This is a genomic window from Paenibacillus sp. JNUCC 35 (genome assembly GCF_058269095.1).
On the sequence record NZ_CM177771.1, the window covers coordinates 450001 to 565343 of the forward strand.

General features: G+C 51.7%; 99 protein-coding genes, 16 tRNA genes, 5 rRNA genes, 1 other RNA gene, 1 pseudogene, 1 riboswitch and 1 other annotated feature (2 of these 124 only partly in view). Of the genes and pseudogenes, 102 read left to right on the forward strand and 20 right to left on the reverse strand.

Going from position 1 to position 115343, the window contains the following annotated elements:
• The 17 genes from AC2TF6_RS02065 to AC2TF6_RS02145 all read left to right on the forward strand — a co-directional run.
• Nucleotides 1-493: ribosomal RNA gene (locus AC2TF6_RS02065) — 23S ribosomal RNA — on the forward strand; it begins 2425 nt to the left of the window's first position.
• Between the two features lie 135 nt (nucleotides 494-628).
• A 5S ribosomal RNA gene (gene rrf, locus AC2TF6_RS02070) occupies nucleotides 629-745 on the forward strand.
• A gap of 50 nt (nucleotides 746-795) precedes the next feature.
• Nucleotides 796-887: transfer RNA gene (locus tag AC2TF6_RS02075), tRNA-Ser, on the forward strand.
• 7 nt (nucleotides 888-894) lie between these two features.
• A tRNA-Met gene (locus AC2TF6_RS02080) sits at nucleotides 895-968 on the forward strand.
• 11 nt (nucleotides 969-979) lie between these two features.
• Nucleotides 980-1051: transfer RNA gene (locus AC2TF6_RS02085), tRNA-Glu, on the forward strand.
• Nucleotides 1052-1096: 45 nt separating this feature from the next.
• A tRNA-Val gene (locus AC2TF6_RS02090) sits at nucleotides 1097-1172 on the forward strand.
• Nucleotides 1173-1189: 17 nt separating this feature from the next.
• A tRNA-Met gene (locus tag AC2TF6_RS02095) sits at nucleotides 1190-1266 on the forward strand.
• An 8-nt stretch (nucleotides 1267-1274) separates the two neighbouring features.
• Nucleotides 1275-1351 (forward strand) — tRNA-Asp (locus AC2TF6_RS02100).
• Nucleotides 1352-1375: 24 nt separating this feature from the next.
• Nucleotides 1376-1451 (forward strand) — tRNA-His (locus tag AC2TF6_RS02105).
• 25 nt (nucleotides 1452-1476) lie between these two features.
• A tRNA-Gln gene (locus tag AC2TF6_RS02110) sits at nucleotides 1477-1551 on the forward strand.
• Nucleotides 1552-1560: 9 nt separating this feature from the next.
• A tRNA-Lys gene (locus tag AC2TF6_RS02115) sits at nucleotides 1561-1636 on the forward strand.
• A gap of 14 nt (nucleotides 1637-1650) precedes the next feature.
• A tRNA-Leu gene (locus AC2TF6_RS02120) sits at nucleotides 1651-1734 on the forward strand.
• A gap of 7 nt (nucleotides 1735-1741) precedes the next feature.
• A tRNA-Gly gene (locus AC2TF6_RS02125) sits at nucleotides 1742-1816 on the forward strand.
• Nucleotides 1817-1827: 11 nt separating this feature from the next.
• Nucleotides 1828-1904 (forward strand) — tRNA-Arg (locus tag AC2TF6_RS02130).
• A gap of 10 nt (nucleotides 1905-1914) precedes the next feature.
• Nucleotides 1915-1988: transfer RNA gene (locus tag AC2TF6_RS02135), tRNA-Pro, on the forward strand.
• A gap of 7 nt (nucleotides 1989-1995) precedes the next feature.
• Nucleotides 1996-2069: transfer RNA gene (locus AC2TF6_RS02140), tRNA-Arg, on the forward strand.
• Between the two features lie 383 nt (nucleotides 2070-2452).
• Nucleotides 2453-4612, forward strand: a complete 2160-nt coding sequence (locus tag AC2TF6_RS02145) for a methyl-accepting chemotaxis protein (RefSeq protein WP_491309770.1) — start codon at nucleotides 2453-2455, stop codon at nucleotides 4610-4612.
• A 341-nt stretch (nucleotides 4613-4953) separates the two neighbouring features.
• Here AC2TF6_RS02145 and AC2TF6_RS02150 read toward each other — a convergent pair whose 3' ends face one another.
• The 4 genes from AC2TF6_RS02150 to AC2TF6_RS02165 form a co-directional block, all read right to left on the reverse strand.
• On the reverse strand, nucleotides 4954-7839 hold the full coding sequence (locus AC2TF6_RS02150) for an ATP-binding protein (RefSeq protein ID WP_491309771.1): 2886 nt from the start codon (nucleotides 7837-7839) through the stop codon (nucleotides 4954-4956).
• A 428-nt stretch (nucleotides 7840-8267) separates the two neighbouring features.
• Nucleotides 8268-8321 carry a hypothetical protein gene (locus AC2TF6_RS02155; protein ID WP_367869717.1) on the reverse strand — a complete coding sequence of 18 codons (54 nt, stop codon included), beginning with the start codon at nucleotides 8319-8321 and terminating at the stop codon, nucleotides 8268-8270.
• A 139-nt stretch (nucleotides 8322-8460) separates the two neighbouring features.
• The gene (locus AC2TF6_RS02160) at nucleotides 8461-11343 is read right to left on the reverse strand and encodes a DEAD/DEAH box helicase (RefSeq protein WP_491309772.1); all 2883 of its coding nucleotides are present in this window, start codon (nucleotides 11341-11343) and stop codon (nucleotides 8461-8463) included.
• Nucleotides 11340-12929 carry an SWIM zinc finger family protein gene (locus tag AC2TF6_RS02165; protein ID WP_491309773.1) on the reverse strand — a complete coding sequence of 530 codons (1590 nt, stop codon included), beginning with the start codon at nucleotides 12927-12929 and terminating at the stop codon, nucleotides 11340-11342. The genes AC2TF6_RS02160 and AC2TF6_RS02165 overlap by 4 nt, the downstream gene beginning before the upstream one ends.
• A gap of 421 nt (nucleotides 12930-13350) precedes the next feature.
• On the opposite strand from AC2TF6_RS02165, the gene AC2TF6_RS02170 reads away from it, so the two are divergent.
• Nucleotides 13351-13650 (forward strand): hypothetical protein, encoded by a 300-nt coding sequence (locus tag AC2TF6_RS02170; RefSeq protein ID WP_217562842.1) that lies wholly within the window; start codon nucleotides 13351-13353, stop codon nucleotides 13648-13650.
• Nucleotides 13651-13724: 74 nt separating this feature from the next.
• Nucleotides 13725-15524, forward strand: coding sequence for a DNA helicase RecQ (gene recQ, locus AC2TF6_RS02175; RefSeq protein WP_491309774.1), 1800 nt, complete (start codon nucleotides 13725-13727; stop codon nucleotides 15522-15524).
• Between the two features lie 315 nt (nucleotides 15525-15839).
• Here the strand turns inward: recQ and AC2TF6_RS02180 are convergent, their stop codons facing one another.
• Entirely contained in the window at nucleotides 15840-15995 is a 156-nt protein-coding gene (locus tag AC2TF6_RS02180; protein ID WP_491309775.1) for a hypothetical protein, read from the reverse strand.
• Nucleotides 15996-17253: 1258 nt separating this feature from the next.
• Between AC2TF6_RS02180 and AC2TF6_RS02185 the strand changes: the two genes are divergently transcribed.
• The 3 genes from AC2TF6_RS02185 (at nucleotide 17254) to AC2TF6_RS02195 (ending at nucleotide 20259) form a co-directional block, all read left to right on the forward strand.
• Nucleotides 17254-18402: a sensor histidine kinase gene (locus AC2TF6_RS02185; protein ID WP_491309776.1), complete on the forward strand. Its 1149-nt coding sequence runs from the start codon at nucleotides 17254-17256 to the stop codon at nucleotides 18400-18402.
• Between the two features lie 20 nt (nucleotides 18403-18422).
• Entirely contained in the window at nucleotides 18423-18722 is a 300-nt protein-coding gene (locus AC2TF6_RS02190; RefSeq protein ID WP_491309777.1) for a 4a-hydroxytetrahydrobiopterin dehydratase, read from the forward strand.
• A gap of 151 nt (nucleotides 18723-18873) precedes the next feature.
• Complete coding sequence (locus AC2TF6_RS02195) at nucleotides 18874-20259, forward strand: molybdopterin-dependent oxidoreductase (protein WP_491309778.1); 1386 nt, start codon at nucleotides 18874-18876, stop codon at nucleotides 20257-20259.
• 240 nt (nucleotides 20260-20499) lie between these two features.
• Here the strand turns inward: AC2TF6_RS02195 and AC2TF6_RS02200 are convergent, their stop codons facing one another.
• The gene (locus tag AC2TF6_RS02200; RefSeq protein WP_491309779.1) at nucleotides 20500-20991 is read right to left on the reverse strand and encodes a GNAT family N-acetyltransferase; all 492 of its coding nucleotides are present in this window, start codon (nucleotides 20989-20991) and stop codon (nucleotides 20500-20502) included.
• Nucleotides 20992-21257: 266 nt separating this feature from the next.
• Nucleotides 21258-21701 (reverse strand): MarR family winged helix-turn-helix transcriptional regulator, encoded by a 444-nt coding sequence (locus AC2TF6_RS02205; protein ID WP_009671623.1) that lies wholly within the window; start codon nucleotides 21699-21701, stop codon nucleotides 21258-21260.
• Between the two features lie 244 nt (nucleotides 21702-21945).
• Here AC2TF6_RS02205 and AC2TF6_RS02210 point away from each other — a divergent pair, with 244 nt between their 5' ends.
• The 7 genes and pseudogenes from AC2TF6_RS02210 to AC2TF6_RS02240 all read left to right on the forward strand — a co-directional run bounded on the left by AC2TF6_RS02210 (nucleotide 21946) and on the right by AC2TF6_RS02240 (nucleotide 28624).
• On the forward strand, nucleotides 21946-22416 hold the full coding sequence (locus tag AC2TF6_RS02210; RefSeq protein WP_218231757.1) for a GNAT family N-acetyltransferase: 471 nt from the start codon (nucleotides 21946-21948) through the stop codon (nucleotides 22414-22416).
• A gap of 113 nt (nucleotides 22417-22529) precedes the next feature.
• Nucleotides 22530-23375 (forward strand): sulfurtransferase, encoded by an 846-nt coding sequence (locus tag AC2TF6_RS02215; RefSeq protein WP_491309780.1) that lies wholly within the window; start codon nucleotides 22530-22532, stop codon nucleotides 23373-23375.
• 406 nt (nucleotides 23376-23781) lie between these two features.
• Nucleotides 23782-24240 (forward strand): RNA polymerase sigma factor, encoded by a 459-nt coding sequence (locus AC2TF6_RS02220; protein ID WP_454234266.1) that lies wholly within the window; start codon nucleotides 23782-23784, stop codon nucleotides 24238-24240.
• Nucleotides 24237-25217: a zf-HC2 domain-containing protein gene (locus AC2TF6_RS02225; RefSeq protein ID WP_491309781.1), complete on the forward strand. Its 981-nt coding sequence runs from the start codon at nucleotides 24237-24239 to the stop codon at nucleotides 25215-25217. Before AC2TF6_RS02220 ends, AC2TF6_RS02225 begins: the two co-directional genes overlap by 4 nt.
• Nucleotides 25218-26426: 1209 nt before the next feature.
• Nucleotides 26427-26622: pseudogene (locus AC2TF6_RS02230) on the forward strand (helix-turn-helix transcriptional regulator); the annotation flags it as partial.
• A gap of 189 nt (nucleotides 26623-26811) precedes the next feature.
• Entirely contained in the window at nucleotides 26812-27231 is a 420-nt protein-coding gene (locus tag AC2TF6_RS02235; RefSeq protein WP_491309782.1) for a DUF1801 domain-containing protein, read from the forward strand.
• An 874-nt stretch (nucleotides 27232-28105) separates the two neighbouring features.
• Nucleotides 28106-28624 (forward strand): DinB family protein, encoded by a 519-nt coding sequence (locus tag AC2TF6_RS02240; protein ID WP_491309783.1) that lies wholly within the window; start codon nucleotides 28106-28108, stop codon nucleotides 28622-28624.
• A 618-nt stretch (nucleotides 28625-29242) separates the two neighbouring features.
• Here AC2TF6_RS02240 and AC2TF6_RS02245 read toward each other — a convergent pair.
• Nucleotides 29243-30322 (reverse strand): NAD(P)/FAD-dependent oxidoreductase, encoded by a 1080-nt coding sequence (locus tag AC2TF6_RS02245; RefSeq protein ID WP_491309784.1) that lies wholly within the window; start codon nucleotides 30320-30322, stop codon nucleotides 29243-29245.
• Between the two features lie 329 nt (nucleotides 30323-30651).
• On the opposite strand from AC2TF6_RS02245, the gene AC2TF6_RS02250 reads away from it, so the two are divergent.
• Nucleotides 30652-31233, forward strand: a complete 582-nt coding sequence (locus AC2TF6_RS02250; RefSeq protein WP_491309785.1) for a TetR/AcrR family transcriptional regulator — start codon at nucleotides 30652-30654, stop codon at nucleotides 31231-31233.
• Between the two features lie 60 nt (nucleotides 31234-31293).
• On the forward strand, nucleotides 31294-32181 hold the full coding sequence (locus AC2TF6_RS02255; protein WP_491309786.1) for an alpha/beta fold hydrolase: 888 nt from the start codon (nucleotides 31294-31296) through the stop codon (nucleotides 32179-32181).
• Between the two features lie 661 nt (nucleotides 32182-32842).
• On the opposite strand, the gene AC2TF6_RS02260 is transcribed toward AC2TF6_RS02255, so the two are convergent.
• Nucleotides 32843-33268 carry an exosporium protein C gene (locus AC2TF6_RS02260; protein WP_491309787.1) on the reverse strand — a complete coding sequence of 142 codons (426 nt, stop codon included), beginning with the start codon at nucleotides 33266-33268 and terminating at the stop codon, nucleotides 32843-32845.
• A 412-nt stretch (nucleotides 33269-33680) separates the two neighbouring features.
• Between AC2TF6_RS02260 and AC2TF6_RS02265 the strand changes: the two genes are divergently transcribed.
• From AC2TF6_RS02265 to AC2TF6_RS02275, 3 genes are all read left to right on the forward strand, one after another.
• Nucleotides 33681-35066 carry a hypothetical protein gene (locus tag AC2TF6_RS02265; protein ID WP_491311581.1) on the forward strand — a complete coding sequence of 462 codons (1386 nt, stop codon included), beginning with the start codon at nucleotides 33681-33683 and terminating at the stop codon, nucleotides 35064-35066.
• Between the two features lie 170 nt (nucleotides 35067-35236).
• Nucleotides 35237-35710 carry a DinB family protein gene (locus AC2TF6_RS02270; protein WP_491309788.1) on the forward strand — a complete coding sequence of 158 codons (474 nt, stop codon included), beginning with the start codon at nucleotides 35237-35239 and terminating at the stop codon, nucleotides 35708-35710.
• 27 nt (nucleotides 35711-35737) lie between these two features.
• Complete coding sequence (locus tag AC2TF6_RS02275) at nucleotides 35738-36166, forward strand: hypothetical protein (RefSeq protein ID WP_491309789.1); 429 nt, start codon at nucleotides 35738-35740, stop codon at nucleotides 36164-36166.
• 82 nt (nucleotides 36167-36248) lie between these two features.
• Here AC2TF6_RS02275 and AC2TF6_RS02280 read toward each other — a convergent pair whose 3' ends face one another.
• Complete coding sequence (locus tag AC2TF6_RS02280; RefSeq protein WP_491309790.1) at nucleotides 36249-36827, reverse strand: GNAT family N-acetyltransferase; 579 nt, start codon at nucleotides 36825-36827, stop codon at nucleotides 36249-36251.
• A gap of 233 nt (nucleotides 36828-37060) precedes the next feature.
• On the opposite strand from AC2TF6_RS02280, the gene AC2TF6_RS02285 reads away from it, so the two are divergent.
• From AC2TF6_RS02285 to AC2TF6_RS02300, 4 genes are all read left to right on the forward strand, one after another.
• Nucleotides 37061-37492: a MarR family winged helix-turn-helix transcriptional regulator gene (locus AC2TF6_RS02285; protein WP_491309791.1), complete on the forward strand. Its 432-nt coding sequence runs from the start codon at nucleotides 37061-37063 to the stop codon at nucleotides 37490-37492.
• Between the two features lie 69 nt (nucleotides 37493-37561).
• On the forward strand, nucleotides 37562-38110 hold the full coding sequence (locus tag AC2TF6_RS02290; protein WP_491309792.1) for an NADPH-dependent FMN reductase: 549 nt from the start codon (nucleotides 37562-37564) through the stop codon (nucleotides 38108-38110).
• 184 nt (nucleotides 38111-38294) lie between these two features.
• On the forward strand, nucleotides 38295-38912 hold the full coding sequence (locus AC2TF6_RS02295; RefSeq protein ID WP_491309793.1) for an ArsR/SmtB family transcription factor: 618 nt from the start codon (nucleotides 38295-38297) through the stop codon (nucleotides 38910-38912).
• A complete protein-coding gene (locus tag AC2TF6_RS02300) occupies nucleotides 38905-40170 on the forward strand; it encodes an MFS transporter (RefSeq protein ID WP_491309794.1) in 1266 nt (421 codons plus the stop codon). Before AC2TF6_RS02295 ends, AC2TF6_RS02300 begins: the two co-directional genes overlap by 8 nt.
• A gap of 94 nt (nucleotides 40171-40264) precedes the next feature.
• Here the strand turns inward: AC2TF6_RS02300 and AC2TF6_RS02305 are convergent, their stop codons facing one another.
• Nucleotides 40265-41077 (reverse strand): DUF6597 domain-containing transcriptional factor, encoded by an 813-nt coding sequence (locus AC2TF6_RS02305; RefSeq protein WP_491309795.1) that lies wholly within the window; start codon nucleotides 41075-41077, stop codon nucleotides 40265-40267.
• Between the two features lie 145 nt (nucleotides 41078-41222).
• Between AC2TF6_RS02305 and AC2TF6_RS02310 the strand changes: the two genes are divergently transcribed.
• A complete protein-coding gene (locus tag AC2TF6_RS02310) occupies nucleotides 41223-41672 on the forward strand; it encodes an SRPBCC domain-containing protein (RefSeq protein WP_491309796.1) in 450 nt (149 codons plus the stop codon).
• A gap of 210 nt (nucleotides 41673-41882) precedes the next feature.
• On the opposite strand, the gene AC2TF6_RS02315 is transcribed toward AC2TF6_RS02310, so the two are convergent.
• From AC2TF6_RS02315 to AC2TF6_RS02340, 6 genes are all read right to left on the reverse strand, one after another.
• The gene (locus AC2TF6_RS02315; RefSeq protein WP_491309797.1) at nucleotides 41883-42104 is read right to left on the reverse strand and encodes a DUF1540 domain-containing protein; all 222 of its coding nucleotides are present in this window, start codon (nucleotides 42102-42104) and stop codon (nucleotides 41883-41885) included.
• Between the two features lie 41 nt (nucleotides 42105-42145).
• Entirely contained in the window at nucleotides 42146-43537 is a 1392-nt protein-coding gene (locus AC2TF6_RS02320) for a cryptochrome/photolyase family protein (protein ID WP_491309798.1), read from the reverse strand.
• Nucleotides 43538-43686: 149 nt separating this feature from the next.
• Entirely contained in the window at nucleotides 43687-44151 is a 465-nt protein-coding gene (locus AC2TF6_RS02325) for a C40 family peptidase (RefSeq protein ID WP_009671580.1), read from the reverse strand.
• Between the two features lie 3 nt (nucleotides 44152-44154).
• A riboswitch (cyclic di-AMP (ydaO/yuaA leader) is annotated at nucleotides 44155-44299 on the reverse strand.
• Between the two features lie 177 nt (nucleotides 44300-44476).
• Nucleotides 44477-45067, reverse strand: coding sequence for a SurA N-terminal domain-containing protein (locus AC2TF6_RS02330; RefSeq protein WP_009671606.1), 591 nt, complete (start codon nucleotides 45065-45067; stop codon nucleotides 44477-44479).
• Between the two features lie 203 nt (nucleotides 45068-45270).
• Nucleotides 45271-46092: a hypothetical protein gene (locus tag AC2TF6_RS02335; RefSeq protein WP_491309799.1), complete on the reverse strand. Its 822-nt coding sequence runs from the start codon at nucleotides 46090-46092 to the stop codon at nucleotides 45271-45273.
• 9 nt (nucleotides 46093-46101) lie between these two features.
• On the reverse strand, nucleotides 46102-48129 hold the full coding sequence (locus AC2TF6_RS02340) for a M1 family metallopeptidase (RefSeq protein WP_491309800.1): 2028 nt from the start codon (nucleotides 48127-48129) through the stop codon (nucleotides 46102-46104).
• A 118-nt stretch (nucleotides 48130-48247) separates the two neighbouring features.
• Between AC2TF6_RS02340 and AC2TF6_RS02345 the strand changes: the two genes are divergently transcribed.
• Nucleotides 48248-48754: a YwhD family protein gene (locus tag AC2TF6_RS02345; protein ID WP_009671595.1), complete on the forward strand. Its 507-nt coding sequence runs from the start codon at nucleotides 48248-48250 to the stop codon at nucleotides 48752-48754.
• 414 nt (nucleotides 48755-49168) lie between these two features.
• Here AC2TF6_RS02345 and AC2TF6_RS02350 read toward each other — a convergent pair whose 3' ends face one another.
• Complete coding sequence (locus tag AC2TF6_RS02350; protein WP_491309801.1) at nucleotides 49169-51247, reverse strand: transglycosylase domain-containing protein; 2079 nt, start codon at nucleotides 51245-51247, stop codon at nucleotides 49169-49171.
• A gap of 375 nt (nucleotides 51248-51622) precedes the next feature.
• On the opposite strand from AC2TF6_RS02350, the gene speE reads away from it, so the two are divergent.
• The 4 genes from speE (at nucleotide 51623) to argS (ending at nucleotide 55714) form a co-directional block, all read left to right on the forward strand.
• Entirely contained in the window at nucleotides 51623-52450 is an 828-nt protein-coding gene (gene speE, locus AC2TF6_RS02355) for a polyamine aminopropyltransferase (RefSeq protein ID WP_009671582.1), read from the forward strand.
• 34 nt (nucleotides 52451-52484) lie between these two features.
• On the forward strand, nucleotides 52485-53354 hold the full coding sequence (speB, locus tag AC2TF6_RS02360) for an agmatinase (protein WP_103997960.1): 870 nt from the start codon (nucleotides 52485-52487) through the stop codon (nucleotides 53352-53354).
• 273 nt (nucleotides 53355-53627) lie between these two features.
• Nucleotides 53628-54044: a YwiB family protein gene (locus AC2TF6_RS02365; RefSeq protein ID WP_009671605.1), complete on the forward strand. Its 417-nt coding sequence runs from the start codon at nucleotides 53628-53630 to the stop codon at nucleotides 54042-54044.
• A complete protein-coding gene (argS, locus tag AC2TF6_RS02370; RefSeq protein ID WP_491309802.1) occupies nucleotides 54041-55714 on the forward strand; it encodes an arginine--tRNA ligase in 1674 nt (557 codons plus the stop codon). Before AC2TF6_RS02365 ends, argS begins: the two co-directional genes overlap by 4 nt.
• Before the next feature lie 347 nt (nucleotides 55715-56061).
• Here the strand turns inward: argS and AC2TF6_RS02375 are convergent, their stop codons facing one another.
• Nucleotides 56062-57240, reverse strand: coding sequence for a S8 family peptidase (locus tag AC2TF6_RS02375; RefSeq protein WP_491309803.1), 1179 nt, complete (start codon nucleotides 57238-57240; stop codon nucleotides 56062-56064).
• A 370-nt stretch (nucleotides 57241-57610) separates the two neighbouring features.
• Between AC2TF6_RS02375 and rpoE the strand changes: the two genes are divergently transcribed.
• The 28 genes from rpoE to pssA all read left to right on the forward strand — a co-directional run bounded on the left by rpoE (nucleotide 57611) and on the right by pssA (nucleotide 86301).
• On the forward strand, nucleotides 57611-58198 hold the full coding sequence (rpoE, locus tag AC2TF6_RS02380) for a DNA-directed RNA polymerase subunit delta (RefSeq protein WP_491309804.1): 588 nt from the start codon (nucleotides 57611-57613) through the stop codon (nucleotides 58196-58198).
• Nucleotides 58199-58498: 300 nt separating this feature from the next.
• Nucleotides 58499-60115 carry a CTP synthase gene (pyrG, locus tag AC2TF6_RS02385; protein ID WP_009671614.1) on the forward strand — a complete coding sequence of 539 codons (1617 nt, stop codon included), beginning with the start codon at nucleotides 58499-58501 and terminating at the stop codon, nucleotides 60113-60115.
• A gap of 160 nt (nucleotides 60116-60275) precedes the next feature.
• Complete coding sequence (locus AC2TF6_RS02390) at nucleotides 60276-60656, forward strand: response regulator (protein WP_009671611.1); 381 nt, start codon at nucleotides 60276-60278, stop codon at nucleotides 60654-60656.
• Between the two features lie 156 nt (nucleotides 60657-60812).
• Nucleotides 60813-61667, forward strand: a complete 855-nt coding sequence (gene fba, locus AC2TF6_RS02395; protein WP_009671622.1) for a class II fructose-1,6-bisphosphate aldolase — start codon at nucleotides 60813-60815, stop codon at nucleotides 61665-61667.
• Nucleotides 61668-62008: 341 nt separating this feature from the next.
• The gene (gene murA / locus AC2TF6_RS02400) at nucleotides 62009-63268 is read left to right on the forward strand and encodes a UDP-N-acetylglucosamine 1-carboxyvinyltransferase (protein WP_009671631.1); all 1260 of its coding nucleotides are present in this window, start codon (nucleotides 62009-62011) and stop codon (nucleotides 63266-63268) included.
• A 93-nt stretch (nucleotides 63269-63361) separates the two neighbouring features.
• A complete protein-coding gene (rho, locus tag AC2TF6_RS02405; RefSeq protein ID WP_009671576.1) occupies nucleotides 63362-64654 on the forward strand; it encodes a transcription termination factor Rho in 1293 nt (430 codons plus the stop codon).
• Between the two features lie 54 nt (nucleotides 64655-64708).
• Nucleotides 64709-65971: a radical SAM family protein gene (locus AC2TF6_RS02410; protein ID WP_491309805.1), complete on the forward strand. Its 1263-nt coding sequence runs from the start codon at nucleotides 64709-64711 to the stop codon at nucleotides 65969-65971.
• Nucleotides 65972-66075: 104 nt separating this feature from the next.
• Complete coding sequence (rpmE, locus tag AC2TF6_RS02415; RefSeq protein WP_016423669.1) at nucleotides 66076-66273, forward strand: 50S ribosomal protein L31; 198 nt, start codon at nucleotides 66076-66078, stop codon at nucleotides 66271-66273.
• Between the two features lie 100 nt (nucleotides 66274-66373).
• Nucleotides 66374-66775: a hypothetical protein gene (locus AC2TF6_RS02420; RefSeq protein WP_491309806.1), complete on the forward strand. Its 402-nt coding sequence runs from the start codon at nucleotides 66374-66376 to the stop codon at nucleotides 66773-66775.
• 94 nt (nucleotides 66776-66869) lie between these two features.
• An RNA gene (gene ffs, locus AC2TF6_RS02425) (signal recognition particle sRNA large type) lies at nucleotides 66870-67134 on the forward strand.
• A gap of 189 nt (nucleotides 67135-67323) precedes the next feature.
• Entirely contained in the window at nucleotides 67324-68772 is a 1449-nt protein-coding gene (locus AC2TF6_RS02430) for an ATP-binding protein (RefSeq protein WP_491309807.1), read from the forward strand.
• 86 nt (nucleotides 68773-68858) lie between these two features.
• Complete coding sequence (gene dnaX, locus AC2TF6_RS02435; protein WP_491309808.1) at nucleotides 68859-70595, forward strand: DNA polymerase III subunit gamma/tau; 1737 nt, start codon at nucleotides 68859-68861, stop codon at nucleotides 70593-70595.
• 35 nt (nucleotides 70596-70630) lie between these two features.
• Nucleotides 70631-70942, forward strand: coding sequence for a YbaB/EbfC family nucleoid-associated protein (locus AC2TF6_RS02440; RefSeq protein WP_009671602.1), 312 nt, complete (start codon nucleotides 70631-70633; stop codon nucleotides 70940-70942).
• A 62-nt stretch (nucleotides 70943-71004) separates the two neighbouring features.
• The gene (gene recR, locus AC2TF6_RS02445) at nucleotides 71005-71601 is read left to right on the forward strand and encodes a recombination mediator RecR (protein WP_491309809.1); all 597 of its coding nucleotides are present in this window, start codon (nucleotides 71005-71007) and stop codon (nucleotides 71599-71601) included.
• A 174-nt stretch (nucleotides 71602-71775) separates the two neighbouring features.
• Nucleotides 71776-72051 (forward strand): YaaL family protein, encoded by a 276-nt coding sequence (locus AC2TF6_RS02450; RefSeq protein ID WP_370001909.1) that lies wholly within the window; start codon nucleotides 71776-71778, stop codon nucleotides 72049-72051.
• A complete protein-coding gene (locus AC2TF6_RS02455) occupies nucleotides 72048-72311 on the forward strand; it encodes a pro-sigmaK processing inhibitor BofA family protein (protein WP_009671598.1) in 264 nt (87 codons plus the stop codon). Before AC2TF6_RS02450 ends, AC2TF6_RS02455 begins: the two co-directional genes overlap by 4 nt.
• Nucleotides 72312-72583: 272 nt before the next feature.
• Nucleotides 72584-74137 (forward strand): 16S ribosomal RNA (locus tag AC2TF6_RS02460).
• Nucleotides 74138-74285: 148 nt separating this feature from the next.
• Nucleotides 74286-74402, forward strand: a 5S ribosomal RNA gene (rrf, locus tag AC2TF6_RS02465).
• A 91-nt stretch (nucleotides 74403-74493) separates the two neighbouring features.
• Nucleotides 74494-74570 (forward strand) — tRNA-Ile (locus tag AC2TF6_RS02470).
• Nucleotides 74571-74601: 31 nt separating this feature from the next.
• Nucleotides 74602-74677: transfer RNA gene (locus AC2TF6_RS02475), tRNA-Ala, on the forward strand.
• 246 nt (nucleotides 74678-74923) lie between these two features.
• Nucleotides 74924-77839: ribosomal RNA gene (locus AC2TF6_RS02480) — 23S ribosomal RNA — on the forward strand.
• Together the 16S, 23S and 5S rRNA genes with 2 tRNA genes alongside form the textbook arrangement of a ribosomal RNA operon.
• A gap of 308 nt (nucleotides 77840-78147) precedes the next feature.
• Nucleotides 78148-78609, forward strand: coding sequence for a CtsR family transcriptional regulator (locus tag AC2TF6_RS02485; RefSeq protein ID WP_009674502.1), 462 nt, complete (start codon nucleotides 78148-78150; stop codon nucleotides 78607-78609).
• A 12-nt stretch (nucleotides 78610-78621) separates the two neighbouring features.
• Nucleotides 78622-79140, forward strand: a complete 519-nt coding sequence (mcsA, locus tag AC2TF6_RS02490; protein ID WP_326053474.1) for a protein-arginine kinase activator protein McsA — start codon at nucleotides 78622-78624, stop codon at nucleotides 79138-79140.
• 87 nt (nucleotides 79141-79227) lie between these two features.
• Entirely contained in the window at nucleotides 79228-80256 is a 1029-nt protein-coding gene (mcsB, locus tag AC2TF6_RS02495; protein ID WP_231392073.1) for a protein-arginine kinase McsB, read from the forward strand.
• Between the two features lie 46 nt (nucleotides 80257-80302).
• Nucleotides 80303-82750, forward strand: a complete 2448-nt coding sequence (gene clpC, locus AC2TF6_RS02500; RefSeq protein ID WP_491309810.1) for an ATP-dependent protease ATP-binding subunit ClpC — start codon at nucleotides 80303-80305, stop codon at nucleotides 82748-82750.
• 157 nt (nucleotides 82751-82907) lie between these two features.
• Nucleotides 82908-84275, forward strand: a complete 1368-nt coding sequence (radA, locus tag AC2TF6_RS02505; RefSeq protein ID WP_491309811.1) for a DNA repair protein RadA — start codon at nucleotides 82908-82910, stop codon at nucleotides 84273-84275.
• A 113-nt stretch (nucleotides 84276-84388) separates the two neighbouring features.
• Complete coding sequence (gene disA, locus AC2TF6_RS02510) at nucleotides 84389-85468, forward strand: DNA integrity scanning diadenylate cyclase DisA (protein WP_009674485.1); 1080 nt, start codon at nucleotides 84389-84391, stop codon at nucleotides 85466-85468.
• Between the two features lie 86 nt (nucleotides 85469-85554).
• Nucleotides 85555-86301: a CDP-diacylglycerol--serine O-phosphatidyltransferase gene (gene pssA, locus AC2TF6_RS02515; protein ID WP_491309812.1), complete on the forward strand. Its 747-nt coding sequence runs from the start codon at nucleotides 85555-85557 to the stop codon at nucleotides 86299-86301.
• Nucleotides 86302-86425: 124 nt separating this feature from the next.
• On the opposite strand, the gene AC2TF6_RS02520 is transcribed toward pssA, so the two are convergent.
• Nucleotides 86426-86821, reverse strand: coding sequence for a DUF1573 domain-containing protein (locus AC2TF6_RS02520; protein WP_491309813.1), 396 nt, complete (start codon nucleotides 86819-86821; stop codon nucleotides 86426-86428).
• A gap of 162 nt (nucleotides 86822-86983) precedes the next feature.
• Between AC2TF6_RS02520 and AC2TF6_RS02525 the strand changes: the two genes are divergently transcribed.
• From AC2TF6_RS02525 to rplB, 30 genes are all read left to right on the forward strand, one after another.
• Nucleotides 86984-88030: a PIN/TRAM domain-containing protein gene (locus tag AC2TF6_RS02525; protein WP_009674506.1), complete on the forward strand. Its 1047-nt coding sequence runs from the start codon at nucleotides 86984-86986 to the stop codon at nucleotides 88028-88030.
• 99 nt (nucleotides 88031-88129) lie between these two features.
• Nucleotides 88130-88831 (forward strand): 2-C-methyl-D-erythritol 4-phosphate cytidylyltransferase, encoded by a 702-nt coding sequence (gene ispD, locus AC2TF6_RS02530; protein WP_491309814.1) that lies wholly within the window; start codon nucleotides 88130-88132, stop codon nucleotides 88829-88831.
• Nucleotides 88832-88835: 4 nt separating this feature from the next.
• Entirely contained in the window at nucleotides 88836-89321 is a 486-nt protein-coding gene (gene ispF / locus AC2TF6_RS02535) for a 2-C-methyl-D-erythritol 2,4-cyclodiphosphate synthase (RefSeq protein WP_103998026.1), read from the forward strand.
• Nucleotides 89322-89372: 51 nt separating this feature from the next.
• Nucleotides 89373-90827, forward strand: coding sequence for a glutamate--tRNA ligase (gene gltX / locus AC2TF6_RS02540; protein ID WP_491309815.1), 1455 nt, complete (start codon nucleotides 89373-89375; stop codon nucleotides 90825-90827).
• 373 nt (nucleotides 90828-91200) lie between these two features.
• On the forward strand, nucleotides 91201-91872 hold the full coding sequence (cysE, locus tag AC2TF6_RS02545; protein ID WP_009674501.1) for a serine O-acetyltransferase: 672 nt from the start codon (nucleotides 91201-91203) through the stop codon (nucleotides 91870-91872).
• A complete protein-coding gene (gene cysS / locus AC2TF6_RS02550) occupies nucleotides 91853-93250 on the forward strand; it encodes a cysteine--tRNA ligase (protein WP_009674497.1) in 1398 nt (465 codons plus the stop codon). Before cysE ends, cysS begins: the two co-directional genes overlap by 20 nt.
• Nucleotides 93247-93828, forward strand: coding sequence for a Mini-ribonuclease 3 (locus AC2TF6_RS02555; RefSeq protein WP_491309816.1), 582 nt, complete (start codon nucleotides 93247-93249; stop codon nucleotides 93826-93828). The genes cysS and AC2TF6_RS02555 overlap by 4 nt, the downstream gene beginning before the upstream one ends.
• Before the next feature lie 26 nt (nucleotides 93829-93854).
• Nucleotides 93855-94592, forward strand: a complete 738-nt coding sequence (gene rlmB, locus AC2TF6_RS02560) for a 23S rRNA (guanosine(2251)-2'-O)-methyltransferase RlmB (protein WP_009674512.1) — start codon at nucleotides 93855-93857, stop codon at nucleotides 94590-94592.
• Between the two features lie 6 nt (nucleotides 94593-94598).
• Nucleotides 94599-95111: an NYN domain-containing protein gene (locus tag AC2TF6_RS02565; protein WP_218231796.1), complete on the forward strand. Its 513-nt coding sequence runs from the start codon at nucleotides 94599-94601 to the stop codon at nucleotides 95109-95111.
• Between the two features lie 129 nt (nucleotides 95112-95240).
• Nucleotides 95241-95885, forward strand: coding sequence for an RNA polymerase sporulation sigma factor SigH (sigH, locus tag AC2TF6_RS02570; RefSeq protein WP_009674492.1), 645 nt, complete (start codon nucleotides 95241-95243; stop codon nucleotides 95883-95885).
• A gap of 256 nt (nucleotides 95886-96141) precedes the next feature.
• Nucleotides 96142-96291: a 50S ribosomal protein L33 gene (gene rpmG, locus AC2TF6_RS02575; RefSeq protein ID WP_082211310.1), complete on the forward strand. Its 150-nt coding sequence runs from the start codon at nucleotides 96142-96144 to the stop codon at nucleotides 96289-96291.
• Nucleotides 96292-96309: 18 nt separating this feature from the next.
• Nucleotides 96310-96522 (forward strand): preprotein translocase subunit SecE, encoded by a 213-nt coding sequence (gene secE / locus AC2TF6_RS02580; RefSeq protein ID WP_009674493.1) that lies wholly within the window; start codon nucleotides 96310-96312, stop codon nucleotides 96520-96522.
• Nucleotides 96523-96544: 22 nt separating this feature from the next.
• Nucleotides 96545-97078 carry a transcription termination/antitermination protein NusG gene (gene nusG, locus AC2TF6_RS02585; protein WP_009674510.1) on the forward strand — a complete coding sequence of 178 codons (534 nt, stop codon included), beginning with the start codon at nucleotides 96545-96547 and terminating at the stop codon, nucleotides 97076-97078.
• A gap of 179 nt (nucleotides 97079-97257) precedes the next feature.
• On the forward strand, nucleotides 97258-97683 hold the full coding sequence (gene rplK / locus AC2TF6_RS02590; protein WP_103998020.1) for a 50S ribosomal protein L11: 426 nt from the start codon (nucleotides 97258-97260) through the stop codon (nucleotides 97681-97683).
• A gap of 77 nt (nucleotides 97684-97760) precedes the next feature.
• A complete protein-coding gene (gene rplA, locus AC2TF6_RS02595) occupies nucleotides 97761-98453 on the forward strand; it encodes a 50S ribosomal protein L1 (RefSeq protein WP_009674490.1) in 693 nt (230 codons plus the stop codon).
• Nucleotides 98454-98512: 59 nt separating this feature from the next.
• Nucleotides 98513-98662: a sequence feature (ribosomal protein L10 leader region), on the forward strand.
• A 62-nt stretch (nucleotides 98663-98724) separates the two neighbouring features.
• A complete protein-coding gene (gene rplJ / locus AC2TF6_RS02600) occupies nucleotides 98725-99234 on the forward strand; it encodes a 50S ribosomal protein L10 (RefSeq protein ID WP_491309817.1) in 510 nt (169 codons plus the stop codon).
• A gap of 45 nt (nucleotides 99235-99279) precedes the next feature.
• Nucleotides 99280-99645 (forward strand): 50S ribosomal protein L7/L12, encoded by a 366-nt coding sequence (gene rplL / locus AC2TF6_RS02605; protein ID WP_009674515.1) that lies wholly within the window; start codon nucleotides 99280-99282, stop codon nucleotides 99643-99645.
• 149 nt (nucleotides 99646-99794) lie between these two features.
• Nucleotides 99795-100394 (forward strand): class I SAM-dependent methyltransferase, encoded by a 600-nt coding sequence (locus tag AC2TF6_RS02610; protein WP_491309818.1) that lies wholly within the window; start codon nucleotides 99795-99797, stop codon nucleotides 100392-100394.
• Between the two features lie 419 nt (nucleotides 100395-100813).
• On the forward strand, nucleotides 100814-104350 hold the full coding sequence (gene rpoB, locus AC2TF6_RS02615) for a DNA-directed RNA polymerase subunit beta (RefSeq protein ID WP_082211309.1): 3537 nt from the start codon (nucleotides 100814-100816) through the stop codon (nucleotides 104348-104350).
• 78 nt (nucleotides 104351-104428) lie between these two features.
• Nucleotides 104429-108049, forward strand: coding sequence for a DNA-directed RNA polymerase subunit beta' (gene rpoC, locus AC2TF6_RS02620; RefSeq protein ID WP_491309819.1), 3621 nt, complete (start codon nucleotides 104429-104431; stop codon nucleotides 108047-108049).
• Between the two features lie 158 nt (nucleotides 108050-108207).
• Entirely contained in the window at nucleotides 108208-108459 is a 252-nt protein-coding gene (locus tag AC2TF6_RS02625; protein WP_009674511.1) for a ribosomal L7Ae/L30e/S12e/Gadd45 family protein, read from the forward strand.
• Nucleotides 108460-108617: 158 nt separating this feature from the next.
• Entirely contained in the window at nucleotides 108618-109037 is a 420-nt protein-coding gene (gene rpsL, locus AC2TF6_RS02630) for a 30S ribosomal protein S12 (protein WP_009674503.1), read from the forward strand.
• A gap of 42 nt (nucleotides 109038-109079) precedes the next feature.
• A complete protein-coding gene (gene rpsG, locus AC2TF6_RS02635; RefSeq protein WP_042235507.1) occupies nucleotides 109080-109550 on the forward strand; it encodes a 30S ribosomal protein S7 in 471 nt (156 codons plus the stop codon).
• A gap of 35 nt (nucleotides 109551-109585) precedes the next feature.
• Nucleotides 109586-111661, forward strand: coding sequence for an elongation factor G (gene fusA / locus AC2TF6_RS02640; RefSeq protein WP_491309820.1), 2076 nt, complete (start codon nucleotides 109586-109588; stop codon nucleotides 111659-111661).
• 45 nt (nucleotides 111662-111706) lie between these two features.
• A complete protein-coding gene (gene tuf / locus AC2TF6_RS02645) occupies nucleotides 111707-112897 on the forward strand; it encodes an elongation factor Tu (protein WP_009676807.1) in 1191 nt (396 codons plus the stop codon).
• 432 nt (nucleotides 112898-113329) lie between these two features.
• Complete coding sequence (gene rpsJ / locus AC2TF6_RS02650; protein WP_009676797.1) at nucleotides 113330-113638, forward strand: 30S ribosomal protein S10; 309 nt, start codon at nucleotides 113330-113332, stop codon at nucleotides 113636-113638.
• A 45-nt stretch (nucleotides 113639-113683) separates the two neighbouring features.
• Nucleotides 113684-114307: a 50S ribosomal protein L3 gene (rplC, locus tag AC2TF6_RS02655; protein WP_491309821.1), complete on the forward strand. Its 624-nt coding sequence runs from the start codon at nucleotides 113684-113686 to the stop codon at nucleotides 114305-114307.
• 16 nt (nucleotides 114308-114323) lie between these two features.
• Complete coding sequence (gene rplD / locus AC2TF6_RS02660) at nucleotides 114324-114950, forward strand: 50S ribosomal protein L4 (protein ID WP_042235518.1); 627 nt, start codon at nucleotides 114324-114326, stop codon at nucleotides 114948-114950.
• Nucleotides 114947-115237, forward strand: a complete 291-nt coding sequence (rplW, locus tag AC2TF6_RS02665) for a 50S ribosomal protein L23 (protein ID WP_103998009.1) — start codon at nucleotides 114947-114949, stop codon at nucleotides 115235-115237. The genes rplD and rplW overlap by 4 nt, the downstream gene beginning before the upstream one ends.
• A gap of 30 nt (nucleotides 115238-115267) precedes the next feature.
• A protein-coding gene (gene rplB / locus AC2TF6_RS02670) for a 50S ribosomal protein L2 (RefSeq protein WP_454234233.1) crosses the window boundary here: on the forward strand, nucleotides 115268-115343 show its beginning. Its footprint extends 755 nt past the window's final position; only the first 76 of its 831 coding nucleotides appear in the window; it begins with the start codon at nucleotides 115268-115270; its stop codon lies beyond the right edge, outside the window.

Sequence of the window (115343 nt, forward strand, 5' to 3'; positions counted from 1 at the left end):
GGTACCGCATGGAAGGGCCATCGCTCAACGGATAAAAGCTACCCTGGGGATAACAGGCTTATCTCCCCCAAGAGTCCACATCGACGGGGAGGTTTGGCACCTCGATGTCGGCTCATCGCATCCTGGGGCTGAAGTAGGTCCCAAGGGTTGGGCTGTTCGCCCATTAAAGCGGTACGCGAGCTGGGTTCAGAACGTCGTGAGACAGTTCGGTCCCTATCTGTCGCGGGCGCAGGAAATTTGAGAGGAGCTGTCCTTAGTACGAGAGGACCGGGATGGACGTACCGCTGGTGTACCAGTTGTCTCGCCAGAGGCATAGCTGGGTAGCTATGTACGGAAGGGATAAGCGCTGAAAGCATCTAAGCGTGAAGCCCCCCTCAAGATGAGATTTCCCAATTAGTAAGACCCCTTGAAGACGACGAGGTAGATAGGTTGGAGGTGGAAGCACAGCAATGTGTGGAGCTGACCAATACTAATCGGTCGAGGGCTTGACCACAAGGCTTTTTCCGACAGGAAAGGCCGCATCGAAAGCATATGACACATATGCACCACAAGATCTTTGGATGGATCGACTGCACGTTTCGCTGCTAGTTTTCAGGGAGCAACCCTGGTGTGTCTGAATAGACACCTGTTTGGTGACGATGGCGGAAGGGAACCACGCGTACCCATCCCGAACACGACCGTTAAGCCTTCCAGCGCCGATGGTACTTGGACCGAAGGGTCCTGGGAGAGTAGGACGTTGCCAAGCAGTCCCACAACTGTGGGTTTTTTTATGGGATTTTGTCTCGTATGCACAATGGAGAGGTGTCCGAGCTGGCCGAAGGAGCACGATTGGAAATCGTGTAGGCGCCAAAAGCGTCTCGAGGGTTCGAATCCCTCTCTCTCCGCCAGTATTAAGGCGGCGTAGCTCAGCTGGCTAGAGCGTACGGTTCATACCCGTGAGGTCGGGGGTTCGAGCCCCTCCGCCGCTATAGATACATAAGGCCCGTTGGTCAAGGGGTTAAGACACCTCCCTTTCACGGAGGTAACAGGGGTTCGAATCCCCTACGGGTCATTTACCTTTCTTAAGGTAAGAAGTAGTACAGCAAGATTCAATTATGGACGCTTAGCTCAGCTGGGAGAGCATCTGCCTTACAAGCAGAGGGTCGGCGGTTCGATCCCGTCAGCGTCCACCATACATGCTTTTTACTGACGCGGGGTGGAGCAGCCCGGTAGCTCGTCGGGCTCATAACCCGAAGGCCGCAGGTTCAAATCCTGCCCCCGCAACCAATTTATATGGAGCTGTGGTGTAGAGGCCTAACATGCCTGCCTGTCACGCAGGAGACCGCGGGTTCGAATCCCGTCAGCTCCGCCATTTTTAACAACGCTAGTTTTTGTGGCGGTCGTGGCGAAGTGGTTAACGCATCGGTTTGTGGATCCGACATTCGGGGGTTCAATTCCCCTCGTCCGCCCCATTACCTTGATATGAGTTTTAAATATTGGGGGTTAGCCAAGCGGTAAGGCAACGGACTTTGACTCCGTCATGCATAGGTTCAAATCCTATACCCCCAGCCATTTAGTTATGAGCCATTAGCTCAGTTGGTAGAGCACCTGACTTTTAATCAGGGTGTCGAAGGTTCGAGTCCTTCATGGCTCACCATGATTGTTTTATGTGCGCGTGTGGCGGAATTGGCAGACGCACTAGACTTAGGATCTAGCGTCTTTGACGTGGGGGTTCAAGTCCCTCCACGCGCACCAGATTTATGCGGAAGTGGCTCAGCGGTAGAGCATCGCCTTGCCAAGGCGAGGGTCGCGGGTTCGATTCCCGTCTTCCGCTCCATAATTTCATACGTGCCCTTAGCTCAGCTGGATAGAGCGTTTGACTACGAATCAAAAGGCCGGGAGTTCGAATCTCTCAGGGCACGCCATTATTACTTTCGGGACGTAGCTCAGCTTGGTAGAGCACCTGGTTTGGGACCAGGGGGTCGCATGTTCAAATCGTGTCGTCCCGATACGTCTGTCCCAGTAGCTCAGTTGGATAGAGCAACGGCCTTCTAAGCCGTGTGTCGGGGGTTCGAATCCCTCCTGGGACGTCACGGGAAGCGCAGATCTTACAGGATCTGCGCTTCTTTTGTTATCATCTTTTTTTCCTTGAAAGATGTTATTTTTTTCCTCTTTTCCTCAGCCTGTGACTTACTTTATGCAGCTCTTTCTAAATTTAAGCGATGAGCTGTATATTTTTAAAACGAATAATGAAAGGGTTATCATACATTTATTGATCGGAATTATAGAGTTTTTCTGTCTAAAAAACCTCACTTCCTATGTTATTTGATGTAAATTTTATGTGTATTTTTTGACCATTGTTCAAAACTTTTAACCCCATTAAACCGATATACTTGATTAGGACATAGAAAATAGATGTCATCTCTTTTAAGTAAATACATAGACGCTAAACAGGAAGAGGGGGATTAAAGAGATGAAAAAACAAATGATAACGAAAAGCTTTAAAGGATTGAACCGGAACTCGTTAAAGGTGAAGATTCCGCTTCTTTTATTAATTTTGGCTTTGGTTCCGCTGCTTGTCTCGGAATATTTTCTCAGTAATCAATTCACATCGGTACTCCGGAAAAGTATTGAGGATAATCAAGTGAAGATAACCACGTATACGGCCGATTACATATCTTCCACACTTGTTCAGAAAGTGTCTACGGTTCAAAGCGTGATCCAAAATCATACTGAAATTGGCACTCAAACGGAGGCACAGAAAATCGCGATTCTTAAAACGATGTCGGAGAACGACAACGAGGTGAAGATTGCTCTGTTCGCGGATAAAGACGGACAAGCGATCGACCAGAACGGCAAGAAAAGCAGTCTCGCGAATGACGAGACGTTTAAAAGCATTAAAGATACGAAGAAACGGGTTGTGTCCGATATTATTAAGGACTCCAGCTCCAATCAATATTCTTTGAAGGTCAGCGCGCCTGTCATAGGGACAGATGGACAATTCGCAGGTATGCTGCAAACCGCAATAAATCCGAGCCGGATGATCAGTCAGGTCAACAAGGTAAAGATTGGCGAAACCGGATATGCGTATCTCATGTCCAAAGAAGGCATCTATATGGTTCATCCTCAGGTGGACCGTATCGGTAAGCCGTTATCGGATATAGCGACTCCGGAAAGACTGGAGCTCTACAAAAATACGGTACTTGTTAAAGAGCAGGGGCAAGTGGCTTATAAAGAAAAAGATAATACCAATAAGGTCGCGGCTTTCGAAGAAATCAAGGTTCCTGGCTGGCGCATAGTCGTAACAGGAAACCCGGATGAAATTTACTCGCAGGTTGATCAGGTAAACTTCGTCGCCAAGATAATCGTTCTCGTATCCGCTGTTGTAGTAGTAGCTGCCGCTATCTGGCTGTCTACGTTTATTTTGAAGCCTCTTCTCGGTATTTCCGCTATGATGAAACGGATCGCCGGAGGGGACTTGTCCAGAAGGTTAAAAGTACAATCGCAGGATGAGATGGGAGAGGTGCAGCAGAACATCAACGAGATGCTGAATTCCTTCTCTGCTCTTCTCCAGAAGTTAAGCATGGCGATTGAGCATATGGCGGCATCGTCCCAGCAATTAAGCGCTATTGCAACCCAATCGGCGGATGTTTCTCAGAATGTGAATCAGACCGTCCTGGTTATGGTAAAAGGGGCCGAGACCCAATTCGAAACGGCTGAACAGACAACGGAGGCCATGAATGAAATGGCGGCGGGTGTGACCAAAATTGCGGATTCCGCCTCCACGGTGTCGGAAGTCGCGCAGGGAGCCGTGCAAAGAGTAAACCAGGGCTCCAGAGACATGCAGGATGCGATTCACCAAATCCAACAGGCAAGCGAAGCAGTGGAAGCGACTTCCCTGACTATAAAGGCGCTGGAGGAAAGCTCAGCCCGTATTCATCAAGTAGTCGGGTTTATATCTGAAATCGCCAAACAGACGAATTTGCTTGCTTTAAACGCTTCTATCGAGGCGGCGCGTGCGGGAGAGCACGGAAGAGGGTTCGCCGTGGTTGCGCAGGAAGTGAAAAATCTTGCGGAACAAACTTCCGGAGCGACAATCCAAATCAACGACACGATCAAACAAGTCCTGTCGGCCACCAAACAGGCTGCCGCGTCGATGTCGCACGGCAAAGCCGAAGTGGACCGGGGCGTAGAGCAGGTACGCAATACGGATAGAGTGTTTGAGGATATTCTCGAGACCGTATCGTCGATTAACGGACAAATCCAGGAAGTTTCCGCGGCGGCACAGCAAATTTCGGCCGGTACGGAAGAAGTCGCGGCTTCCATGCAGGAAACGGTTCAAATTTCCAGAGACTCGCTTGGCAAAATGAACGGCATGTCGCGTTCGACGGAAGAACAGCACGCCGGTATGAAAGAGATCGTCATCTCCGCATCCGAGCTTACCCGGTTAGCTTCCGAACTCCAGGAGCTGTCCGGCAAGTTTACCGTAGAGAGGAACGCATCCGCAGACAACGAAACCGACGACAAAGAGGCCAGGAACAAAAAGATCAAACAGCCGAAACAGACACGGCAGAAGCCGGACAAACCGGTCAAACCGGCCAAAAAAGGCAAAATGGATAAGGGCAATACATAGAAATAGAGTGTAACCGATAGGAATAGGATTGACCCGGTAAAATGCCGACAAGGGCTTACATGGGCCTGAATGTGCCCTTACAGAGCTACAAAGCTACAGAGCACAAGGCAGAGGATAGCTAGGTGTATGAGCTCTTCATGCGGAATGAAGAATTGCAGTCAAGGTGAGGCGTCAAAGGAGTAAATCCGAAACAGATGAGTCTTTAAGGTTTGTCCAGGTTGGCCGCAGAAATAGATCTGAACGCAGCCTGCGTACAATCAACGACTGGCAGATCAAACAACAAAGAAGCTATCACCGGATCACCGGGATAGCTTCTTGTTGTTTTCTTTTAAAATACAAGGTCAGGATTCCTTCTCTTCATCTTCCGTTTCGATCTCAAATTCAATGGTGTCGGCGTTTACTTTGACATCATGTACTTTAATCCCGTTACGCGCCAAGGAGGACGTGATCAGATTGCGGTCTTGCGACGGAAAGACATAGGAAGGCTTGTCCCTGTTGCTGAGAAGATCCTGAGCGACTTGAATGAGTCTTTCCATAGTGAACGGCTTCCGCATGAACTTCTCGATATCTTTCTCATGGTAATCGAGAGGCGGCTCCAAAGCGGTGGAGACAATGACAGGCGTCCGGTTATAAACGGGATGGTGGTAGAGTTCCGAAATGAAATCCCATCCCGTCAGGCTGCCTTCCAGATGAATGTCCACGATGAAGAGCAGCGGCGCTTCCGTCGTTTTACGCTTTAAGGAGAGAATGCCTTCCTCCGCGGAACGGAGCTGAACGGAAGGAAGCTGAAGCTTCGCAAGCGCGACCTGGATCAGTTTAGCGAGGTTGTCGTCGTCCTCGAAAATAACGATTTTGTTATTTAGCGAGACCATTTCAAACGGAACCAGCTCGACTGTAAAGGTAGACCCTTTACCCATCTGGGAACGGAAGGTGAGCTTACCCTGATGGCCTTCCACAATCTCTTTGACGATGGCAAGTCCTAGTCCGGTACCGCCGATTTGCCTGCGGTCGGAGTTATCTACCCGGTAAAACTTGGAGAAAAGGTGCTCTTTCGCCTCTTCCGGAATTCCGAGCCCGTAGTCGGTCACATCAATGAAAACGGAACCGCCGCTTTCGCGGATCTGCAGATCTACCCGTTCCGCACCCGGCGAATATTTGATCGCATTGCTGAGCAGGTTCTGAACGACCTGGCGGAGCCGGTCGCTATCCCCGCGGACCCAAACTTCTGCCGGCGAAAGGACGGATACCACAATGTCATGGTTTTGTTTGTCCTGCCATTTCTCGACGATATCGTAAACGAGCTCTTTCGTATCCACCGGGGCAAAATGATACACCTGGCGGCCGGATTCCATCCGCTGGAGATCGAGAAAATCGTTAATGAGATTGGCGAGACGCGTAGCTTCTTTAAAAATGGTATCCAGGTATTTCTGCTGTTTCTCGCGTGGAAGCTCACGGTGGATGAGAATCTCGATGAAACCGAGCACGCTGGCCAGCGGCGTACGAAGCTCGTGAGACACGATGCTGACGAACTCGTTTTTCATGGCATCAATACGCTCTTCCTCCGTCCGATCGCGGAACACGAACAGATAACCGGATTCATCGCTATCGTTCTCGCCGACCGAGGTGGCGTAAATCTCCGTGAACTGCGGCTCTTCTCCGTTCATAAAGGTGAAGCGCTCGTTAAGCTGGTTGATATCGCCGTCAAACAGCGCTTTAATGGACTGCGAAACGCCGGTGAATCCGCTTGACGCCGCGGCGATTTCCTGGCAGGAATCCACGAAGTCGTGTCCGATCTGCTCGTCCAGATGGAAAAACTTATGCATCTGATTGTTTGCAATCAGAATTTTGCCGTGTTTGTCGCACATCATCATGCCTTCATGCGCCGCTTCCAGAATCCCTTCGATAAGATCGCGCTGGGACTCGATATACTGCTTCTCCAGGACGAGCTGATCGTTAAGCTCTTCCAGATGCGCAGCCTGCTTGCGGCGCTCGTCGTTCATAATCTGGGCGTAAAACGCCAGATCGAACTGACGGATCAGCCCCAGCGTCAGCCGCTCCTTCTCTTCATGCCGGTCGAAGCCGTGGAAGTTGGTCAGGAGCAGGAAGCCGATCACCTGCTGCTGGTCATCCTGCAGAGGGAAGTAATGATCGACGGCAACGGAAATGCCGTCATGAAATCCCCGCTCCGCCTCGGTAGCTTCCCGCTTCTGAACAAAAGCGCAGCCTTCGTCGAACACACGCTGAGACGCGCCGTAAAGCTCGCTCTGGGCTCTGGAGGCGAAACTGCGCGGATAGCCGCTGGAGAAGAGAACCTCATAGTGTTCGGCCTCCTTGCTCTTGAGAACGACAAGAGCCGCGTCATAGCTAACGGAATCGAGAAGGGCAGGGATCGAATGCTGCAGGAATTGCTTCAGCTCCGTAAAGCCCGTCAGCTTCTCCTGATAATTCGAGATCAGCTCCAGCTCCCGTTCGCGGTCGGACAGCTTAGCCAGCGTAATCTGCTGCTCTTCCTGCTGGGCGATAATTTCCTCGTTCTGGGCTTCCAGACTTTCCGCCATGAACCGGTAGGTTTCCTCGCTCTTGCGGAGCTGAGATTCGGCACGGCTGGCGCGCAGTTGGATCAGGCCTGACCAGATTCCGATCAGGATACCGAGAATGCCGCCGCTCAAAATGATCATCCGCGAGACGGACCCGGCTCTCTTGATGGAGTCGTGGGAAGATTCGCTGATTTTGTTCAACGCATCCAGGATGCTCAGGTGGAGAGTTCTGTACTGGTCCATATACTGTTTGCCGATATTAATCCGCCCTTGGGCTTCCTGTACTTTACCGGTCTGCACGAGTTCGATCTGGGAGGTGTAGAATGCAAGCATTTTCTGGATATGCGGATTCACTTGTGTCTGTATGAGAATACGGAGATCGTCATGACCCGATTCAAGGGTGCGAATGACCTCCAGGTCTTTCTGAAGTGCCGCTTTGCCTTTCTCGTAAGGCTCCAGATATTTCGGATCGCTGGAGATCAGGTAGCCGCGTATGCCCGTTTCCTGGTTGAGCAGGTCTTGAAGGAGATTGTTGGCTGCCGATATGACGGGAATGGCGTCTTCAATAACCGCATCGCTCTGCCGCTCCGTATTCAATGAAGAGATGTAACTGGACGTTCCGACGAGAGCAAGGAGCAAAACGATGGCAATCACATACGAAAGAGATAAGCGCGAGCGGTTGAATTTCATGCGTTCACCTGGTTTCTGAAAATAATTCTGGAAAAATCCAGCAACAGTCCACATTCGACATGAAAAGACGGAATCCTGCATAAAACGAGCGTGCTTTTCGTCATTGTTCTCCAGAGCGAAATGGGGTAAAATGGAAGTAGGCCAAGCCATAATGCCGACCTGAATTCAGGGATTTAAGGAAGAATTGATTTTGTTTTGCCGATGCACTGTGTTAAAATACGGGTAACTAACGTATAGATGGATTATGTGTGCGCGTGCAGCCGTGGCACTTTTGTATTTTTATGCATAAGCTATACCGTTCTCCATGCCAAAAAGACCGCGGATGCGGGGGCATCTGCGGTCTTTTTCAATAGCTCGCCCTTCAAGGGTGATCAGCTGCATATGGTGTGACGAAGATAGACCTCCAAGGCCGGTTGCCCAAGGGAGGTCTATTTCTTCTTCTGTGAAAGAATGAGAACCACTAAGCTCGCAAATGAGATCATCAGCGTCAAAGCGTCTTTAACTTCCACAGGGCATCACCTCCTACTCGAGAAGGTTAGCCGACCACCCTTGAAAATGCCTAGTCTATTGTAACTTTAGTATACCACCAATGTGGGAAAAGTTATAGCATTTTTTACCATTTCACCCATTCATCCATTCCATCCGTAAAGAAAGCAGATCACGCAGCTCGTCCGTAGACAGCTCCGTAATCCAATTCTCCCCGCTGCCCACAATTTGCTCGCTCAGACCGAGCTTTCTCTCGATCATTTCATCGATTTTCTCTTCCAGCGTACCGAGCGTAACGAATTTGTGCACCTGCACGTCCCGCGTCTGTCCGATCCGGAAAGCGCGGTCCGTTGCCTGGTTCTCCACGGCGGGATTCCACCAGCGGTCAAAATGAAAGACGTGATTGGCGGCCGTCAGGTTCAGACCGGTTCCGCCTGCTTTAAGCGACAGCAGAAAGACGGAGAACTGCTCTTCCAGGGGAAGCTCCGCGTTCTGAAAGCGGGCGATCATCGCATCCCTTGTCTGCCGCGGAGTGCCTCCGTGCAGGAAGGAGACGGACTCGCTTAGCTCGCTTTGCAAAATTTCCTGGAGAAGATGGCCGGTCTCCACGAATTGGGTGAAGATCAGACACTTATCTCCCTGCTGGCGCAGCTCCTGCACCATGTCGAGCAGACGCTCCACTTTGCCGGAGCGGTTGCGCCAATCGGTGCGAGGTCCCTCGCGCATAATGAGCGCAGGATGGTTGCAGATCTGCTTGAGCTTCGTCAAAGCGGCAAGAATATGCCCTCTGCGCTCCATCGGAGACATCGCGTCGACTTTCTCGAAGAGGTCGCGGATGTAATGCTCGTAGAGCGTACCCTGCTCGGCTGTAAGCGTCACGAACGTCTTCGACTCGTTCTTCTCCGGAAGATCGAGCTGGATGGCGGGGTCTTTCTTGATGCGGCGCATCAGGAAAGGCCGCACGAGGCGCTGTACCCCGGAGATCAGGCCGCTGTCGCGGGATTTCTCGATCGGCGTGACGAACCGGCGCGTAAACTGCGTGAGCGTGCCGAGATAGCCGGGATTGAGGAAATCGAAGATGGACCACAGCTCCGTCAGCCTGTTTTCCATCGGTGTCCCCGTCAAGGCGATCCGGTGGAGGCCCGAGAAACTGCGGATAGCAGCCGCTTGTTTCGTGTACGGGTTCTTGACGTTCTGAGCTTCGTCCAGACAGATGGAGCTCCACGACACCTCGCGCAGTTCCTCCTCATCGAGATGGGAAAGCGTATACGAGGTGATGACCAAGTCGGCGCTTTCTACGGATTCCGGGAAGAAGCTTCCTTTGGCGCGCTGCGGCCCGTAATGAATGTGAACGCGGAGGTTCGGCGCAAAACGGCGAAGCTCCATCTGCCAGTTCCCGATTACGGAGGTCGGACAGATGAGCAGGGAAGGCGCTTCCGGGGCTTCGGTTTCCTTCACCTGAAGCAGATAGGTGATGTACTGGATGGTCTTGCCGAGACCCATGTCGTCGGCAAGACAAGCCCCCAGGCCGAAGCGCCGCAGGAAGAGCAGCCACGTGCTGCCCTCCAGCTGATAAGGCCGCAGCGTCCCCAGGAACGAAGCCGGGGGATCGATGCGGGGCAGCTCGGCCGTGCGCGTGAGCAGCTGGAACAGCCGGCGGAGCTGGCCGGTCAGCTCGATCTCGACCGCCGGCGGCCGGTTGTCGGGATCGGCGGCTTCGTCCGCCGGTCCTTCCGGCTCTCCGCCCGTACCGCCGCCCAGCAGCTGGAGTTCCAGCACCTCGCTCAGCGTAAGTCCTTGCTGGCGGTCCGCTCTGGCGAGCAGCTCCTCCGCCTGGCGCAGGAACTGCGGGTCGAGCTGGACCCAGCGGCCGCGGATGCGGATGAGCTTGCGCTTCTCTTCGAGCAGCTGGAGGAACTCTTCCTCGCTCAGCTCGAAATCGTCGATGGCGACGCGCCAGTCAAACTGCATGAGCTGGGTAAGCCCGAACATCGACTCGCCGCCTCCACCGCCAAGCGAATTTTTGAGCTTGGCCTGGAGCTTGGGGCGCAGCTTGCGCGCCCGTTCCCACCAGGCGGGCAGCATGACGGCGAAGCCCGCCTCCACGAGCCGCACACTGCCTTCCGCAAGGAAGCGCCACGCTTCCTCGTCGCTCAGGCGCGTGCGCAGCTGCGGCGGCTCGCCTTCGTCCGCCGCGTTCAGCCACGGCAGAAGGCGCAGCCATCTGCCGACATCCCGCGGGACGCGTCCGAGGTCCGCGATCCAGGACTCCGGCAGGGCCAGCTCGCCTTCCAGCGGCTCGCCCGCCGGAGTTACGGCGCGCAGGACCGTGTCGTCGGAGCGGTCCTGCAGCAGGATCTGCAGCCTCCAGTCCGGGTCCCCTTCGGGTTCCATGAGCTGGAGGCTTGCGCGGAACGGCGTCGGATCGTGCTTCCAGCCGATCGACACGAGCCAGTCCTCTTCGTCCAGCCAAGTATTGGCCGGACGTGTGCCCAGGCGCAGCAGCGGATGCGCCTCTTCGAGCCGGCGGAGCGCCGCCTTGCGGGAGCCGTCCGCTTCGATCCAGGCGGGGATGAGCTGGTCGAGCCACAGCTCCGCCTGCGAGGTGACGGACGCGGCGGCTTCCCCTTCGAGCTGTAGCTTCCAGCTCAGGGTGCCCGTCTTCCACTGCTCGTAATCGGGAACGAAGCGTCCTGCGGCAAGCGCTTCCTTAACTTCGGGAGCGAGTTTTCGGAGATTCGTTGTATCCGTATCCCAGCGGATGGAAAGATGCTTCACGGTATGCGGATCGCCGAAAAAATCCAGCGCCGTTAGTGCGGGCAGGGACAAGCCTTCGCGGTGTCCCCATTCGGTCGTTTCAATAAAGGTTCCGTAAAAGGAAGGGGCATGCCAGGCGAAAAGCAGGCCCTTCAGATCTTGTGCATCCCAGATGCCGCCGTTCTCGCGGGTTCCCCATACGAAGAAGGCGCCGGACGGCATCCAGACGGCATGAACCGTCAGCGGACTCGTTTCTATCATGGCAGCCAGCTTCCTTTCTCCAGTTCTTCCTGAAACGCGCGGAGGCGGACGAAGTGATCCGACAACCGGTTAATGTATGTCTCCCATTCACGCTTCCGCCCGAGGGTCGTGTAATAGCCGTGAAGCTTTTTCAGAAGGCGGACAGCGGTTTTATAAGACGTCCGGTTCTTCTCCAGCACGGACCGTTCCACGGCCTGATGGTACAGGGGGAGAAGGAGGGACGGATCGGATTCCTCTACCGATCTCAGCTCCAGGGCATACAGGTTCTGGGGGCCGATCCGGTTGGCGATTTGCAGATCCACCCACTGCCGGTAGCGCTTCGTTTGAAGCAAATAGCCGGTGTAAACATAGTAGGAACGCGGAAGAAGCGTCTCCATGATGCGAACCCATTCGTCGTCCGCATCGGCATGCTTGGCGGCGTCCGTCCAATATTGGCAGAGCAGGCGGAAGTCGTCCTGGGCCGCCGACTGCATGGTCGGAGCGAGCCAGCGGAGCCAGCTCAGCAAGGTGTCCCATTCGGCGCGTTCATGGCAGCGTCTCATATAGAGGATAAAATCTCTTGCTCTGCGCTGATGCAGAGCCTCCAGTCTAAGAAACGCCGCGTCCGGACTGTTCTCCATGAGGTCGAAATGAGCCCGGGCCACAAGCAGAACGTCCTGCTTGCGGTTCCGGCGGCCCTCCTCCCGTTCCTGGAGCTGTTTATCCAGCCGTTCTTTCTCACGCTTGCTCCATTCCGCTTTCTTCGGCAGAGCCCACCATACCGCCCGGTAGGCATACAGCCAGTCGTTCGGTCCCTCTTTGCCCTGGAGGGCCAGAGAGGCCAGGCGGTTCAACGCTTCCGTCCAGCGTTTGGGGTGCTCTTTGACCGAGACCGGAAGTGCCGGCGAAGCCAGAAGCCGGTCCAGACGGGACAGGCAGTCGGCCGCGGCCGTTGTGGCGTTGGACTCATGATAGCCGGATAAGTAGGAACTTTTCGTATCTCCAAAAAACTGTTCCATGCGGTGCATCACAAAAAGGGTCACGTGCAGGTCGTATAAAAGGCGGATGCCGTCCGGCCAGCCGGAGGCATAAGCTTGAAACCGCTCGAAAGCGGAAGTGACAAACAAATCGAACGAATACTGATGAGAAATCGAAAAACCGTGATACTGCGCTTCAAAAAAGCGGTGCCAATCTTCGGGAGAACCTCCCGGCACCGGTTCGGAAGTGCGGCGTTTGGACTCGCGGTCGGCGTTCTTGGCGGGCTTCCGTTTCGTCGTCATCGCGCGCTTCAACTCTTGAACAAGCAGTTCGGGCCTGCCGTGAGGAACGTACAAGGCAAATATAACCGCTGCCATGTGTCTGCACGGTTTATCGAACGAGCAGGTGCAGTCACCTGCACTGAAGCTTTCCAGATCGATCGTGGTATGGTAACGGTCGTTGCCCCGTACCGATGCATGCACGACCGTTCCTCCCACAAGTTCCACGCCGCTTACGCGGCCTTTGTGGTGAAACATCCAACCCCGTTCCATATCCTCGGGGTCCATGTGGGTCTGCATCTGCTTGATCAAGTAGTTCATTCTGTTCTTGGGTATTTGCAGTTCGAGCATTCCTTCTGAACCTCCGGGGTATCCTTATCTCTCCATAGTACCAGATTTTTTCCTGTTTTGCCCATTGGTTTAGGATTGGCTAATGGAGGATTTTTTAGACGTGCCATCAAGATAGGCGAAAGGGGCCTCAGCCTTGTAAAAAAACCGCATCTGCCGGGAGGCGGCAGCCCTCGCTCGGGAGCACGCTTGCGCACGGTCCGGCATGTAATAAAAAGAATAAACCGGCAGGGGAAAAAGGGTGAGGCCGCCGGGGCCTTCCTACCATTTTACCACTATACGTCTGCTGATTCAGGAATTCGGTTAAAATAATAAAAAACGAACGCAGGTTTGGAAATTCAAACATCCCGGTGGTATACTGGGAACACAAGAGCAAGGCTCCGGAGCAGGAGCCTTTTCCACTTAAGGGAGGCACTCGAAACGTATGGGGATCAAGTTCGGCAGAGAGTACGAAGACATCATCCGCGATTTGATGAACGGGCTTGGACATGTGGACGGGTTTTACGGATTTTTTGAAATGAGCGAGTCGGATTGGCATGAGCTTCCCGAGGAAGACCGTCAGGAATGCCTTCGTACGCTGGCCGACGATGTGTTCTACGGACTCGGTTCCGAGCCGCTGCTCCAGATTGCGGACGCGAAGGTGCGCTATTTGAAGGATAGACACCTTATTCAGATCGACCATGACGATCAGGTTGTCACGATTGTGCGGCTGACATCCGCGTAAGCACGGATACGAAAGAGGTTCCGGTCTTTGAAGGCCGGACCGCCCAGGAAAAGAAACAAGAGGTGCAATCTAACATGCTAGCCAAAGCGCAAGAGCTTCTGCAGCAGTATTACGGATATCCGGAATTCCGGGAAGGGCAGAAACGCATCATTTCCGCCCTTCTGGAAGGACGGGATACACTCGGCATTATGCCGACCGGCGGCGGGAAATCGATCTGCTACCAGATCCCGGCGCTGATGATGGAGGGCGTTACGCTAGTCGTCTCGCCTCTCATCTCGCTGATGAAGGACCAGGTCGATGCTCTGCATACGGTCGGCATTCCGGCGACCTTCCTGAACAGTACGCTGGAAGCGGGAGAAGCCGGACGCCGGATTAGGGAGGCGATGCAGGGCAAGTACAAGCTGCTGTATATCGCCCCCGAGCGGCTTGAATCCGACTGGTTCCGCCAGTGGATGCATTCCATGAATATCTCCTTCGTTGCGATAGATGAGGCGCACTGCGTCTCGCAGTGGGGGCATGACTTCCGCCCCAGCTATGTCAATATAGCTCCGTTCGTACAGGATCTTCCGAGCCGTCCGCTCGTTGCGGCTTTTACCGCTACGGCGACAACGGAGGTTACGCAGGATATCGCCCGGCTGCTGGAACTCGCCGACCCGGAGGTCGTGGTAACGGGCTTCGGCCGGAGCAATCTGGAGCTGTCCGTACTGCGGGGCGTCAACAAACGCGACTTTGTTTTCGACTATGCCAAGGCGCACACTCACCAACCCGGCATCGTCTACGCCGCCACGCGTAAAGAGGTGGACGAGCTGTACGAGCAGCTGCGCCGTAAAGGGCTGGCCGCCGGGCACTATCATGCCGGACTTTCCGACGAGGAGCGGGCCCGCAACCAGGAGGCCTTTCTCTACGACGACGTGCGGGTGATGGTCGCCACGAACGCGTTCGGGATGGGGATCGACAAGTCCAACGTCCGGTACGTGATCCATTACAATATGCCGAAAAACATGGAGGCATATTACCAGGAGGCGGGCCGTGCGGGCCGTGACGGAGATCCCAGCGAATGCATGCTGCTGTTCAGCGCCCAGGACATTCTGACGCAGAAATTCCTGATCGAGCAGAATCAGCTTTCCCAGGACCGCAAGAGCAACGAGTACAAGAAGCTGCAGACAATGATCGACTACTGCCACACACCGCGCTGCCTGCAAAATTATATTTTGCAGTACTTCGGAGATGAGGGCGAGCTTGTTCCCTGCGGCAACTGCAGCTCGTGCAAGGATGACCGCGAAACCGTCGATATTACGGTGGAAGCGCAGAAAATCTTCTCCTGTGTGCGCCGTATGCAGGAACGGTTCGGCATCTCGATGGTTGCCGGCGTGCTGAAAGGATCGAGAAACAAGAAGGTGCTTCAGTACAAGTTCGACAATCTGCCGACCTACGGCATTATGAAGGACCGGACCGAGAAAGAAATCGCCGATCTGATTAATGTCCTTATCGCCGAAGGGTACATGGGATTGTCCGAGGGGCAATATCCTGTGGTCCGGCTTCAAGCGCCGGCGGTAGAAGTTCTGCAAGGGCGTGTTCAGGTGTTCCAGAAGGTCACCCCGAGCCAGCCGCTGGAGTCCGCCGTGGACAACATGCTGTTCGAGCAGCTGCGCCTGCTGCGCCGGGACATGGCCGCGAAGGAAAAAGTGCCGCCGTACATTATTTTCAACGACAGCACGCTTCGTGAAATGAGCGAGCGCTGCCCGACGACCGAGGCCCAGATGCTGAAGATCAAAGGCGTCGGCGAGGTGAAGTTCCGCAATTACGGTCTTCCTTTCCTGGAGCTTTTGCAGGAATATGTGCGGGAGCAGGAGGCTTATGCGGGGGAGTTTTGATGTGAGGCACGGGACTTATTGTTTATAGGTATTTATAAGGCATTCTTTAAGGATAAGTTGGACAAAAGCTTACGCTGATTCCAATACTTCTTTAAAGAGTGCTTTTTTGTCGTTAAGAGAAAAAGTCCGCTCAAGAGCGGACCTTTGGATATACTTCACTACTTTTGTGGCTGTCGCGGATATTTTGAAACCGCCTTCAATAAAGGCGGTTTCTTGGCGATGACAATGAAAAAGAGGGCATTTTAAATTGAAAAACAGACGTTTGGATACATTAAAAAAAGATATACATGATTATTCATAAAAGGTAAAATTATGCTAGAACCAAGCGATTTTGCGTACTCCAATTTTTTCAGTCTGTTCTTGAATGATTTTTTGAACGGTTTCATTAGTACTAGAGACCCTATTTTTTAATTTTTCGCTTCTTATTTCCCGCTTCAATTCAGGTGACCACAAGATAAGTTCATGATTCATATAAAAACCTCCTGTATTGTTAAAAATTTATAATTATTATAGCATTTAGTAGGAGTGAAGTATATTGGCAAGGAGAAAATTAATCTTTTTTATATGTATTTTATATTTAGTGGGCTTACAGACTCATTTTTTGAATTTAGTTTATACTCATCCCTATTTAGGGATTTATATAGACAAAAATAATAACGGAGATTGGGTTATTGCTTCTTTTGATGAATTGGGGGTAGGCAAGCAATATGGTTTGCAAACCGGTGATAGGATTCAAAAAGTTAACGATGAGGAATTATCTGAACATAGAGAGTTTAAGTTATGGAGGAATGTGGAGAAAGCCCGTTCCATTACATACCTAAGGGACAATGAATCCAATGAAGTCTACTTTAAAGATGAAGCTAATATCCAAATTCATGATTTGATAGCCTTATTCTTTGAGATTATTTGCTTCGCTCTTGCTGGTTTTATTTATTTCAAGGGTAAGGGAGGTAATCAAGAGCTATCAGCAATTTACTTGGCTTTGGTCTTTTTTGCAATAGGCGCAACCTTTATGACTCTCGGGGCTTCAAATCGCGGGGATATTTCCGGCAAAATTTTAATATGTACTTTCATCCTATTAATTCCTTGTTTCTTTCTACACTTTTTGATGATTTTCTTTAAACAGAAAGGGGTTAATCTTTTTTCTAAAAATGCGTTGAAAATTTGGTATGGTTTAGTGATCGGTGGGACTGTAATAAGAAGTTCGTTTTTTATAGAGTCACTGTCCTATACTATATATAGGTCATTTAATTTAACCGTTATACCGTTTTTTTTATTGTGTTTGTTCAATAACTTCTGGTATCTAAGCCGTGTACACAAACAAGTCAGAAGAAATAGAGAGCTAAGTTCTTTACTTAGAACAATCTGGTATTCTTTATTCGTCAGCTTTGCTCCATTTGCTTTGCTTTCCTTATTCCCCGCAATGTTTATGAAGAGAGAACTGGTTCACTCTTTCTACACCAGTTGGTTTATTTTTATTTTTCCAGTTACTTTCGCCTATCTTATTTTATCTAAAAAGCTTTATGATCTTGACCTGTATATGCGGCGGGTGCTATTTGTTGCGCTTATCTCTGTGCCACCGAGCCTTTTAATTGTTTTTTTCATCAGTTTCATTTTTCACAGAAATATTTCATGGATTGAAATTACTTATATTTTTATTCTTGCTTTATCCATTTTCTCCGTCTTTGCCTACTTCATAGAATACTTTTCGATTAATCTTGAAAAATTCATGTTTCCTCGTAAGTACTTTTTACAGCTGTCCCTTAAGAAAATTTCCAGAGCTCTCGGAACGGTTACCAATTTTAACGCGCTTAAGGAAATCATCCTCAACGATATTATCAATACGCTGGAAATCCACGGTGGCGCCATCGTATTTGTGGAAAAGGACGGCATCCAAGTCATCACGGCTGGTGACATTGATGAGGAGGATGTTAAAACATCTATGGAAAATGGAGTCTACAAAGGGGACAAGTATACGGCTTTTGAAATCAACCGGCACGAAGAATACCGAAGTTTCCTGGTTGTAACGGGCAAAAAGTCTAACACCCATCTCGGCCAAGAGGACCGGCATTGGATCAATTTAATCGTGACCTACTTGTCCGCAAGCCTGGAGAACGTGTACCTCATCCGCAAGCTGACGCTGAAAATGTACGAGCTGATGGCAAACATCCCGAACGAGGAGGCGACGCCGGAATTTGTGTGGCTCCGCAAAACGATGTATGACATCCAGGAGAAGGAGCGCATCCGCATTGCGATGGACTTGCATGATACGACGATGCAGGATCTTTTTCTGCTCAAAAGAAGGCTGTACCCGATTCTTCAGCGTTTCCCCAAGATGACGGACGAGTACGGGCAGTTGACGGGGATTCTGACGCATATCGATTTGATTAATGAAAACTTACGGCAGAGCTGCTTCGAGCTGAATCCTTATGTGCTGCAAAAGACGGGGCTGGTCGGCAGTATCCGCAAACTGGTCGATGTGGAGAGTTCCTACAGCGAATTTCAGGTTGATTTTATCGCGGACTGTACGGCGCAGATCGAGCTGCTTGAGGTCGAAAGGAAGAAGCATCTGTTCCGGGTGATCCAAGAGCTGCTCAATAATGCGAAGAAGCACTCGCAGGCCGAGCATGTCACGATCCGTCTGGTGGAGGAGAACAGCAGCATCAGTCTGTTTTATGAGGATGACGGCGTCGGGTTCGATCGCCAGTTAAAAGAGATGAACCGCAAGAACCGGATTATTTCGGGAGCGGGCATCGGGCTCGATCAGATGCAGGGAAGGGTGCTGCTGATGAACGGTGAGTTCTATATGGATACCGAGCGTGGCAAAGGTGTACAAATCGAGATTCGAATCCCATTCCTGGAGGGTATTTCTGCTTAGAGGGGAAAGGAGGGAGCACAATGGCTGCTGCAAACAAGCTTTCGTACGATCAGGTGGCCGTGAAGCTGGCCGGATTGAACGGCTGGAATTTGCGGGACGAACGCACAATCGAGAAGACCTATGAATGCCGTGATTTCAAAACGGCCATTGATTTTGTCCGCCGTGTGGCCGAGGTGGCAGAGTCTCTAAAGCATCATCCCTTTATCAAAGTGGACGACAGACGGGTCACAATGCAGCTCAGCACGCATGATGCCGGCGGTCTCACAGACCTTGATTTTACTTCAGCGGTACAATACGACGGTGTGCTTCCCGTAGCTTAGCTTCCGGCTCCGGCCGGATGATAGATAGAGGACCGCTGTCTTGCGGTCTCTTTTTGTGGGAGGGCATGGCCGTTTGTTAAAATAGAAGAAAAACCATTCACATGAAAAAACGTTAATCACGTTAACGATGAAGCGGGAGGAGCAGGCCGGTATGGAACGTAAGAACAACTGGCTGTCGGCCGGGTTCGGCAAAAAGCTGAACCGGCTGCACGCCTGGAATGCCTGGGTCACGCTTGTTCTGGCCCTGACCGGCATCGTGCTCAGCATCGGCTGGATCCGCGGCGACCTCGGAGCTTTGCGTGTTGTGCTGAAGCAGGGGCACATCTGGCTCGGCGTCTTCTCCATCCTCCTGCTGGCGCTGTACGTGCCGCAGCTGCCCAAGCATCTGGGGCAGCTGCGCAAGCGCAGGAAAGCCGGGCAGCAGGGCAATCTCGCCGGCGTGCTTGTGTTTACGGCCGGCTGGATCGTCAGCGGCGTCATCCTGTGGCAGTTCCGCAGCCTGCCGCCGGCGTGGAGCAATACGGCCCTGTTCATCCACGATGCTTTTACGTGGGTGGGCGTGCCGTATTTGCTCTACCACTCCGTCACCCGCAGCCGCTGGGTGAAGAAGCGCAGCGCGGAGCGGCCTGCCTCCGCATCCGCGTCGAGTCCGCCTGCACGGGCAGCCGAAGACGCACGTCCGCAGGCGGACGCGCCGCAGCCTATCCTGCGCGCGGATACGGGCGCCGTCTTCCGCGACGAGACGCGGGATGCCGGCGGGGCGGCGACTCAGGCGAGCGCGTGGAGCGAGTCGCTGGGAAGGCGCATGACACGGGGCGCCTTCCTGAAGCTGGGCGCGGCGGCGGCGCTCGCGGTCGTGATCGGCCCATCGTTCGTCAGGTGGGCCCGCGGCAATCTCTTCGGCGGGGGAGGGCTGGAAGAGGCGGTGCGCGCGGATGCGAACCGCATGCTTCCGGCCCCCGTGCCGCTGGCGGAATCGTCGCCTCCCGTCGGCGGCGGGGCGAAGGGGGATTTCCGGATCTATACGGTAACGGAAATCCCCGCTTTCTCCTCCGACAACTGGGCGTTCAGTGTGTCGGGGATGGTCGACAAGCCGCTCCGGTTCACTTGGGAGGAGCTGCAGCAGGTGGAACGCCTCGTCCAGGTCAGCGACTTTCACTGCGTGACCGGATGGTCGGTGAACAACGTGACCTGGGAGGGCATCCGGCTGTCCGAGCTGCTCGGACGGGCAGGGATACAGCCCGGAGCCGGATTCGTGAAGTTCATCTCCGGGGACGGGGTTTATACCGACTGCCTCAGCTTGGAGCAGGCCCGTATGGATGAAGTGCTCGTCGCGCTGCTCATGGACGGCAAACCCATCCCGCAAAAGCTTGGAGGGCCTGTCCGCCTTATCGTCCCGAGTATGTACGCCTACAAATCGGTCAAGTGGCTTCAGAGCATCGAGCTGATCCGCGACGAGCATATCGGGTACTGGGAAGTGCGGGGGTACGAGAAAGACGCCTGGGTTCCGGATTCCCGGCTGAAGAGGGGCGTCTAGTGCAGCTTGCGGACTTTTGGAAACCGGCGCGCCCGTTAGAAAGCAGAAAAGGGAAGGGGCTTTATCCTCCCTTCCCTTGCCGGACAACCGATTGCAGATCGTTACAGTATGTACGGCTTCTATATCCGGTAGGCGACGATGGCACCCGCTTAATTGTAAACGCTATCACAACAAGACGGCGCAGGCCCATGCCAAAAGAAAGTCTGCCGAGGAGATGGTCGGAGGCGCAGCCGGATAAGCTTACGCGGGCTCCGCTCCGTGAACCATACAGTGCATCATAGCCATGCCGGTCGGTGTCATCCGTTCGTACGTATCCGTGACGGCAAACCCTGCCCGGATGTAAACTTTAATGGCCCGCTCGTTGCGCACGAGTACTTCCAAGTCGATTTCGTTGCCGGGATTCCGTCTGCGCGCTTCGGCAACCAGGCATTCCACGTACGAGGGGCCGAGTCCCTGCCCGCACAGATCGGGACGGATTCCGAGTCCTAGTCGGGTCACGCCCGTCAGAGGGAAAAATTGCGCAAACCCGCACAGCTCGTCCCGCTCGTCGATAATGGCCGCGTACTGCTTCTCACGGATATCGGGATCGGCGAATTCTTCCGCTCTCGCTGATAGCTCTTCCCAGGAAGGCCAATTGTACACGCTGTAGGGGGCGGGATAGGACCAGGCGCAGATGGCTTTTCCATCGGTTTCGGTAAAAGGGCGCACGCGCCATGAGGTTGCAAGAGTCATGTTTTGTCCGCCTTTGGTTAAAATAGGATTGGGTCTATTATAGAACAGAATTCTGTATTAGAACAGGCTTGAAGTTAACCTTATACAGACTAAGAACAGCCGCATGGAACGAATGCTGTGGTGAGGGAGGGGGGAATTCCGGAATAATCCGCTGAAAAGTAAAAACGGCCCCTTATCCCCGGTAATTTTTAAAGGAATAGGCCGTTATTCTGTGTAAAATATTCGGATGCGGAACCGCTTGCGCAGGAGAGACAGCTATCGGCAAGCTAGTCTGCCGTTTCTTCTCCTTTATCGAGGTTGTCGATCATATGAGCGAAAATCCGCGACATATGGGTCATGTCTTCGTCGGTTAAGCCCTGCATCATGCGCCTGATAATGCCGAGCCGATACTCACTCATCACTTTTACCATCTCGCGGCCTTTCTCAGTAACAGCCAGGAACACGACACGACGATCTTCCTCCGTCCGTATCCGTTCCGCATAACCCCCGGCAATCAGTTTGTCCGACATTCCCGTGATAGCTCCCGCCGTAATAAACAACGCTTCCGCCAGGCTCGATACTTTCTGGGGTCCTTCTTTGACCAGCGTTTCCAGAATAAGAAACTGCGATTTGGAAAAAGAGCGATCGACGTACTTCGTCCATTCATTGGACATTTTCCTCAAGAGTTGTCTGAAGGACTTTTCCATCTCAAGATAACCCTGATCGGGCATGATCCATCTCCTTTACCGGGCATAAGATTCTAAAAAATATTTTAGAACTAAATCATATACCGCTATAGGTATTTTTCTTATGGGGTTCCATATGGTAAACTTATAGTTACCCCCGTTTATTATCTCTATTATAAAATACCTTGTCTATAAGGGCAAAAAGAAATCCCACATTTTTTGTCGATAAAAATCAAGTGACAGGAATGGAAAATTAAGGAATACTAAGGGTTAGAAGAGGAGGTTGTGTATGAGCCGTGTTGAAATACGCGAGGCGGAGCTGAACGACCGTGATGCTCTCCGCGGGTTGATGAATACTTATATTTATGATTTTTATCAATACCCGCGTCCGGAAGAAGAAAAGCTGGAGAACCTGTTGGATGTCTTGATGGAAAAGAAAGCAGGTACGCAGTTCGTCGCCGTGTACGACGGGGAGTTAGTCGGTTTCGCCACCTTATATTTTACATATAGTACGCTACGCACGGGCAAAGTCGTCATTATGAACGATCTGTTCGTGACGGAGAAATGCCGGATTCAGGGCGTCGGTACCAAATTGTTCCGTGCATGCAACCAGTATGCCGCTTATAATGGCTATGTGGCCATGCTTTGGGAAACGTCTAAGGCCAATGAGAATGCCCAGAAGTTTTATGAGAAAATGGGCGGAGAACGCGAAGAATGGTACCCTTACTCCATCAAGCCTGTCATCGGCGTAGGAGATTAGGCGGTCGGCCGGTTTGCTGCGGTTCTGCCGGAAAGGGGCCCGTTCTTCCCGCTCCGCCATGCGGTTTTAAACTCATTATGCAGCCTGCTAGGGCGGGGAGGACATTGATTCGGATGCGGAATATTGTCAGTTTGGAATGGCTTTACGAACACCTGCAGGACCCCGATCTTCTGATCGCGGACTGCCGGTTTGCGCTGGGTGAGCCGTGGAGCGGCCGCCAGGACTACAGCATCGACCATATCCCCGGTGCTTTCTACGTGGATCTGGAGGAAGACATGTCCGGCGAGAAGCGGGAGCACGGCGGCCGTCATCCTCTGCCGGACCTGGGCGCTTTCTCCATGCGCGCGAGCGCGATCGGAGTTGACGCCTCCAAGACGGTCGTCGCTTATGACGACCAGGGCGGAGCGATGGCAGCGAGGCTGTGGTGGATGCTGCGCTTTCTTGGTCATGAGCGCGTTTACGTGCTTGACCGCGGCTATTCGCAGTGGAAGGCGGCCGGTTACCCGGTAACGGCCGAGGCTCCGCAAGCAAGCCCGGCGACCTTCTCGCCGAAGGTTCAGCGGCACATGCTGGCGAGCATGGACGAGGTGAAGGCGAAGCTGGGCGAGAAGGGCACCGTCCTGATCGATTCGCGCGAGGGAGCCCGCTACCGCGGCGAGCAGGAAGCGATCGATCCGGTGGCGGGACACATCCCGGGCGCGCGGAACCGCTTCTGGAAGGACGCGCTCGACGCGGAAGGCTCCTGGCGGAGCGCCGAGGAGCAGAAGGAGAGATTCCGCGGGCTGGAGAACGCGGAAGAGCTGATCGTGTACTGCGGCTCCGGCGTCACCGCCTGCCCGAACGTGCTCGCGCTGGAGGAAGCCGGCATCCCGGGCGTGAAGCTGTACGCGGGGAGCTGGAGCGATTGGATCTCTTATAGTGAGAATCCGATTGCGGTGGGGGACGAGGAGAAGGCTTAGTCAGCATAGTAGTATCTGAATTGGAGTACATCGCTCATTTGGCGATGTACTTCTTTGTGTTGTGCCGGGGGTGTGAAAGTCAACACGGAGTCAACGCTCGCCTTCTGAAAACATTTTGAGCTACCTCCAAACCGGGCACGGGCCTGATCTTGACCAGCGGAATCTGCCCGAGGACTAGTATAATATGGTGAAAAATTAACCGTTAGAGGGTTTTGACCGTTCTCCTGTGCAGGTTCTGTTTTTGCTTGTTGTCCATGTTGCATGTTGCTTATGCTAAAATTTTTTGAAAAAGGTTGTATCCTTTTAGGTGTTCGGTTGTCTAATAGGTAGCTGACAGAAGGGAGGGGATGGGCTGGAAAGCTTTGCTGATGTCTATAAAGCGTACGCGGATCAGGTTTTCCGTTATGTGCTGTCGTTGACAGGGGATTGGGATCAGGCGGAGGAGCTAACGCAGGAGACTTTTTACCGTGCATTCTTGCATATCGGCAGATTTAGAGGCGACAGCTCCTTGTATACCTGGTTATGTAAAATTGCCCGTAATTTGTACTTGGATACAAGCAAGCGAGGAAGCAGGGAACAGCGCAGCAGTCAACAGCAACGGATGCAGCAGAAGGAGGAGAACGCTGCGCCCCAGAGCCGCGGTGATTTTGCTGCCGGGCTTGTGAACAGGGAGCAGGCGACAGCGTTACATCGTGTGCTGCACCGCATGCCGGAGCCTTACAAGGAGGTATTCACTCTGCGCGTGTTTGGTGAGCTGAAATTCCGCGAGATTGCTGAATTATTTGGTAGAACGGAAGGCTGGGCTAAAATTACATACTTTCGAGCGAAGAGACGCCTTATCCAGCAAATGGAGGTGGAGGAATGAAGCAGAATCTGGTTAACGAAAGTGTTTGCGGCATTGTGCACGATTTGCTACCCCTATATGTGGAGCGCGAATGCACACCACAGAGTCACCACATGGTCGAAGAACATCTCAAGGTCTGTCCTGCATGCCGCAGCTTGTGCGAACGGATGGTGCAGGAGCTGGCTAATGATGATACGGCGATTTTGGCGATGTTTCCGCAGGGAAGTGAAGAGAGGGAGCGCCGCGAGACTGATGATCAGGAAGATGATGGTGATCATGGCAGTCATAGCGACCACGGCGTTCCTGGCGCTCTGATTGGAGCGGGCTTGCCCGTTTCACCACTTGAGAGGGACCGGCAAGCAGTAAAGATTATGCAGCGCTTGCGTAGACGCAGGGTGCTGTGGGTATTTCTATTGCTGGTAGTGATTGTGCCTGTCAGTTGGATGGGGCTGAACGAGATCACAGGCGAGGGGCTGTCTTTTCGCAATGCCTATGATCATTATCAGGCAATGCGTTTTATTGATGAACTGGAACAGGGCAACCATGCGTCTGCGTTTGAATATTTTAACATGGAGCAGGCATATGCAGATCTGCAGCATGACCTATCACTCGAACGGGGACTTTCTGAAGCGCAGCGGGCCATTTATGAGGGCATGACATATGAGGCGTTTGTCGCCTACAGCAAAGAACGCTTTGTCCAAGGAATGGAGGAGTTTACGCGCCAGGGGTATCAGCTTCAGCGGGAGGGCGGTATTTGGGCAACGAGAAACGTGGAAAATCCATTGACTGGGCAACGAAAGACGGCTTACAGCTATCAGATAGACTTTCGCCTGACTGATAAGTACGGAACGGAGCAATCTGCGCGAATGTCCTTGGTTACCCATCCTTATTCCGACGCACCTCACTCCTTCCAGATTGGGGGTTATATCGCCTCGGACGAAGGAAATCTGATCGGGGTACTGGCAAGGCAGATGGATTATTGGGACTGGGGAAAATAAAGCAGACTACGGTCGTGCCGGGTTGTTAGCCTTTTACGCTTGCAGTAGCACTTAACAAGCGCATTTTATATGGGTCTTGAAAAGGCGCTCTCCGCTGAGGTGCGCGCTGAGCGCAGAGTACATCGCTCAAACAGCGATATACTTTTTTCGTTGCCTTCAGACGCGCCTAGGTCAACAGGTGATCAACGCTCGTTCTCTGTAAGTACTTTCAACATTCCTCCGACTTGGTGCGGATAAAGTTTCCGCTCGGCTTGCTTTGGTACATCGTACAGCCCACCGAGCATGAACACTCTCGATACTGTAGACACTGAAAGAAGGTCGGCCAGCCCTCCTCTATCGAGGAAGCTGTAACCGGTTCATGCTAAACCCTATCCAACAAGTGTATAAGGTTCTATTAATCATCAGCCTACGATTGTACCACTTTCAGCGCATATCCGACAGCTGGAGCGATTGGATTTCGTATGAGGGGAATCCGGTGGCAACGGGAGAGGAATAAGAGCCGAGAGGCCGCTTCGGACGCGGGTCGGAGGGCTGTGGCAGGTTAGGAGCAAGTAACCTGTTGCAGCCCTCTTTGGGTTGTTCTGCAAACAGCTTGCAAACAAGAACGCGGAGAAAGAAAGCGTCGGGTGTCCGTCGTACAGAGCCTGTTCGGTCAGCATGTGTTGTACGTACTGGCGAACGTGGTCGGCGGTCAGTTCTTCGAGTCTGAGCGTCGGGTAGTGTTCGGTCAGCCAACGTTTGGAAGTAGCGGTAGTGGCTCTTGTGATCGTTTAGCGTACGTGGCTTCAAACCCTCGGTTTCCTTGGCTCGATGGAAAATGCTGAAATAATAATCGAGCGGATGGTGCAAGGTGATCGCAGTGGAAGTCAGTCGTTCGCGTGTTGCCGTTGGCATATGAATCGCTCCTAAAAGAACGTTTGAAAGGGCAAGTGCTCATTGTTATGTAAGCAGTTTGAACATATTTACAGTTGGAATGTACCGAGTTAATGTATATTACAAAAAGCAATGACCTAGGATATAGAACTTCTTATTGAGCTGCACAGAGAGAGGGATGAGTGCTGAGAGTGCCTTTGTGAGGGGATTGAATCAACAATTGTATCCTACAAAACACTAATCAACGTAGATAATCATTCGACAGGAGCATATTCCAATGAGACAATAAATTGAAATAAACTTCTTGCATATTCATTGTGATGGGGGGTACATACTGTGAAGCTGGAAAGGCTCTTATCCATAATTATTCTGCTTCTGAACCGCCGTGTGGTGCAGGCCAAGGAGCTCGCGGAGCGGTTCGAGGTGTCCGTACGAACGATATACCGAGATATCGAAGCAATTAATGGGGCTGGCATCCCCATCGTCACCTATCAGGGAACGAATGGTGGCATTGGACTGGTGGAAGGTTACATAGCCAGAATATCAATCCGAACGACGGGCAAGCTGAAATTTATATCGCTATACGCCAATAGCCTGCTGCACCGTCACCTAAAGAAGAACATTATGCGAGCGATTTTCCAGCTTACAACGACAAAGCCTCCAAACCAACATAAGCTTGGATTTGGAGGCTTTATAAAAAATAAGGAAAGGAATGATCACTATGGGTGCGATTGAAAACACTAAGGTAGCAGCTGTATTCGAACATTATCCGAAACACATTCAGCAGAAGTTGTGGTTTCTTCGCCAATTAATTCTGGATACTGCAACTGAGACAGAAGGCGTTGATACCGTGGAAGAGACACTAAAATGGGGTGAGCCTAGTTACATAACAAAAAATGGAAGCACAATCAGAATAAACTGGAAAAAGTCAAGCCCACATCAGTATGCAATGTATTTTAACTGTAACACAATGTTGGTTGACACATTCAAGGAACTTTTTAGAGACAAATTCAACTTTGAAGGCAATCGGGCGATTGTGTTCGATGAAAATGATGAAATACCTGTCGACGAATTAAAACAATGCATTTCATCGTCTCTCACTTACCATACCAGAAAGCATCTCCCAATGCTGGGAATATGATAATGGCACGCATTTTGCGATCGTTGAGCGTCCGGGGCTTCAAGCCTTCGACCGCAGCGGCAGTCAACCGTTCTCGTGTTGCTACAAGCGCTTACGAAGAACGATAATTCAATAGTGATAGCTTGCAAACAACATTCAACAACCTGCAAACAACAGCGTTGCAGCCCATCCACCCTTCTGGGTGCTACCTTGCTTCACTTTGCCTTTTGCTGGCGTTTCGTTTGGCTTGATCCAGCCACAGGTGGATGGCTCGCCTTGGCTTAAACTGTACTGTTCCGTCAGCCCCGTCCTCCACGGGCTTCTTGCTCTTGAATCGCTCCCAAGTGTAGCCAAGGGAGGTCGTTGCACATGAGCGCTGGCATATCCTCCAAGACATTCCCGCCGCGCTGCTCCGAACCCCCACTTTTCAACGTTGGAACATTCCAAGCATGGGGGTTCGTGGGGGGATAAGAAGCTGGAGCGATTAGATTAGTTATAGTGAGAATCCGGTGGCAACGGGAGAGGAATAAGAGCCGAGAGGCCGCTTCGGACGCGGGTTTGGGGGCTGTGACAGGTTGCCGGGAGGCAGGCTGTTGCGGCCTTTTTTTGCGTTTTCGTTCGACAGCTTGCAAACAAGAACCCGAGGAAAGCAGTTGCAGGAACCCCGGAGTTAGCCATAGTCCGGCAGTCGGGTCAGGTGGTTGTTGAACGCTTGTCGGTTTTGCTTGTGTCCCTCCAATTGTACTTGATAACCTATTGTGTTAGCATGGACTCAGATGAATATCAGGAGGCGTTTAAAATGAAAACAACAGTCAACTACGGGCAAATTTATAAAGGGATTAGCGCATAATCGCCCTTAAACTGCGTGATTCCCCAATCGAAAGGGGAAACCGATTTGAAGAAGTATGCATTGCAGCAGTTTGATTATCACGTTTGGGCGAACCGGAAGATTTGCGAATATTTACAGGAGCTTTCAGAGGAAGTGTACCGAAAGGAGATTGTCAGCGTATTTCCGACTATCTTCGACACAATGGTTCATATTTATGTGATTGATCGAGGTTGGCTGTCATTCTTTGTCGCGGGTGGCGTCACTGATATGTCGGTTGAATATTTGGAGCGCTTGAAAGACTCGATCGATTCCATAGTGGCAGAGACCAAAGGAAAGCGCATAGAAGAGTTAAATCAGATGATGAATAATCTGGCCGATCGATTTCGGATATTCATTGAACAGCACGAGGACATCGAAGTCGTTTATCCTTCCGGGGCGTTCAATGCCCGGTGTGTGGATTATATTCAGCACGTTGTGAACCATGGAACGTACCACCGCGGTAATGTGACCGCCATGCTTCGGCAATTGGGACATCCGGGAACACCGACAGACTATGGTTTTTATCTGTATACTTTAAGCCAGTAATCTTTTTATATGGAGATAATGGACTTTAGCCTGGAACATGTGTTCCAGGCTATTTTTAAGCTTCCTTCATGGACAGGTACGAAGGAGCAGTAAGAAGTTGCAAACAACCGCCAACAGGCTGCAAACATGATTGCCGTTGTGGTCGTCCACCCATTCGGGGTGCTACCTTGCTTCACTTGGCCTTTTGTTGGCGATCCGTTCGGCTTGACCCAGCCACAGGTGGACGACTTGCCCGGCTCAAACCGGTTTGTCGCTCAAGCCCCGTCGTCTACGGGCTTCTTGCTCCCTAAGTCCTCCCAAGCGTAGTCAAGGGAGGTCGTTGCACATGGGCGCGGGCATATCCTTCGAGACATTCCCGCCGCGCTGCTCTGAACCCCCACCTGTCGGCCTTGGAATCCTTCAAGCATAGGGGTTCGTGGGGGGATAAGAAGCTGGAGCGATTGGATTAGTTATGAGGAAAATCCAATTGCGGTGGGGGAAGAGGAGAAGGCGTAAGCAGTTATTCAGGTTATAACACGGAGTACGTCGTCGCTCATGTGACGATGTACTCCTTTGCTTTGTGTCCAGGAGTATCGAGGTCAATTTGCACGTGCATGCGATTCCACTTGATTCACAACCTCACGCGCGAGAAACAGCGGGGTCATCCCTCGTGTGGTCCTTAAAACGGGAGAGTCGACAAGGGACTAATTCGCTTCTTGATTCCCGATGGATTATTTCACTTGCAGCCAGACGCGCAATCAGCGGCGCCAGCGTAATTGCAGAATGCATCACTGTCAGATAAAGTCCCTTTATGTGATCATGGAAGCCCACGATCGGATAGCCGTCTTCAGGCATGGGTCTCATCCCGACCTGGATGCTTTCCAGTTCCAATTGATTCCCGCCCTTCAGACTGCGACGCAACGTCTCGAACGCTCGCTTGCCGACCGCCTCTGGCCCGTTTTCTTCCGACTCGTCGATATAATCTTCCGCAGCCAGCAGCGTTTGATCCGTCAGTTGACGCGCTTCAAATTGCGCATTTGAGATTAATGTGCGTATCAGCTTATTCGCAGTTTTCATCCGAATCAGAATGGAAGGCGACGGCGTTACCGGCACGGGACAACCTAACGGGTCGCAAAGTTCGGGTATGCCTGTACCTGCGGCCAATACCACGACATCCGACTCCAGAAAACCCTTGGACGTGTGGACACCGACCAGGCAGGAATCTTCTTGCTGCAGCTGTGTAACGTTGGTACCGAACTGAACCTTTGCTCCGTACTCCCGCGCTTTGCTCAACAACAGATCCGTTAACCTTATCGGGTCCACCGCACCTTCTTTGCTGACAAACATCGCTTCATCCGGATATTCCTTCAGATTCGGTTCCAATGCCTCAAGCTGCTCCCGGTTTAATTTTTGAAAACGGAGTTGCTCCCTTAGGGGCGGATTGTCCCAAGTCAGCGCCCCGTGCCAATGAATTTGCAGTCCGGACAAATCTTGCTGAAGCGCATGATATTCTTCACAAGCCGCATCGTACAAATGCCAGTATTCGGGAGCCACCCTATGCGTCGTATGTATCCAGGCAAACGATTTTTCCGTGACTTCACGAGCCGCGGCGGGGTGTCGTTCAATAACGGTTACATCTTGATTTCGTTTGGCCAGATGATAGGCCACGGACGCCCCGACAATTCCTGCGCCAATAATCACGATTTTTTGTTTACTCAATAATGACTCCCCCTTTGTCACCTTATTGTAGCATAGGCGTTATCATAATCCGACGTCATAACATATGAGGACAGCTGGAGCGATTGAGTCAGCTACGCGGACAATCCGGTGGCGACGGGAGACGAGTAAGAGCCGAGAGACCGCGTGGAAAGCGGGTTTGGGGCTGTGACAGGCTGCCGATGGGTAGTCTGTCACAGCCCTTTTTGGGCTTTCCGTTCGACAGACTGCAAACATAAAGTCGAAAAAGGCAGTTGCGGGTATGCTTTAAACAAACAACTTGTGTTTATGGAAATTTTTTTCTATAATCAATAATGAACGGAGGTTCATTTATGGTTCAAGTTTTGAAAGAGGAATTGAGGCAAGCGGTTATCAAGAGTGCTCAAGTTGAGTTTGCTCAATTCGGATATGCGGGGGCATCCATGAAAAGAATCGCGGCCCAGACAGGTATCTCCGTTGGGAACTTGTACAGATATTATAAGGATAAAGAAGACTTGTTTGATTCCGTTATATCGCCGGTGTACCATGAGCTGGAAACGCTGATAAGCAATCATCATGCTCAACCACACGGTCAAGGGAATATCTTTGAACTTATCGTTGAAGCTTTAACGAATATCGTCGTTGAATACCGTACGCCACTCTTGATTTTAATCGATGGTGCTAGAGGCACCCGGAACGAAAACGCCGTTCAGAAATTTCACCAAATGATGGCGGATAATGTAGCTATGCATTTAGCGGATTACAGCAATAAGGGCGGGGAGGGCTTGAAGCCGCAAGTCGCGTGGCCTGTTGCTGTTGCATTTCTACAAGGATATTTTGAGATTATTAGGCTCCATGAAGGAACCGAAGATTGCAAAAGAATGGTTCGCCAATATTTGTTGGTTTGGTTTCAAGGTCTGCAAGCTATTCTTTAAAAAGGATTACGATTTTTTTTGCTTCAATAATGAATTTAAGTTTATTTATGGAGGGTGTAAATGAATAAGTCTATTCGTCAACACCAGACAAAAGACGGATTTATCTTAGAGTACAGCATTGTCGGCCAAGGAGAACCGGTTTTGGTTCTGCACGGGGGCCATTCGAGTTGCTATGGAGAATTAGGCAGAAACGAACTCGCGGCTCGTCACTTCTCTGTCATTACTCCTTCGAGGCCAGGTTACGGCAGAACATCCAAGGAACTTGGAGAATCGCTTATTGTCGCATGTGATTCATATATCGAGCTGCTTGATGAGTTGCAAATTCCCCAGGTCAATGTTATTGCTATGTCCGCCGGAGGCCCGAGCGGAATTCATTTGGCATCCAGATTTCCAAATCGAGTAAGAAGCCTTGTCTTGCAATCCGCCGTAACCCAATGCTGGTTAAGTCCTGACGACAAGCTGTATAAATTTGCTCAATTCTTGTTTCGGCCTCCTATAGAAAAATACGTTTGGGCCATGATTCGACTTTTGAATAAGCTATTTCCGTCCTTTCTGTTGAGCAATATGATTCCCTCTTTTAGCAAACTGCCGAAGGAGGAGGTATTACCGCAAATCAATGATGCCGATCGTAGGAAATTTAAAAGCATTATAGCTCAACAGCGGTCAGGACACGGCTTTCTGATAGATTTGGTTCATACCGGTAAAGATGCGACTTCAGCACTTGCTGCCATCAAGTGCTCTACTCTAATTATGCATAGTATTCATGATGCATCCGTAAGTGTGGATCATGCTCGGCATGCTAGTCGACTAATACCGAACTCCCGGCTTTGCGAGCTTGACTTATGGGGACACTTGATTTGGCTTGGAACAGGTGCCGATGAAATGAATCGACAGTTGTTTTCGTTCCTTGAAGCTGCAAACGATCATCAACAGTCTGCAAACAGCTGAGACTTGACCGAACCAAAACCCATTCATCCCTTCGGTTCATCACTTTGCTTCACTTGGCCTTTTGTTGGCGATCCGTTCGGCTTGACTCAGCCACAGGAGTATACCTCGCCTTGGCTCAAACCATACTGTTTCACCAGCCGCGTTGTTCACGAGTTTCTTGCCCTTGAATCGCTCCCAAGCGTAGCCAAGGGAGGTCGCTGCACATGGGCGCTGACACATCCTCCGAGACATTCCCGCCGCACTGCTCGGAACCCCTACTTTTTGGCGTTGAAACTATTCGAGTATAGGGGTTCGTAGGGGGATAAGAAGCTGGAGCGATTGGGTCAGCTATGCGGACAATCCGGTGGTGACGGGGGACGAAGAATAGGCCGCCCCGCTTCACAGGCTGTTGCGGCTGCGGATTGAGAGGGCCGTGACAGACTACCGAGGGGCGGGCTGTTGATGGCCTTTTCGGGCTTTCGTTGGACAGCTTGCCAACAAGAGGTCGAAGAAAGCAGCTGCAGTAACTACGGAAATTAAGTTGCCGTCTCTTCCGTACTAGAGCAAAGCAGCCCATCCTCTGATAAGGAACGAGCTGCTTTTACTTTGTCATCTACACCATTCCCCAAATCGAGACATCTGCAGGTCTCTCTATTCAGGTGCTGAAAAATGCAAATGGGTTTTATGTTCTCGTTTTAACGGCAAGCCCACTGAACGATATAGGCCCGACAACATCTGCTCTTGTATTTGCAGTAAGGTTTTCTGCTGTGACTGTATAAACATGGGTGCCCGTTCTTACATTTCTATCTTCCGCCTGGAACGTAACTGCATAATTTTGCTCAGAACTAGCAGATTCGATACCTTGTTGTGTGTTGAAAATCTCTTTCCCATCGCGGAAGATTCTAAATAATATTTGGGCAACGCCAGTGACACCTCGAACACCGACGGTTGCTACCAAATCTACCCGATTAGGTTGAGAATTCCTTGGAATAAGGATTGTGATTGTTGCAAGACGAGATCTTGCTGGTGAACGTCGGATAATAAATGAGTTTGCTAAGTTGAATTTGCGGCGCGGCTGAACGGCAGCTTTATCGAGAATACGTACCAAAATATCAACTCCTATTGATTGATATCTGTAATATATTCTGGGCAAGCAGAGAAAGATTGGGCAATTCTTTAATCTGCTTTGATTTGAGGCAAATACACTCACAACCCATCCACCCCTTAGGGAGGCATTTCCCGAGGGTGCTCCTGACCCCTATTCGCGTACAGCAGCGTTTTCATTCCTTTAGCATTGCAGGCATCGCTTATTGTTGAATGAGAGCCCTCCATGTTAAAATTACGTTAGAAAAACCGAGCACGCGGACATTCAGCTTACATAATCGGTTTTTGGATGGATATTCCTTCAAGATAATGATTGGAACCCAAACTCACCTTCGGCGTCTACCTATAGGGTGGGTTTTTGCTTTATCTTACTGATGATGGCTTTCAGGTAAAGGAGAACGATCGTCTTGATCATTGTGCAGCTCTGCTACTTCGGACTCTTGTTTTGGTTCGGCTTATACATGGTTAATCGCGATGTAAGAAACATTCGGCTATTGCTGGCCGGTCTCGGCGTAATTGTTTGCTCGCTTGGTTTCGGGGTGACTTTACTGATGCCCTATAGCCAAGGGGACCCGTATATGGCGCCGCCGCTCAGCACGGTACGGGACATCTGCTTTTATCTGCCCTTGGTATTGTGGCAAGGTGCCGTTCTATCTGCTGTCTCCCGAGAGGAGCGGAACGTATTATGGCAGCTATGGAAGTATGGGCTGACGGGGTTGACAGTAGGCATCGTGATTTGGCTGGCCTTCGCTGCTAATCCGGACATATACTTCGTTTCCGGCAAAGCAGCAGTATATGTGTTTTTTATCCTGATAACGGCGCTTTCCATATGGGGGGCGGTGTCCGGTGGGACAAAACGCCCTTCTCCCTTCTATGTCTTTAATTATGTGCCGCTTTTTGTATTTGCCTGTATGACGTCTTTGAATCTATTTTTTCCTGAGGCTGCATGGAATAAGTGGACGCTTGTGGCCAACAGTGCCGGAATGCTGCTGTTTGGCGCATATACGATAGTCAAGGAGATCAGGGAGCAGGGGGAATCCTGGCTACCCGATTTGTTCCGGTCTCTCGATTATTCCGTCTTTTTTACACTCATTTTTTCCGGCCAGGTTGCGCTTGTTATTTTACTCGGAACGGGGACGGGATTCGATTTTGCGACGCTGTTGTTATTGATGGTCAGCATAATGGTTTCCATTGCATTCCAAGTGTTTGTATATCCGATTCGGGCTTTGCTCGACAACATTGCTCTAATGACGTTCCCGAAGCTGCGCACGGAACGCTCCAAACTGCGTTTGGTCGAAAGCGTTCAGGTCCGTATTGATGACGATGCGAATCCGGAGGAGATGGACAATGAGGAGTTCTACCGTCATATCCGGCGAGCGACTAGTAACTTGGGGAACTTGGAGCGATTGGCGGCAAGTCCGCTGGCGCAATTGGCGCTTATTGACGAGCGGCTTCGGAAATGCGGGGCGGCGGATGGTGTAGTGGAACGTGCTAACGAGCTTAAGTCTTTGCTTATCGAAGGTATATTACAAATGAAGCCACGCCCGGATGAAGCGTTCGGCACGACGGACGAATGGAAATTTTATAATGCTTTGTATTTTCCTTACGTCGCCGGCATTAAGCCGTATAGCGTGCGTTATTCGAACAATCAACTGGACGCTCCTTCCAAAGAAGCTTTGGAGTGGTTCCGTACCTGTGTACCCGAGCGCACTTGCTATAATTGGCAGAACGCCGGCGCGCGTCTTATTGCGACAAGTCTAAAGGAGAAGAATGCCTTATTAAGGCGGAATAAAAATGAATGACATGGATGGCGGTTGTTTCCTAGGGAATACCCAGGGAAGCGGCCGTCTTTTTTTGAACGAAAATAGGCAAGAATGGCACCAAACGGCAGTGAAAAGTATGGTTCTGGCAGTCGTTTGTGGGCTAACCTCGGTGTTGTCAGGCACAACCCAACCATTAGGAGGAATGTACAATGTCACAAGCAAGCATCCAAACCGCAAAAACGGCACATCAATTGGTTATCGGATCCATTCAAGCGATTCCGGAAGAAATTTACGATATTACGCCCGCAGGATTCAATAATACGGTTCGTTGGAACACCGGCCATATCGTTACCATGCTGAATTGGTTTCTCTCCGCAGGTCCGGCGTTAAATACGAAGCTGCCGGAAAGCTATGCCGGCTTATTTATGACCGGAACGAAGCCGTCGGACTGGACCGTCACGCCTCCGTCGAAGTCGGAGCTGATTCAATTTTTATCCGCGCAGCTTGACGATCTGTCCAATCTAGACATCGAGTCGTTGAATGCACCTTTGAGCGCGCCGTTTGAAATGGGGCCGCTGAAGTTCGAGACGGCAGGCGAGTTGTTTAACTTCGCTTTTATCCACGAAGCCGTGCACTTGGGAATCATTTCTTCACTTGTGAAAGCCGTACAAGCCGATCATTAATCGCCCCGAAAGAAAGAGGTGTTCAATATGAAACCAAATGAAGCAGGAACGCCGACAGGAGAAACTCTCATCCGTAAAGTTTTGCTGACGAATGCCGTTTCGTCCGGGATATTCGGGCTGCTGTTATTGGCCTTTCCCGGGTATGTCGCCGAATGGACGGGATTAGAAAGTAGAACCGCCTTGGTCGAAACCGCGGTTTTTCTACTCTTGTTTGTCGCATTTCTCGTTTGGACCACATCCAGGAGTATGGTTCCTCCAATGGCGGTGCTTGTCATTGCCGTGATCGACATTCTTTGGGTCGCCGGCAGTGTGATTCTGCTGGAGGATAAAGGAACTACGGGGACGATGACCGTTTTCGGTATCTCGGTAATTCTTTTGGTTGCTGCGGTAGTTGGCGTATTCGCGATTTTCGAGGTAATGTATTGCTGGCGCAACCGTTACTTCCGAAGAAATTAATCCGATAAAGCGCAGCATACCGGGTCTCGGGGGAAATGGAAAGGAGCCGCAAATCTTGCGGCTCTTAAGTCCCGAACGTTAATCATCTTGGTTTCGAAAGGGTCAACTCCCGTATAATTTCGATGCCGTCCCGGTCTACTTCTTCAAAACCTAATGAAGCATATAAATGGGACGCCCGTTCGTTTTCGGCCCGATGCCCGAGTGCGATTTTGTCGCAGCCGTGCTTTTCGTGGATGTAACGTACCAGCTCCTCCATGCCGGACCGGCCCAAGCCGTTATGCTGGAACTTATGATCGATCATATAGGCCATGATCCAGTAGCTCCCATCATCAGGATCGACGGCGTAGACCGCAAATCCGATTAACTGTTCGCTATTGTACATGGCAAGAGGAGTGAAGCCGCAATAAGCCGACTCGGCAAGCCAATACACAACCGGAACAGGAAATACGTTCTTCTGCTCGTCCGTAACTACAAGCTCGGTGCAGTCATACCAGTTGTTCTCATCAACAGGCTTGAGTTCGACGGTTGGTCGGTAACGTTCACCTATCCGATCGCATGCCCCTATGAGCTTCTCTTTAAGCTGAACGGCCCGCTCCGGTGAGTCAGGATCCTCCATATCCTCAACGCTGCGGAGGCTCTTTGTATTTTTGTTCCTATTCAAACAACATCACTCCTTCAGGTCATGTGGGGATATAAAAGCTGCATGCTGATTGTCTGTTCCCCTATGAACCATCGTGGGATAATTTTGCATGGTTATCAAGGTTTAGTTTAGACTAATCCAATTTATCCAAAACCAGTCTGCAACAATCCCGTTTCCCTTGACATTCCCCCAAGCTTTTAGGATAATAAGAGTGATATCGTTGATATATCAACTAATAGCGTCAGGGTGAGCGAATGGAACGGGACATGGAAGAGCATATCGGTTTGATGATCCATATGGCGGATTTGGAGATTACCAGCTACTTGAAGAAACGGCTGGCTCCCATGCAGCTTGCTCCGGAACAGCATCTGGTGATCGCGCTTCTCATGAGGCAGGAGGGCTTGTCGCAGAACGAGATCGCGGAACGCCTCAGCAAAGACAAATCCGGCATTACGCGAATGCTTGCCAGTCTGGAGAGCAAAGGATTTATACGCCGTTCTCCCAGTGCGGGCGACCGCCGCTCGATTGAAGTGTATTTGACCGATGAAGGACGGGCGCTAAAAGCAAACGTGGAAGAGATCAGCAGCCATATGAAACAGCATCTCAGAGCAGGCTTTACGGCCGAAGAGACGGCCGAGCTGAAGAGGCTTCTTACAAAGGTCCGCGAGAATGTGCGTAAGCGGTAGCCCGGCGCTCGCTCTTGTTTATCTTTTGGTTGATATAGCAACTAAAACTACACATCGGAGGGTTCGCTTATGAAAATCGCAGCAGTCATCGGAAGCAACCGCAAAAACTCATATAACCTGAAGCTTGCAGAGTATGTGCAGAAGACCTTCAAAGACCGGCTCGACGTGGAAATCGTCCGCGTAAACGATCTGCCGTTTTACAACGAAGATATCGAGTTGACTCCGGACCAGTCGGTGCTGGATTTCCGCGGCAAAATTGCGGGCGCCGATGCCGTGCTTTGGGTTACGCCCGAGTATAACTACTCGATCCCCGGCGTGCTGAAAAATGCCCTGGACTGGCTGTCGCGCGGTGACCGGGTGATGATCGGCAAGCCATCCTGGATCATGGGCGCTTCGATGGGGCTTCTTGGCACCGTGCGGGCACAAGAGCATTTGCGCGATATTTTGTTCTCGCCGGGAGTTTCTTCCGTGCTTCTCCCGGGCAACGAAGTGTACGTAGGCCTTGTCCATGAAAAAATCGATAAAGACGGCAACCTGCATCACGAGCCTACCATTGAGTTCCTGAATGTCGTTGTGAACAATTTTATTAACTGGCACGGCAAGCTGTACAAAAATTAATTCGGAAGCCGGCACTATCCCGATCCGAGTTTTGAGGGATCTTCTCTCTAAAAGGCTGCATGAGGTACGCAAAGTACCCATGCGGCCTTTTTATTTTTCCTGAATCCCCATTGACAGGAGAGAAGATTATTTGGTAAGTTTTTATTGTCAATAAAAACTGACAAGTCAAATGGAGCTGACATGTATGGAAAAACAAAATGACATTATGGTGCTAACGAATCTCGAACAGTTGAAATCTTTGAGCGATCCGCTGCGTATCGAAATTCTGTGCCTGCTGGTGGAGGAGGCACGGTCGGGGCAGCAGCTTTCCCAGCAGATGGGGGAATCGCGGTCGAAAGTCCACTACCACCTGCAGGATCTGGAGAAGAACGGCTTGATTCGGCTGGTGGAGGAGAACCGCAAGGGGAACATGACCCAGAAGCTGTATCAGGCCGTGGCGAAAAGCTATATTCCGTCTACGGAACTGCTATCCTTCCACCATGAATACGGGGAGAGCCGCCGGCTGATGACGATATCCGCTCTGGACCGGGCCAAGAGCCGCGCCCTGGCGGCCCCGGAGAACGCCTTCCTGACGGATTCCGAAGATCACAGGAAATGGCACCGCATAGCGAGCCAGACCGAGGTGAACATTCCGAAGGAAAAGTTTAAGAAATGGGTCGCGAAGTATCACGAGCTGATCCAGGAGCTGAACCGGATGGCGGAAGAAGAGGTTTCGGAGGAGGAGATGGATACTTTTTATCTGATGACGGTAGCGTTCCAGATCGACGAGCCGTATTTCAAAGGGGAGAAGGAAGATGAGTAGCTTGGAGGCCCGAATCCAAGCGGAGAGGATGCCCCGTCCGGCATCGTCGCTTTTCCGGGAAAGAGCGTTCACGATGTTGTGGCTGTCTACGATTTTCTCCGGCCTCGCCCTGAACATGTTCTATTTCGCGGAAGCCTGGTACGTGGTGAACGTCTTGAACATGGAGGCTTCCCTCGGCGTTATTTATCTGATCGGGACGCTGCCCCGCGTCTTGTTCATGGCGATCGGGGGCGTGCTGGCCGACCGTATCAGCCCGTCGAAGATCATGTTCGTGTCGACGATAACCAAATCGGCGCTGCTCGCCGTCCTGGTTCTGGTTCTGGTGGAGGGCGGGGGAATCGGATTGGGAGCCCTGACCGCTTTCGCGCTGCTGTTCGGCATACTGGACGCGTTCTTTTGGCCCGCTTCGGGTTCGATCGTCCCGTCCATCGTCTCCAAAGAGGAGCTAACGAGGGCCAACTCCATTATCCAGACGACGAATCAGTCCACCTCGATATTCGGGCCGATGATCAGCGGTTTTGTCATCGTCGCTTTCCGGTATGAAGGGATCTTCGGCCTGATTACCGTACTGCTGGCGCTAGGTGCCCTATTCGCGCTGCTTGTCCGCGTGCGGAAATCCCCATCGCCGGACACGAGAGCGGAACGGATTCCGATGCTGACCAGCGTCAAGGAAGGGATCGGCTACGTCCGTCAGGCACCCATATTGAAGGCATTTGTGCTGAAGACGCTGTTTTTGAATCTGTTTTTTACCGGTCCCTTTGCAATCGGCATCCCGGTTTTCGTCAAACACGTTCTGCACGGGGAGACACTCGATTTCAGTATGCTGCAATCCTTCCTGGCGGGAGGAATGCTGGTCGGCTCGATTGTGCTGGGCATTCTCAACTTGAAACGCCGGAGAGGCTTGATTAGCGTTCTGGCCCAGTTAGGCCTGTCGTTCAGCTTTCTCGCGCTGAGCATGGCCGGCACACTGTGGACCGGAGCCGTGTTCGCCGCTTGTATGGGAATCTCGATGGGAATCTCGAACATCTGCGCCATTTCCGTGATCCAGAATCATGCCGACCAAGCCTATATCGGTCGTGTGATGAGTATTCAGACCATGTCTTCCATGGGACTTACGCCTATTTCATACGGTTTGACTTCACTGCTTCTCAGCGTTGGTGTAGGAATACAGAACATTGTAATGGGCGGCGCTCTTCTCCTGCTCGCCTTTACCTTCTGGCTGATCGTTAAAATTCCGTCTTTACGGAAAGCGGACTAAAGACTACTTTCAGAAAGCGGCCTCGCTGAATTGCAGAGTGCTTCCAAGCGCTAAATCGGCGGGCCGTTCCATTTTTTTATGCAGTTCTGCCGATCTAACCTTGTTTACTGCGCACGTACTCCTCCGGAGATTTGCCGATAACCGTTTTGAAATCTTTAATTAGATGAGCCTGGTCGTAATAGCCCAGATCTACCGCGAGCTTCGACCAGTCCGGCGATTCTCCCGCATCCGCCGATACGGCGGCATCCTGGAGCCGGTATCTCTTGATAACCCATTTTGGGCTGACGCCGACATACTGGCTGAACATCCGCTGCATCGTTCTTGCGGAGATGCCGAACCTGGCTCCAACGTCCTCAACCCGGTTGATTTCCCTGTGTCCCGCAATATAATCGATCACCGAATTGACGAGTTCGATTTGTTCGTCAGCCGGCGGCCGCTCTCTAATGAAAAAGTCATCCACGAAGCGGACCTTCGCCTCTTCATCCGGTTCGGAGAAAAGGGCTTCTTCCAGCGGAAGGCAGCTTCTGCCGAAAACCTTCTGGAAGGGCAGGCTGCGGTTGACCAGCTCCGAAGCCGGCTGCCGGTAAAACGGATAAAACCCGCCCGGCCGGAACAAAACGCCGAATACTTCTCCTTTGCCCTCAAGAAGCTGCGACATTTTCCCCTTATTCGTCCCATAGATCCGCGTGTTGTCTTTTTCGAAAACCAGATTAAAGCATGGAGGCTGGAGCACCTCCTGGGTATGGGATGGAAGTCCTCTCAAGTCCCAATGAATCAGCCAGTAATGCCGGATAAAAAAAGCCAGCTCCGGAGCGGGCAATCTTCGGGAAATGGTGAACTTTTGCCGGCCCTTTTCGTAATTCAAGATGCCTTTGTTGACGACGACCGGGTTCTCCTCGGGTTTCATGCGGACCCGCCTCCGTTCAAGATGAAGTCTCAGGGAAGATGTCGCTTTTTTACAATCGCTTTGCGCCGTGGCCCTGTAAAGTTGATGGTAGCAAAACGGCCAAGCTATCACAAGACGCCGACACTAGGCTAGGGAGGAATCTTCAATGGATCTCACTTATCATTTTTATATCGACGGCAGCCCGGAGCAGGTGTGGGATGTTTTCGTAACACCGGAGAAAACCCGTAAAATCTTTTTCGACTGTGTGATCGATTCTTCTTATGTCCCCGGTGAATCTATCCGGTATATCGGACCCGGCAATGACGGCGAGCAGACCGTCCATATTTACGGAGAAGTGCTGGAATACGAACCGAACCGTATCCTTAGTTACATTGAACACCCCGGTCCTTCGTATTATCCGAATCATGCGGATATCACTACGCGGGTAACCATTAAGCTGGAGCCGGTCGGCGGCTGCACCAAGCTGACCCTGATCAACGATGAGTGGGTCGAAAATCATCCTTCCTACACAAAGGCGGACCCCGCATGGTGGATGCTGCTGAGCGCCATCAAAACGTTCGTGGAGACCGGAAAGAAACTGGATCTCGGCTGGTAAGGCAGAGAAGGGCGGGGTTCCGTATAGAACCATCCTGCAGGAGTAAGTGAAGCGTTTCCACACAAAAAAAGGCCGTGCAGGCTGAAGCCTGCACGGCCTTTAATCACCCGCTGATCTCAGCGGGATTATTTTTGTAAGCCGACAGCAGGGGAGCTCTACGGCTCCTCTGCTGTCGGCATTTTCATTTTTTAATGAAACGTTTGATTGAAATTAGTGATGATGACGTTCCTCGAAAGTTTGACAGCAGGTGTCGGTGATGCCCTCGGCGGAATCCTGATGCCCGGAATCGTAAGGCAGACCGTCCCGTTTTTGCGGTTGTGGCTTGTTCGAATGAGCGTTTACTTCGATCATAATAACTTCCGCACTGCAGTTATTGCCCTGCTCCCAGTATTCGCAGTTGGCAATGCTGCACTTCACCATTGGATTTTCCATGTTTATCACCTCGTACTTCTATTTACCCGAAGAACGGAGCTTTAAACAGGGGGAGAGCCATCCGGAGAAAATCCGGCCGGACCCGCACCGGCATCAGGTTTAGCCTCCGCCAGCATGTGCTTGTAAATCTCGATCGCTGCCGCGCGTGAGCTCTTCAGATCGACAATCGCGTCCGCCTGCGGCTTGTGAATTTCCTTATCGCTCAGATGAGCGATATGGGGAAGCCACCGCCGGATGTACATGCCCGTCGGATCATGCGTCTCCGACTGGGTGACGGGGTTCATGACGCGGAAGTACGGAGACGCGTCGAAGCCGAGCGAAGCACTCCACAGCCAGCCGCCCCGGTTGAGCACGTTGTCGTAATCGGCGAGCTTGCGCCGGAAATACCGTTCACCCAGCGTGAAGGGACACCGCAGGTTCTTGGTCAGGAACATGGCCGTCACCATCCGCAGCCGGTTCGGCATGTGCCCCGTGGCGTTCAGCTCCGCCATGGCCGCATCCACGACCGGAATGCCGGTCTGCCCCCGGCACCACCGCTCGAAGAGCGTGTCCTCCAGGCCGGAGAAATCGAATTTCTTCTCGTAGACGAAGAAATCCGGGTTATAGACGGCCTGGTACAGGTAGAAGTCGCGCCACGCCAGCTGGCGCGTCCAGGCTTCGTGCCGCTCGCTGCCGAGAGCGGCTTCATACGCCCGGCGCACGGAGAGCGCGCCGGTGTTCAGGTGGCGGCTGATCCCGCTGGTCGTCTCGAAGGCGTACCGGTCTCTTTGCGCTTCATAAGCGCGGAGACCTCCTTCGAGAAAATCGCTCAGAGTCTGAGCGGGATCAGGCGCCGTGCCTGCCGCTTCCGGGTCCAGCGGAAGCGGAAACCGGGCGGACCAGGCTTCGCGGTCCGGCAGCGGCCGTGTCTGCAAATCGCGCACGGTGACGGCAGACGACGGCCGGAAAAAAAGGTGCATGTAAGCGTTCCATTTTTTATAAAAAGGGGTAAATACCTGGTAAGGGGTGCTGCGCTCCGCGAAGTGCTGGAAGTCTCCGAAATCGGCGAGCGTATGGTCGATCAGCGTGGTAACCGGAACGCCGCGGGCGGAAGCTGAAACCTTCAGTTTGCGGTCACGTACTAATGCGTAGGGCGTAACGTCGCCGTGCAGGACGATTTCTTCAATCGGCAGCTCGGCCAGCAGCTGATCGACCACGGCATGAGGCTCGCCGGCAAGCACTTCCAGATGAGCGCCCGCTTTCCGGTATTCGCGGATGAGCCTGGAGACGTGACGGAGGAAGTTGACTCCGCTGTGTTCCCGGTCCCGGCCGTCGCGCAGAAGGAAGGGGTCCAGAATCAGGATGTGCAGGCTCGGACGCCCCAAGCTGTGAATGTAATCAAACGCAGTGAGGTCGTCAATCCGCAGATCTTTGCGATGAATAAAAAGGATCATAATGAAGGGACGCTCCTTACTTTTTCGTCTAACTTCATAGTAACAGGAAATCCGGCGCAAATGAAAAGAAGCCCGGCAAGCCAGGCTGCAACCTGGATTACGGGGCTCCCTTTCGGGTATATGCTGCGTTCCATTACGAGTGCGTCTTACTAGTCTGCAGTGATCTTGTTAAAAAGGTCATCGCCGATAACGCGGCGTGCAGAAACGTATCGTTTCGCATAGTAAGATTCGCTCAAGTCACTCTTTGTAACACCTTTGTTCGTAGCGGAGTGGGCGAACTTGTTGTTCCCGATGTAAATACCTACATGGGAGATGCCTTTTCCGTCGGTGTTAAAAAATACAAGGTCACCCGGTCTCAGATCGCTTTTCGCAACCGAGGATCCTTGGCCGTTCTGTGCTTTTGAAGTGCGTGCCAGATCAATGCCGAACCGGTCAAATACGTAGGACGTGAAGCCCGAGCAATCAAAACCGCTGGTCGATGTGCCCGAATACTTGTAAGGCGTCCCTACCAATCCGTCAATCGTGGAGCTGAGCGTCGACTTCGCGGAAGCGCTGCCGATTTCCACACTCAAAAACAGGGTCAAGCTCAAAACAAACAACAAGACTTTCTTCAACTGTGTTGCTCCTTCCTGTGCCTACGAGGTTAGCTGGAGGGTTCGGTAGAAGGTCCCCTATGATCCCTTTGTTGCAAGATCAATTCACCCAGAGTGGATCCCCCGTTTTCTTCCTTTCGTCTAAGAAGAAATTCGGCAATCTTTTTCTGTTCGACACTAAATATTCGCCATAGGTCCAGAAATTCCTTCCAAAAAACTAAAAATAGTTACAAAAAAGTTTCAAAAGCAGTTATTTAGTCGGATTTCAGGGCAAAAAATAGATCAAAAAACCCGCCTTCTTGTATAAAAAGGGCGGGTTTTCCATGTCTTTCAGCTTAGAGGCAATCTAAGTTTTCGGCTGATCCGGAAACTTCACGCGCAGCCCCGGTTTCGTTTCGGCAAGCAGTTTTTCCTGCAGGGCGTTGAGGTCTTCCTGCGTTTTCAGCTCGCCTTTTTTGACGAGGTACTCGATCGTCTTTTGCTGGAGGAGATATTTGGCGTACTGGTTGACGGTTTTAGGATCGGTCCAGTAGGTTGCTTCGGTCAAACCGGCGCTTTTGTAGAGCATCTCCTTCAACTGAGCCGCTTCGGGACCGGCCGCTTCCAGCGCTTTGCGCTGCTGGTCGATAGCCTGCTTCACTTCGGCTTCTTTGACTTTGACGCCGCGCTTCTGGCCGTAACGGACGAAGAGCTCGTCCTTAAGCATCAGATCGAGAAGCTGGTCGTTGGTCAAATTGTTTTGAGCGCCCTGCATTTGAAAGGCCAGGTCGACTTCGGCTTTCATTTTGTCGAAAGCCTGGTTGGAGATGCGGACGTCGTGACCGATCGCCACAACCTCTTTGGCTTTAACGTCGGACTGTCCGTAAAAGAACGACCCGGCGGCGACACAAAGGCCAATTACTGCCGCCACGACGGTGCTTGTCCGTGGGGATATCATCGGTAATGCCTCCTTTTATCTTCTATCTTTCCATGATAGCTGAAAAAAACGCAAATGGAAACTAAAAACCCCCTGGCCGGTGAACGGCAGGGGGAGACGGATATCGCGCCGGAACAATCCGGAACGAGAACGGTTAAGAAGAGGATCAGCGTATGTGATTCGTCTGTTTTGCCGCCCGGCTTACGGGCAGAAAACCAGGCTTTCTAGGTGCGGTAGCTTTCCCAGATTTCACGCTGCGCGGCGATGGACCACATTTTTACAAAGGTGCGGACCAAAGGGTATATCTGGTGGATAATGAGGGCCGTCAGGCCTGCCCATATGTAGGATGCATAAGTCGCCGCGACGGCCAGAAGGAAGCCGAGCAGGACAAGCAGCAGGGCATTGCCCGCGATTCGTAAGCCTTGGCGGAACACGACCGGAAGCACCGAGAGAAGTCCTCGTCGATCCTCGGAGGCCCGGCCGAACTGCAGGAACAGGAAGAGGAGCTGAACAAGCAGGGCATACACGGCATAGAGAGCCGCCCAGGGAAGCATGGACAGAAGGAGCTGCTCGAATCCGTAGGCTTTGTTGAACAAAGCAAGCGCTTTGGGAGCCAGCCAGTAGAGCGGCGCAAGCATCAAGACCGTTTGAAGGAGATAATAGAGGAAGAAGGGCAGCAGCAGTTCGCGGATTCCTTTCATAAACCGGTAGCCCGCATTCATCTGCCGGTGTTCCAGAGAGTACAGCACGCCGGCGTTCAGCATGGGGCTGATCAGCATCCGGACGGCCAGCAGGATGAGAAGCCATTCGAGATACGGCTGGATGAGATCCGTTTTTACAAGCCGGAACTGGCTTTCCATCAAGAACAAATGAACGGCGCTCTGGGGCTGATCGCTGGCCGGATAACGGTGGAGCAGGGGAACGATAATGGATTGGACCCATTTATAAAGCAGAATCCCCCAGGCAAACTGGTACACATACAGCACGCAAACGGCGAACGGCTGCTTGAGGGCGGCCGTCAAGCCTTGTCGAAGATAGCGGAGCATCTCATCACCTCACCAGGCTACAGTATCGAACAGCGTTTCCAGCAGTTTGACGACGCCGAGGGTCCAGCGGATTCTCCACGTGGTGTCGACTTCGGTTTTCATATAGTTGTTGATATGCCGGTTTTCGAGCTTCATGGTGTATTTGGGATCCAGGGAAACCCAATCCACCGGGGATTTATGGGTCAGCTTGTATTCGATCTGCTCGCCCTGTCCGTCCCAGACCTTCTCTGTCGTCGAACCGTCGGCAAAATGGAACCGGATCGGCACAGCCGGTACAGTGCCTCCGAACTTGCGGACCAGCACGCTGCTTTCGTACAACGTCTGTCCCGACTCGTTCGCCTGGCGGATGCGGATGCTATCGACCGCATAGTCGGTCATCATGCTGCCGTATACATACTGATCGAAAAACTCCGTCCATTTCGTTTTGGTGATTTCCTCCACGACCGTTTGAAAATCGCGGGTTCCCGGGTGCTTGAATTTCCAGCGCTGGAAGTATGTTTTCATAATGCGGTCCATCGTGTTCAGCCCGACCCGGTGCTCGATTTCCTTGAGGACCAGCTTGGCGCGGGTATACACGTTGTCGGCGTACTCGCCGTGGCTGCGGTAACCCCACGCATTTTTCTGCAGCGCGGCCGGAGAGGTGATATAGCTGGCTTCGACCGGAAGGTTGGGTTTCGACCCGTACTCCAGTTCCATCAGCTTATCCTCGGTGTAGGAAGTGAACCCTTCGTCCAGCCAGGCTTCCTCGAACTCGTTGGTGGCGACGAGTCCGTACCAGAACTGGTGGCCGATCTCATGGACGACGACCCGTTCGAGTTCCAGGTCGGGCGTCCCCTCGGAGGCTCCCCAAGCGGTAACGAGCGTGGGATACTCCATGCCGCCCGCCCCGTTAGCCTCTTCCGGAGGCACGACAACGGATAAGGTCGAGTACGGATACGTACCATACCACTGGGAGTATCGGCTCAGCGCTTTTTTGGCGGCGATCATATAGCGGGACTTGTACGGTTCATGCTTGGGGTCGAGGTACAGCTTGATCTTGACCCCCGGCAAATTGGGAGCGGCATAGGGCTCCTCAAACACCTTGAAGTTGGGCGAAGCGGACCAGGCGAAATCGTGCACGTCATCCGCATAAAACTGATAGGTTTTCTTGCCGGCTTCGACGGCCGGATTTTTGGTCGGAAAACCGGTGGCGGCCACGATGTAATCCGCCGGGACTTTCACACGGACATCGAAAATGCCGAAGTCCGCATAAAACTCCGAATTGCCGTGGTACTGGTGCAGGTTCCATCCTTCCGCGGTCCGTCCCCGGGTGCCGGCAGGCTCGTACACGGCAAGCTTGGGAAACCACTGTCCCGCCATAACGAAATCTTTCGTTACGCCCATGCGAGCGAACACTTGCGGAAGCTTGACCGCAAAATCCGTATGCAGCGTAATGGCGGCTCCTGCGGCGACAGGCTTCGGGAGCGTAATCTTGATCAGCGTCCGGTCGTCGGGGTTTCCGTCATCGGGCTGGACGAACTGCATGGCGGAGCTGAGGTCGGTTTCGTCCTCGGTTTTGATGCTGCGCAGTTCCATATCTCCGAAGCTGCCTTTTTTGGCTTCGTCTCCCCGCAGCTTGCCGCCGGATTCCTTCATAAAAGTCGTCTTTTCCGATGCGAAGGCATTCGGATAAAGATGCATGTACAGTTCCTGCACAGGCTGACTGCCCGGGTTCTTCCAGGTGACGGTCTGCTGGCCGAGGAGCTTTTGGTTTTCCGGGCTGTATTCCACATTGATGTGATATTCGACGATGCGCTTGCTGAGAGGCTGGTGGACACCTTCTCCTGTCGCCGGCGGCTGACCGATTGAAGAAGAAGGTTCCGCATTCACCGGGGAGACTGGATTCTGAGCGGTTCCGGACAGAACGGCCCGGCTTGTCTGGCCCGTCCTTTCTTCAGGGAAAGAAAGGAGCGAGTTGGCGAGGAAAGCTGCGCCCAGGAACGCGGCGGCTGCGGATACGAGCCAGGCTTTTTTTCGGTTGGCCATCTTTACTTTCATGATTTTCACCCCGTTGACAAGCATCTACAGCATGTATATGTTTGCATTCCGGGGATTATTAGCTAAAATAAATGAAGAAGAGCAGAATTATTTTTCTAGGAAAGCGTAGGTGCCTTTCATGGATTCCCATAAAGAAGAACCGAAGAAAAAACCGGCGGCGCTGAATATCGTCAGCACGAAGGTGAATCACAAAGGATTCGGGGCGGGTTCGATTGATCTGAGCAACGTATCCAGCCTTATCCTCGACGGAGACGAAGCTTATCTCGACATGGGCGCGCTGCACGCGAAGAGCCAGGTGGAGAAGCGGATTAAATTCTCGACGAACAAAGAAGACGTCCCGGACGGACGCCGCTGCTGGATCGTATGGGTGGCCGTGGACCGCTCCCCGGAGGGAACTTCCTACGGCGGAGTGACGGCTTGCGAGATGCTGATCGATACGGAAGCACGCAGAGGCTGGAAAATTCTAGCCGATCACGTGAACCGGATGGACGCCGCAATGAAGCGCAAGATCATGGTAGAAGGTCTGGATGAAACGGAAAAATCCGCGCTGCGCAAGGCTTTGATCGAGCATAACGAGGAATGGTGGAACCACTCTTCCGAGGAGCTTAAACAGGCGCTTGCCTAGCCTTGCGGAAAATGTGTACAAATTGTGTCATGGATTGTGAGACCCAGGGGAAGCGGGTATACTAACACTAGTGTATGTTACACTCATATACTAGGACAGCAAAAAGGCAGACTAAGGACGCTTAGTTCTGCCTTTTTGCGTTGGATATAAATGACTGCTCGCCCGGTTATTTCCTGTGAAAAGGCTTTCGCCGCTTGGAGAAGCTTCAATAAAAGAACCTGCTTCAAGCCTCGAAAGAAGCTGAACACAAATCCTGACCGGCTGGTATTAATCCGGTTGGGAAACAAAAAAGGCAGATGCGAGCCTGTGCTCGCATCTGCCTTTTTTCTGTTTTTTACCGGGAAAGGGTCTGCGGATGTTACCCTCAACGGAGGGAATTTGTCGCATCGCTGCCGATGCTGATTTCCGCTCTTGCTACTCGTTCCACCAGCGCTTCACATCTTCCCACCAGGAGCGCGCTCCGCTGCCGAACCCTTTGCCTTTGGCAGCACGGTTCGTGCAGTACTCCTTTGGCTCCGTGCCGGAAAGGAACGCCTCGTTGCGCGCGCCGGTCGTACAGTCTTCATTGGCGAGCTTGCCGCTCTTCGGATCAATGTAGACGGTCGTGACTCCCTCCGGCACCGGGAAGAGCTTAGGCGGAATCGCCTCCAGGACGGCTTCGGTGTAGCCGGCGAAGATCGGCGAAGCGAGATGCGATTCCGCCGTGTTGATCGCACGCCCTTTGTCGTAGCCGACCCAGACGGCGGTGGCCAGCTCGGGCGTGTAGCCGACCATCCACGCGTCGGTGTCGGTCGTGCCCGTCTTGCCCGCGACGGGCCGCTTGATCGTGGCGGCCACCCGGCTGCCGGTACCGCCATCCTCGAATACGCTCTCCATCATATGGGTGAGCACGTAAGCGGGCGCGGCATCGGCGACGCGTTCGCTTTTCGGCGCAGCCTGATAGAGGACGCTGCCGGCCATATCTTCGATCTTGATAATGGCCGTCGGCTCGACTCGGACTCCCTGGTTGGCCAGGGCGGAGAAGGCGGCGACCATCTCGTACGGACTGATCGGATAGGTGCCCAGCGCGAGGGAGGGCATCGGCTTCAGATCGCTTGTAATGCCGAACTTCCGCGCGTTGTCGATGACCTTCTGGGGACCGACCTTCAGAATCGTATCGACCGCAAAAATATTGTCCGACTTCGCGATCGCCCGGCGCATGTCGATGTCCGCATTTTCGTACTGGTCATTGTAGTTGCGGGGCGTGTAAGACTGCCGGCCCTCATCGTATTTGAAGACGGTCGGTTCGCTTCGGACCGTGCTGAGCGGCGTAAAGCCGTTCTGCAGAGCCGTCAGGTAGACGAACGGCTTGAAGGAGGAGCCCGGCTGGCGGGTCGTCGCAAACACGCGGTTAAACTGATTCGCTCCGTAATCCTTGCCGCCTACCATTGCTTTAACGTAGCCGGTTCGCGGATCGAGCGAGATTAGAGCGCCCTGAATCTCGCTTTCTTTGGGCAGCTGCTTGGCCATCTGCTCTTCCGCGATTTTCTGCGCTTTCAGATCCAGCGTCGTATAGATATTCAAGCCGCCTTGTTCGAACTGGTCTTCCGTGATGCCGAGCTTCTGCACGGCCAGCGTTTTGATATAGTCGCGGAAGTACGGGGCCTGCGAAGGTTTCTTCTCTACCAGCGGCTGAACGGTCAGCTTCTCCTGCTTGGCCGCATCCGCTTCCTGCTGGGTAATGAAGCCTTCCTTCGCCATCGTCTGGAGCACGACGTTTTTCCGGTCCATCGCATTCTCCATGTTATAGTAGGGCGAATAAAATTTCGGCCCTTTCGGCACGCCTACGAGCATGGCGCTCTGCGCCAGGGACAAGTCCTTGGCATGCTTGCCGAAGAACAGCTGGGAAGCCGCCTCGATTCCATACGTGGAATGGCCGTAGTAAATCTGGTTCAGGTAGCTTTCCAGAATCTGATCCTTGGTCAGCTGCATCTCCATCTGCACGGCATACACCGTTTCTTTGATTTTACGCGTCCAGGTGCGGTCATGATTCAAATACAAGTTCCTTGCCAGCTGCTGGGTAATCGTCCCGGCCCCCTGCACTTTGGACATGCTTTTCAGATTGACGATGGCTGCGCGCGCAATGCTTTTGACATCAAAGCCCGGATGACTGTAGAAGTTCTGATCTTCTATCGCGAGCGTCGCTTTAACCACATACACGGAAATGTCGCTGATCGGCACGATCTTGCGGTTCTGGCCGGAATCCAGCGTATCGATTAAAGCTCCGTTAACGTCAAAAATTTGGGACGTCTGGAGTACCTTCGTGACCGGAAGCGCCTGTGAGCGCAGATAGAGAAGGAACACCCCTCCCAGTACGCACAGGACCAGAAACGTCGTAAAGGAGAAAGTGAATCCCCGTTTTAAACGGTGAGGCCAGTTCTTGTCCGCTGGACCTGGCGGCTTTTTGTCGGGAGCGGCATTGTTTTCGGGTTCGTTCTGTTGGTCGTCGGCCAAGAGTCCCTCACTCTCCTTTCTTGTCGGGCCTAGCGGGTTCAAGCATGAGCTTAGGATAAATAATAGCGGCATATTACACAGTATGGAAAAGCTTTCCGGCCCCTATTCAGGTATTATCTCTTCCGCTTCCTAAAATTTCGTAAAACGGCCCGTCCGTCCTGCAAATTTCTTGCATTTCGGGTTCAATCCTCTATAATACAATTTGTGCGTGCAAACCCTCAAGGCGCAAGGCTCATTCCGCGCATGGATTTACCCGCTTGTGGTACAATGATGAGGATACTATTCAGTACGAAATAATGGAGCGGTCGGTCTCATTTCCGGGCTTGTCCGCATGCACTCCTTACATCACTATACTTAAGAAAAGAGGCTGGGAATATGGAACTTTGGTATACCGAGAAACAGACGGAAGACTTCGGCATCACCGCCAAGATTAAAGAAACGCTGGTGACCGAGAAAACCGATTTTCAGGATCTGGCCATGATCGATACAGCCGAATGGGGCCGCATGCTCGTTCTGGACGGCATGGTCATGACGACCGTAAGAGACGAATTCGTCTATCATGAAATGGTTGCGCATCCTGCCCTGGTTACCCACCCGAACCCTAAGAACGTTCTTGTGGTAGGCGGCGGCGACGGCGGCGTTATTCGTGAAGTGCTTAAGCATCCGAAAGTGGAAAAAGCCGTTCTGGTTGAAATCGACGGCAAAGTAATCGAGTATTCGAAGAAATACCTTCCCGAGATTGCCGGCGAGCTGGACAACCCTCGTGTCGAAGTAATCGTCAACGACGGTTACATGCATATCCACGATCACAAAAATACATACGACGTGATCATGGTGGATTCCACCGAGCCCGTCGGTCCGGCCGTGGAACTGTTCTCGAAAGGCTTCTACCAAGGCATCTATGATGCGCTTAAAGAGGACGGCATTTTCGTGGCGCAAACGGACAACCCTTGGTTCAAAGCGGACCTGATTCAAACGGTTAACCGCGACGTTCGCGAAATCTTCCCGATCGTCCGCGTTTACGGCGCGAATATTCCGACTTACCCAAGCGGTCTCTGGACATTTACCATGGGCAGCAAAAAATACGATCCGCTTCAAGTCGAAGAAGCTTCGATTCCCGAATTCGAAACGAAATACTACACGCCGCGCCTCCACAAGGCCGCGTTTGCTCTGCCTAAATTCGTTGAAGATCTCGTAAAATAAGGACCGTTTCCGAACAGAAAGGTGCGATGACCGCATGCGTTTAGACCAAGCTTACTCCGGTAACATTTTTATCGCCGCCTCCGAGGACTACGCGTCCTCCCGTGCCGTACTTTACGGAATGCCCATGGACTACACGGTCAGCTTCCGTCCGGGCTCCCGTTTCGGCCCTGCCCGCATCCGTGAGGTTTCCATCGGGCTGGAAGAATACAGCCCGTATCTGGATAAGAGCCTCGACGAGGTGAAATACTTCGACGCCGGCGACCTGATGCTGCCTTTCGGCAACGCGGGACGCAGCCTCGACATCATCGGCGAATACGTCCGCGGCCTTCTGAGCGACGGCAAGTTCCCGCTCGGTATGGGCGGCGAGCACCTCGTGTCCTGGCCGGTCATCCGCGAAGTGTACGCGAAGTACCCGGATCTGGCGCTCATTCACATCGACGCGCATGCCGACCTTCGCGAGCAGTACGAAGGCGAGCCGCTGTCTCACTCGACGCCGATCCGCAAAGCGGCAGAGCTTATCGGCGGCAAGAACGTGTACCAGTTCGGCATCCGTTCCGGTATGCGCGAAGAGTTTGAGTACGCGCGCAAGAACTTGAACCTTTACCCGTTCGAAGTTCTGGAGCCGCTCAAGAAGGTGCTGCCGGAGCTTGCGGGCCGTCCGGTGTACCTGACGATCGACATCGACGTGCTCGATCCGTCCGCAGCACCGGGCACAGGCACGGCCGAAGCGGGCGGTATCACAAGCAAGGAATTGCTTGCGGCTGTTCACGCTATCGCAGGTTCCGAGCTGAACATCGTAGGCGCCGACGTGGTTGAAGTGGCCCCGGTATACGATCCGTCCGAACAGACACAGATCGTAGCGGCCAAGCTGATCCGCGAGATTTTGCTGGGTCTGGTGAAATAACTTTTAATCGTCAACAACATACGATGCGTAATCCCATCCTCCAGGCCTTGTGTCTGGGGGATTTTTACTCATCGGGGGTTTCACGTGCGACGGTGCCGGCGAATAAAGGCTTTGGGCTGCGGCTGCAATGATCCATTGAAAATACCCGTATGATACTATACACTTAGAGCTAACTTTGCTTTTTGCCGGGCCGCACGGGCGGGAAGCCGGTTTCGGCCGGGAAATTTCCGGAAGCGGCAGGGCACAGTCAAGAAAGAACGGAGCGTTCGGGTCATGTCCAACAAGAAAAACGTCCGTATACGCATAACAAGCGTTGCCGGACAGGAATCGATCATCCAGGAAGCCCGCGGAGAGCTGTACATCCGGGAGGGGAAAGTATATGTCCTCTACCAGGAGACATCCGAAGAAATGGGCAGCACCTCGACGATGGTAAAAGCGGGTCCCGAGGAGCTGAAGATTACGAGAAAAGGGCAGGTCGGCTCCGAACAGACGTTTGTCGCGGGTCATTCCCGGACAGGCTGGTACCGGATGCCCCAGGGCTCTCTCCCTATGGAAACCCGCACGCGGACGTACGTCCGGAATCTCCAAGACGGCATCGGCGTCATTGATTGGAGCTACGACCTGTATGTAGGCGAGGAACATGCCGGTTTATATATATTATCGTTAACGATTCAGGAGGATGTAAGATGAATGTGCTCGAGCAGGTAAAAGAAACGCTTAAAGTAACGATAGGCGAGGCCGCGGTCGCAGCGGGACTCGTACAGGCTTCGGAGCTTCCCGAGATTGTGCTGGAAGTACCGAAAGATAAGTCTCACGGTGATTTTGCAACTAACCTGGCCATGCAGCTTTCCCGGATTGCCAAGCAGAATCCCCGCGCGATTGCGGAACAATTGATCCAGAAACTCGACAAAGAGAAAGCCCAGATCGCGGAAGTTCAAATCGCGGGCCCCGGGTTTATCAATTTCCGTATGGATAAAAGCTACCTCTATCCGATTCTTGCGCAAGTGGCGGAGCAGTCGGACCGCTACGGCGCAGTGAACGTGGGGCAAGGACGCAAGGTGCAGGTGGAATTCGTCAGCGCAAACCCGACCGGTTCCCTGCACCTCGGACACGCCCGCGGCGCGGCGGTAGGCGACGCTCTGTGCAACGTGCTGGCTCTTGCCGGTTACAACGTTACGCGTGAATATTACATCAACGATGCGGGCAACCAGGTCAATAACCTGGCCAAATCCATCGAAGCGCGCTATCTGCAGGCTCTCGGGCAGGATGCCGAGATGCCGGAGGACGGCTACCACGGCGAAGATATTAAAGGATTCGCCGGCGAGCTTGCGGCCGAAGAGGGCGATCGCCTGACCAAACTCGGACAGGACGAGCGTTTGTCTTATTTCCGCCAGTACGGGCTGAAAAAAGAACTCGATAAAATCAAGCGCGACCTCGGACGATTCGGCGTTAAGTTTGACGAATGGTTCTCCGAGACTTCGATTTATGAAAACAACCTGATCGACGACGTGCTCGGCAAACTCCGTGAATCCGGTTACGTGTACGAGCTGGACGGAGCAACCTGGCTGCGTACGACAGAGCTTGGCGACGATAAGGACCGTGTTCTGATCAAAAACGACGGTTCCTTCACGTATTTGACGCCGGACGTGGCTTACCACCGGAACAAGTTCCAGCGCGGCTACGACGAACTGATCAATATTTGGGGAGCGGACCATCACGGCTATATTCCGCGTATGAAAGCGGCCATGACGGCGCTTGGCTACGACTCGAACCGTCTGACGGTGCTTATCGCCCAGATGGTGAGCTTGTTCCAGAACGGCGAGAAGGTAAAAATGTCCAAGCGTACCGGCAAAGCGGTCACGATGGAAGACTTGATGGACGAAGTCGGCGTCGATGCCATCCGTTACTTCTTCACGATGCGCAGCATGGACTCGCATCTTGATTTCGACATGGATTTGGCGATTTCCAAATCCAATGAGAATCCCGTGTTCTACGTGCAGTATGCGCATGCACGGATTTGCAGCATCTTCCGACAGGCGGAAGAGCAGGGTGTGGAGCTGCGCGGACTGGCGCAGGTGGACTTGTCCCGGCTTTCGACGGAAGCCGAGTATGAGCTGCTGCGCAAAATCGGCGAGCTTCCGCAGGAAGTTGCCGTGGCGGCCGAGCTGTATGCGCCCCACCGCCTGATCCGCTACGTGTACGATCTGGCCGGGCTGTTCCACAGCTACTACAGAGCGGAGCGCGTCATCACCGAGGATGCGGAGCAGACACAGGCCCGCCTGGCGCTGCTTGGCGCGCTGCGCACCGTTATCGCCAACGTGCTGGCGGTCGTAGGCGTATCCGCTCCGGACCGGATGTAGGCTCCGGCCGGGCCGGACACAACGAAGCGACCGGGGGCACGCTGAGGCACAACCGCTGTGCGAGAAGTGCCGCGTGAGCTGCCAAAGCATCGTGCAGCGCCGCACGGCGACAGAGCAGGGGCGGCTTCACTCGGCTGGCCCGGACCGGGCTGTCCATTCCCGTTGAATGGGACAGCCTCAGGCTGCGTCCCGCTGTACGGGGGCGCAACCGGAGTAGCCGCCCTGCTCCGCCGGGTTTCCCCGCTCGTGGCTGCAGCCGCTTGCGCGCGGCACTTCCGCGGGCGAATCAGCGGCCTTGCCGCTTCACGGCGCACCAAAACAAACCAAACCTGACGCTTTCAGCGGTGTCAGGTTTGGTTTGTTTTGAGCAGGGCGGTTACGGCGCGCCTCGCATGGATGAGGCCGGGAGCCTCCGCGCCTTCCGGCTGCTTCGCTTTCGTGAGCGGCGTTGCGCTTCGCCGGAGAATCTGCTTGATCTGCTGCGGCCGCAGGGAGGGCCTAACCGACAGCATAAGCGCGATGACACCGCTCACATGCGCCGTCGCCATCGAGGTGCCGCTGAGCTCGTTGTACTTGCCGTGCAGCCAACAGGAATAGATGCTTTCCCCCGGCGCAAAAATGTCTATGCGTTTGCCGCGGTTGCTGAAGGGGGCGACTTTGTTGACCTTGGTCGTGGCTCCTACGGAGAAGACACTCGGAAACCGCGCCGGATAGTCAATCGCAGCCCCTTTGCCGTCGTTGCCGGATGAAGCGACGACGATGGTGCCGGATTGATAAGCGTTTATCACCGCTTCCTCCAGCGCCCGGCTGTACGTTTTCATCCCGAAGCTCATATTGATGATGTCCAGGCCGTTGCGCACACACCAGTCGATACCCGCCACAATGTCCGAAACGAACGCGCTCCCGTTCATGTCGAATGCTTTAACCGCGTGGATGATGGCCTTTGGAGCCACCCCGACAATACCTATCCGTCCCGCCGCGGCGATGGTGCCGGCTATATGTGTACCGTGTCCGTTGTCGTCATAGGGGGGCTGGTTGCGGTTGAGCAGGTTGATGCCCCGGGCGACCGAGGCCTGTAAATCCGGGTGGTAGTAGTCGATGCCGGTGTCGATAACGCCGATCGTCACGCGGCTTCCTTTAGCTTTTTTCCATACGTCCGGAGCTTTGATCTGTTGGACGCCCCAGGGGATAAACTGAGAGCCTTCGGACGTTTTTTCGACGATTTCCGATGTCTTTACGGTCTTTCTGGGCCGCAGCTGGATATTTATGGACGCATCCTCTTCAATAGAGAGAACGGCGGGATGCTTAATCAGTTCCGCACGGTTACGGATAGGGCAAGAGATCCCCCGGATCAGTTTCAGATCATAGACGGAGGACAGGCTGGAATGTGTATCTTTGTGCAGGCGGATAAGCTCGGTGACCTGGCGGTAATCCCGATCGCTCTGGAAAAGAATGATGTGCCGGCGCTCCCCCTGCGATGCCTGGATTTCTTCATGCAGCATCATGAGCAATCGTTTCGAGTCCAAAGCCCCATTCCTCCCATAAACCGAAGGTGCAATTCTGGCTTATTATATGTACAGGTCGGGGGGCCCGACTGAGATTAAGGCCCCTTTCCAAATAAATAGGTGCATTGCCGTGTCAACGTGCTCTTGCCTACATAACATAAAGGGAGAGGTGAAACATCTCTCGGTTTCAAGGGGCGGAGATGGGCGGATCGGCGATTCGTTCGTAACCGCAGGATACAGTCGGGAAGCGGAGGGAAACCTTCGCTTTTACTCTTGTTTCGGGGGACAGGCGGGCGGGAGTTGCATTTTTACATAAAATAGGTTTTACTTAAGGATGAAATGGGATAAGGTAGTTAAAGTATTGTTAATACGGTGAAGGGAAGTGCCACAAATGAGTAGCCCGTACACACTGAAAATCAAGCCGGAAAAAGCCGCGGAAATGCCGATGGTGGATCTGGCGTTTGAGGTGCTTAAAGCGGCCAACACGCCGTTCTATTATCGCGACCTGATGCAGGAAATCGCGAAAATCAAAGGCTTGGCTGAAGATGAAACGATGAATGTCATTGCCCAACTATATACAGAGATTAATATCGATGGCCGTTTTGCTTGCGTCGGAACAAACCTGTGGGGCCTGAAGCGCTGGTATCCGGTCGAGAAATCGGACGATGCCGTAGGCAACGCCAAGCGTCCGCGTATCATCAACGACGAGGACGACGATCTCGACGAGGATCCGTACTCCGAGGAAGAAGAATACAAAGAAGAAGAGTACGATACCTTCACGGCGGACGGTTTCGACAAGAATGACGCCGAAGAAGAAGAAGAGGAAGAAGAGGAAGAGGAAGACACCGAATTCTTCGAGGAAGAAGAGCTGGACGAAGAACTGGAAGACGCCGAACTCGACGAAGAAGTGGATGAAGAATCCGACGATGATTCCGACGACGATGAAGATTTCGAGGCCGACGACAAGAAGGATAAATAATTCATCGCGGCGGTTCTTGACAGAGGATGTCGTTCTTAGTAAACTATTGCATGGGCTTTAAAAAGAACGACCAAATTTACGCCATATAAAAAGTGCCCCGTATACCACGGGTGTCACTTTTTTTGTTTTTTCAGGGACATTATTTGATGTCCCGGAGGTTTTGGTGGAAGCCTAGAAGGGACCGGCCGTTTTCTTGGACTGCCGCATATGCGGCATGCACTCAGGCGTTCGGTCCCCCACTTTTGTACGGCGAACCTTTATGCACCCAAGAATTTAGATATGCTCGAAAGGAGTTCTCAGATGACTAAGTATATTTTTGTAACCGGGGGTGTCGTTTCCTCGCTCGGTAAAGGCATCACGGCGGCTTCTCTGGGCCGCTTGCTCAAAAACCGGGGTCTGAAAGTGACCATCCAGAAGTTTGATCCCTACATTAACATCGATCCGGGGACGATGAGCCCTTACCAGCACGGGGAAGTTTTCGTAACGGACGACGGCGCCGAGACTGACCTCGATCTGGGTCACTATGAACGGTTTATTGACATCAATCTCTCTAAGAACTCCAACGTAACGACGGGTAAAGTGTATTCTTCCGTTATTACCAAAGAGCGCAGAGGCGAATACCTGGGCGGAACGGTACAAGTTATTCCTCACATTACAAATGAAATCAAGGACCGCGTGTTCCGTGCCGGCCGCGAAGCGGGTTCGGATGTAGTGATCACCGAAATCGGCGGAACCGTGGGCGATATCGAGAGCCTTCCGTTCCTCGAAGCGATCCGGCAGATCAAGAGCGACATCGGCCGCGAGAACGTGATGTACATTCACGTCACCCTGATTCCTTACATCAAAGCCGCGGGCGAAGTCAAAACGAAACCGACCCAGCACAGCGTAAAAGAGCTGCGCAGCCTCGGTATCCAGCCGCACGTGATCGTCTGCCGTACGGAGCATGCTCTTACGGAAGACATGAAGCGCAAGATCGCCCAGTTCTGCGACACCGATCCGGAAGCGGTCGTGGAATGCCTGGACGCCGAGACCTTGTACGAAGTGCCGATGATGCTCAGAGAGCAGGGGCTTGACGATATCGTCGTCAACCACTTGAAACTCGGCGGCTCGGCGCAGCCGGACATGACCGAGTGGGAACAGCTCGTCCAGCGCGTCAAAGGCTTGAAAGAAACGACCGAGATCGCCATCGTAGGCAAGTATGTCGCCCTGCATGACGCTTACCTCAGCATCGTGGAATCTCTGGGCCATGCCGGCATCGACAACGGAGCCGAAGTGAAGATCCGCTGGGTTAACGCGGAAGAAGTGTACGATCACAACGTGGACGAGCTTCTCGGCGGGGTGGACGGCATTCTCGTTCCGGGCGGCTTCGGAGACCGCGGTATCGAAGGCAAGGTTATCGCCATCCGCCATGCACGCGAGAAGAAGATTCCGTTCTTCGGAATCTGCCTGGGTATGCAGGTTGCGGTGATCGAGTATGCGCGCGCGCTTGCCAACCTTGAGGGAGCGAACAGCTCCGAGATCAACCCGGTCACGCCTTACCCGGTTATCGACCTGCTGCCTGAGCAGAAGGATATCGAGAACCTTGGCGGAACGATGCGTCTGGGACTCTATCCTTGTAAACTGGCGGAAGGTTCCCTGGCCATGCAGTGCTACAATGATGAGCTTGTGTACGAACGTCACCGTCACCGGTACGAATTTAACAACGAATACCGTGAAATGATCGAATCCGCAGGACTGCGCATCTCCGGTACTTCTCCGGACGGCCGTCTGGTCGAAATCGTCGAGCTTCCGGACCACCCTTGGTTCCTGGCCGTTCAATTCCATCCGGAATTCACGTCCCGTCCGAACCGTCCGCAGCCGCTTTTCCGTGAGTTCGTGAAAGCAGCCTTTACTTATAAGCAAGAATCCCGGGCGTAATAGCCGGGATTTTTCTTTTTTTTTACTTATTTGTTTATTCCCCCGGATGGTAGGGAGGAAATCGGCAAGTCGATAGCGAAGTAGGGGGGAATTCGAGTTCGCACGGCTGCAAAGTTCATATTCGGAACTCAGCCTTGAGCTTGTGGAAGGAGGCTTTCCCGTGAGTAAAAAAATCCTAATCGTGGACGATCAGAATGGAATCCGGATGCTTCTTATGGAAGTGTTCAGCAACGAGGGTTACGAAACCTATCAAGCGCCTAACGGCAAAACCGCCTTGGAGATTGTTAAAACGCATTCTCCCGATCTGGTCCTTCTGGATATGAAAATTCCAGGCATGGACGGTTTAGATATTCTGAAGCACGTCAAAAGTATCGATCCCTCCATCAAGGTCATCATGATGACCGCCTACGGAGAGCTGGATATGATCAAAGAAGCCACGGAACTTGGGGCCATCATGCACTTTACAAAACCGTTCGATATCGACGAATTGCGACTGGCTGTTCATACGCAGTTGATTGAAACTACACCGCTGGGATCCTGATTGCAAGGGTCCTTTTTTTGTGAAAACTTTCACGTCACCCGGCAGGCTCGGTTACGTTTTGTCAGGGAGTGTGCTATAATAACACCGTATGACAAAAAGAGCGGCAGCGCATCTTAAAAACGATCAAGCCAACACACACAGTAGGAGGAAGAAATCATGCCATTGGTTTCAATGAATGAATTTTTACCTAAGGCTAAAGCAAACAAATTTGCGGTAGGCCAGTTCAACATGAACAACCTGGAGTTTGCCCAAGCGATCACGGAAGCGGCTATGGAGCTGAACTCTCCGTTCATCTTCGGTGTCAGCGAAGGCGCGCTCAAGTATATGGGGATCGAATACACGGTAGCGATCGCGGAAGCGGCTGCCAAGCAGTCCGGCCTTCCGATTGCCCTTCACCTCGACCACGGCAGCTCTTTTGAAGTGGCCATGAAATGTATCCGTGCCGGCTTCAGCTCCGTTATGTTCGACGGTTCCCACTACTCTTATGAAGAGAACGTACGCCTGACCAAAGAAGTCGTAAAAGCCGCGCACGCAATGGGCGTTTCCGTTGAAGGCGAGCTTGGAACGATTGGCGGCGTTGAAGATGATATCTCCGTAGACGAAGCTGATGCTAACCTGGCTAAGCCGGAAGAAGCGATCCGCTACTACGAAGAAACCGGAGTCGATTGTGTGGCAATCGCGGTCGGAACTGCACACGGCATGTATGCAGGCGAGCCGAACATTCACTTTGACATCATCGAGAAAGTTTCGCAGGCGATCCCGATTCCTGTCGTTCTTCACGGCGGATCCGGCGTTCCCGACGAAATGATCAAGAAAGCGATCGCAGCAGGCGCAGGCAAAGTTAACGTGAACACGGAGAACCAAGTGGCCGCTACAGCCGCTATCCGTGAAGTTCTCGGTGCCGACGCTAAAGTATACGATCCTCGCAAATACCTCACCCCAGCACGCAAAGCGATGGTTGAAGTCGTGAAATCCAAAATTCAACTGTTCGGCAGCGCTAACCAAGCTTAATACCGATTCAGATAGAGACAGAGACGGGAAATGCATCTTAACGGATGCATTTCTCTCTTCTATTTTAGGTTCCGTATCCATCCCAGACGCCCCATACTCCCTTAAAAGTTGACAACGCACGTAAACTGCGTTTTATTTAGATATGTACGCTTGATTTCTATCCGATATGTTTACTTTGTGAGCCGGAAGCCAGCCCCCGATTTAACGGGCGGCCTTCTATTTTTGTATGCGGCCAAACACGAGCTGCTTCTAGTCGTTGCAGCAGGTCACTTTTGATTTTTTTACAAATTGTAGTTAAGCAGCTAAGCTATCTACCGGAAGCAGGGGGAAGATAACGCATTATGGAAAAATTAATGATCGCAGGCGGACGTCCGCTCAAAGGGACAGTAACAATCAGCGGGGCCAAGAACAGTGCCGTTGCTTTAATACCCGCCGCGATACTCGCCGAATCGACGGTTACCTTGGACAATTTGCCGCACCTCAGCGATGTGGCTATCTATACAGAAATTCTTAGCGAACTCGGGGCTTCCATCGAATGGAACAACGAGCAGATGATTATCGATCCGAGCGCCATGAAAAGCAAGCCCATGCCCAACGGCAACGTAAAGAAACTTAGAGCCTCCTATTATCTCATGGGAGCCATGCTGGGAAGATTCGGCGAGGCCATAATCGGTTTGCCGGGCGGCTGCAATTTCGAGCCGCGTCCGATTGATTTGCATATCAAAGGGTTCGAGGCGCTGGGCGCCGAAATTTCGAATGAGAACGGCTCGCTGCATATTCGGGCCAAACAGCTCCGCGGAGCCAAAATTTATTTGGATATGGTCAGTGTAGGCGCAACCATCAACATCATGCTTGCCGCCTCCCGTGCCAAAGGCTTCACTTTGATTGAAAATGCGGCCAAAGAGCCTGAAATTATAGATGTAGCAACACTCCTCAACTCCATGGGAGCCAAAATCAAAGGCGCCGGAACGGAAACGATCCGCATCGAAGGGGTAGACGAGATGCACGGCTGCCGTCACTCCATTATCCCTGACCGTATCCAGGCGGGGACCTACATGATTGCCGCAGCCGCAACGCGGGGAGACGTAACGGTAGATAACATTATTCCGAAGCATATGGAAGCCATGACGGCCAAGCTGCAGGAAATGGGCGTTGAAATTCACGAGATGGATGAGTCGATCCGCGTGGTGGGTCGAGCTCTTTACGACAGTATAGATGTAAAAGCGCTGGTTTATCCCGGCTTTGCGACGGACCTTCAATCCCCGATGACGAGTCTGCTTACACAGACTACGGGTGTGAGCATGCTGACGGACCTTGTCTACAGCAACCGGTTCAAGCATGTGCCTGAACTGGTCCGCATGGGAGCCAAGATCAAAGTCGAGGGCCGGACAGCCGTCATCGAGGGAAGCACGCTAAGTGCGGCGAAAGTGAAAGCAAGCGACCTGCGGGCAGGCGCAGCCTTGGTTATTGCGGGTCTTACCGTGCCGTCCGATGTTACGGAGGTTACAGGCGTGGAATATATTGACCGCGGTTATGAGAATCTTGTTGCCAACCTGACTTTACTTGGCGCGGAAGTATGGCGCGAGAACGGCGAAGAATAGGTCCGGAATAAGAAAGCGGCCTTAGGGCAACACTGGGTACTAGCTTTTTAGATTTATGGAATTAATAACTTACTAGTTTGGTGGTTGAATAGAATGGATATGCACCTCGCGCAGTTGGAGGCACTCAAGCTTACGGAGCTTTATAAGCTCGCCAAAAAATATCAGATCCCATACTATGGGCAGCTTAAGAAAAAAGAGCTCATCTTTTCCATTCTGCGGGCCCAAGCGGCGGAAAGCGGCCTCATGTTTATGGAAGGAGTTCTGGAGGTTCTGCAGGAGGGCTTTGGTTTCCTGCGTCCGATTAACTACCTTCCGAGTACGGAGGACATCTACATTTCTGCCTCCCAGATCCGTAAATTCGACCTCCGCTCAGGAGATCTTGTTTCCGGCAAATGCCGCCCGCCGAAAGAGAACGAGCGTTATTTCGGACTTCTGCATGTGGAAGCCGTCAACGGCGAAAGCCCCGACACGGCGTCCGAACGTCTGCACTTTCCGGCTCTCACGCCGCTGTATCCGCAGACAAAAGTTGTTCTCGAAACGTCTCCCGAGAAGCTTTCGACGAGAATCATGGACCTTATGGCACCCGTCGGTCTCGGACAGCGCGGTCTGATCGTTGCGCCTCCGAAAGCGGGGAAAACCCTGCTTCTCAAAGAAATCGCGAACAGCATTTCCACGAATTATCCGGAGATTGAGCTATTCGTTCTTCTGATCGACGAACGTCCGGAAGAAGTGACCGATATGCAGCGTTCCGTCAAAGGGGAAGTGGTCGCTTCCACTTTCGATGAGCTGCCGGAAAATCACATCAAAGTAGCGGAGCTTGTTCTGGAGCGCGCGCAGCGTCTTGTTGAACATAAGAAGGACGTCGTCATTCTTTTGGACAGCATTACCCGTCTGGCTCGTGCTTACAACCTTGTGGTTCCTCCGTCCGGCCGTACATTGTCCGGGGGGATCGATCCAGGCGCGTTCCATCGTCCGAAGCGTTTCTTCGGTGCCGCCCGGAATATCGAAGAAGGCGGCAGCCTGACCATTCTGGCCACCGCGCTTGTCGAAACGGGATCGCGTATGGATGACGTCATTTATGAAGAATTTAAAGGCACGGGGAATATGGAACTTCATTTGGACCGTAAACTTGCGGAACGCCGTACATTCCCGGCTATCGATATCCGCCGTTCGGGCACGCGCCGCGAAGAAAGTCTGCTTACCAAAGAAGAACTCGAGAAGGTATGGGGATTGCGCAAAAGCATGAACGATACTTATGAATATACGGAAGCCTTCATCAAGAAACTCGGTGAGACGAAGACGAATCAGGAATTCCTGGATTCCCTGGAGACCAACAACGGGAACGTAACGTTGGGTAAAGGGAAAATGAAAAATTCCGCTTCCTGATTATAGGTTGTTGAAAAATTCGCTTCCATCTCCCATTCAAAGGAGTACCTGACAATGAATGTGGTTTATGCGGACCCGTCCGGCAATGTATTCGATCATCCCGATTACGAAGCGCTAGGACGGAGTGCCGATCAGATTGTGGAACTATTGGAAGAAGAGCTGATCCCGCTGCCGGAGGGGGCGACGTTGGTAAGTCTGCCTCATACGAGAGCGGTCGGAATCAACACGGAAACGGGCGAAATGGAAGTTCTGCCCGGGGATTTTGCGGCCGTTGGCGCGCTTCTGCCCCAGGGCTTTACACGACTTATGCTGCCCGGTTACGTGAAAACCGATAAAGAGGAGAAGTTTCCTCTGTTCGGTTATACGGCCGTCGTGTGGAAAGACGGGGCCTTCTATGTCGCCGCGGAGCAATGCGACGATCCGGAACCGTGGAACCCGCGCAACTGCGATCCGGACGAGCTGGAGGTCGGCGTTGAAAAGCTGCGCGCCCGGTATCCGGAGAACCGCTTGTACGAGCACCTGTCCAAATGCGCGCTGGAATACGAATGCCTGACCGCATCGAACACCTTCCTGAACCGCTGGGAAGGCGCGGTGCCGGTTTCTTTCTCCTGCAACGCAGGCTGCTTCGGCTGCATCTCCGAACAGCCCGACGACAGCGGATTTCCCGCTCCGCAGACTCGGATGAACTTTAAGCCGCAGGCTAAAGAACTCGCCGAGGTTATGCTGGAGCATCTCAAGACGCCGGACAGCATTATTTCCTTCGGTCAAGGCTGCGAAGGTGAGCCGTCCACGCAGGCCAAACTCATTATCGAGGCGATGCGCGAAGTGCGCAGCCGTACCGATATGGGCTATATCAATATCAATACCAACGCCGGGTTAAACGACCATATCCGCGGAATTGTAGACGCGGGGCTTGACCTCATGCGGGTCAGCACCATCTCGGCTCTCGACGATCACTATAACGCGTACTACAAGCCGCGGGGATACACGCTCGCCAACGTCGAGAAATCGCTGAAATACGCTTCAAGCCAAGGTGTCATCACATCGATCAACTATCTGATTTTCCCGGGTGTAACCGACCGCGAAGAAGAAGTGGAAGCGATGATCGAATTTGTGCGCCGGACCGGACTGCGTCTGATCCAAATGAGGAATCTCAATATCGATCCGGAAAGCTATCTGAATCTGATTCCGAAAGCCCAAGGGGACATTCTGGGTATGAAACAGATGCTGGACATTTACCGTGAGGAACTGCCCGATGTGGTAATCGGTTCGTACACGCATATACCGGCTTTCTTCGACCGTGCACAGCGAGCTTGAACAACCCCATTGCAATAAAAGATCCACTCATGCTATAATGAGTTTATGTGTCATCATAACTCTGGTTCGACGAATAGATCCAGGGCGGAAAGAGGTGAATGGGAATGAAACAAGGGATCCATCCCAACTATCACGAAACAACGGTAACTTGCGCATGCGGCAACACTTTCGAGAGCGGTTCTGTTAGAGAGAACCTCCGCGTAGAGATTTGCTCCAACTGCCATCCGTTCTTCACCGGCAAACAGAAGTTTATCGATGCCGGCGGTCGTGTGGACAAGTTCAAGAAGAAATACGGTATCTAATTCGAGGTTTTTCCTCAATTCGGATTGCATAACACAACCCCCCCGGGTCATCCTAATAGCGTGCCTTGCACGAACCAGGATACCAAGGGGGGTTTTTGCTTTGGGAAACGTTATTGTCAAGCGGTCCGCAGGAGGCTTATTGGCCGGCCTTGTGATGGCCGCAGCCATAACCGGATGCAGTCCGGGTCAGCCGGCCGGTCCGAAAGCGTACAATTACTCCAGTGACGGATATTTGGGCACGACAAGCGCAAATCCGAATCTGGCGTTAAACCCGGGCTACCACACTTACCAGGCCGACTCTGACATCGCGCTGTCGGTGTTGGGAAGGCTGAAAGGCGTTGTGGACACTCACCTTCAGTTTAACGGTCCGATCGGTTACGTGAAGCTGTACGTCCCGCCGGGCACACCGCAGGAGAAAGCGGCCGCAATCCGAGCACAGGCCGAGCAGGATCTGCACACGCAATTGCCGAGATACCGGTTTATCGTTACCGTTAAACGGTAGAAAAACGCTTTTATTCCAGGATCTTGTCGCTGTCTTTTGGTAAGTTTCTCCCCGGAGTTGCACTTTGCTTCACAATGGGCTATACTTATTTTTGCCGTGCTAGACGGGGAGGTAGCGGTGCCCTGTTGCCCGCAATCCGCTGTAGCGGGGTTGAATCCCTGTTAGAGGTACTGTCGATGTGAGGTCTGGCCTTTACACGTGGTGTTGAGAGTCGGGTCCTTCGCAATGAGCACCAGTGAACCCGGTCAGGTCCGGAAGGAAGCAGCCGTAAGCAGGACCGCCCATGTGCCGAGGGGTTGCCTAACTTGAGCTAACGATAAAGGTACGTTCGTATCGCTTTATCAATAACAGGTGCACGGCCTTATATAAGATTACAAAAAACGAGCCTTCCGGCAACGGAGGGCTTTTTTTGCGTTCTCTTTTTCTACATAAAAATGACAGTTCGTCGATTTTTGTTTTCCAATAGAAGGAAAATGCTAAAAATGAGAGAATAGGTAAACATTCGCAGTCTTTCGGCTTAAAGCTGTTATAAAGAGGGGGAAGGACAAATGTTGGATGCCAGCCTTCATCATATAGGGGTGTTCATTTCCGCAGCTGAGCTGGGAGTAAGATTGGAAGAAATGTTCAAGGGCTGTTTGATTGTAGCCAATGCTCACAATGAGATGGTGTACGTAAACGAACCGTTTTTGAAACGTACCGGATATACCGCGGAGGACATGAAAATGGCGCCTTTTTCGGAGGTCATCCAACTTCCTGAACCGGTTGACCGTTTTTATAGCCGGCATTTCGATACAGGCAGCGACAAGACGGACACCAAGGATCCTATCGCGATCGTAAAAGACAGTCAGGGGTTTATCCAGCTGCAGAAATGCAGCATGCTGTTTGCGGAAGTGAACAGCATGCCTCACTACCTCTTTCTGCTCGACGACCTGGAGGAAATGTCGGAACAAAATTTGCTCCAGCGCTTCTCGGGTACCTTTTTAAGGGATGTCAATCTGGGCGTTCTGCTCATAGATACCGAATTCCGGCTCGTGGATATCAGCGATATGGCCTGCCGGGTGCTGGGCTTTCATAAAGAATCCATCCTGTTCAAAAGAATAGAAGATATCTTTGCTTCGGTCCCTCCGGAACACCGGCTTGTTGAGAGAACTCTTCTGGACGGCAGAATCGTAAGGAATCATGCGGTATCTTGGATGAACAATCAAGAACGGTATGAACTGCTGCTGGATTCCAACTTACTGAGGGACAATGAAGATCAAATCGTTGGCGCTTACATTATTTTTAAAGATGTGACCAACCTGCGGTCTCTCGAGGCCCAGGTTCAGCGGAGCGACCGCCTGGCCATGATCGGACAGATTGCTGCGGGTACGGCGCACGAAATCAGAAATCCGTTAACGTCGATTAAGGGATTTTTGCAGGTGCTTAAGAAGACGTTCGAATCCAAGGATATGGCCAAAGAGCAGGGTTATATCGATGTCATGCTGGATGAGATTAACCGGGTAAACGAACTGGTTAACGAATTTCTTCTCCTCGGCAAGCCCAAGAACGTTCTGCTGCAGAAAATCGACGTTTCCACGGTGATCAAAGGAATACTGCCGATCATCAACAATGAGGCGATTCTGCATAAAGTGCACATGAACTACGAAGAATCCAGCGGACTGCCGCCCGTTATCGCCGACCAGGAGCTTTTAAAGCAGGTTTTTCTGAATATATGCAAAAACGGCATTGAGGCGCTGACGGACGGAGGCACCCTGACCATAGCGGAAAAACTGGATCCCGACGGCAGGTTCGTGAATATCGAAGTGCACGATACAGGTCCCGGAATCCCGGTTTATGTTATCGATAAAATATTCGATCCGTTCTTTACGACCAAAGAGGAAGGAACGGGACTCGGACTGTCGGTCTGCCAACGGATTGTCCACGATATGGGCGGTCATATACGCGTATCTTCCAAAGGCTACGGAACGACCTTCACTGTCAGCATCCCCTGCATTTGATCTCCGCGCTTTCCGAGTTTTATTCCCGCCCGGGTTATAGTATAATGGGTTCAATAATTCAGAACGAATTATTGGAGAGTAAACCTATGACACATATTGCTTTATACCGGACTTGGCGATCCCAAGCATTCCGGGAGTTAGTCGGCCAGAAGCCGATCGTACAGACGCTGCAGAATTCTCTGCGTGAACAACGATTTACCCATGCTTATTTATTCAGCGGTCCCCGCGGTACAGGGAAGACGAGCGCGGCCAAGATTTTGGCCAAAGCCGTTAACTGTGTGCACGGGCCTGCCGAAGAACCGTGCAATGAATGTGAAGCCTGCATCCGGATCTCCCAGGGCTCGGTCATGGACGTCGTCGAAATCGACGCCGCATCGAATCGCGGTGTGGAAGAGATTCGCGACATCCGGGACAAAGTGAAATATGCACCGACGGAAGTTCGGTACAAAGTATATATCATCGACGAAGTCCATATGCTGACCACCGAAGCTTTCAACGCCCTCCTCAAGACGTTGGAGGAGCCGCCGGCTCACGTTATCTTTATTTTGGCTACGACGGAACCTCACAAGCTTCCCGCTACTATCATCTCCCGCTGCCAGCGGTTTGATTTCCGCCGCGTGTCGATGGAAGAGCAGGTAGGGCGGCTTGCCTACGTGTGCCGTGAAGAGAACATCGCTATCGAAGAAGAGGCTCTTCACTATATTGCGCGCCTGTCGGAAGGCGGGATGCGGGATGCCTTAAGCTTGCTGGACCAGGCATCTTCTTTTGCCGTGGGAACCATTGCCGCAAGCGATGTGGTCGCCATGACGGGCGGTCTGGCATCGGATCAGTTTGAGAAACTGGTCGGAAGCATGAAGGAGCAGGACATTGGCGCCGCACTCGAACTGATTGATCAGTTTATGCAGGAAGGCAAGAGCGCGGATAAATGTATGGAGAACCTGATCCATTATTTCCGCGATCTTCTGATGATCCGTCTCGTTCCGGATTCGTCCGTGCTGACGGAACGCGTTTTCGATGTCGCTAGGCTGGATCAGGTTGCGTCCCGTTTCGGGACCGATCAGCTTATCACAATCATCGAAGTGCTGAATCAGTACCAAAGCGAGATGAAATATTCCGTGCAGCCGCAGACGATCTTGGAAGTCGCGGTTATGAAAGCATGCGGAGCCATCGCTTCGGGAGGCGGAAGCCGCACGTCTGAGGCCCCGCAGGCTTCCCGCTCGGCGGCTGAGCCGGAACCGGAAGCCCTGTCCCAGCTTACGCGCAGAATCCAGCAACTGGAAGAGCAGCTTGCCAAGCTGATGCAAGGGGGAGTCCCCGCTGCGGGGGCGCAGCAATCCCGGTCTCCGGTAGCGCCGCGTTCGTCTAACGCTGCGGTGCGCAAGGCTTCGGTCCGGCTGGACGATTTCACGGCCGCAGTCGAAAGCCACCACACCCGGGCCCTGCTCGGCAAGTGGACGCAGATTCTGGCTATGGTCAAGGAACGGAAGATCACCGTTCATGCCTGGCTGGTGGACGGAGAGCCCGTCGCGATTCACGGAGACACGGTTCTGGTGGCCTTCAAAAGCGCTATGCACCGTGACACGACAGAGAAACCGGCCAATAAGCAGCTGATTGAGCAGGTGATTTCCGAAGCGCTCGGAGAAACGCTTAAGCTGGCGACCGTCATGCAGAAAGAATGGAAAGAAGCCCGCGAAGGCGCCTCCGAGCCTGCCAGGGAAGAAATGACGCTGCAAGCCGAAGACTCGGAACCCGACAAGGAACCGTGGGTGGACGAAGCGATCAAGCTATTCGGCGAAGATCTGGTGAGCATTAAGGATGAATAAGGGATCCGCCCCATTAAGACGAAGGAGTTGGGAATATGAATAACATGAACCAAATGATGAAACAAGTGAAAAAAATGCAGGAACAGATGCTGAAAGTCCAAGAGGAACTCGGGAGCAAAACCGTCGAAGGAACGGCCGGTGGCGGCGTGGTTACGGTCACTGCGAACGGGCATAAGAAAGTGACGGCAATCGCCATTAAGCCGGAAGCGGTCGACCCGGACGATGTTGAAATGCTGCAGGACCTTGTTCTGACAGCCGTGAACGATGCGCTTAACAAAGCGGAGGAACTGGCCGGCAAAGATATGGGTAAATTTACGGGCGGAATGAATATTCCCGGTCTGTTTTAAGGTAAAGGGCTTCGTAAGAAGCCTTTTTTCCATCTTTATTTACAAAAAGGAGAAACCTGGCGTTGCATTATCCAGAACCGATTTCCAAACTAATCGACGCATTTACACGTTTGCCCGGTGTCGGCCCCAAAACAGCCGGACGTCTGGCTTTTCACGTTCTCCGTATGAAGGAAGAAGACGTGCTTGATTTTGCCAAGGCGCTCGTGAACGTCAAACGCAATCTGCACTACTGCTCCGTCTGCTGCAATATCACGGATATCGATCCGTGCCGCATCTGTCAGGATAAGAGCCGCGATGATTCCGTTATCTGCGTGGTTCAGGAGCCGAAGGATCTGGTTGCGATGGAGCGGACGAGAGAATTCGACGGCTATTATCATGTGCTGCACGGCGCCATTTCTCCCATGGAGGGCATTGGACCGGATCAGATTCACATTGCCGAACTGTTGAAACGTCTCGGAGACGAGCAGGTCAAAGAGATGATTCTGGCAACCAACCCCAACATAGAAGGAGAAGCTACGGCCATGTATCTTTCCAGGCTGGTTAAAGGCTTCGGCCTTAAGGTGACCCGTATCGCGCATGGTCTTCCTGTCGGGGGAGATCTAGAGTATGCGGACGAAGTAACGCTCACCAAGGCGCTTGAAGGCCGCAGGGAGATTTAGGCGGCTCTCTTCTTAGTTTGCACTGCATTCTTGATTGAAAATAAAATGTGGCCCGCCTTTCTTTATGAAGGCGGTTTTTTTGTTTTCGGACAGGTTCTAATCAGGTCTCTCTTCTCCATAGGATATTAAAGGCGACAGGCTCATGATGATTATGAGTACAGGGGGGGGGAAGGCATGAGTGACCTGAGGAAGGGTGCATTCTTGTTTCAGCGGGGGACGCAAAAGACAGTGGAACAGGACAAGCAGGAGTTGCTGGCCGAGATCAGATTGGCTCATTCGCAATGGAAAACGGCGCAGCACCATTTCGAGCACGCATTGGAAAAAGACGAAATCGATTATGCCATCTACGCGGTAGAAGCGGCGGAAAAACGCTACGAAATGCTGCTCAGGCAAGCTAAGAAGCTGAACGTGACGTCCGCTTATCATATTACTGCGGAGGTGCGGGGATGAAAACGGCCGTCTGGGGAATGCTTGCTTTGTCGGCCGGAGCCCTGCTGTTTTTGCTGGTTCGCCAGCCGGGGGTCCGCAAAATTTTTTCAAGCATCGGTGTACATGTTGTAGTAGCGGCGTTTCTTCTTTATGGTATACAGCTGTTAAGCGGATATACCCGGTTCGAACTGCCGATCAACATCTATACGGTAGGGACCGTGTCCGTTCTAGGAGTGCCTGGATTAATGCTTCTGGCCGCTCTTAAAGTCGTGCTTGTGTAAGCTGCTGGCGTTTATATTTCACATGGTTAAAATTGTATGTTTGAAAATTGTTGACTTCATATTTATCCCGTGGTATCTTATTTAAGTCGCCGCTGAAACACGGTGCCGACAACGAGGCTGACAAGCCGAGATTGTCCTTTGAAAACTGAACAACGAGTGATTGAAGCGTCTCAAGCAATTGAGACATTAAATGAGAAGAAATTCTCGTCAGCAACGAATTTTTGAGCTTAATCAGCTTGAGATAAACCGCTGGCCGTAAGGTCGGCACAACTTTATCGGAGAGTTTGATCCTGGCTCAGGACGAACGCTGGCGGCGTGCCTAATACATGCAAGTCGAGCGGACTTGATGAGAAGCTTGCTTCTCTGAGAGTTAGCGGCGGACGGGTGAGTAACACGTAGGCAACCTGCCTGTAAGATCGGGATAACTACCGGAAACGGTAGCTAAGACCGGATAATCGGTTTCTCCGCATGGGGAGATCGTGAAACACGGAGCAATCTGTGGCTTACGGATGGGCCTGCGGCGCATTAGCTAGTTGGTGAGGTAACGGCTCACCAAGGCGACGATGCGTAGCCGACCTGAGAGGGTGAACGGCCACACTGGGACTGAGACACGGCCCAGACTCCTACGGGAGGCAGCAGTAGGGAATCTTCCGCAATGGACGCAAGTCTGACGGAGCAACGCCGCGTGAGTGATGAAGGTTTTCGGATCGTAAAGCTCTGTTGCCAGGGAAGAACGCCAAGGAGAGTAACTGCTCTTTGGGTGACGGTACCTGAGAAGAAAGCCCCGGCTAACTACGTGCCAGCAGCCGCGGTAATACGTAGGGGGCAAGCGTTGTCCGGAATTATTGGGCGTAAAGCGCGCGCAGGCGGTTTTTTAAGTCTGGTGTTTAATCCCGAGGCTCAACCTCGGTTCGCACCGGAAACTGGGAGACTGGAGTGCAGGAGAGGAAAGTGGAATTCCACGTGTAGCGGTGAAATGCGTAGAGATGTGGAGGAACACCAGTGGCGAAGGCGACTTTCTGGCCTGTAACTGACGCTGAGGCGCGAAAGCGTGGGGAGCAAACAGGATTAGATACCCTGGTAGTCCACGCCGTAAACGATGCATGCTAGGTGTTAGGGGTTTCGATACCCTTGGTGCCGAAGTTAACACAGTAAGCATGCCGCCTGGGGAGTACGCTCGCAAGAGTGAAACTCAAAGGAATTGACGGGGACCCGCACAAGCAGTGGAGTATGTGGTTTAATTCGAAGCAACGCGAAGAACCTTACCAGGTCTTGACATCCCTCTGACCGGCTTAGAGATAAGTCTTTCCTTCGGGACAGAGGTGACAGGTGGTGCATGGTTGTCGTCAGCTCGTGTCGTGAGATGTTGGGTTAAGTCCCGCAACGAGCGCAACCCTTGAACTTAGTTGCCAGCAGGTGAAGCTGGGCACTCTAAGTTGACTGCCGGTGACAAACCGGAGGAAGGCGGGGATGACGTCAAATCATCATGCCCCTTATGACCTGGGCTACACACGTACTACAATGGCCGGTACAACGGGAAGCGAAGGAGCGATCTGGAGCCAATCCTAGAAAAGCCGGTCTCAGTTCGGATTGCAGGCTGCAACTCGCCTGCATGAAGTCGGAATTGCTAGTAATCGCGGATCAGCATGCCGCGGTGAATACGTTCCCGGGTCTTGTACACACCGCCCGTCACACCACGAGAGTTTACAACACCCGAAGTCGGTGAGGTAACCGCAAGGGGCCAGCCGCCGAAGGTGGGGTAGATGATTGGGGTGAAGTCGTAACAAGGTAGCCGTATCGGAAGGTGCGGCTGGATCACCTCCTTTCTATGGAGACTCGGGTCCTGAAACGGACCCAGTCAAGAAGGCAATGCCTTCAACCTTCAATCACTCGTTGTCAGTTTTGAAAGGGCAAGAACCTTTCAAGCTACAAACCCTTTCTGGAGTTTGGCGACTCTGGAAACCACGCAATTCGTTTGGTGACGATGGCGGAAGGGAACCACGCGTACCCATCCCGAACACGACCGTTAAGCCTTCCAGCGCCGATGGTACTTGGACCGAAGGGTCCTGGGAGAGTAGGGCGTTGCCAAGCGAACCCACTTTGTGGGTTTTTATTTTGCGAAAAGAGCAGGCGGTTGCTTGCTGGCACGCAAGACCAAAGTGAGTGAGAACTCACAGTATACGGGCCCTTAGCTCAGCTGGTTAGAGCGCACCCCTGATAAGGGTGAGGTCGGTGGTTCGAGTCCACTAGGGCCCACCATTTTCCTGACAACCACATAAGGATACATTTTGGGGCCATAGCTCAGCTGGGAGAGCGCCTGCCTTGCAAGCAGGAGGTCAGCGGTTCGATCCCGCTTGGCTCCACCAAAACCGTCTTCAAAACGGTCGTAATTTCCAGTAAATTACGGGTTGATCTGAAGATGCGTGATGTGGTAAGATACTTCTTGCCGCTTTGAGCGGTAACGAAGTCAGTTGATCCTTGAAAACTAGATAGCGAAACATGTAACTAGAATCATCCAAAACCTTGATGGTTTGATGTAAAGCGAAGTTATATGGCGCATGAGCGATTTGGCAAGCTTGCTTGCTAGCGCGAATCGGCATATGACAAGCACTGGTCAAGCTAATAAGGGCACACGGAGGATGCCTAGGCGCTAGGAGCCGAAGAAGGACGTGGCGAACGACGAAATGCCTCGGGGAGCCGTAAGCAGGCTTTGATCCGGGGATGTCCGAATGGGGGAACCCAGCTGTGGTAATGCGCAGTTACCATGCAGTGAATACATAGCTGCATTGGAGGCACACCCAGGGAACTGAAACATCTAAGTACCTGGAGGAAAAGAAAACAATAGTGATTCCGTCAGTAGCGGCGAGCGAACGCGGATTAGCCCAAACCAAGGAGCTTGCTCCTTGGGGTTGTAGGACGTCAATGTGGCAAAAGTTCATTAGGTGAAGTGATCTGGAAAGGTCCGCTGGAAAAGGTAACAGCCCTGTAGCCGAAAGTGAACGTATGCCTAGACGGATCCTGAGTACGGCGGGACACGTGAAACCCCGTCGGAATCCGGCAGGACCATCTGCCAAGGCTAAATACTCCCTAGCGACCGATAGTGAAGCAGTACCGTGAGGGAAAGGTGAAAAGCACCCCGGGAGGGGAGTGAAAAAGAACCTGAAACCGTGTGCCTACAAGAAGTCAGAGCCCGTTAATGGGTGATGGCGTGCCTTTTGTAGAATGAACCGGCGAGTTACGTTTGCATGCGAGGTTAAGCTGAAAAGGCGGAGCCGCAGCGAAAGCGAGTCTGAATAGGGCGAATGAGTATGCAGGCGTAGACCCGAAACCGTGTGATCTACCCCTGTCCAGGGTGAAGGTGCGGTAACACGCACTGGAGGCCCGAACCCACGAATGTTGAAAAATTCGGGGATGAGGTGGGGGTAGCGGAGAAATTCCAATCGAACTCGGAGATAGCTGGTTCTCCCCGAAATAGCTTTAGGGCTAGCCTCGGGGGATGTGTCGTGGAGGTAAAGCACTGATTGGGTGCGGGGCCCGCCAAGGGTTACCAAGTCCAGTCAAACTCTGAATGCCACAGACATTACCCCGGGAGTCAGACAGTGAGTGCTAAGATCCATTGTCAAGAGGGAAACAGCCCAGATCATCAGCTAAGGTCCCCAAGTGTGTGTTAAGTGGGAAAGGATGTGGAGTTGCACAGACAACCAGGATGTTGGCTTAGAAGCAGCCACCATTTAAAGAGTGCGTAATAGCTCACTGGTCGAGTGACTCTGCGCCGAAAATGTAACGGGGCTAAACACACCACCGAAGCTATGACTTGCACCTTGCGTGCATGGGTAGGGGAGCGTTCTGTACGGAGTGAAGGTAGATCGTGAGGACTGCTGGACTGTACAGAAGTGAGAATGCCGGTATGAGTAACGAAAAGATCAGTGAGAATCTGATCCGCCGAAAGCCTAAGGGTTCCTGAGGAAGGTTCGTCCGCTCAGGGTAAGTCGGGACCTAAGGCGAGGCCGAAAGGCGTAGTCGAAGGACAACAGGTTGAAATTCCTGTACCACCGTAAGCCGTTACGAGCAATGGAGTGACGCAGCAGGGTAGGGACGCGGACTGATGGATGTCCGTCCAAGCAGTGAGGCTGATGTGTAGGCAAATCCGCACATCGTAAGGCTGGGCTGTGATGGGGAGCGAAAATTACAGTAGCGAAGGTCTTGATCTCACACTGCCGAGAAAAGCTTCTAGCCAGGCGAAGGTGCCCGTACCGCAAACCGACACAGGTGGGCGAGAAGAGAATTCTAAGGCGCGCGGAAGAACTCTCGTTAAGGAACTCGGCAAAATGACCCCGTAACTTCGGGAGAAGGGGTGCCCCGGTAGTGTGAATAGCACGAGGGGGCCGCAGTGAAAAGGCCCAAGCGACTGTTTAGCAAAAACACAGGTCTATGCGAAGCCGCAAGGCGAAGTATATGGGCTGACGCCTGCCCGGTGCTGGAAGGTTAAGGGGAGCGGTTAGGAGCAATCCGAAGCTGTGAACCGAAGCCCCAGTAAACGGCGGCCGTAACTATAACGGTCCTAAGGTAGCGAAATTCCTTGTCAGGTAAATTCTGACCCGCACGAATGGCGTAACGACTTGGGCGCTGTCTCAACGAGAGATCCGGTGAAATTTTAATACCTGTGAAGATGCAGGTTACCCGCGACAAGACGGAAAGACCCCATGGAGCTTTACTGCAGCTTGATATTGGACTTTGGTACGATCTGTACAGGATAGGTGGGAGCCTTTGAAGCCTGAGCGCCAGCTTGGGTGGAGGCGCCGTTGGGATACCACCCTGATCGTATCGGAGTTCTAACCTACTACCGTTAACCGGTAGAGGGACCGTGTCAGGTGGGCAGTTTGACTGGGGCGGTCGCCTCCTAAAGAGTAACGGAGGCGCCCCAAGGTTCCCTCAGAATGGTTGGAAATCATTCGAAGAGTGCAAAGGCATAAGGGAGCTTGACTGCGAGACATACAGGTCGAGCAGGGACGAAAGTCGGGCTTAGTGATCCGGTGGTACCGCATGGAAGGGCCATCGCTCAACGGATAAAAGCTACCCTGGGGATAACAGGCTTATCTCCCCCAAGAGTCCACATCGACGGGGAGGTTTGGCACCTCGATGTCGGCTCATCGCATCCTGGGGCTGAAGTAGGTCCCAAGGGTTGGGCTGTTCGCCCATTAAAGCGGTACGCGAGCTGGGTTCAGAACGTCGTGAGACAGTTCGGTCCCTATCTGTCGCGGGCGCAGGAAATTTGAGAGGAGCTGTCCTTAGTACGAGAGGACCGGGATGGACGTACCGCTGGTGTACCAGTTGTCTCGCCAGAGGCATAGCTGGGTAGCTATGTACGGAAGGGATAAGCGCTGAAAGCATCTAAGCGTGAAGCCCCCCTCAAGATGAGATTTCCCAGTATGTAAGACCCCTTGAAGACGACGAGGTAGATAGGTTGGAGGTGGAAGCGCAGCAATGTGTGGAGCTGACCAATACTAATCGGTCGAGGGCTTGACCACAAGGCTTTTTCCGACAGGAAAGGCCGCATCGAAAGCATATGACATATATGCACCACAAGATCTTGGATGGATCGATTGCACGTTTCGCTGCTAGTTTTCAGGGAGTAACGAAAACCTCTATGAATTTATTTCATAGAGGTTTTTTGCTGTATTTGCATATTTTTCAGGATAGCGTTAAAACTAAAGAGAGGAAGTTCCGCTTAACTGTTTATCAGGTACTTGCAAAGTAATATGGAAATGATTATAATTAGGTTAAGGTCAAAGAAAGTCAAAGTCAATTTACTTCTCAACAACGGGAGGCTGAATTGATGCGTAATGTTTCCGAGATTATTGAGCAATATCTAAAGCATATACTGCAGCAAAGCCCCGAAGGGTCCATTGAGATCCAGCGGAACGAGCTCGCTGATCAATTTCAGTGTGTGCCGTCTCAGATTAATTATGTCATCAGCACACGATTTACCCTTGAAAAAGGCTACGTGGTGGAAAGCAAGCGCGGAGGCGGGGGTTATATCCGGATTCAGAAGATCGAACTCAACGCCTACGGTTCATTGCTGGACACCATCATGACTACCATTCGTGAAAGTATAGATCAAGCGTCGGCCGAAGGGTTGATTTACCGTCTGGAAGAAGGTCGGTTGATCAGCCGGAGGGAAGCTGCCATCATTAAAGCGGCAATATCGCGGGATGTGCTTCAGTTTAAGCTTCCTTTGCGGGATGAAGTCCGTGCCCGGATTTTAAAGGCGATGCTGATATCCTTACTGAGCAAATAAGGAGGGGTTGACGTGCTTTGTCAAGAATGCGGCAAACGGCCCGCAACGCTTCATTTTACGAAAATTGTTAACGGTGAGAAAACAGAGTTTCACTTCTGTGAAACATGCGCCAAAGAGAAGGGGGAGCTGATTCCCGGTACGCCGGGAGGTTTCTCCATTCATAATTTGCTTTCGGGCCTGCTGGACTTCGATCCTTCCTCCGGAACGGTCTCAAGCAAAGCGCGTCCGATAAGATGCGAACACTGCGGACTTACGTATTCACAGTTCAGCAAGCTGGGACGTTTTGGCTGCAGCCACTGCTATGAAAGCTTTCAGGATAAGCTGGATCCCCTGTTTAAGCGGGTTCACGGCAATACGCAGCATGTCGGCAAAGTGCCGAAACGTTCCGGACAGGAGATCGAGCAGAAGCGTGAGGTGGAGCGTCTCAAGAAAGAACTTCAGACGTACATCGAACAGGAAGAATTCGAGCAAGCGGCTCAACTGCGAGACCGTATTCGCGACCTCGATAAGAAGTCAGCCGGCAGCAGTTAACTTCGACGCCCGCCTCAAACCTTTGAACTTGGAGAAAAGGAGGGTTCCTCTTTGAGACATTTTGTCAAGGAAGCATTAAGCGAATGGATGAAAGGGGACGGTCCCGATTCGGATATTGTGATCAGCAGCCGCATCCGTATAGCCCGGAATCTGCAAGATTATCCGTTTCCTATGTTGGCCGCGAACCAGCAGTCCGCGGAAGTACTTGAGAAAGTTTCAGCTGTACTGGGCAATGAAGATTTAAAAACGATCAGCGACTTCACGCTTGTACCGCTTTCGGAACTGAATGAACTGGAGCGGAGGATCCTGGTAGAGAAGCATTTGATCAGCCCGAATCTGGCAACCGAATCGCGGAACGGAGCCGTTATCCTTAATGATAACGAATCTATCAGCATTATGGTGAATGAAGAGGATCATCTTCGGATTCAATGTCTGTGTCCCGGATTTCAAATTAAAGAGGCCTGGGATCTGGCGAACCAGATTGACGATATTTTCGAATCTCAGCTAGACTACGGCTTTGACGAAAGACGCGGCTACTTGACCAGCTGTCCTACGAATGTGGGAACCGGTATACGGGCTTCGGTCATGATGCACCTGCCCGCTCTTGTTTTGACCCAGCAAATCAATCGAATTCTATCGGCGGTTTCACAGGTTGGCCTAACAGTCCGGGGTCTATATGGCGAAGGAAGCGAAGCGTTGGGAAATTTATTTCAGATTTCCAATCAGATTACGCTGGGCCAGTCCGAAGATGAAATCATTGATAATCTATATAGCGTAGCCAAACAGATTATCGAACACGAGCGCGCCGCAAGAAGGCAACTCATGCAGGAATCCAGAATACGTATAACAGACCGCGTTATGCGGTCATACGGAATTTTGACTCACGCTTCGATTATCGATTCCAAGGAAGCGGCACAGCGGCTATCCGATGTCCGCCTTGGCATAGATCTTAATTTAGTGGGGGAAGTTCCCGCACACACCATGAATGAACTTCTTGTGATGACACAGCCGGGATTTTTGCAGCAAATAGCAGGGGAGCTTTTATCTCCCGACGACCGGGATATCCGGCGTGCCCAAATCATCAGGGAAAGATTCAAGCCGTGTCATAACGTTTAATGGTACTATACGACTTTCGTTCGAAATTACAATGGAGGTGCTAAGTATGATGTTTGGAAGATTTACGGAACGTGCACAGAAAGTTCTTTCCCTTGCACAGGAAGAAGCAGTACGCCTGGGTCACAACAATATAGGTACAGAGCATATCTTGCTGGGCCTTATTCGCGAAGGCGAAGGCATTGCGGCCAAAGCGCTGGTGGCTCTCGGACTCGGACTTGAAAAAATTCAAGATGAGGTCGAATCATTAATCGGCCGCGGACAAGAGCAGCCCTCCAATATCGCTTACACACCGCGTGCCAAAAAGGTCATTGAACTTTCGATGGACGAAGCCAGAAAGCTTGGCCATACGTACGTAGGTACGGAGCATATCCTGCTCGGTCTGATTCGCGAGGGAGAAGGGGTTGCGGCACGCGTGCTGAACAACCTGGGCATTTCCTTGAACAAAGCCCGCCAGCAAGTCCTGCAGCTTCTCGGAAGCAGCGAGGTCGTTTCGAGCAATCACGGCAGCGGCAACAACGTCAACACGCCTACGCTGGACAGTCTCGCGAGAGATCTGACGGCTATCGCCAAAGAAGGCAACCTGGACCCGGTAATCGGACGTTCCAAAGAAATCGAGCGTGTTATTCAGGTTCTCAGCCGCCGCACCAAAAACAACCCGGTTCTGATCGGGGAGCCAGGTGTAGGTAAAACGGCTATCGCCGAAGGTCTCGCTCAAAAGATCATCAACAATGAAATTCCGGAAACGTTAAAAGATAAGCGTGTCATGACGCTCGATATGGGTTCTGTCGTGGCAGGCACCAAATACCGCGGTGAATTTGAAGATCGTCTGAAGAAGATCATGGATGAGATCCGCCAGGCGGGGAACATCATTCTCTTCATCGATGAGCTGCATACCTTGATCGGCGCCGGCGGTGCAGAGGGTGCGATTGATGCCTCCAACATTCTGAAGCCGGCTTTGGCTCGCGGCGAACTGCAGTGCATCGGGGCCACTACTCTGGATGAGTACCGCAAATACATCGAGAAGGATGCCGCTCTGGAGCGCCGCTTCCAGCCGATTACGGTGGATCAGCCGACTCCGGAAGAAGCGATCCAAATCCTTCACGGACTGCGTGACCGTTATGAGGCGCATCACCGGGTGAAAATCACCGATGAAGCTATCGAGGAAGCAGTCAAGCTGTCGGATCGCTATATCCCCGATCGTTTCCTGCCTGATAAAGCGATCGACTTGATCGATGAAGCAAGCTCGAAAGTAAGGCTTCACTCTTACACGGTACCGCCTAGCTTGAAAGAACTGGAGCAAAAGCTCGAAAACATCCGCAAGGAGAAAGACGCGGCTGTTCAAAGCCAAGAGTTCGAGAAAGCCGCTTCTTTGCGTGATACCGAGCAAAAGCTGCGCGAAGAACTCGACAGCACGAAGAACGATTGGAAAGAGAAGCAGGGACGCATGGACACGGAGGTGACTCCGGACGACATCGCCCAGGTGGTTGCAAGCTGGACCGGAATTCCGGTACGCAAACTGGCTGAAGAGGAGACCGAGCGTCTTCTTAAAATGGAAGACATCCTTCACAACCGTGTGATCGGCCAGGAAGAAGCGGTTAAAGCGGTCAGCCGCGCAATCCGCCGTGCAAGAGCGGGTCTGAAAGATCCGAAGCGTCCGATGGGCTCCTTTATCTTCCTGGGTCCGACCGGTGTAGGTAAAACCGAGCTTGCCCGTGCTTTGGCGGAATCCCTGTTCGGAGACGAAAATGCCGTTATCCGCATTGATATGTCCGAATATATGGAGAAACACTCCACGTCCCGTCTCGTAGGAGCGCCTCCGGGATATGTAGGCTACGAAGAAGGCGGCCAATTGACTGAAAAAGTACGCCGCAAGCCTTACTCCGTTGTTCTGCTTGATGAAATCGAGAAAGCACATCCGGAAGTGTTCAATATCCTTCTGCAAGTGCTGGAAGACGGGCGCCTTACCGATTCCAAAGGCCGTACCGTTGACTTCCGCAACACCTTGATCATCATGACGTCCAATGTGGGAGCCGATACGATTAAGAAAAATTCGACGCTCGGCTTTACGGCTGTCCAAGATTCCGGCAAAGATTATAACAACATGAAGGACAAAGTAATGAACGAGCTGAAGAAAAGTTTCCGTCCGGAGTTCTTGAACCGGATCGACGAAATTATCGTCTTCCACTCTCTCGACGAGAAGCATATTGCTGAAATTGTCAGCCTCATGGCCGATGAGCTCCGCAAACGCCTGAAAGAACAGGAAGTCGACTTTATCCTCACCGATACCGCGAAGAACTTCCTGGCTAAGGAAGGCTTTGATCCGAGCTATGGAGCAAGGCCGCTTCGCAGGGCGATCCAGAAACACATTGAGGACCGTCTCTCCGAAGAACTTCTTAAAGGAAGCATTTCCAAGGGCGACTCCCTTACTATAGACGAAAAAGACGGCGAACTTGTTGTACTTCGGAACGAAGAAGCGATGACGCAGACCAAGTAAGGTATAAAATCAAGCATTTTGCGGTACGAAACTGTACCGCAAAATGCTTTTTCTTTTGCCAAGTACTTTCATAGCATTCGCAAAAATGGTAAACTTTGAATGACGCTGGAACGGTTTGCCCGTTTTACGCGTAGAAACAGAAGGGGAACTTCGCGCCATGAGTAAAACAAAAACGAAATTCATCTGCCAGCAGTGCGGGTATGAAACCCCGAAGTGGCTCGGCAAATGTCCCGGCTGCGGAGCATGGAACAGTTTTGCCGAAGAAGTAGAGACGGTTGTCAAGACGCAGGGAATAAATTCTTCTTTTCTGCGGACGAAAGAAAAACCGACTCCGATCATAAACATAGAAAGCAGCGTAGAACAGCGTGTGCTTACGGATAATGGCGAGCTCAACCGCGTTTTGGGCGGCGGGTTCGTCCCCGGTTCGCTCATACTGGTCGGAGGAGATCCCGGTATAGGGAAATCAACGCTGCTCCTGCAAACCTCGCACTCGCTGACCAAAGAGGGGCGGAAGGTTCTGTACATCTCAGGCGAGGAATCGATTCGTCAGACGAAGCTTCGCGCGGACCGGCTGGATGCCGTTTCGCCGAATCTATACGTGCTCTGCGAAACGAATATGGAAGTGGTTGAAGAGGCGATCCAGGAAGTCCAGCCGGATTTTCTGGTCATCGACTCCATTCAGACCGTCTACCATCCAAGCGTATCCTCCGCCCCGGGAACCGTTTCCCAAGTACGTGAATGCACAAGCCATTTCATGCGCATAGCTAAGCTTAAGAATATAGCGACGGTTCTTGTCGGCCATGTAACCAAGGAAGGCGCCATTGCAGGACCGCGCCTGCTTGAACACATGGTGGACTGTGTGCTTTATTTTGAAGGGGAACGGCATCACACCTACCGCGTTTTGCGTGCGGTTAAAAACCGGTTCGGTTCGACGAACGAAATCGGCATCTTCGAAATGCGGGAAACCGGGCTGGCCGAAGTGAGCAATCCGTCGGAGCTTTTCCTGTCCGAGCGCCCGCTTGGCGTAGCCGGATCGACAGTCGTCGCCAGCATGGAAGGAACGAGACCGGTCCTGGTTGAGATACAGGCGCTTGTCTCGTCAACCAATTTCCCGTCTCCGCGAAGAATGGCTACGGGAATCGACCATAACCGGCTGTCGCTCATTATGGCGGTCTTGGAGAAACGGGTCGGCCTGTTCCTTCAGAGTCAGGACGCTTACCTGAACGTAGCCGGCGGAGTCAAGCTCGATGAGCCGGCTGTCGATCTGGCCGTGGCGATAAGCATCGCCTCCAGCTTCAAAGAGCAGCCGACGCAGGCTTACGACGCCGTGTTCGGCGAGATCGGGCTCACGGGAGAAGTCCGCGGCGTATCGCGTATCGACCAGCGGGTCAAGGAAGCGCAGAAGCTCGGCTTCCGGCGCGTCATTATGCCTGAGAAAAGCCTCAAGGGCTGGACGCCTCCAAAGGGCATCGAAGTGGTCGGCGTAAGTACGGTGTCCGAAGCTTTAAAAGCGGCATTGGACTAGTCTACAAGTCTGTGAGGTCAGATTAGTTCGGCCCTGCAAGACAGATCTATTGAAAACAAGGCATAGCGGAACACGCTCGGCTAACAGAACGGAAATGCTTCAGGAGGATTAACATGAGCAAAGAAGAAACTAAACGAGACGTCATGAGCCAACTGCTCCAGCTGGTCGCTCCGGGTACGCCTTTCCGCGATGGGCTCGAGAACGTGCTTCGTGCCAAGACGGGAGCCCTGATTGTCGTCGGATGTACTCCGGAAGTCATGGAAATCGTGGACGGCGGATTTTCCATCGACTGCGATTTTACGCCAAACTATTTGTATGAGTTGGCCAAAATGGACGGAGCCATCATTCTAAATGAAGATGCCAAGAAAATTTTATATGCGAATACCCAATTGATTCCGAACTCTTCGATTCCATCGACCGAGACGGGAATCCGGCATCGTACGGCCGAGCGAGTTGCCAAGCAGACGAATAAACTGGTTGTGTCTATTTCCCAGCGGCGGAACATTATTACCTTATATCAAGGAAACCTTCGGTATTCCCTCAAGGATATCGGGGTCATTCTGACCAAGGCGAATCAGGCGATTCAGACGATGGAACGATACAAGACGGAACTGGATCAGTCCTTGATCAATCTGGGCGCTTCCGAGTTCGAAGAGCTTGTGACACTGCATGACGTCACCAATGCCATTCAGCGGGTAGAAATGGTGCTGCGTATTAAGAACGAGCTCAACAGATACATCACGGAGCTTGGAACCGAAGGACGCCTGATTTCCATGCAGTTAGAAGAACTGGTCGGTAATACGGAGCTGGAAGTGCGTCTGCTTCTGAAGGATTATGTCCGGGAACTCAGCGAAGAGAAGATCAAAGATATTTTGCTGGGGCTCAAGCGTCTCTCTTCCGAAGAATTACTCGATCCGCATCACATTATCCGGTTGCTCGGCTATCCGCACACCAACGCCGTATCGGAGGAACTTGTTTCTCCGAGAGGGTTCCGGGTACTCAATAAAATTCCGCGGCTTCCATCCATTATTATCAGTAATTTGGTGGAAAAATTCGGTCGCTTGCCTCATATCACGGTGGCGACAATCGAAGAGCTGGATGAGGTAGACGGAATCGGAGAGGTCCGGGCGAGAGCGATCAAAGAAGGGCTGCGCAGAATTCAGGAGCAAGTATTAATTGACAGGCATATTTAAATTGCATACAATCATAAAGTATAAATATGGATTGGATCACGTTGTTTTAATGGGGTACAGTATATTTAGAGGTGGACTAAACTAATATGATAACCAAATCGCTTCCTAGCTTGTTTACTGTTGGGAATCTGTTTTTAGGCGTTCTGGCCATTATTCTCGTGTTTAACGAAAGACCGGATACGGCGGCCGTACTTGTCATTGTGGCTATGCTGCTCGACGGTCTGGATGGACGAGTTGCTCGTGCGCTCAACGCACAGAGTGAGTTTGGTAAAGAACTGGATTCATTGTCGGATGTCATTTCGTTCGGTGTAGCACCGGCATTCATTATGTACGTTGTCGCATTCGGCGATATCCGCCCTGCCGCGGCAGCTTGGGTCGTAACGGCAATATTCCCGATTTGTGGCGCTCTTCGTCTGGCACGGTTTAATGTGGTAGCAGGTACACCGGGTTACTTTATCGGCTTACCTATTCCGGCAGCAGGCGGCATACTTGCAACGCTGGCATTGTTCCACACCGAGCTTAACGTCTATGTTCTGCTGGTCAGCACAGTGCTGCTTTCCTATCTGATGGTGAGTAACGTCAAATATCCGAACTTTAAGAAAACGGGCATTCCCAAAGCCGCTATCTGGATTACACCGATCATTGTGATCATCGCCGTTATTATCGGAATCAGCAAACCATCGTTCATTTCCAAAATGATTTTCATACCGCTTGTGATATATGCGCTCTATGGCTTAAAAAAAAACGTTGATCGCCTCTTCGTTCTTCGCCGCAGAAAGCGCAAAGGCATGGAAACGACCGAAGATCTGGCGAATTCAAAAACTCATCTATAAAAAAGAGCAGGGAGCATAAGCTTCCTGTTTCTTTTTTTGCCGCTGAATCAGTATCGCAGTGAACAAAAAAAGCATCTATTTTCATCCGGGCTGCGGAGGAGAATACATGCTTTTTTCTTCTATACTAAGACATATTGAAAAATCCGAGTGTCGAGCATTTTTTCGATTCGTCTTCGAGCACTTTTTCCAAGTTCACATCAAGAAGATTGCTCAGAGCGGAAAGATAAAAAAGGTGCTTACCGATTTCAGTGGTAATCGCTTCCATGCAGTGTTCGCACAACTGGCCTTCCAAATGGGTTTGCAGCTCGATTTTAGCCTGATCCAATGTCATTTCGGGAGAATACTCCTGTTTCTTGGCATTGACTTCTACGCAGCCGCATTCGGTAATCGATTTGATGACAGAGCGGTTCACACCGGCATTGGATTGTTGGAATTTGGACAATACATCAAGCAGGCTGCGATGGCGAAGCAGCAGCTCACCAACTTGTTCCTGGAAATCTTTCAGGGACAGGGCACTCATCTCATGCACCTCATTTTAGTTTCGTCTCCATCTCATTATATAGAAATTAGGTTAGCGAGGCAATCTGACACCTCCTGTGTGTTTATACATCCAACATTTGGAACATACTTGTAACAGGGGAGAGGATCCTCTTACTTTGGATGATGGAGGTGAATCCGTAAGATGAAATGGATTCAATGGATTATTGCCGTCTTAGGTGGTGCGCTCGGTTACGGGTGGAGTGATGCCATTATTCAATTATCGGGAATCAACGGTGGAGCGGTTGCGGATTACACGGCAGCTGGAGCGGGATTTGTCGGGATGTTTATCGTGTCATGGATAGGCATGGGCCTTATTTTAAGACTGGTGCAGCGCGGAGAAAACAGCTTATCGCAAATGCCCGCTTCCGATCTTCTTCCGGCCGCATTCGGTACGATCGTGGGGCTGCTTGCAGCCGTGCTGGTATTCCCGGCGCTTGAACGGGTTCATGTGGTATTGGCAGGTATGGCTACCGTTCTTCTGGCCGTTATGGGCGGCCGGATCGGCTACGGCAAGAGCGAGGAAATTTTCGAACTTCTGAGCAGCCGAAAAGACGGCGGAAGCGGCAAAGGAAAAATGCCGGAGGAGCACAAGATTCTCGATACGAGCGTGATCATAGACGGACGGATTGCGGACATTTGCAAAACCGGGTTTATTGAAGGGACGCTGGTTATTCCGGAATTTGTCCTGGAGGAGCTTCAGCATATCGCGGATTCTTCCGATTTGCTCAAACGTAATCGCGGTAGGCGCGGATTGGATATTTTAAATAAGATTCAGAAGGAACTTGACGTGAAAGTTCTTATCTATGAAGGCGACTTCGAAGAAATTTCCGAGGTGGACAGCAAGCTTATCCGGCTCGCCAAAGTGCTTCAAGGTAAAGTGATCACCAACGATTATAACTTGAACAAGGTTTGTGAGCTCCAGGGCGTGTCCGTTCTGAACATCAATGATCTGGCGAATGCCGTAAAACCGGTTGTCCTCCCCGGCGAAGAGATTCTGGTTCAGGTCATCAAGGACGGCAAAGAGCATGGACAAGGGGTAGCGTATCTGGATGACGGAACCATGATCGTCGTGGAAGGCGGACGGGACTTTATCGGTTCCCTGCTTGAGGTAATGGTTACAAGTGTCCTTCAAACGTCAGCGGGACGAATGATCTTCGCGAAGCCCAAGCTCTTGGAAAAAGCGCAATAAAGGGTTATCATAGGGAGAGTATTTCGCTGGGGCTGCAGCTTGGCAAGTTAAAGCAGAAGAAGAAAGCTGCAGCAGCAAAACCCGGTGGTAACCGGAGGTATGCAGGTGAATAAAGTCGGCGTCATCGTCGTTGCAGCAGGAAGAGGTTCACGAATGCGGACGGCGGAAAGTAAACAATATCTGGAGCTGGCGGGCAAGCCGATTTTGGTACATACGCTGGAACTCTTCGAGAAGATTGCCCGCATCGACTCCGTCGTGCTGGTGACCGGGGAAGAGGATGTCCCGCGCTGCGAATCGTATGCCGCTCGCTACGGGCTGCATAAAGTCAGCCGGGTCATAGCCGGCGGCGCAGAACGGCAGGACTCCGTCCGGTCCGGACTGGAGGCGCTCGGCGCGGACACGCAGTGGGTGCTTGTCCATGACGGCGTCCGCCCGCTCGTTACCGAAGAGCAGGTAGGCGCCTGTCTGGACAAAGCCATAGATACGGGTGCGGCCGTGCTGGCCGTTCCCGTTAAAGACACGATCAAGGTCGTGAGTGAGGATGGCCAGATCATGTCCACACCCGACCGCAAAAGCTTGTGGGCGATCCAAACGCCGCAGGCTTTTCGGTTTTCTCTTTTAAAAGAAGCGCATGAGGAGGCAGTCCGCGACGGATTCCTTGGCACAGACGATGCCATGCTCGTCGAACGGGCGGGGCATACGGTGCATGTCGTAGAAGGGGATTATGCCAATATCAAAATCACCACCCCCGAAGATCTGCCATGGGCGGAATGGTTGTTAGGCAACAGGAGAGGAGAATAGACAGATGATTCGAGTAGGACAAGGATTTGATGTACATCAGTTGGCGGAGGGCCGCCCATGTATTATCGGAGGCGTTACGATTCCGTATGAAAAGGGATTGCTGGGGCATTCGGATGCGGATGTATTGCTTCATGCCATTACCGACGCCATACTGGGGGCGCTGGGTTTGGGCGATATCGGCAAGCATTTCCCGGATACGGCTGCCGAATTCAAGGATGCGGACAGCCTGGTGCTGTTGAAGCGGGTCTGGTCCCTGGCCAGAGAACGCGGTTACCGGCTCGGCAACGTCGATTCCACGATTATCGCGCAGAAGCCTAAGATGGCTCCGTATATTCCGCAAATGGCGGAAATTATTGCCCGGGCGCTGGATGCGGAACTGGAGCAGGTGAACGTAAAAGCGACCACTACGGAGCAGCTTGGCTTTACCGGAAGAGGCGAAGGAATCGCGGCGCAGTCGGTTGTTTGTTTGATAAAAGGTGTGCTATCATAAATTATTATTTCAAAGGATCCCGCAAGGGAAAACGGAAGAGAGGCTAATACCATGAGTACCCCACTCCGCGTACGTTACGCACCGAGTCCGACCGGACATCTTCATATCGGTGGAGCCCGTACCGCTTTATTCGATTATTTGCTTGCCCGTAAAAACGGCGGCCAATTTGTGGTCCGCTTCGAAGATACAGACCAGACCCGCCATGTCGAGTCCGGCGTTCAGAATCAGCTGGACGGCTTAAGCTGGCTGGGGCTGAAGTGGGACGAATCCGTCGACATCGGAGGTCCGTACGCTCCTTACCGTCAGATGGAACGTCTGGGCCTGTACCAGCCGTTTATCGATCAGCTGCTGAACGAGCGGAACGCGTATCACTGCTACTGCACCGAGCAGGAGCTCGAGCGGGAACGGGAAGAGCAGGAAGCGCGCGGAGAAACTCCGCAGTATTCGGGAAGATGCCGCCACCTGACCGCCGAACAGAAGGCGGAGTTCGAAGCGGAAGGGCGCAAGCCTTCTATCCGGTTCCACGTACCGAAGGATAAGATTATCGCATTTAAAGATAAAGTGCGCGAAGAGGTCGAATTCGAAACGAACGGAATCGGCGACTTTATCATCGTCCGTCCCGACGGAATTCCGACCTACAACTTTGCCGTTGTACTGGACGACCACCTGATGAAAATCTCCCTCGTCATTCGGGGCGAGGAGCATCTGACGAATACACCGCGCCAGATCATGCTGTATGAGGCGCTCGGCCTGGCGGTACCGGATTTTGCGCATCTTTCCTTGATCCTCAACCCGGATCGCAAAAAAATGAGCAAGCGCGACGAGTCCATCATTCAATTCGTACAGCAGTACAGCGAATTGGGTTACCTGCCGGAAGCGGTCGTGAATTTCATCGCTTTGCTGGGCTGGTCTCCCGGAGGCGAAGTGGAGATGTTCACGCTGGAAGAGCTTGTAGAGCAATTCGATCTGGACCGTGTTTCCAAAAGCCCGGCCGTCTTCGATATGGACAAGCTCAACTGGATGAACAATCATTACATCAAACAGGCACCGCTTGAAAAAATCGCCGGACTGGCTGTTCCTCACCTTCAAAAAGCGGGGCTTATACCGGCGGAACTCTCGGAAGACCAGCAGCGCTGGGCGACCGAACTCGTCGGCTTGTATCAGGAGCAGCTTCGTTACGCTGCGGAGATCGTAGATCTCGCCGAGCTGTTTTTCCGCGAAAAGCTGGCTTTCGACGATGAAGCGGCCGCACTGCTTGCCGAAGAGCATGTGCCGGCCGTGGTGCAAAGCTTCTTGAAACAGGTGGAAGCGGCCGATAGCCTGGCGCCGGAAAATGTGCAGAAGCTGCTTAAGGCCGTGCAGGCGGAAACCGGCTATAAGGGAAAACAGCTCTTTATGTCCATCCGCGTAGCTTTGACAGGACAGATGCACGGAAGAGACCTGAACATGACCATCCATCTGTTAGGCCGCGAAAAAGTACAAGAACGGCTTCGCGCCTTATTGTAAAGCTGTCTCTTTTGAGCTATACTGATACCAACTTTATACGATTATGAACAGCGCCGAACAGGAGAGTACCCATAAGACGGAATCTCCAGAGAGGATAACCGAGCGGCAACCCCGCTGGGCTGAAAGTTATCCGATCCCTTTATGAGGAAATGCACCTGTGAGCTGCTGCGCCGAATGATGGTTGCCCATCTGTAGGTTCAGCCGGGTCGTACCCGTTAACAACGCAGAGTTGGGAGACTTCACAGTCACCAAGCAGAGTGGAACCGCGATTATACGCCTCTGCAGCCTTACGGCTGCGGGGGCTTTTTAATTTTTACCAGGAGCAGTTGGTAGGAGCTAAGCATCCCAGAAACGAATAAGAAGGTGATGAACCTTGTGGAAAACCATACGTTCTGATATAAAAGCCGTCTTCGACAATGATCCTGCCGCCCGAAGCTGGTTCGAGGTTGTGTTTACTTATTCCGGGCTCCATGCCATTTGGGCGCATCGGATTGCTCACTGGTTGTATACCCGCAAGCTGTTTGCGGCGGCACGTATCATTTCGCAGTTCAGCCGTTTTATGACTGGCATAGAAATCCACCCGGGAGCGACAATCGGCGAAAGGCTGTTTATTGATCACGGGATGGGGGTAGTGATTGGCGAAACGTGTGAAATCGGCAATGACGTTATTCTTTATCAGGGAGTCACCCTCGGCGGAACGGGTAAAGAGAAAGGCAAGCGGCATCCGACGATCGGCAGCAAGGTGGTTATCTCCTCGGGGGCCAAGATCCTGGGCTCCTTCAAAGTGGGAGACAATGCGATGATCGGGGCCAATGCGGTCGTGCTTAAGGAAGTTCCCGCGAACTCTACGGTAGTGGGCATTCCCGGAAAGATTGTGAAAAGGGACGGAATCCGGGTCAACCGGCTGGATCACGGCAACGTGCCCGATCCGGTACTTGATCTTTGCCGCACTTTACAGGTGCAAATCGACGAATTAAGGGAACAATTAGAAGAAGAGAAGATCAAGAATGGAGGCGTTAGGGAGCATGACACTCAGAATGTTTAATACGATGACAAGAGAAAAAGAAGAATTCAAACCTCTTGAACCGGGCAAGGTGAAAATGTACGTGTGCGGCCCGACCGTATATAACTATATTCATATCGGCAACGGACGCCCGGCGATTTTCTTCGATGTCGTCCGCCGCTATTTAACCTATGTCGGTTACGAAGTGACCTACGTAGTGAACTTTACGGACGTGGACGATAAGCTGATCCGCAAAGCGGAAGAAACGGGAGAGACCGTCCAGGAGCTGGCCGACCGTTTTATCGCGGCCTATATGGAAGATATGAAAACCCTCCGCATCGAGCCGGCCACGATTCATCCGCGGGTAACGGACAACATGGAGATCATCATCACCTTCATTAATTCGCTGGTGCAACAGGGCTTTGCTTACGAGAATGGCGGAGACGTGTACTACCGGACCTCCCGCTTTAAGGAATACGGAAAGCTGTCGCATCAGAATCTGGATGAGCTTCAATACGGTATCCGCATCGAAGTGGATGAGCGCAAGGAAAATCCGCAGGATTTCGTCCTTTGGAAAGCGGCGAAACCGGGCGAAGTGTTCTGGTCCAGTCCGTGGGGCAACGGACGTCCGGGCTGGCACATCGAATGCTCCGCTCTCGTACACAAGTACCTGGGAGAGTCGATCGATATTCACGGCGGCGGCGTAGACCTCACGTTCCCGCACCATGAGTGCGAAATTGCTCAGACGGAAGCCATTACGGGCAAGCCGATGGCGAAATACTGGCTCCATAACGAATTCCTCAATATCGATAACGAAAAAATGTCCAAATCCCTCGGCAACGGGGTGCTGATCAGAGAGATTGCCAAAAAGATCAAGCCGGAGACGCTCCGCTTTTTCATGCTGTCCTCCCATTACCGGAATCCGCTTAATTTCAGCGAAGACGGGTTAACGCAAGCCGGCAACGGATTGGACCGTATCCAGAATTGTGTGACCAACCTGAAGCACCGTCTCGGCATCGCTCAGGAAGATGCGCTGGACGATCAGGTAGAGGCGCGCGTGAAAGAAATCGAAGCCCAGTTTATTTCGAAAATGGACGACGATTTCAATACTCCCGATGCGATAACCGCTGTTTTCGATCTCGTCACGGAGGCCAACCGTGTGCTGCAGCAGGAGCGGGTATCCGCGGCAACGCTCAGACTGATTATGGGACGCTTCCGCAATTTCGATTCCGTACTCGGCATCTTGGCAAGAGAAGAGGAAGAGCTGCTGGACGAGGAAATCGAGGGACTGATTGAAGAACGCAATGAAGCGAGACGGGCGAAAAACTGGGCGCGCGCCGATGAAATTCGCGACCTGCTTACCGAGAAGGGCATCTATCTCGAAGATACCCCGCAGGGTATCCGTTGGCGCCGGAAATGAATCTTTCCGATAAGCTGAACCCGCAGCTGTTCCGGTACCCGCCTTCCCAAAAGCCGGAACTTCTCAACCCGCTGGTCCTTGCTTACGTCGGGGATGCCGTATATGAGATGTTCATCCGCCAATACGTCATCTCCATGCCCAGCCAGCGTCCCAACCACCTGCACCGCACCGCTACGCGCTACGTTTCGGCCAAAGCGCAGTCGAAGGCCTTGCAGGCGCTGCTGCCTCTTCTTACGGAGGAAGAAACGGACATCGTCAAGCGCGGACGCAACGCCAAATCCGGCTCGACGGCCAAAAATGCGGATGTGCTGGAATACCGGCACAGCACCGCATTCGAATCCCTGATCGGCTATTTGTACTATAAGCAGGCGTACGAACGCCTGAACTATATCATGGAAGCCTCGCTGGCGCCGGAGAAAATTGTGGCTTTGACGGCTTCGGAGTCAGCAGCGGGTCCCGCTTCGAATCAACCCGGCGGTACGGACACCGGCACCGGAAGGGTTCAAGCCGACGTTTCCGGAGGGCCGGAGGCAGCCGGAGCAGATCCGGAAGCGCCGTCCGATGCACACAAACTTTAAGCAGAATCATTATAGGAGGCACGACCATGGAAGAATACATCGGTGGTAAACACTCGGTGCTCGAAGCGCTGCGCTCCGGCCGCACCATTCATAAAATATGGCTGAGCGAGTCCGCCCAGAAGCAGCTGGCCCAGCCCGTTGCCGCGGAAGCCAAGAAGCTTGGCGTCATCGTGCAGACAGCCGACAAACGCAAGCTCGATCAGCTTGCTCCGGATTTGCAGCACCAAGGCGTCGTTGCCCAGGTGGCGGCATACGATTACGCCAGCGTGGATGACATCCTGGCGCGAGCCGAGCGCAAAGGAGAGGATCCGTTCATTCTGATCCTCGACGAAATCGAAGATCCGCATAATCTCGGATCCATTCTCCGTACAGCGGACTGCACCGGCGTGCACGGCGTGATCATCCCCAAGCGGCGCTCCGTCGGCTTGACCGCAACCGTCTCGAAGACATCGGCGGGAGCGGTGGAGTATGTGCCCGTAGCCCGCGTGACGAATATTTCCCAGACCATCGCCGATCTGAAAGAACGCGGTGTCTGGGTAGCGGGCACGGACGTGACTGCGGCTGACGACGTATACCGCAGCAATTTTAAAATGCCGCTGGCTCTGGTCATCGGCAACGAAGGCCGCGGCGTCGGTCGCCTAATCAAGGAATCGTGCGATTTTCTCGTGAAGCTGCCGATGCATGGACGGGTGAATTCGCTCAATGCATCCGTAGCCGCGGGAGTATTGATGTACGAGGTAGTCAGACAACGTACTACGGGATAACCTCGTATGAAAGAATTCCTGATTGTGGACGGCTACAATATTATCGGGGCCTGGCCCGAGCTGAAGCAGCTGCGCGACCGTAGTCTGGAAGAGGCGAGGGACAGGCTCATCACCATATTGGCGGAATACCAGTCTTTCTCCGGCGTAAAGGTTTATCTGGTTTTTGACGCGTATCAGGTCCCGGGACTGGGCAAAACTTACGTGCAGAGCAGACTCAGCGTTCTGTATACGAAAGAGAAGGAAACGGCCGACGAACTGATCGAGCGTCTTGTTACGGAGTTGACCGGCCGGCGTCGTCAGATTTACGTGGCGACCTCCGATATGACCGAGCAGCATGTGATATTCGGCAAAGGCGCGCTCCGTCTCCCGGCTTCCGAACTTTTCGTCAAAATTAAACAGAGCCGCACGGAGGTCCGCAAACGTATCCGGGAAGAGGCCGAGAGCGGCCGAAACACCTTTGACAGCAAGCTGAATGAGGAAATGCGGGAGATCTTCGAGAAATGGCGGCGGGGGAAGTAACATCAGACACTTCTGAAAAAGTCTGGAAAAAGAATGTCCGTTTGCATTGACGATGTAAGATTACATAATGTATACTTATCCTATCCTTTTTAGCAAACTTGGTAGTTTTGCAGGCCGGAGGGATTGTTGGTGAGTGTCGACCTCAAAGAGCTTAGAATGACCGATTACGATCTCAAGACTGACGAAGACATCGTCGACGCTGTCCATTGCGGCAACAGCGATGCGCTGGAGTATCTGATCAACAAGTATCGCAACTTTGTTCGCGCTAAAGCCCGTTCGTATTTTCTCATCGGCGCTGACCGCGAAGATATCGTGCAAGAAGGCATGATCGGTTTATATAAATCGATTCGTGATTTCCGTGGAGACAAGCTATCGTCATTCAAAGCGTTTGCAGAGTTGTGCATTACGCGGCAGATCATTACGGCTATTAAAACGGCGACCCGCCAGAAGCATATCCCGCTTAACTCTTACGTTTCGCTGGACAAGCCTATCTACGACGAGGATTCGGACCGCACGCTGCTGGACGTTATTTGCGGCTCGAAGGTTACGGACCCCGAAGAACTGATTATCAATCAGGAAGAATTCAGCGGACTCGAAGACAAGATGGGCGAGATTCTGAGCGATCTGGAACGCCGTGTGCTTATGCTCTATTTGGATGGAAGATCTTATCAGGAAATTGCGGTGGATCTGGACCGTCACGTGAAGTCGATCGACAACGCGCTGCAGCGGGTCAAACGTAAGTTGGAGCGTTACTTGGAAGTACGCGATTTATAGATGAGGCACCCTTTCGGTGAATGGGTGTTTTTATTTTTGTGTGCCGGCGGATACTGGAAATAAAGCACGTTTAAGGGAATGTCGGCTGGTCGATAATAAGAAGAGAACCCAGGTCGAGAAAGGGTTTTTTGCTGTGCGCGGGGCAGGATGTTATCCTTGACACCCCATACCGGTTATGTTAAAGTATTGCAGGTAGCCCTATCGCTTTTTTTTTGTGCGCAAAAAAGGGTATATCCTGATACGGGAGGTGTAACACATGCGAGTTGTTATGACGCTAGCTTGCACGAACTGCAAGCAACGGAACTATACTTCCAACAAGAACAAGCGTAACCATCCAGACCGTATGGAGTTCAAGAAATTCTGCAAATATTGCAATGAACATACCGCTCATCGCGAAACCAGATAGTCTGTGGAGGTGTAGTGCGTGGCTTTCTTAGCTAAAATGAAGCAGGGTTTCGGCTCCTCGTTCTCGTTTTTTGGTGAAAGCTGGAGCGAACTGAAGAAGGTCAAGTGGCCAACACGCAAGGAAATGATCAGCTATACGACCGTTACCCTTGTGACGGTGGCTTTCGTGACTGTCTATTTTTTCTTGCTCGACCTGGGGATCTCTGAGTTGCTGCGGCTTGTCTTCAAATAAATTCAGGAACTAGGTGGCAAATATGGAAAAAAGATGGTATGTCGTTCATACCTATTCAGGTTACGAGAACAAAGTCAAAGCCAATTTGGAGAAGCGCGTTGAATCTATGGATATGGCGGACAAGATCTTCCGCGTACTCGTACCCATGGAGGAAGAGCTGGTAAACAAAGACGGCAAGAAGAAAACCGTCATGCGTAAAGTTTATCCCGGATACGTGCTCGTAGAGATGATTCAAACCGACGATTCCTGGTATGTTGTTCGCAACACTCCTGGCGTAACCGGCTTTGTAGGCTCGACGGGTTCCGGCTCTAAACCGACTCCGCTGCTTCCGGAAGAAGTCGAATCTATTCTGAAGCATATGGGAATGGAAGAACCGAAACCGAAGATCGATTTCGATCTGAAGGAAACGGTTCGCGTGAAGGTAGGTCCTTTTGCGAATTTCGTCGGCACTGTCGAAGAAATTATTGCAGACAAGAGCAAGCTCAAGGTTCATGTCAACATGTTTGGTCGAGAGACTCCGCTGGAGCTTGAGTTCCATCAGGTGGAGAAACTGTAGACTACATCGATTCAAATCCCTCTATTGAGGAAGTTTCTCTTGCGGAATCAGGTTGCTGATTCTGGCTGGTTCCTTAAGAAAAGCTTAGCCAGATCTGTTTCTTTCGCGGATGGGCTTTTGCTGGTGGGAGGGAAATGATCCCGTCGAACCACACTACGTGCAAGGAGGTGTCATCACACATGGCAAAAAAGGTAATTAAAATGGTGAAACTGCAGGTTCCTGCAGGGAAAGCGAATCCTGCTCCGCCAATCGGTCCTGCTTTGGGTCAAGCTGGCGTGAACATCATGGCTTTCTGTAAGGAGTTCAATGCTAAGACTGCTGATCAAGCAGGTCTGATCATTCCGGTTGTTATCACTGTATTCGAGGACCGTTCGTTCACATTCGAAACGAAAACGCCTCCGGCAGCCGTACTTCTTCGTATCGCAGCTGGCGTCGAAAAAGGTTCCGGCGAACCGAACAAGAAGAAAGTTGCAACGGTTAAGCGTGCGAAAGTTCGCGAAATCGCTGAAACGAAAATGCCTGACCTTAACGCTGCATCCGTAGAGGCTGCAATGCTTATGGTTGAAGGTACTGCTCGCAGCATGGGCATCACGATCGAAGACTAATTCGATTCGTAGGCTTCCCCTGGAAGCCGCAAAACAGTGGGAGGGCAATCCGTTACGACCACAGAGGAGGAATACAAATGGCTAAACACGGTAAGAAATATAACGAAGTGGCTAAGCAGGTTACTGCCGATGCACTTTATGAGCCGGCTGAAGCGATTGAGCTTGTTAAGAAAACAGCTCCGGCGAAATTTGATGAAACAGTTGATATTGCTGTTCGTCTTGGCGTTGACCCAAGAAAACAGGACCAGGCTGTCCGCGGCGTAGTTGTACTTCCGCACGGTACTGGTAAAACTAAGCGCGTCCTCGTATTCGCGAAAGGCGACAAAGCTAAAGAAGCAGAAGCAGCTGGCGCTGATTTTGTAGGCGATCAGGATATGATCAACAAAATCCAGCAAGGTTGGTTCGAATTTGATGTTTGCGTAGCTACTCCTGACATGATGAGTGAAGTTGGTAAGCTCGGACGTCTGCTCGGTGGTAAAGGCCTTATGCCTAACCCTAAAGCAGGTACCGTAACTTTCGACGTTACCAAAGCTGTTCAAGAGATCAAAGCTGGTAAAATCGAATACCGCCTGGATAAAGCAGGACAAATTCATGCTCCACTCGGCAAAGTATCTTTCGACGCTGACAAGCTCTCCGAGAACTTCAAAGCGCTGATCGACGCACTGCTCAGAGCGAAACCTGCCGCTGCTAAAGGTGTATACCTGAAAAGCGTTGCAATTTCCTCCACAATGGGCCCGAGCGTTCGCGTGAACCTCCAATCCTTCAGATAAGTTATTCTACGGTTGACATCTTATGTCGAACGTGATAACATTACTGAGGTCGTTAGTTTAACAAACGAATATATAGACCGTAGACAGCAGGTGCCGATGGGAGTATCCCAAACAGCTTAATGTCCTGCCGAGGTGTTATGATATAAGTTCGGGTTATACCGGAAGTGTCATGCCTTCGTAGAGTCTACGAAGGCATTTCTTATGCTTAGGCTGCGGAAATGCTTGTAATAGATTCGGTGAAAACCAGATTGACAAGAAGTGAGGTGTACCTATGGCAAACGCAAAGATTTTAGCAGAAAAAGAGCAGATCGTATCCGACTTGTCGGACAAACTACGTGCAAGCTCCTGCACTATCGTAACCGACTATCGTGGTCTTAACGTTGCGCAAGTAACGGAACTTCGTAAACAACTACGTGAAGCAGGCGTAGAATTCCAAGTTCTTAAGAACTCGATGGTAAGACGTGCAACTGCTAACGCTGAGCTGACGGAACTGGATGCACATCTGACAGGACCGACTGCTATCGCGTTCAGCAAAGACGACGTTGTCGCTGCAGCGAAAATCCTTAACAACTTTGCTAAGAAAAACGAAAGCCTGAGCATCAAAGCGGGCGTTGTTGAAGGTAAAGTTGTGGATGTAGCTCAAATCAAAGCGCTGGCAGATCTGCCTTCCCGCGAAGGTCTTCTGTCCATGCTCCTCAGCGTGCTTCAAGCACCTGTGCGCAACTTCGCTCTTGCGGTTAAAGCTGTGGCTGAAAAGCAAGAAAGCGGAGCGGAAGCTTAATTTTTACCCAAAAATCATTCAAATGAATATAATGGAGGTTTAACCATGAGTAACGAGCAAATCTTGGAAGCCATTAAAGGCATGACAGTTCTTGAACTGAACGATCTGGTTAAAGCAATTGAAGAAGAATTTGGCGTCACTGCTGCAGCTCCAGTTGCAGTAATGGGCGGCGCTGCTGGCGGTGCTGAAGCTGCTGAGCAATCCGAGTTCGACGTAATCTTGAACAACGCTGGTGCTTCCAAAATCAACGTTATCAAAGTCGTTCGCGAAATCACTGGTCTTGGTCTGAAAGAAGCAAAAGACCTGGTTGACAACGCACCGAAGCCTATCAAAGAAAAAGTAGGCAAAGAAGAAGCAGAAGCAGTAAAAGCAAAACTCGAAGAAGCTGGTGCTTCCATCGAAGTGAAATAATTTTGCTTTACACGAGAAACCTCTTGAAGCCTGGCTTCAAGAGGTTTCTTTTGAATTTATGGAGCTTTTTGCATGCGGTTCATGTAGAGCTCCATAATTCCGGGTATTCTAGGATAGGAATAGCGACTTGATACAAAGGAGCGATGGCGGTGGCGGATCACTACTATACGCAAAAACCGACAGTGAAACACGATGTGCGGGAAATAGAGTTTCAAGTGGGGGAACGCAAGGTCCGATTGATGACGGACGCCGGCGTTTTTTCCAAAAGCGAGGTTGATTTTGGCAGCCGTCTGCTAATTGAAACCATGGCGCTGCCGGCTAAGGCCCGTGTTCTGGATGTAGGCTGCGGATATGGACCGATCGGATTGAGTGCAGCTTTTAAATATCCGGCGGGTCATGTGACGATGGTAGATATCAATGAACGGGCTGTGGAACTGTCACGGCAAAACGCGGAACGCAACGGGATCCGGAATGTTACCGTACTTCAAAGCGATAAGCTGGAGGCGGTAAAGACGGAAAAGTTCGACGTCGTACTGACAAATCCACCGATACGGGCAGGCAAACAAACCGTGCATGCCATTTTTGAAGAGGCTTGCGAGTGCCTGAATCCGGGAGGAGCTTTATGGGTGGTTATCCAGAAGAAACAAGGGTCTCCGTCAGCATTAGCTAAGATGGAAGAGCTTTTCGGAGAGGCTGAAGAGGTTACAAAAGACAAAGGCTACCGTATATTACGGGCCTTTAAGAAATAGTCAAGTGTTTGAGAAAAAAGTTTGACTTGACAATCCTGATATGGTATCATTAAAAAATGTCAGTATTAAGATGGGCTTGATGTCTTTCGTTAAAGAAAATGTCAAGCATTTTTTTTGGAGAGAAATGAATAAAATTTCAAACGTTGAGTATAATGTTGAAATTTTAGGAAATTCTAACAAAATAGTAGTACTAGTCATAACGATGCGGATCAACAAGAAAAACCTCCATCCATTGCAGTCGCTTCTTCGGACGGGCTCTCTGACAAGATCGGAGATGTCCAACCTTAGCGTGCGCCCGGCTTAGACGCCCTTCCTTAAGGGGGTGCCACCATACAAGACGGCGCCGCCTGAAGTGTACGTCGATAGAAGTTTTTCTTATTTATTTTTATGAACTGAGTAGACTTAAGGGGTGAATGAAGTTGGCGGGACATCTTGTTCAATTTGGACGACGCAAACGCAGGACTTATGCTCGAATTAATGAGGTGCTGGACATCCCCAACCTGATTGAAATTCAACAAAAATCATACGAATGGTTTTTGGATGAAGGATTGCGGGAGATGTTTTTAGATATCTCACCGATTCAGGATTTTACGGGGAATCTAGTGCTTGAGTTTATTGACTACAGCTTAGGAGAGCCTAAGTATTCCGTGGACGAATCCAAAGAGCGGGACGTAACCTACGCTGCACCGCTTCGGGTGAAGGTACGTCTGATCAATAAGGAAACCGGAGAAGTAAAGGAACAGGAAGTGTTCATGGGCGATTTCCCAATCATGACCGAAACCGGAACCTTTATTATTAACGGTGCTGAACGTGTAATTGTCTCCCAGCTCGTTCGTTCTCCTAGCGTCTATTATAGCACTAAAGTGGATAAGAACGGTAAAAAGACTTACACGGCTACGGTTATTCCTAACCGGGGAGCCTGGCTGGAATTAGAGACGGACGCGAAAGATATCATTTATGTGAGAATCGACCGCACACGTAAAATTCCGGTTACCGTTCTTCTGCGCGCACTTGGATTCGGAACCGATGCCGAGATTCTTGATCTTCTTGGCGACAATGAATATATACGCAATACACTCGACAAAGACAACACCGATTCAACGGATAAAGCGCTGATTGAAATTTACGAGCGTCTTCGTCCGGGTGAGCCGCCGACCTTGGATAACGCAAGAAGCTTGCTTGTAGCGCGTTTCTTCGATCCGAAGCGTTATGACCTTGCTAACGTAGGTCGGTACAAAATCAATAAGAAGCTTCATATCAAGAACCGTTTGTTCAACCAGCGTCTTGCCGAAACTCTTGCGGATCCGGAAACGGGCGAAATCGTAGCCGAAGCCGGTCAACTGCTTGACCGCCGTCTGCTTGACGAAGTGCTGCCTTTCCTGGAGAAGAAGATCGGTTTTAAAGATTATTCCGTTCCTAACGGAGTTGCCGGAGAAGAGATCATTCCGGTTCAAACCATCGATGTGTACTCCCCGATCGAAGACGGAAAAGTAGTTAAAGTAATTTCTAACGCTGTCATTGACAAGTCCGTTAAGAACATTACACCGGCCGATATCATTTCGTCCATTAACTACTTTATAAACCTTCTGCACGGAATCGGAAACACGGATGATATCGATCATCTCGGTAACCGTCGTCTCCGCTCGGTTGGCGAACTGCTTCAGAACCAGTTCCGTATCGGTTTGTCCCGTATGGAACGTGTCGTTCGCGAGCGTATGTCCATTCAGGATGCGAACGTTATTACACCACAGGCTCTGATCAACATACGTCCGGTTATTGCCGCGATTAAAGAGTTCTTCGGAAGCTCCCAACTCTCGCAGTTTATGGACCAGACGAATCCGTTGGCTGAACTGACGCACAAACGCCGTCTGTCCGCATTGGGTCCCGGTGGTTTGACGCGTGAGCGCGCGGGCTTTGAAGTCCGTGACGTCCATCACTCCCACTATGGCCGGATGTGTCCGATTGAAACGCCGGAGGGTCCGAACATCGGGTTGATCAACTCCTTGTCCACCTTCGCGCGGATCAACGAGTACGGCTTTATCGAGGCTCCTTACCGCCACGTAGATCCGAAGACCGGTGTGGTCACGGAAGAAATCGTGTATATGACAGCGGATGAAGAGGATAACTACGTCGTTGCTCAAGCGAATGCGGAACTTTCGGAAGAAGGAACATTCGTTAATGACAGTGTTATCGTTCGTTATAAAGATGATATCTTGACTCTGCCTAAAGAACGCGTCGATTACATGGACGTATCTCCTAAGCAGGTCGTATCGGTTGCGACAGCATTGATTCCGTTCTTGGAAAACGATGACTCCAACCGTGCCCTCATGGGATCCAACATGCAGCGTCAAGCCGTTCCGCTTCTTATTCCTAAGGCGCCGCTCGTCGGTACGGGAATGGAACATAAGTCCGCTAAAGACTCCGGTGTTTGTATTGTTGCCAAACATGACGGAATTATTGAAAAAGTTGCCGGGAATGAAATTTGGCTGCGCCGCCAGGAACTGGTGGACGGTAAATTAGTCAACGGCAATCTCATCAAGCATAAGCTTCACAAATTTATGCGTTCCAACCAAGGTACGTGTATCAACCAGCGTCCGATCGTTCAAAAGGGCCAGCTTGTTAAAGCGGGCGACATCCTTGCCGACGGTCCTTCGACGGAACAGGGTGAACTGGCTCTTGGCCGTAACGTAGTCGTTGCCTTCATGACATGGGAAGGTTACAACTATGAGGATGCGATCCTTCTGAGCGAAAGACTTGTAAAAGAAGATGTGTATACATCCATTCACATCGAGGAATACGAGTCCGAAGCCCGGGATACGAAGCTCGGTCCGGAAGAGATCACTCGCGACATTCCGAATGTCGGCGAAGATGCTCTGAAGAACCTCGACGAGCGCGGAATTATCCGCGTCGGTGCCGAAATCGGCGCGGGCGACATTCTCGTCGGTAAAGTAACGCCGAAAGGCGTAACGGAACTGACGGCAGAAGAGCGTCTCCTGCACGCGATCTTCGGTGAGAAGGCGCGTGAAGTGAGAGACACCTCCCTGCGTGTTCCTCACGGAACCGACGGTATCGTCGTAGACGTGAAAGTATTTACACGCGAGAACGGCGACGAACTGCCTCCGGGCGTTAACCAGCTCGTTCGTGTCTACATTGCCCAGAAGCGTAAAATCTCCGAGGGTGATAAAATGGCCGGGCGTCACGGTAACAAAGGGGTTATCGCGCGTATCCTCCCAGAGGAAGATATGCCGTTCATGCCGGACGGAACGCCTGTAGAAGTCGTCCTGAACCCGCTGGGCGTACCTTCGCGTATGAACATCGGTCAAGTACTGGAAGTCCATTTGGGTATGGCCTCCAGAGCGCTTGGTATCCACGTGGCCACGCCGGTATTCGACGGAGCGCGCGAGTACGACGTGTTCGATACGATGGAAGAAGCCGGCATGCAGCGCAACGGTAAAACCAAGCTCTATGACGGCCGCACAGGCGACGCTTTTGAACGCGAAGTTACCGTTGGCGTCATGTACATGATTAAACTGGCGCACATGGTCGATGATAAAATCCACGCCCGTTCCACAGGTCCGTACTCTCTCGTTACACAGCAGCCTCTGGGCGGTAAAGCCCAGTTCGGCGGACAGCGTTTCGGGGAGATGGAAGTATGGGCCCTAGAGGCCTACGGCGCGGCTTACACGCTGCAGGAAATCCTGACCGTGAAGTCCGATGACGTGGTTGGTCGTGTTAAAACGTACGAATCCATCGTCAAAGGCGAGAACGTGCCGGAGCCGGGTGTTCCGGAATCGTTTAAAGTATTGATCAAGGAGCTTCAAAGCTTGGGGATGGACGTTAAAATCCTGTCCGGCGACGAAGAGGAAATCGAGATGAAAGAACTCGATGATGAGGAAGATACGACCAGTGACAAGCTTAATCTGAACCTTGAAGGGGCAGAAATTGGAGTCGAATAGCTGCAACTGATAGAGGAAAGGCGGACATAGCAGTCCGCCTCCTTCCCATAACTAGCACATTCTAAGGAGGGTTGCTCCTTGTTGGACGTAAACAACTTCGAATTTATGAAAATTGGATTGGCCTCACCTGAGAAGATCCGTTCGTGGTCCCGTGGGGAAGTTAAAAAACCGGAAACCATCAACTACAGAACTTTGAAACCGGAGAAAGAAGGTTTGTTCTGCGAGAAGATTTTCGGACCGACGAAAGACTGGGAGTGTCACTGCGGTAAATACAAGCGTGTGCGTTACAAAGGGGTCGTTTGTGACCGTTGCGGCGTTGAAGTAACACGTCAGAAGGTTCGCCGCGAACGTATGGGACACATTGAGCTTGCCGCTCCCGTATCCCACATCTGGTATTTCAAAGGTATTCCTAGCCGCATGGGTCTTGCTTTGGATATGTCTCCTCGTTCCCTTGAAGAGATTATCTACTTTGCATCCTATGTAGTAACGGACCCTGGAGATACGCCTCTTGAGAAGAAGCAGCTTCTTTCCGAAAAAGAATACCGCAGCTACCGCGAGAAATACGGTTATGCTTTCCAAGCTGGTATGGGTGCCGAGGCGGTTAAGAAACTTCTGCAGGATATCGACATCGATAAAGATGTGGAATCCTTGAAAGAAGAACTCAAAACCGCTCAAGGCCAACGTCGCAACCGGGCGATCAAACGTCTGGAAGTTATGGAAGCTTTCCGCAATTCGAAAAACCGTCCGGACTGGATGGTTCTTGATGTGCTGCCGGTTATTCCTCCGGAACTTCGCCCGATGGTTCAGCTGGACGGCGGACGTTTTGCGACTTCCGACCTTAACGATCTGTATCGTCGCGTTATTAACCGTAACAACCGTCTGAAGCGTCTGCTCGACCTGGGCGCCCCGGATATTATCGTTCAGAACGAGAAGCGTATGCTTCAAGAAGCCGTTGACGCTCTGATCGATAACGGCCGCCGCGGCCGTCCGGTAACGGGTCCCGGTAACCGTCCGCTTAAATCCCTCAGCCACATGCTGAAAGGTAAGCAGGGCCGTTTTCGCCAGAACTTGCTCGGTAAACGTGTCGACTACTCCGGCCGTTCCGTTATCGTTGTAGGTCCTAGCCTCAAAATGTACCAGTGCGGTCTGCCTAAAGAGATGGCATTGGAACTTTTCAAGCCTTTCGTTATGAAAGAGCTCGTAAACAAAGGTCTTGCCCATAACATCAAAAGCGCGAAACGCAAAGTAGAGCGCGTTAGCCCCGAAGTTTGGGACGTCCTTGAAGAAGTCATTAAGGAGCACCCGGTTCTTCTGAACCGTGCCCCCACACTGCATAGATTGGGTATCCAGGCGTTCGAACCGATTCTGGTCGAAGGACGCGCCATCAAGCTGCATCCGCTCGTATGTACGGCCTATAACGCCGACTTCGACGGTGACCAAATGGCCGTTCACGTGCCGCTTTCCGCTGAAGCGCAGGCTGAAGCACGGCTTCTCATGCTTGCGGCAGGCAACATTCTTAACCCGAAAGACGGCAAGCCAGTCGTAACTCCATCGCAGGATATGGTTCTGGGAAGCTTCTATCTGACTACGGACAACAAACATGGTCGCGGTGCGAACTTGATCTTCCGTTCCGTTAACGAAGCCGTTTCCGCTTATCAGAACGGGACTGCCGAGCTTCATGCCCGCGTAGCTATCCCTGCTAAGGTTTTGAACAAGAAGAACTTTACGGAAGCCCAACAGAACGCTTATCTGATTACGACCATCGGTAAAATCATCTTTAACGAGATTTTCCCGGATGACTTCCCGTACATCAACGATGCGACTAAAGCGAATCTGCTTAACGGCCCGTCCGATGACTATTTCGTGTTTGAAAAAGGCTCCAACATCCGTGCCCTAATGGAAGAGCTGCCGGAAGCGAAAGCGGTCGGTAAAGACTACCTCGGTTCGATTATTGCCGAGTGCTTCCGTAATTACCATACGACTAAAACTTCGGTCATTCTCGACAAGATCAAAGAACTCGGCTTCACATACTCCACTAAAGCCGGTATTACGGTTGCCGTGGCGGATGTCGTGGTACCTAACGAGAAGAAGAAGATCCTTGAAGATTCCGAAGAGAAGGTACGCACGGTAACGAACCAATACCGCCGCGGCCTTATTACCGACGACGAGCGTTATGACCGTGTTATCGCGATCTGGAGTAAAACGAAGGATGAAATCACGGATATCCTGATGAGATCCCTCGACAAATACAACTCCATCAACATGATGGTGGAGTCCAAAGCACGGGGTAACAAATCGCAAATCACTCAGCTGGGCGGTATGCGTGGTCTGATGGCCAACCCGTCCGGTAAAATCATCGAGTTGCCGATTAAATCGAACTTCCGTGAAGGCCTTACCGTCTTGGAATACTTTATTTCCACGCACGGTGCCCGTAAAGGTCTTGCCGATACGGCCCTTCGTACAGCGGATTCGGGTTACCTGACTCGACGTCTCGTTGACGTAGCCCAAGACGTTATCGTCCGTGAGGATGATTGCGGAACGGATAAAGGATTCATCGTCAGCAAAATTCAGGATGGTAAAGAGGTTATTGAAGACCTGTTTGACCGTATTGAAGGCCGCTATGCGTTTGAAACGATTCGTCACCCGGAGACGGGCGAAGTTATCGTAAACCGCAATGAGCTGATTGAAGCCAACATTGCGAATGCGATCATTGATGCGAATATTGAACGTCTTCAAATTCGTTCCGTACTCAGCTGTCGGTCCCGTCACGGGGTCTGCAAGAAGTGCTACGGACGTAACTTGGCGACTGGCCAGCACGTTGAAATCGGAGAAGCTGTCGGTATTATCGCGGCTCAATCCATCGGCGAGCCGGGAACCCAGCTTACGATGCGTACGTTCCATACCGGGGGCGTAGCCGGAGACGATATCACGCAAGGTCTTCCGCGTATTCAGGAGCTTTTCGAAGCCCGGAATCCGAAAGGTCAAGCGATTATCTCTGAAATCGACGGACTTGTTAAAGAGATCCGCGAAGCCAAGGATCGCCGTGAAATTGAAGTTCAGGGCGAAGCCGAGTCCCGTGTATACGCGGTACCATACGGTTCCCGTGTAAGAGCGATTGTCGGGCAGACGATCGAAGCCGGGGATGAGCTGACCGAAGGTTCGATCGATCCGAAGGAAATGCTTCGTATCAAAGGTATCCGCGGCGTTCAAAACTACATCCTTCAAGAGGTTCAGCGCGTTTACCGGAACCAAGGTGTAGAAATTAACGATAAGCACGTCGAAGTTATGATTCGTCAAATGCTTCGCAAAATTCGTATCGTTGACGCCGGTGACACGACGCTCCTGCCGGGTTCCTTCGTAGACATGCACGAATATGAAGAAGCGAACAGAGTGGCTTTGTTTGCGGATAAAGAGCCTGCCGTAGCCAAACCGATCCTTCTCGGGATTACGAAAGCATCGCTGGAGACGGATTCCTTCCTCTCCGCGGCATCGTTCCAAGAGACGACTCGCGTATTGACGGATGCCGCGATTAAAGGCAAAGTCGATCAGTTGCTCGGTCTCAAAGAGAATGTTATCATCGGTAAGCTGATTCCTGCAGGTACGGGTATGACCCGCTACCGGAACATTCGGGTCGTAGATCCGAACCAGGAACCGTCTGAAGAAGAAAACACAGAAAAAGAAGCGGTATCCGTTGAATAAACGGAGCTGATTCGGCAATAAAACGCCCGTCTCCCGAGATTTTGTAAAAAAAATCAAAGAAGACGGGTAATATTCTTGACACTATCTTGCCGAGATGCTAATATATCGTAGTGTGCCTAAATTAATATTCTTTCCTGTTCTTTGGAGGATATGGGATTATGACATATGACAAAGTAAAACAGGCTTCGAAATTAAGTGTCGGCACAAAGCAAGCAACGAAAAGCGTCGAGCTTGGTCAGGCATTAGAAGTTATTGTTGCCAAAGATGCAGATCCGCGATTGACTACTAAGATTGTTAATCTCTGCAGCAAGTCAGGAGTAGAGGTTACTTACGTAGATTCTATGAAGCTGCTTGGAAAAGCATGTGGAATTGAAGTGGGAGCCGCTGTGGCTGCGATCGTCGATAAATAGTAAGGCCGAGTGTTTTTGTTTCTAGATTTCATGTGAGAATAACCAGCTTATTTTTGCTGAGTCTAAAAACAAAAACTTTCCTTTGCTTTTTTACGACTCGCCTGGATCTGTGGGCTTGCAATAAAGGAAGTAACAAATGCTAGAGAGGAGGTGGCGGCATGCCAACAATTAACCAGCTAGTTCGTAAAGGACGTCAAGCTAAAGTCGTTAAATCGAAATCCCCAGCTCTCCAAAGAGGTTTCAACGCCCTGAAAAGAGAGTCTACGGAAATTAGCGCTCCACAAAAACGTGGTGTTTGTACTCGTGTAGGTACAATGACTCCGAAGAAACCGAACTCCGCACTTCGTAAATACGCTCGTGTGCGTTTGACGAACCGTGTAGAGGTTACAGCATACATTCCGGGTATCGGACACAACCTGCAAGAGCATAGTGTTGTTCTGATTCGCGGCGGAAGGGTTAAAGACCTTCCAGGGGTACGTTACCACATCGTTCGCGGTGCACTGGATACGTCCGGTGTTAACAATCGTATGCAAGCTCGTTCCAAATACGGTACGAAGCGTCCGAAAGCGAAGAAGTAATAGTTTTTAAAGCAATTATTTTTTGGGGAAAGGGGGATCACTATGCCTCGTAAAGGTCCAGTAACACGCAGAGACGTATTGCCAGATCCGATTTACAACAGCAAATTGGTTACTCGTCTGATCAACCGCATCATGATCGACGGTAAAAGAGGGGTAGCACAATCGATTCTATACAACGCATTTGAGCTCGTGCAAGAGCGTACCGGTAAGGAGCCGATGGAAGTTTTCGAACAAGCCATCAAGAACATCATGCCGGTGCTGGAAGTTAAATCTCGCCGTGTCGGCGGTGCTAACTACCAAGTTCCAATCGAAGTTAAACCTGAGCGTCGTACGACTCTAGGTTTGCGTTGGCTCGTAAACTACTCTCGTCTTCGTGGTGAGAAAACCATGGAAGAGAGACTGGCTTTCGAAATTATCGATGCTAGCAACAACACGGGTTCTTCCGTTAAGAAACGTGAAGATATACACAAGATGGCGGAAGCGAACAAAGCGTTTGCTCACTACCGTTGGTAGGATTCAGATCCTCGAATTAGGAAGGAGACAAAACCATGGCAAGAGAGTTCTCCTTGAAAGATACACGTAATATCGGGATCATGGCGCATATCGATGCGGGTAAAACGACTACAACCGAGCGGATCCTGTACTACACAGGCCGTACCCACAAAATCGGCGAGGTGCACGAAGGTGCAGCTACGATGGACTGGATGGAGCAGGAGCAGGAGCGCGGAATCACGATTACTTCCGCCGCTACCACTGCTGCATGGAAAGGTCACCGCATCAATATCATTGATACCCCGGGACACGTTGACTTCACAGTAGAAGTTGAACGTTCCCTGCGTGTATTGGATGGAGCTGTTGGCGTATTCAGTGCCAAGGAAGGCGTAGAGCCGCAGTCTGAAACCGTTTGGAGACAGGCTGACAAATACAGCGTTCCTCGTATTGCTTACGTAAACAAAATGGACATCATCGGCGCTGACTTCTTGGGAGTAGTTGATTCGATGCGTGACAAGTTGGGTGCCAATGCGGTAGCTATTCAGCTTCCGATCGGTGCTGAGAACGACTTTGTCGGCATCATCGACATCGTCGAAGAAAAAGCTATTCTTTACAAGGATGACCTTGGTAAAGAAGTAGAAGACATCGAGATTCCTGCGGAGTACAAAGACAAAGTCGCTGAACTTCGTATGGAGCTTGTTGAGAAAGTTGCCGAGCTTGACGAAGAACTCACGATGAAATACCTGGAAGGTGAGGAAATTACGGTTGCTGAGCTGAAAGCGGCTCTCCGCAAAGGCGTAGTATCCGTTCAAATCTTCCCGGTTATCTGTGGTTCTTCTTACCGTAACAAAGGGGTTCAGCCTATGCTGGACGCTGTTATCGATTATTTGCCGGCTCCAATTGACGTACCGGACATTCAAGGCGTTCTTGAAGATGGTACCGAAACGATTCGCAAATCTTCCGATAGCGAACCTTTTGCTGCGCTTGCATTCAAAATCATGACCGACCCTTACGTTGGTAAACTCACGTTCTTCCGTGTGTACTCCGGCGTTCTGCAGTCCGGCTCCTATGTTCTGAATGCTACCAAAGGCAAGCGTGAGCGCGTTGGCCGTATTCTTCAAATGCACGCGAACAGCCGTCAAGAAATCTCCGAAGTTTACGCAGGGGATATCGCGGCAGCTGTAGGTTTGAAAGATACTGGCACAGGCGACACCCTCTGCGATGAGAAAAACGCGGTTATCTTGGAGTCCATGAACTTCCCTGAACCGGTTATCGAAATCGCAGTTGAGCCTAAAACGAAAGCCGACCAAGACAAAATGGGCGTTGCGCTTTCCAAGCTTACTGAGGAAGATCCTACATTGCGCGCTAGTACCAACGAGGAAACCGGTCAAACGATTCTCGCGGGTATGGGTGAGCTTCACTTGGAAATCATCGTTGACCGTATGCGTCGCGAATTCAAAGTGGACACTAACGTAGGTAAACCGCAGGTTGCTTATCGCGAAACATTCAAGTCTGGTGCTAAGGTTGAAGGTAAGTTTGTTCGTCAATCCGGTGGCCGTGGTCAATACGGACATTGTTGGGTTGAGTTCCAACCGCTTGAACCAGGCAGCGGCTTCGTATTCGAAAGCAAAATCGTCGGTGGTGCTATTCCTAGAGAATACATCGCTCCGATCCAAGCTGGTATCGAAGAATCCATGAAGAACGGTGTAATCGCCGGTTTCCCTGTTGTGGACATCAAAGCAACTGTCGTCGACGGTTCTTACCATGATGTTGACTCCAACGAAATGGCGTTTAAAATCGCTGGTTCCATGGCTCTTAAAGCAGCTAAGGACAAATGTAACCCGGCCCTGCTTGAGCCGATCATGAAAGTAGAAGTAACGGTTCCGGAAGAGTACATGGGCGACGTAATGGGCGACCTGAACTCCCGCCGCGGACGCATTGAGGGTATGGATAGCCGTTCGGGTGCGCAAGTCATCCGTGCTAAGGTGCCTCTCTCCGAAATGTTCGGTTACTCCACGACACTTCGTTCCAGAACGCAAGGTCGCGGTGTTTACTCCATGGAAATCTCGCATTATGAAGAAGTGCCTAGAACTATTGCAGAAGAAATCATTGCAAAGAACAAAGGCGCTTAATATAAAATTGAGCTTAAACTCTATCCCGAGGAGGAATTGTTTAACATGGCAAAGGCTAAATTCGAACGTAATAAACCGCACGTTAATATCGGTACTATTGGTCACGTCGACCACGGTAAAACAACTCTGACAGCTGCGATCACTAACGTACTGTCCAAAAGATATGGTGGATCCGCAGTAGCATTCGACCAAATCGACAAAGCACCAGAAGAGCGCGAGCGTGGTATCACTATCTCCACAGCACACGTTGAGTACGAGACTCCTAACCGTCACTACGCTCACGTAGACTGCCCAGGTCACGCCGACTATGTTAAAAACATGATCACTGGCGCGGCTCAAATGGACGGAGCGATCCTGGTTGTATCCGCAGCTGACGGCCCTATGCCGCAAACTCGCGAACACATCCTTCTTTCCCGTCAAGTAGGCGTTCCTTACATCGTCGTATTCATGAACAAATGCGACATGGTTGAAGACGAAGAACTTCTGGAACTGGTTGAAATGGAGATCCGTGATCTTCTTTCTGAGTATGAGTTCCCAGGCGACGACACCCCGATCATTCGTGGTTCCGCTCGTGAAGCTCTGCAAAACCCAGACGGCGAATGGGCTGACAAAATCATTGAGCTCTTCGAACAAGTTGATACTTACATCCCAACTCCAGAGCGCGAAACCGACAAGCCTTTCCTTATGCCTGTCGAGGACGTATTCTCCATCACAGGTCGTGGTACAGTTGCTACAGGCCGTGTAGAGCGTGGTACTGTTAAAGTACAAGACGAAGTTGAAATCGTTGGTATCGCTGAAGAAACTCGCAAATGCGTAGTTACAGGCGTGGAAATGTTCCGTAAACTTCTTGATTCCGCTCAAGCTGGTGACAACATCGGCGCACTGCTTCGTGGTGTAGACCGTAAAGACATCGAGCGCGGACAAGTTCTTTCGAAACCAGGTTCCGTTAAGCCGCACACCAACTTTTCTGCACAAATCTACGTTCTGACTAAAGAAGAGGGTGGCCGTCACAAGCCTTTCTTCACAGGTTACCGTCCTCAGTTCTACTTCCGTACAACTGACGTAACGGGTATCATCGCCCTGCCAGAAGGAACTGAAATGGTTATGCCTGGTGATAACATCACTGTAACGGTAGAACTGATCAACCCAATCGCTATCGAGCAAGGTACTAAGTTCGCGATCCGTGAAGGCGGCCGTACTGTTGGTGCCGGCGCAGTAGCAACAATCAGCAAATAATATCGTCTAACGACGATCTTCATAAGCAACACGTACTGTAACGAGAACCCTGTACTGTAACGAAGTAAGACGAAGGCCCTGCCCTTGGTGGTGGGGCCTTTTTATATGAAAGCTTATCAATCTGCCAATCAAGTTCGGCCAGACACATCAGATGTCAAAGACGATAACAAGCATCGCTATCGATAAAGAAAAACGAACGATTATGCACATGAAAGCGACATTTTCGGAAACCGTATCGTTTCTAGATATTTGTCGTATAAAAATGTTGCATTTATCTTTGGGATTCGATATAATAGTGAGCGTTGGTCTGTGACGTTGCGATGATGTGAGAGGTTGCTGGCACACCCGGCCCCTTTGCCATGGGAGTGGTTGTCAGGAGATTTTCACGGAGTATGTCCGATACTAAATTGGGCGATAGAAGGAGGGACTTATATGGCAAAGCAAAAAATTCGTATCCGTTTGAAAGCTTATGATCACAGAGTGATTGATCAATCGGCTGAGAAAATCGTTGAGACTGCCAAGCGTTCCGGAGCAAGTGTTTCCGGTCCGATTCCGCTTCCAACTGAGAAGCAAATTATCACGATTCTTCGTGCGGTACACAAATACAAAGATTCTCGTGAGCAATTCGAGCAGCGTACACACAAGCGTCTGATCGATATCGTGAATCCTACACCACAAACTGTGGATGCTTTGATGAGACTGGACTTGCCGTCCGGCGTAGATATTGAAATTAAACTGTAAAGCTTCTATATATAGAAGAAACGAAAAGGAAAAGAGGTGTCAACGATGAAAGGTATCTTAGGTAAAAAACTTGGAATGACTCAAGTGTTTACACCGGAAGGAAACGTAGTACCTGTCACTGTTATCCAAGCTGGACCTTGCGTGGTTCTGCAGAAGAAAGATGTGGATAACGACGGATACGAATCGATCCAAATCGGTTTCGCGGACAAGAAAGAAAAAAATGCAACTAAGCCTGAAATTGGCCATGCCAAGAAGGCTAACACTGCTCCTAAGCGCTACGTCAAAGAATTTCGTGGAGTGGCACTGGGTGAGTACGAAGTTGGCCAAGAGCTGAAAGCTGATCTGTTCAGCGAGGGTGAATTTGTTGACGTATCCGGAACTTCCAAAGGTAAAGGGTTCCAAGGCGTTATCAAAAGACACAATCAGCATACGGGTCCAATGTCTCACGGCTCCCGATATCATCGTGGACCGGGTTCGATGGGTTCCATCTCAGCTAACCGTGTAATGAAAGGCAAGAAATTGCCAGGACATATGGGTAGCGAAACCGTAACCCTGCAAAACCTGCAAGTTATTAAAGTTGATGCGGAACGCAACGTAATTCTTGTTAAAGGCTCCATTCCTGGTCCTAGAAACAGCTACGTAAGCGTGAAATCCGCGGTGAAAAAGTAAGAAAGGAGGAAGACTGATGCCAAAAGTAGCTCTTTATAATGTATCCGGCACACAAGTCGGTGAAGTAGAACTGTCTGATGTAGTGTTCGGTATCGAACCTCACGTACACGCTCTGCATGAAGCTGTTTTGCTCCAGCAAGCATCCGTTCGTCAAGGAACCCACAAGGTTAAAGGACGTTCTGAAGTACGCGGCGGCGGACGTAAGCCGTGGAAGCAAAAAGGTACTGGCCGTGCTCGTCAAGGTAGTATCCGTGCTCCACAATGGAAGGGTGGCGGTGTCGTATTCGGACCGACTCCTCGCAGCTATGGTTACAAACTGCCTAAGAAGGTTCGTCGTCTTGCAATCAAGTCGGCTTTGTCCTCGAAGGTAATCGATAATGACATTATCGTTCTTGATCAGCTTCAAATGAATGCTCCGAAGACGAAAGAATTCGTAGCTATTTTGAAAAACCTCAACGTTGAGCGCAAAGCTCTCGTGGTTGCTGCTTCTTACGAAGATAGTGTTGCTCTCTCCGCTCGTAACATTCCGGGAGTTAAATTCGTTGTTGCTGATGGAATCAACGTACTCGACGTAATGGTTCATGACAAATTGATCATTACGAAGGATGCGGTTCAGAAGGTAGAGGAGGTGCTTGCGCAATGAAGAACCCACGCGATATTATCAAGCGCCCGGTCATCACGGAACGTTCTACGGAAATGATGGCTGACAAGAAATATGTGTTCGAAGTTGAAATCCGCGCTAACAAAACGGAAATCAAGCAAGCGATCGAACAAATTTTCAAAGTAAAAGTATCGAACGTGAACACACTCAGAATGCCAGCGAAGCCGAAACGTCAAGGACGTCACTCCGGTTACACTTCCGAATGGAAGAAAGCCATCGTGACACTTAGCGCAGACAGCAAAGAGCTGGAGTTCTTTGAAACGGTATAACAATATCTCTAAAGTAAGGAGGTAACACAGGTGCCAATTAAAAAGTATAAACCGACCTCTCCAGCAAGACGTGCCATGTCGGTATCTTCTTTCGAAGAAATCACGA

What these genes read in the sequence shown, in the direction of transcription:
- dnaX (WP_491309808.1), top strand. Translation starts at nt 68,859, where the DNA reads ATGACACATATTGCTTTATACCGGACTTGGCGATCCCAAGCATTCCGG.
- rplJ (WP_491309817.1), top strand. Translation starts at nt 98,725, where the DNA reads ATGGCAAACGCAAAGATTTTAGCAGAAAAAGAGCAGATCGTATCCGAC.
- gltX (WP_491309815.1), top strand. Translation starts at nt 89,373, where the DNA reads ATGAGTACCCCACTCCGCGTACGTTACGCACCGAGTCCGACCGGACAT.
- rplL (WP_009674515.1), top strand. Translation starts at nt 99,280, where the DNA reads ATGAGTAACGAGCAAATCTTGGAAGCCATTAAAGGCATGACAGTTCTT.
- AC2TF6_RS02555 (WP_491309816.1), top strand. Translation starts at nt 93,247, where the DNA reads ATGAATCTTTCCGATAAGCTGAACCCGCAGCTGTTCCGGTACCCGCCT.
- rlmB (WP_009674512.1), top strand. Translation starts at nt 93,855, where the DNA reads ATGGAAGAATACATCGGTGGTAAACACTCGGTGCTCGAAGCGCTGCGC.
- AC2TF6_RS02450 (WP_370001909.1), top strand. Translation starts at nt 71,776, where the DNA reads ATGAGTGACCTGAGGAAGGGTGCATTCTTGTTTCAGCGGGGGACGCAA.
- AC2TF6_RS02310 (WP_491309796.1), top strand. Translation starts at nt 41,223, where the DNA reads ATGGATCTCACTTATCATTTTTATATCGACGGCAGCCCGGAGCAGGTG.
- rpsJ (WP_009676797.1), top strand. Translation starts at nt 113,330, where the DNA reads ATGGCAAAGCAAAAAATTCGTATCCGTTTGAAAGCTTATGATCACAGA.
- rpmG (WP_082211310.1), top strand. Translation starts at nt 96,142, where the DNA reads ATGCGAGTTGTTATGACGCTAGCTTGCACGAACTGCAAGCAACGGAAC.
- AC2TF6_RS02485 (WP_009674502.1), top strand. Translation starts at nt 78,148, where the DNA reads ATGCGTAATGTTTCCGAGATTATTGAGCAATATCTAAAGCATATACTG.
- rplA (WP_009674490.1), top strand. Translation starts at nt 97,761, where the DNA reads ATGGCTAAACACGGTAAGAAATATAACGAAGTGGCTAAGCAGGTTACT.
- rplD (WP_042235518.1), top strand. Translation starts at nt 114,324, where the DNA reads ATGCCAAAAGTAGCTCTTTATAATGTATCCGGCACACAAGTCGGTGAA.
- AC2TF6_RS02215 (WP_491309780.1), top strand. Translation starts at nt 22,530, where the DNA reads ATGCGGAATATTGTCAGTTTGGAATGGCTTTACGAACACCTGCAGGAC.
- ispF (WP_103998026.1), top strand. Translation starts at nt 88,836, where the DNA reads ATGATTCGAGTAGGACAAGGATTTGATGTACATCAGTTGGCGGAGGGC.
- AC2TF6_RS02205 (WP_009671623.1), bottom strand. Translation starts at nt 21,701, where the DNA reads ATGCCCGATCAGGGTTATCTTGAGATGGAAAAGTCCTTCAGACAACTC.
- speE (WP_009671582.1), top strand. Translation starts at nt 51,623, where the DNA reads ATGGAACTTTGGTATACCGAGAAACAGACGGAAGACTTCGGCATCACC.
- disA (WP_009674485.1), top strand. Translation starts at nt 84,389, where the DNA reads ATGAGCAAAGAAGAAACTAAACGAGACGTCATGAGCCAACTGCTCCAG.
- argS (WP_491309802.1), top strand. Translation starts at nt 54,041, where the DNA reads ATGAATGTGCTCGAGCAGGTAAAAGAAACGCTTAAAGTAACGATAGGC.
- rplW (WP_103998009.1), top strand. Translation starts at nt 114,947, where the DNA reads ATGAAGAACCCACGCGATATTATCAAGCGCCCGGTCATCACGGAACGT.
- rpsG (WP_042235507.1), top strand. Translation starts at nt 109,080, where the DNA reads ATGCCTCGTAAAGGTCCAGTAACACGCAGAGACGTATTGCCAGATCCG.
- AC2TF6_RS02225 (WP_491309781.1), top strand. Translation starts at nt 24,237, where the DNA reads ATGAAGCAGAATCTGGTTAACGAAAGTGTTTGCGGCATTGTGCACGAT.
- recQ (WP_491309774.1), top strand. Translation starts at nt 13,725, where the DNA reads ATGCTAGCCAAAGCGCAAGAGCTTCTGCAGCAGTATTACGGATATCCG.
- AC2TF6_RS02345 (WP_009671595.1), top strand. Translation starts at nt 48,248, where the DNA reads ATGGATTCCCATAAAGAAGAACCGAAGAAAAAACCGGCGGCGCTGAAT.
- radA (WP_491309811.1), top strand. Translation starts at nt 82,908, where the DNA reads ATGAGTAAAACAAAAACGAAATTCATCTGCCAGCAGTGCGGGTATGAA.
- AC2TF6_RS02625 (WP_009674511.1), top strand. Translation starts at nt 108,208, where the DNA reads ATGACATATGACAAAGTAAAACAGGCTTCGAAATTAAGTGTCGGCACA.
- AC2TF6_RS02295 (WP_491309793.1), top strand. Translation starts at nt 38,295, where the DNA reads ATGGAAAAACAAAATGACATTATGGTGCTAACGAATCTCGAACAGTTG.
- fba (WP_009671622.1), top strand. Translation starts at nt 60,813, where the DNA reads ATGCCATTGGTTTCAATGAATGAATTTTTACCTAAGGCTAAAGCAAAC.
- AC2TF6_RS02145 (WP_491309770.1), top strand. Translation starts at nt 2,453, where the DNA reads ATGAAAAAACAAATGATAACGAAAAGCTTTAAAGGATTGAACCGGAAC.
- tuf (WP_009676807.1), top strand. Translation starts at nt 111,707, where the DNA reads ATGGCAAAGGCTAAATTCGAACGTAATAAACCGCACGTTAATATCGGT.
- AC2TF6_RS02255 (WP_491309786.1), top strand. Translation starts at nt 31,294, where the DNA reads ATGAATAAGTCTATTCGTCAACACCAGACAAAAGACGGATTTATCTTA.
- rplC (WP_491309821.1), top strand. Translation starts at nt 113,684, where the DNA reads ATGAAAGGTATCTTAGGTAAAAAACTTGGAATGACTCAAGTGTTTACA.
- AC2TF6_RS02320 (WP_491309798.1), bottom strand. Translation starts at nt 43,537, where the DNA reads ATGATCCTTTTTATTCATCGCAAAGATCTGCGGATTGACGACCTCACT.
- AC2TF6_RS02410 (WP_491309805.1), top strand. Translation starts at nt 64,709, where the DNA reads ATGAATGTGGTTTATGCGGACCCGTCCGGCAATGTATTCGATCATCCC.
- AC2TF6_RS02200 (WP_491309779.1), bottom strand. Translation starts at nt 20,991, where the DNA reads ATGACTCTTGCAACCTCATGGCGCGTGCGCCCTTTTACCGAAACCGAT.
- AC2TF6_RS02210 (WP_218231757.1), top strand. Translation starts at nt 21,946, where the DNA reads ATGAGCCGTGTTGAAATACGCGAGGCGGAGCTGAACGACCGTGATGCT.
- AC2TF6_RS02150 (WP_491309771.1), bottom strand. Translation starts at nt 7,839, where the DNA reads ATGAAATTCAACCGCTCGCGCTTATCTCTTTCGTATGTGATTGCCATC.
- AC2TF6_RS02330 (WP_009671606.1), bottom strand. Translation starts at nt 45,067, where the DNA reads ATGATATCCCCACGGACAAGCACCGTCGTGGCGGCAGTAATTGGCCTT.
- AC2TF6_RS02455 (WP_009671598.1), top strand. Translation starts at nt 72,048, where the DNA reads ATGAAAACGGCCGTCTGGGGAATGCTTGCTTTGTCGGCCGGAGCCCTG.
- AC2TF6_RS02170 (WP_217562842.1), top strand. Translation starts at nt 13,351, where the DNA reads ATGGGGATCAAGTTCGGCAGAGAGTACGAAGACATCATCCGCGATTTG.
- rpsL (WP_009674503.1), top strand. Translation starts at nt 108,618, where the DNA reads ATGCCAACAATTAACCAGCTAGTTCGTAAAGGACGTCAAGCTAAAGTC.
- AC2TF6_RS02340 (WP_491309800.1), bottom strand. Translation starts at nt 48,129, where the DNA reads ATGAAAGTAAAGATGGCCAACCGAAAAAAAGCCTGGCTCGTATCCGCA.
- AC2TF6_RS02275 (WP_491309789.1), top strand. Translation starts at nt 35,738, where the DNA reads ATGAAACCAAATGAAGCAGGAACGCCGACAGGAGAAACTCTCATCCGT.
- AC2TF6_RS02165 (WP_491309773.1), bottom strand. Translation starts at nt 12,929, where the DNA reads ATGCTCGAACTGCAAATACCCAAGAACAGAATGAACTACTTGATCAAG.
- cysS (WP_009674497.1), top strand. Translation starts at nt 91,853, where the DNA reads ATGACACTCAGAATGTTTAATACGATGACAAGAGAAAAAGAAGAATTC.
- pyrG (WP_009671614.1), top strand. Translation starts at nt 58,499, where the DNA reads ATGACTAAGTATATTTTTGTAACCGGGGGTGTCGTTTCCTCGCTCGGT.
- speB (WP_103997960.1), top strand. Translation starts at nt 52,485, where the DNA reads ATGCGTTTAGACCAAGCTTACTCCGGTAACATTTTTATCGCCGCCTCC.
- rplK (WP_103998020.1), top strand. Translation starts at nt 97,258, where the DNA reads ATGGCAAAAAAGGTAATTAAAATGGTGAAACTGCAGGTTCCTGCAGGG.
- rho (WP_009671576.1), top strand. Translation starts at nt 63,362, where the DNA reads ATGGATATGCACCTCGCGCAGTTGGAGGCACTCAAGCTTACGGAGCTT.
- AC2TF6_RS02270 (WP_491309788.1), top strand. Translation starts at nt 35,237, where the DNA reads ATGTCACAAGCAAGCATCCAAACCGCAAAAACGGCACATCAATTGGTT.
- AC2TF6_RS02440 (WP_009671602.1), top strand. Translation starts at nt 70,631, where the DNA reads ATGAATAACATGAACCAAATGATGAAACAAGTGAAAAAAATGCAGGAA.
- AC2TF6_RS02305 (WP_491309795.1), bottom strand. Translation starts at nt 41,077, where the DNA reads ATGAAACCCGAGGAGAACCCGGTCGTCGTCAACAAAGGCATCTTGAAT.
- AC2TF6_RS02520 (WP_491309813.1), bottom strand. Translation starts at nt 86,821, where the DNA reads ATGAGTGCCCTGTCCCTGAAAGATTTCCAGGAACAAGTTGGTGAGCTG.
- nusG (WP_009674510.1), top strand. Translation starts at nt 96,545, where the DNA reads ATGGAAAAAAGATGGTATGTCGTTCATACCTATTCAGGTTACGAGAAC.
- AC2TF6_RS02565 (WP_218231796.1), top strand. Translation starts at nt 94,599, where the DNA reads ATGAAAGAATTCCTGATTGTGGACGGCTACAATATTATCGGGGCCTGG.
- AC2TF6_RS02430 (WP_491309807.1), top strand. Translation starts at nt 67,324, where the DNA reads ATGTTGGATGCCAGCCTTCATCATATAGGGGTGTTCATTTCCGCAGCT.
- AC2TF6_RS02525 (WP_009674506.1), top strand. Translation starts at nt 86,984, where the DNA reads ATGAAATGGATTCAATGGATTATTGCCGTCTTAGGTGGTGCGCTCGGT.
- AC2TF6_RS02250 (WP_491309785.1), top strand. Translation starts at nt 30,652, where the DNA reads ATGGTTCAAGTTTTGAAAGAGGAATTGAGGCAAGCGGTTATCAAGAGT.
- AC2TF6_RS02300 (WP_491309794.1), top strand. Translation starts at nt 38,905, where the DNA reads ATGAGTAGCTTGGAGGCCCGAATCCAAGCGGAGAGGATGCCCCGTCCG.
- clpC (WP_491309810.1), top strand. Translation starts at nt 80,303, where the DNA reads ATGATGTTTGGAAGATTTACGGAACGTGCACAGAAAGTTCTTTCCCTT.
- rpmE (WP_016423669.1), top strand. Translation starts at nt 66,076, where the DNA reads ATGAAACAAGGGATCCATCCCAACTATCACGAAACAACGGTAACTTGC.
- fusA (WP_491309820.1), top strand. Translation starts at nt 109,586, where the DNA reads ATGGCAAGAGAGTTCTCCTTGAAAGATACACGTAATATCGGGATCATG.
- mcsB (WP_231392073.1), top strand. Translation starts at nt 79,228, where the DNA reads ATGAAAGGGGACGGTCCCGATTCGGATATTGTGATCAGCAGCCGCATC.
- AC2TF6_RS02195 (WP_491309778.1), top strand. Translation starts at nt 18,874, where the DNA reads ATGGAACGTAAGAACAACTGGCTGTCGGCCGGGTTCGGCAAAAAGCTG.
- AC2TF6_RS02335 (WP_491309799.1), bottom strand. Translation starts at nt 46,092, where the DNA reads ATGCTCCGCTATCTTCGACAAGGCTTGACGGCCGCCCTCAAGCAGCCG.
- AC2TF6_RS02290 (WP_491309792.1), top strand. Translation starts at nt 37,562, where the DNA reads ATGAAAATCGCAGCAGTCATCGGAAGCAACCGCAAAAACTCATATAAC.
- AC2TF6_RS02180 (WP_491309775.1), bottom strand. Translation starts at nt 15,995, where the DNA reads ATGAATCATGAACTTATCTTGTGGTCACCTGAATTGAAGCGGGAAATA.
- AC2TF6_RS02315 (WP_491309797.1), bottom strand. Translation starts at nt 42,104, where the DNA reads ATGGAAAATCCAATGGTGAAGTGCAGCATTGCCAACTGCGAATACTGG.
- ispD (WP_491309814.1), top strand. Translation starts at nt 88,130, where the DNA reads ATGCAGGTGAATAAAGTCGGCGTCATCGTCGTTGCAGCAGGAAGAGGT.
- pssA (WP_491309812.1), top strand. Translation starts at nt 85,555, where the DNA reads ATGATAACCAAATCGCTTCCTAGCTTGTTTACTGTTGGGAATCTGTTT.
- AC2TF6_RS02365 (WP_009671605.1), top strand. Translation starts at nt 53,628, where the DNA reads ATGTCCAACAAGAAAAACGTCCGTATACGCATAACAAGCGTTGCCGGA.
- AC2TF6_RS02285 (WP_491309791.1), top strand. Translation starts at nt 37,061, where the DNA reads ATGGAACGGGACATGGAAGAGCATATCGGTTTGATGATCCATATGGCG.
- AC2TF6_RS02160 (WP_491309772.1), bottom strand. Translation starts at nt 11,343, where the DNA reads ATGATAGAAACGAGTCCGCTGACGGTTCATGCCGTCTGGATGCCGTCC.
- AC2TF6_RS02235 (WP_491309782.1), top strand. Translation starts at nt 26,812, where the DNA reads ATGGGTGCGATTGAAAACACTAAGGTAGCAGCTGTATTCGAACATTAT.
- rpoE (WP_491309804.1), top strand. Translation starts at nt 57,611, where the DNA reads ATGAGTAGCCCGTACACACTGAAAATCAAGCCGGAAAAAGCCGCGGAA.
- AC2TF6_RS02185 (WP_491309776.1), top strand. Translation starts at nt 17,254, where the DNA reads ATGTTTCCTCGTAAGTACTTTTTACAGCTGTCCCTTAAGAAAATTTCC.
- AC2TF6_RS02190 (WP_491309777.1), top strand. Translation starts at nt 18,423, where the DNA reads ATGGCTGCTGCAAACAAGCTTTCGTACGATCAGGTGGCCGTGAAGCTG.
- murA (WP_009671631.1), top strand. Translation starts at nt 62,009, where the DNA reads ATGGAAAAATTAATGATCGCAGGCGGACGTCCGCTCAAAGGGACAGTA.